96 protein-coding genes and 1 other RNA gene (2 of these 97 only partly in view) are annotated in these 115,343 nt (G+C 42.0%); 44 read left to right on the top strand and 53 right to left on the bottom strand.

The genetic code is table 11. The features are described from left to right. The 4 genes from DUL71_RS11300 to dinB all read right to left on the bottom strand — a co-directional run. Positions 1–214 carry the 5' portion of a LytR/AlgR family response regulator transcription factor gene (locus tag DUL71_RS11300; protein ID WP_114938174.1) on the bottom strand. The gene continues 485 nt to the left of window position 1, outside the view, so the window shows 214 of its 699 coding nt (coding positions 1–214); the start codon lies at positions 212–214; the stop codon falls past the left edge of the window. A 3-nt stretch (positions 215–217) separates the two neighbouring features. Beyond that, positions 218–1,261, bottom strand: coding sequence for a sensor histidine kinase (locus tag DUL71_RS11305; RefSeq protein ID WP_114938175.1), 1,044 nt, complete (start codon positions 1,259–1,261; stop codon positions 218–220). Positions 1,262–1,279: 18 nt separating this feature from the next. Continuing rightward, positions 1,280–2,494, bottom strand: coding sequence for an acyltransferase family protein (locus DUL71_RS11310; protein ID WP_114938543.1), 1,215 nt, complete (start codon positions 2,492–2,494; stop codon positions 1,280–1,282). A 462-nt stretch (positions 2,495–2,956) separates the two neighbouring features. Then, positions 2,957–4,141, bottom strand: coding sequence for a DNA polymerase IV (dinB, locus tag DUL71_RS11315; RefSeq protein ID WP_114938176.1), 1,185 nt, complete (start codon positions 4,139–4,141; stop codon positions 2,957–2,959). Between the two features lie 75 nt (positions 4,142–4,216). On the opposite strand from dinB, the gene DUL71_RS11320 reads away from it, so the two are divergent. From DUL71_RS11320 to DUL71_RS11375, 12 genes are all read left to right on the top strand, one after another. Further along, positions 4,217–4,837, top strand: coding sequence for a 2'-5' RNA ligase family protein (locus tag DUL71_RS11320; protein WP_114938177.1), 621 nt, complete (start codon positions 4,217–4,219; stop codon positions 4,835–4,837). Positions 4,838–4,849: 12 nt separating this feature from the next. Beyond that, complete coding sequence (locus DUL71_RS11325) at positions 4,850–5,479, top strand: 2'-5' RNA ligase family protein (RefSeq protein ID WP_114938178.1); 630 nt, start codon at positions 4,850–4,852, stop codon at positions 5,477–5,479. Between the two features lie 44 nt (positions 5,480–5,523). Beyond that, an RNA gene (gene ffs / locus DUL71_RS11330) (signal recognition particle sRNA small type) lies at positions 5,524–5,622 on the top strand. 85 nt (positions 5,623–5,707) lie between these two features. Further along, positions 5,708–6,664: a YpdA family putative bacillithiol disulfide reductase gene (locus DUL71_RS11335; protein ID WP_114938179.1), complete on the top strand. Its 957-nt coding sequence runs from the start codon at positions 5,708–5,710 to the stop codon at positions 6,662–6,664. 434 nt (positions 6,665–7,098) lie between these two features. Next, the gene (locus tag DUL71_RS11340) at positions 7,099–7,743 is read left to right on the top strand and encodes a GNAT family N-acetyltransferase (RefSeq protein ID WP_112571573.1); all 645 of its coding nucleotides are present in this window, start codon (positions 7,099–7,101) and stop codon (positions 7,741–7,743) included. Between the two features lie 49 nt (positions 7,744–7,792). Then, positions 7,793–8,155, top strand: coding sequence for a four helix bundle protein (locus tag DUL71_RS11345; RefSeq protein WP_114938180.1), 363 nt, complete (start codon positions 7,793–7,795; stop codon positions 8,153–8,155). A 58-nt stretch (positions 8,156–8,213) separates the two neighbouring features. After that, the gene (gene argG, locus DUL71_RS11350) at positions 8,214–9,407 is read left to right on the top strand and encodes an argininosuccinate synthase (protein WP_114938181.1); all 1,194 of its coding nucleotides are present in this window, start codon (positions 8,214–8,216) and stop codon (positions 9,405–9,407) included. Continuing rightward, on the top strand, positions 9,391–9,753 hold the full coding sequence (locus DUL71_RS11355) for a cupin domain-containing protein (RefSeq protein ID WP_114938182.1): 363 nt from the start codon (positions 9,391–9,393) through the stop codon (positions 9,751–9,753). Before argG ends, DUL71_RS11355 begins: the two co-directional genes overlap by 17 nt. Then, a complete protein-coding gene (gene argC / locus DUL71_RS11360) occupies positions 9,731–10,729 on the top strand; it encodes an N-acetyl-gamma-glutamyl-phosphate reductase (RefSeq protein WP_114938183.1) in 999 nt (332 codons plus the stop codon). The genes DUL71_RS11355 and argC overlap by 23 nt, the downstream gene beginning before the upstream one ends. A 66-nt stretch (positions 10,730–10,795) precedes the next feature. Then, entirely contained in the window at positions 10,796–11,923 is a 1,128-nt protein-coding gene (locus DUL71_RS11365; RefSeq protein WP_114938184.1) for an aspartate aminotransferase family protein, read from the top strand. 21 nt (positions 11,924–11,944) lie between these two features. Then, positions 11,945–12,892, top strand: coding sequence for an N-acetylornithine carbamoyltransferase (locus DUL71_RS11370; protein WP_114938185.1), 948 nt, complete (start codon positions 11,945–11,947; stop codon positions 12,890–12,892). Between the two features lie 81 nt (positions 12,893–12,973). After that, complete coding sequence (locus DUL71_RS11375; RefSeq protein ID WP_114938186.1) at positions 12,974–13,582, top strand: FMN-binding negative transcriptional regulator; 609 nt, start codon at positions 12,974–12,976, stop codon at positions 13,580–13,582. A 136-nt stretch (positions 13,583–13,718) separates the two neighbouring features. Here the strand turns inward: DUL71_RS11375 and DUL71_RS11380 are convergent, their stop codons facing one another. Together DUL71_RS11380 and DUL71_RS11385 are read right to left on the bottom strand one after the other, a co-directional pair. Continuing rightward, the gene (locus DUL71_RS11380; protein ID WP_114938187.1) at positions 13,719–14,966 is read right to left on the bottom strand and encodes a cation:proton antiporter; all 1,248 of its coding nucleotides are present in this window, start codon (positions 14,964–14,966) and stop codon (positions 13,719–13,721) included. A 42-nt stretch (positions 14,967–15,008) separates the two neighbouring features. Further along, a complete protein-coding gene (locus tag DUL71_RS11385) occupies positions 15,009–16,307 on the bottom strand; it encodes an NAD(P)/FAD-dependent oxidoreductase (RefSeq protein WP_114938188.1) in 1,299 nt (432 codons plus the stop codon). Positions 16,308–16,511: 204 nt separating this feature from the next. On the opposite strand from DUL71_RS11385, the gene argB reads away from it, so the two are divergent. From argB to DUL71_RS11415, 6 genes are all read left to right on the top strand, one after another. Beyond that, positions 16,512–17,357, top strand: coding sequence for an acetylglutamate kinase (gene argB / locus DUL71_RS11390; protein ID WP_114938189.1), 846 nt, complete (start codon positions 16,512–16,514; stop codon positions 17,355–17,357). Further along, positions 17,354–18,172 carry a pyrroline-5-carboxylate reductase gene (proC, locus tag DUL71_RS11395; RefSeq protein WP_112571595.1) on the top strand — a complete coding sequence of 273 codons (819 nt, stop codon included), beginning with the start codon at positions 17,354–17,356 and terminating at the stop codon, positions 18,170–18,172. Before argB ends, proC begins: the two co-directional genes overlap by 4 nt. Before the next feature lie 197 nt (positions 18,173–18,369). Continuing rightward, positions 18,370–19,746 carry an aspartate kinase gene (locus DUL71_RS11400; protein ID WP_114938190.1) on the top strand — a complete coding sequence of 459 codons (1,377 nt, stop codon included), beginning with the start codon at positions 18,370–18,372 and terminating at the stop codon, positions 19,744–19,746. A 100-nt stretch (positions 19,747–19,846) separates the two neighbouring features. Continuing rightward, the gene (locus DUL71_RS11405) at positions 19,847–21,187 is read left to right on the top strand and encodes an SWIM zinc finger family protein (protein WP_114938191.1); all 1,341 of its coding nucleotides are present in this window, start codon (positions 19,847–19,849) and stop codon (positions 21,185–21,187) included. A gap of 12 nt (positions 21,188–21,199) precedes the next feature. Beyond that, a complete protein-coding gene (locus tag DUL71_RS11410; RefSeq protein ID WP_114938192.1) occupies positions 21,200–24,121 on the top strand; it encodes a DUF6493 family protein in 2,922 nt (973 codons plus the stop codon). A gap of 117 nt (positions 24,122–24,238) precedes the next feature. Beyond that, on the top strand, positions 24,239–27,049 hold the full coding sequence (locus DUL71_RS11415; RefSeq protein WP_114938193.1) for a S9 family peptidase: 2,811 nt from the start codon (positions 24,239–24,241) through the stop codon (positions 27,047–27,049). Positions 27,050–27,139: 90 nt separating this feature from the next. Here the strand turns inward: DUL71_RS11415 and priA are convergent, their stop codons facing one another. Further along, on the bottom strand, positions 27,140–29,629 hold the full coding sequence (gene priA / locus DUL71_RS11420) for a replication restart helicase PriA (RefSeq protein ID WP_114938194.1): 2,490 nt from the start codon (positions 29,627–29,629) through the stop codon (positions 27,140–27,142). Between the two features lie 6 nt (positions 29,630–29,635). After that, positions 29,636–30,025, bottom strand: a complete 390-nt coding sequence (locus DUL71_RS11425) for a DUF423 domain-containing protein (protein ID WP_112571607.1) — start codon at positions 30,023–30,025, stop codon at positions 29,636–29,638. A gap of 86 nt (positions 30,026–30,111) precedes the next feature. Here DUL71_RS11425 and DUL71_RS11430 point away from each other — a divergent pair, with 86 nt between their 5' ends. Next, positions 30,112–31,701: a hypothetical protein gene (locus DUL71_RS11430; protein WP_114938195.1), complete on the top strand. Its 1,590-nt coding sequence runs from the start codon at positions 30,112–30,114 to the stop codon at positions 31,699–31,701. Positions 31,702–31,836: 135 nt separating this feature from the next. After that, complete coding sequence (locus tag DUL71_RS11435; RefSeq protein WP_154402362.1) at positions 31,837–33,288, top strand: DUF5723 family protein; 1,452 nt, start codon at positions 31,837–31,839, stop codon at positions 33,286–33,288. Here DUL71_RS11435 and tsaB read toward each other — a convergent pair. The 5 genes from tsaB to DUL71_RS11460 form a co-directional block, all read right to left on the bottom strand. Further along, a complete protein-coding gene (gene tsaB, locus DUL71_RS11440; RefSeq protein WP_114938197.1) occupies positions 33,285–33,977 on the bottom strand; it encodes a tRNA (adenosine(37)-N6)-threonylcarbamoyltransferase complex dimerization subunit type 1 TsaB in 693 nt (230 codons plus the stop codon). The two genes, DUL71_RS11435 and tsaB, sit on opposite strands and share 4 nt — an antisense overlap. A 9-nt stretch (positions 33,978–33,986) precedes the next feature. Further along, positions 33,987–34,229 carry a membrane protein insertion efficiency factor YidD gene (gene yidD, locus DUL71_RS11445; protein WP_114938198.1) on the bottom strand — a complete coding sequence of 81 codons (243 nt, stop codon included), beginning with the start codon at positions 34,227–34,229 and terminating at the stop codon, positions 33,987–33,989. Positions 34,230–34,241: 12 nt separating this feature from the next. Next, positions 34,242–34,646 carry a ribonuclease P protein component gene (rnpA, locus tag DUL71_RS11450; protein ID WP_114938544.1) on the bottom strand — a complete coding sequence of 135 codons (405 nt, stop codon included), beginning with the start codon at positions 34,644–34,646 and terminating at the stop codon, positions 34,242–34,244. 77 nt (positions 34,647–34,723) lie between these two features. Then, the gene (gene rpmH, locus DUL71_RS11455) at positions 34,724–34,882 is read right to left on the bottom strand and encodes a 50S ribosomal protein L34 (RefSeq protein WP_083878950.1); all 159 of its coding nucleotides are present in this window, start codon (positions 34,880–34,882) and stop codon (positions 34,724–34,726) included. A gap of 285 nt (positions 34,883–35,167) precedes the next feature. Then, positions 35,168–35,743, bottom strand: a complete 576-nt coding sequence (locus tag DUL71_RS11460) for an ankyrin repeat domain-containing protein (RefSeq protein ID WP_114938199.1) — start codon at positions 35,741–35,743, stop codon at positions 35,168–35,170. Between the two features lie 371 nt (positions 35,744–36,114). Here DUL71_RS11460 and DUL71_RS11465 point away from each other — a divergent pair, with 371 nt between their 5' ends. After that, on the top strand, positions 36,115–36,993 hold the full coding sequence (locus DUL71_RS11465) for a ChaN family lipoprotein (protein ID WP_114938200.1): 879 nt from the start codon (positions 36,115–36,117) through the stop codon (positions 36,991–36,993). A 184-nt stretch (positions 36,994–37,177) separates the two neighbouring features. On the opposite strand, the gene mscL is transcribed toward DUL71_RS11465, so the two are convergent. Further along, positions 37,178–37,582, bottom strand: coding sequence for a large-conductance mechanosensitive channel protein MscL (gene mscL, locus DUL71_RS11470; RefSeq protein ID WP_114938201.1), 405 nt, complete (start codon positions 37,580–37,582; stop codon positions 37,178–37,180). 176 nt (positions 37,583–37,758) lie between these two features. Here mscL and rpoN point away from each other — a divergent pair, with 176 nt between their 5' ends. Next, positions 37,759–39,234 (top strand): RNA polymerase factor sigma-54, encoded by a 1,476-nt coding sequence (gene rpoN, locus DUL71_RS11475; protein WP_112571623.1) that lies wholly within the window; start codon positions 37,759–37,761, stop codon positions 39,232–39,234. Positions 39,235–39,340: 106 nt separating this feature from the next. Here rpoN and DUL71_RS11480 read toward each other — a convergent pair whose 3' ends face one another. Continuing rightward, positions 39,341–40,477, bottom strand: coding sequence for a cysteine desulfurase family protein (locus DUL71_RS11480; protein ID WP_114938202.1), 1,137 nt, complete (start codon positions 40,475–40,477; stop codon positions 39,341–39,343). A gap of 121 nt (positions 40,478–40,598) precedes the next feature. Continuing rightward, positions 40,599–41,990, bottom strand: coding sequence for a phosphoglucosamine mutase (gene glmM / locus DUL71_RS11485; RefSeq protein WP_114938203.1), 1,392 nt, complete (start codon positions 41,988–41,990; stop codon positions 40,599–40,601). 253 nt (positions 41,991–42,243) lie between these two features. Here glmM and DUL71_RS11490 point away from each other — a divergent pair, with 253 nt between their 5' ends. Continuing rightward, positions 42,244–42,807, top strand: coding sequence for a phosphatase PAP2 family protein (locus DUL71_RS11490; RefSeq protein WP_114938204.1), 564 nt, complete (start codon positions 42,244–42,246; stop codon positions 42,805–42,807). Then, positions 42,807–43,523 (top strand): ZIP family metal transporter, encoded by a 717-nt coding sequence (locus DUL71_RS11495; RefSeq protein ID WP_114938205.1) that lies wholly within the window; start codon positions 42,807–42,809, stop codon positions 43,521–43,523. The genes DUL71_RS11490 and DUL71_RS11495 overlap by 1 nt, the downstream gene beginning before the upstream one ends. Before the next feature lie 390 nt (positions 43,524–43,913). Here DUL71_RS11495 and DUL71_RS11500 read toward each other — a convergent pair whose 3' ends face one another. From DUL71_RS11500 to DUL71_RS11525, 6 genes are all read right to left on the bottom strand, one after another. Further along, positions 43,914–46,175 carry a glycoside hydrolase family 3 N-terminal domain-containing protein gene (locus DUL71_RS11500; protein WP_114938206.1) on the bottom strand — a complete coding sequence of 754 codons (2,262 nt, stop codon included), beginning with the start codon at positions 46,173–46,175 and terminating at the stop codon, positions 43,914–43,916. A gap of 190 nt (positions 46,176–46,365) precedes the next feature. Next, a complete protein-coding gene (locus DUL71_RS11505; protein ID WP_114938207.1) occupies positions 46,366–47,625 on the bottom strand; it encodes a glycoside hydrolase family 99 protein in 1,260 nt (419 codons plus the stop codon). A 39-nt stretch (positions 47,626–47,664) separates the two neighbouring features. Then, entirely contained in the window at positions 47,665–49,923 is a 2,259-nt protein-coding gene (locus tag DUL71_RS11510) for a GH92 family glycosyl hydrolase (RefSeq protein ID WP_114938208.1), read from the bottom strand. 364 nt (positions 49,924–50,287) lie between these two features. Continuing rightward, positions 50,288–52,855: a Kelch repeat-containing protein gene (locus DUL71_RS11515; RefSeq protein ID WP_154402363.1), complete on the bottom strand. Its 2,568-nt coding sequence runs from the start codon at positions 52,853–52,855 to the stop codon at positions 50,288–50,290. A 218-nt stretch (positions 52,856–53,073) separates the two neighbouring features. Further along, positions 53,074–54,468: a GDSL-type esterase/lipase family protein gene (locus DUL71_RS11520; RefSeq protein ID WP_114938210.1), complete on the bottom strand. Its 1,395-nt coding sequence runs from the start codon at positions 54,466–54,468 to the stop codon at positions 53,074–53,076. A 4-nt stretch (positions 54,469–54,472) separates the two neighbouring features. Further along, positions 54,473–56,614: a DUF5703 domain-containing protein gene (locus tag DUL71_RS11525; protein WP_114938211.1), complete on the bottom strand. Its 2,142-nt coding sequence runs from the start codon at positions 56,612–56,614 to the stop codon at positions 54,473–54,475. A gap of 161 nt (positions 56,615–56,775) precedes the next feature. Between DUL71_RS11525 and DUL71_RS11530 the strand changes: the two genes are divergently transcribed. The 4 genes from DUL71_RS11530 to ctlX all read left to right on the top strand — a co-directional run bounded on the left by DUL71_RS11530 (position 56,776) and on the right by ctlX (position 60,540). Further along, on the top strand, positions 56,776–57,549 hold the full coding sequence (locus DUL71_RS11530; protein ID WP_114938212.1) for a helix-turn-helix transcriptional regulator: 774 nt from the start codon (positions 56,776–56,778) through the stop codon (positions 57,547–57,549). A 66-nt stretch (positions 57,550–57,615) separates the two neighbouring features. After that, positions 57,616–57,930 (top strand): antibiotic biosynthesis monooxygenase, encoded by a 315-nt coding sequence (locus DUL71_RS11535; RefSeq protein ID WP_114938213.1) that lies wholly within the window; start codon positions 57,616–57,618, stop codon positions 57,928–57,930. A gap of 150 nt (positions 57,931–58,080) precedes the next feature. After that, positions 58,081–59,526 carry an arginine deiminase family protein gene (locus tag DUL71_RS11540; protein ID WP_114938214.1) on the top strand — a complete coding sequence of 482 codons (1,446 nt, stop codon included), beginning with the start codon at positions 58,081–58,083 and terminating at the stop codon, positions 59,524–59,526. Positions 59,527–59,622: 96 nt separating this feature from the next. After that, complete coding sequence (ctlX, locus tag DUL71_RS11545; RefSeq protein WP_114938215.1) at positions 59,623–60,540, top strand: citrulline utilization hydrolase CtlX; 918 nt, start codon at positions 59,623–59,625, stop codon at positions 60,538–60,540. Between the two features lie 324 nt (positions 60,541–60,864). Here the strand turns inward: ctlX and DUL71_RS11550 are convergent, their stop codons facing one another. The 7 genes from DUL71_RS11550 to DUL71_RS11580 all read right to left on the bottom strand — a co-directional run bounded on the left by DUL71_RS11550 (position 60,865) and on the right by DUL71_RS11580 (position 66,555). Then, positions 60,865–61,386 (bottom strand): tetratricopeptide repeat protein, encoded by a 522-nt coding sequence (locus tag DUL71_RS11550; RefSeq protein WP_114938216.1) that lies wholly within the window; start codon positions 61,384–61,386, stop codon positions 60,865–60,867. 343 nt (positions 61,387–61,729) lie between these two features. Continuing rightward, positions 61,730–61,975: a hypothetical protein gene (locus DUL71_RS11555; RefSeq protein WP_114938217.1), complete on the bottom strand. Its 246-nt coding sequence runs from the start codon at positions 61,973–61,975 to the stop codon at positions 61,730–61,732. Between the two features lie 34 nt (positions 61,976–62,009). Next, entirely contained in the window at positions 62,010–62,759 is a 750-nt protein-coding gene (locus DUL71_RS11560) for an ABC transporter ATP-binding protein (protein WP_114938218.1), read from the bottom strand. After that, the gene (locus DUL71_RS11565; RefSeq protein WP_114938219.1) at positions 62,756–63,625 is read right to left on the bottom strand and encodes an ABC transporter permease; all 870 of its coding nucleotides are present in this window, start codon (positions 63,623–63,625) and stop codon (positions 62,756–62,758) included. Before DUL71_RS11565 ends, DUL71_RS11560 begins: the two co-directional genes overlap by 4 nt. Then, complete coding sequence (locus DUL71_RS11570) at positions 63,626–64,600, bottom strand: ABC transporter substrate-binding protein (RefSeq protein WP_114938220.1); 975 nt, start codon at positions 64,598–64,600, stop codon at positions 63,626–63,628. 154 nt (positions 64,601–64,754) lie between these two features. Beyond that, entirely contained in the window at positions 64,755–65,399 is a 645-nt protein-coding gene (locus DUL71_RS11575) for an HAD family hydrolase (RefSeq protein ID WP_114938221.1), read from the bottom strand. Between the two features lie 82 nt (positions 65,400–65,481). Next, on the bottom strand, positions 65,482–66,555 hold the full coding sequence (locus tag DUL71_RS11580) for an NHL repeat-containing protein (protein WP_114938222.1): 1,074 nt from the start codon (positions 66,553–66,555) through the stop codon (positions 65,482–65,484). A gap of 396 nt (positions 66,556–66,951) precedes the next feature. On the opposite strand from DUL71_RS11580, the gene DUL71_RS11585 reads away from it, so the two are divergent. After that, positions 66,952–67,236: a hypothetical protein gene (locus DUL71_RS11585; RefSeq protein ID WP_114938223.1), complete on the top strand. Its 285-nt coding sequence runs from the start codon at positions 66,952–66,954 to the stop codon at positions 67,234–67,236. A 101-nt stretch (positions 67,237–67,337) separates the two neighbouring features. On the opposite strand, the gene DUL71_RS31930 is transcribed toward DUL71_RS11585, so the two are convergent. From DUL71_RS31930 to DUL71_RS11605, 5 genes are all read right to left on the bottom strand, one after another. Beyond that, complete coding sequence (locus DUL71_RS31930) at positions 67,338–67,490, bottom strand: hypothetical protein (protein WP_154402364.1); 153 nt, start codon at positions 67,488–67,490, stop codon at positions 67,338–67,340. A gap of 165 nt (positions 67,491–67,655) precedes the next feature. Next, the gene (locus DUL71_RS11590) at positions 67,656–68,063 is read right to left on the bottom strand and encodes a DUF983 domain-containing protein (protein WP_114938224.1); all 408 of its coding nucleotides are present in this window, start codon (positions 68,061–68,063) and stop codon (positions 67,656–67,658) included. A gap of 4 nt (positions 68,064–68,067) precedes the next feature. Further along, the gene (locus DUL71_RS11595) at positions 68,068–68,952 is read right to left on the bottom strand and encodes an AraC family transcriptional regulator (protein ID WP_114938225.1); all 885 of its coding nucleotides are present in this window, start codon (positions 68,950–68,952) and stop codon (positions 68,068–68,070) included. A 92-nt stretch (positions 68,953–69,044) separates the two neighbouring features. Further along, positions 69,045–70,802, bottom strand: coding sequence for an ATP-binding protein (locus DUL71_RS11600; protein ID WP_114938226.1), 1,758 nt, complete (start codon positions 70,800–70,802; stop codon positions 69,045–69,047). Between the two features lie 268 nt (positions 70,803–71,070). After that, positions 71,071–72,021, bottom strand: coding sequence for an aldo/keto reductase (locus DUL71_RS11605; protein WP_114938227.1), 951 nt, complete (start codon positions 72,019–72,021; stop codon positions 71,071–71,073). Positions 72,022–72,172: 151 nt separating this feature from the next. Between DUL71_RS11605 and hscA the strand changes: the two genes are divergently transcribed. The 4 genes from hscA (at position 72,173) to DUL71_RS11625 (ending at position 76,597) form a co-directional block, all read left to right on the top strand. Beyond that, complete coding sequence (gene hscA / locus DUL71_RS11610; protein WP_114938228.1) at positions 72,173–74,029, top strand: Fe-S protein assembly chaperone HscA; 1,857 nt, start codon at positions 72,173–72,175, stop codon at positions 74,027–74,029. Between the two features lie 38 nt (positions 74,030–74,067). Further along, on the top strand, positions 74,068–75,060 hold the full coding sequence (locus DUL71_RS11615) for a hypothetical protein (protein ID WP_114938229.1): 993 nt from the start codon (positions 74,068–74,070) through the stop codon (positions 75,058–75,060). 54 nt (positions 75,061–75,114) lie between these two features. After that, a complete protein-coding gene (locus DUL71_RS11620; protein WP_114938230.1) occupies positions 75,115–75,822 on the top strand; it encodes a hypothetical protein in 708 nt (235 codons plus the stop codon). A gap of 85 nt (positions 75,823–75,907) precedes the next feature. Then, positions 75,908–76,597 (top strand): hypothetical protein, encoded by a 690-nt coding sequence (locus DUL71_RS11625; protein ID WP_114938231.1) that lies wholly within the window; start codon positions 75,908–75,910, stop codon positions 76,595–76,597. A gap of 59 nt (positions 76,598–76,656) precedes the next feature. Here DUL71_RS11625 and DUL71_RS11630 read toward each other — a convergent pair whose 3' ends face one another. Continuing rightward, positions 76,657–76,944, bottom strand: coding sequence for a hypothetical protein (locus DUL71_RS11630; protein WP_112571682.1), 288 nt, complete (start codon positions 76,942–76,944; stop codon positions 76,657–76,659). A 111-nt stretch (positions 76,945–77,055) separates the two neighbouring features. On the opposite strand from DUL71_RS11630, the gene DUL71_RS11635 reads away from it, so the two are divergent. Then, a complete protein-coding gene (locus DUL71_RS11635) occupies positions 77,056–78,198 on the top strand; it encodes a tetratricopeptide repeat protein (protein ID WP_114938232.1) in 1,143 nt (380 codons plus the stop codon). Here DUL71_RS11635 and DUL71_RS11640 read toward each other — a convergent pair. Then, the gene (locus DUL71_RS11640; protein ID WP_114938233.1) at positions 78,195–78,779 is read right to left on the bottom strand and encodes a riboflavin synthase; all 585 of its coding nucleotides are present in this window, start codon (positions 78,777–78,779) and stop codon (positions 78,195–78,197) included. The two genes, DUL71_RS11635 and DUL71_RS11640, sit on opposite strands and share 4 nt — an antisense overlap. 83 nt (positions 78,780–78,862) lie before the next feature. Next, entirely contained in the window at positions 78,863–79,360 is a 498-nt protein-coding gene (locus tag DUL71_RS11645) for an SRPBCC family protein (protein WP_112571688.1), read from the bottom strand. Between the two features lie 87 nt (positions 79,361–79,447). Here DUL71_RS11645 and DUL71_RS11650 point away from each other — a divergent pair, with 87 nt between their 5' ends. Next, positions 79,448–79,909 carry an NUDIX hydrolase gene (locus DUL71_RS11650; protein WP_114938234.1) on the top strand — a complete coding sequence of 154 codons (462 nt, stop codon included), beginning with the start codon at positions 79,448–79,450 and terminating at the stop codon, positions 79,907–79,909. Between the two features lie 573 nt (positions 79,910–80,482). On the opposite strand, the gene DUL71_RS11655 is transcribed toward DUL71_RS11650, so the two are convergent. The 5 genes from DUL71_RS11655 to DUL71_RS11675 all read right to left on the bottom strand — a co-directional run bounded on the left by DUL71_RS11655 (position 80,483) and on the right by DUL71_RS11675 (position 86,017). Next, complete coding sequence (locus tag DUL71_RS11655; RefSeq protein ID WP_112571692.1) at positions 80,483–80,995, bottom strand: c-type cytochrome; 513 nt, start codon at positions 80,993–80,995, stop codon at positions 80,483–80,485. 115 nt (positions 80,996–81,110) lie between these two features. Continuing rightward, on the bottom strand, positions 81,111–81,953 hold the full coding sequence (locus DUL71_RS11660) for an SDR family oxidoreductase (protein ID WP_114938235.1): 843 nt from the start codon (positions 81,951–81,953) through the stop codon (positions 81,111–81,113). A gap of 164 nt (positions 81,954–82,117) precedes the next feature. Further along, on the bottom strand, positions 82,118–83,110 hold the full coding sequence (locus DUL71_RS11665) for a Hint domain-containing protein (protein WP_154402365.1): 993 nt from the start codon (positions 83,108–83,110) through the stop codon (positions 82,118–82,120). A gap of 122 nt (positions 83,111–83,232) precedes the next feature. Further along, a complete protein-coding gene (locus tag DUL71_RS11670; protein WP_161964420.1) occupies positions 83,233–84,399 on the bottom strand; it encodes a pyridoxal phosphate-dependent aminotransferase in 1,167 nt (388 codons plus the stop codon). 34 nt (positions 84,400–84,433) lie between these two features. After that, positions 84,434–86,017: a flavin monoamine oxidase family protein gene (locus DUL71_RS11675; RefSeq protein ID WP_208645525.1), complete on the bottom strand. Its 1,584-nt coding sequence runs from the start codon at positions 86,015–86,017 to the stop codon at positions 84,434–84,436. Positions 86,018–86,996: 979 nt separating this feature from the next. Here DUL71_RS11675 and DUL71_RS11680 point away from each other — a divergent pair. Together DUL71_RS11680 and DUL71_RS11685 are read left to right on the top strand one after the other, a co-directional pair. Then, positions 86,997–87,353, top strand: a complete 357-nt coding sequence (locus tag DUL71_RS11680; RefSeq protein ID WP_114938238.1) for a BlaI/MecI/CopY family transcriptional regulator — start codon at positions 86,997–86,999, stop codon at positions 87,351–87,353. A gap of 11 nt (positions 87,354–87,364) precedes the next feature. Then, the gene (locus DUL71_RS11685; RefSeq protein ID WP_114938239.1) at positions 87,365–89,239 is read left to right on the top strand and encodes a M56 family metallopeptidase; all 1,875 of its coding nucleotides are present in this window, start codon (positions 87,365–87,367) and stop codon (positions 89,237–89,239) included. A gap of 96 nt (positions 89,240–89,335) precedes the next feature. Here the strand turns inward: DUL71_RS11685 and DUL71_RS11690 are convergent, their stop codons facing one another. The 6 genes from DUL71_RS11690 to DUL71_RS11715 form a co-directional block, all read right to left on the bottom strand. Beyond that, positions 89,336–90,421: a DNA topoisomerase IB gene (locus tag DUL71_RS11690; protein ID WP_114938240.1), complete on the bottom strand. Its 1,086-nt coding sequence runs from the start codon at positions 90,419–90,421 to the stop codon at positions 89,336–89,338. Between the two features lie 175 nt (positions 90,422–90,596). After that, a complete protein-coding gene (locus DUL71_RS11695; RefSeq protein ID WP_114938241.1) occupies positions 90,597–92,873 on the bottom strand; it encodes a GH92 family glycosyl hydrolase in 2,277 nt (758 codons plus the stop codon). Positions 92,874–92,942: 69 nt separating this feature from the next. Next, positions 92,943–95,060: an alpha-L-fucosidase gene (locus DUL71_RS11700; protein WP_114938242.1), complete on the bottom strand. Its 2,118-nt coding sequence runs from the start codon at positions 95,058–95,060 to the stop codon at positions 92,943–92,945. Between the two features lie 9 nt (positions 95,061–95,069). Further along, positions 95,070–97,364 (bottom strand): family 20 glycosylhydrolase, encoded by a 2,295-nt coding sequence (locus DUL71_RS11705; protein WP_244228738.1) that lies wholly within the window; start codon positions 97,362–97,364, stop codon positions 95,070–95,072. 16 nt (positions 97,365–97,380) lie between these two features. Further along, positions 97,381–100,053 (bottom strand): glycoside hydrolase family 2 protein, encoded by a 2,673-nt coding sequence (locus tag DUL71_RS11710; protein ID WP_114938244.1) that lies wholly within the window; start codon positions 100,051–100,053, stop codon positions 97,381–97,383. A 261-nt stretch (positions 100,054–100,314) separates the two neighbouring features. After that, positions 100,315–101,754, bottom strand: coding sequence for an alpha-L-fucosidase (locus DUL71_RS11715; RefSeq protein WP_114938245.1), 1,440 nt, complete (start codon positions 101,752–101,754; stop codon positions 100,315–100,317). Positions 101,755–101,935: 181 nt separating this feature from the next. On the opposite strand from DUL71_RS11715, the gene DUL71_RS11720 reads away from it, so the two are divergent. The 4 genes from DUL71_RS11720 to DUL71_RS11735 all read left to right on the top strand — a co-directional run bounded on the left by DUL71_RS11720 (position 101,936) and on the right by DUL71_RS11735 (position 109,426). Continuing rightward, a complete protein-coding gene (locus DUL71_RS11720; protein ID WP_114938246.1) occupies positions 101,936–102,580 on the top strand; it encodes an RNA polymerase sigma-70 factor in 645 nt (214 codons plus the stop codon). A gap of 51 nt (positions 102,581–102,631) precedes the next feature. Then, positions 102,632–103,729, top strand: a complete 1,098-nt coding sequence (locus tag DUL71_RS11725) for a FecR family protein (RefSeq protein ID WP_114938247.1) — start codon at positions 102,632–102,634, stop codon at positions 103,727–103,729. Positions 103,730–103,916: 187 nt separating this feature from the next. Further along, the gene (locus DUL71_RS11730; RefSeq protein WP_114938248.1) at positions 103,917–107,237 is read left to right on the top strand and encodes a SusC/RagA family TonB-linked outer membrane protein; all 3,321 of its coding nucleotides are present in this window, start codon (positions 103,917–103,919) and stop codon (positions 107,235–107,237) included. Positions 107,238–107,248: 11 nt separating this feature from the next. Then, complete coding sequence (locus DUL71_RS11735; RefSeq protein WP_114938249.1) at positions 107,249–109,426, top strand: glycoside hydrolase family 3 protein; 2,178 nt, start codon at positions 107,249–107,251, stop codon at positions 109,424–109,426. Positions 109,427–109,553: 127 nt separating this feature from the next. Here DUL71_RS11735 and DUL71_RS11740 read toward each other — a convergent pair whose 3' ends face one another. Together DUL71_RS11740 and DUL71_RS11745 are read right to left on the bottom strand one after the other, a co-directional pair. After that, positions 109,554–110,777, bottom strand: a complete 1,224-nt coding sequence (locus DUL71_RS11740; protein ID WP_114938250.1) for an RNA polymerase sigma factor — start codon at positions 110,775–110,777, stop codon at positions 109,554–109,556. 41 nt (positions 110,778–110,818) lie between these two features. After that, positions 110,819–111,169, bottom strand: a complete 351-nt coding sequence (locus DUL71_RS11745; RefSeq protein ID WP_112571727.1) for a YciI family protein — start codon at positions 111,167–111,169, stop codon at positions 110,819–110,821. Between the two features lie 214 nt (positions 111,170–111,383). Here DUL71_RS11745 and DUL71_RS11750 point away from each other — a divergent pair, with 214 nt between their 5' ends. Together DUL71_RS11750 and DUL71_RS11755 are read left to right on the top strand one after the other, a co-directional pair. After that, on the top strand, positions 111,384–112,370 hold the full coding sequence (locus tag DUL71_RS11750; RefSeq protein WP_114938251.1) for an aldo/keto reductase: 987 nt from the start codon (positions 111,384–111,386) through the stop codon (positions 112,368–112,370). A gap of 84 nt (positions 112,371–112,454) precedes the next feature. Further along, entirely contained in the window at positions 112,455–112,805 is a 351-nt protein-coding gene (locus DUL71_RS11755) for a TfoX/Sxy family protein (RefSeq protein WP_114938252.1), read from the top strand. 169 nt (positions 112,806–112,974) lie between these two features. On the opposite strand, the gene DUL71_RS11760 is transcribed toward DUL71_RS11755, so the two are convergent. From DUL71_RS11760 to fbaA, 3 genes are all read right to left on the bottom strand, one after another. Further along, positions 112,975–113,400 (bottom strand): GNAT family N-acetyltransferase, encoded by a 426-nt coding sequence (locus DUL71_RS11760; protein WP_114938253.1) that lies wholly within the window; start codon positions 113,398–113,400, stop codon positions 112,975–112,977. Continuing rightward, positions 113,351–113,875: a low affinity iron permease family protein gene (locus DUL71_RS11765; RefSeq protein WP_114938254.1), complete on the bottom strand. Its 525-nt coding sequence runs from the start codon at positions 113,873–113,875 to the stop codon at positions 113,351–113,353. Before DUL71_RS11765 ends, DUL71_RS11760 begins: the two co-directional genes overlap by 50 nt. A 100-nt stretch (positions 113,876–113,975) precedes the next feature. After that, positions 113,976–115,055, bottom strand: a complete 1,080-nt coding sequence (fbaA, locus tag DUL71_RS11770; protein WP_112571736.1) for a class II fructose-bisphosphate aldolase — start codon at positions 115,053–115,055, stop codon at positions 113,976–113,978. Between the two features lie 268 nt (positions 115,056–115,323). Here fbaA and accD point away from each other — a divergent pair, with 268 nt between their 5' ends. Then, positions 115,324–115,343 carry the beginning of an acetyl-CoA carboxylase, carboxyltransferase subunit beta gene (accD, locus tag DUL71_RS11775; RefSeq protein WP_112571738.1) on the top strand. It continues 826 nt past the right edge of the window, so 20 of the gene's 846 nt are visible here — the first part of the coding sequence; the start codon lies at positions 115,324–115,326; the stop codon falls past the right edge of the window.

The raw sequence follows: 115,343 nt of genomic DNA on the forward strand, positions 1-115,343 counted from the left end.
GCATCGAACGGATAAACTCAACACCTGTTAAATGCGGCATCTGAATATCAAGGAACAGCAGATCAACAGATTGTTGTGCCAGCAAAGCCCCCAATTCCATAGCATCTTCACATTGGGCTTTCAGATCAAAAAATCCGGCTTTTGTAACGTAGCCCTCCAGCCCTTTACGGGCAAAGGGCTCATCGTCGGTAATAATGCAGCTAATTAATGCCATAATTTATATATTCAATTCAAGTACTGCGGTATAATGATCGCTCTCAAGACCGGCAATAAGTTGATGCTTGCCCGGATAAAGTAATTGTAATCTCCGGCTCAGGTTTTCTAAACCAATGCCGCTGTAATTATCCGGCGCTTTCATATTTGCCGGTGTATCGTTGTATACTTTAAATACAAATTTACCCTCGATAATACTTCCATCAATGGTTATTTTGTATGCTCCGCCGATGTATTTAAAGGCGTTTTCAACCAGTGGCAACAAAAGCAGCGGGTAGATCAACTGATCGTTCAGGCGCTCGTCAAAATGAACATTCAGCTGCATCCTGCTGCTCGCCCGGATCTGTTGCAGCCTAATATAATTTTCGAGGTACTCCAGTTCCTGTTTTACAGTTACCTGTTGTTGTTGATCATAAAGCTGATAACGCAACAAACTTGACAGTAGTTCTGTACTTTTTTTTGCACCGGGCACATCTTCATCCATCTGAAAATAAATGGTATTTAAAGCGTTAAACAAAAAATGAGGATGATATTGCGCCTTTAAAAATTTCAGTTCGGTTTCCAGCTGATCATTTGTCAATTTTTCCAGTTGCATCTTGTTATTTACGTAGGCCTTCAGCCAGGTGCTGCTACGCGCAACGCCGTAATAAATAATAGCGTACAAAGTAGGTATCATATTAATATCGGCCACATCCGCCCAGGGCATTAGCTCATCGATACCCTGGGTTACGTGCAGGGCCATATCCATCGGAACAAATACTACGTTTACCAATATTAGGTTTGCACCTACTAAGATGATCAATTCCCGTACAACGTCCCGGTAAGATAATGGCGCGCCCCAATGACTGTCATAGTACCTAAAAAGCCATTCAAAAAGATAGATTGCCAGATAGCCCACCAATATCGAACAAGCCATTTCAATGCCATTGACATAGAAATCCCTTTTCCAAAAATGCTGGCCAAGGTCTGTATCATGTAACAGCCTGATGGTAAAATATACCAATAAGCCATACAATGCCGGAAAAATGTATTTCCTGAAAAATTTCATATCAGCAAATTACAAATTTCAAACAGAAAGGACAGGTTGAGGCTTAAGTTCAGTTACCATATTACCGGACAACGCTTCCGGTTTATCTTTTGGCTTCATGCCAAACAAAAAGCGGGTTAAATTATAAGGCCTTATCAGTAAATGATAAATAAGCACAGTTACAAAAAAGGTAATACCTACTGTATAAATGTATTTAGACAGAATGCTTTCGTTTTGAACTTGTACAATATAATAAGCCACTAAAACGATAACGGTTTGGTGCAATATATAAAAGGGATATACCGCCTGGTTTAAATAACCGAGCACTTTATGACTGCGGTTAAAATAATGCTTCCCGTAACCAACCAAAGCAAGTACCCAGCCCCAGGCAATAATTGGTCTTAAAGCGGTAAAAGCATAGGAGAATGCAATATTTTGAAAAGGCCAGTTGGCATGCAATGGTTCAACGCCGTTCCAGCGCATTACTTCCCATGTCATCAGACTTAAAAAGCCAATAGTTAAGGCAAAACGACGGTTGCGTTCAAGACTATCCATCAGTTTGGGCTGCAGGATACAGATAAAACCCGCCAGCAGAAAAAACAACCAGTAAACAAAGTAACTGCCATCATGTATCAGGTCGTTTGTTTCAGGTAAGTCCCAACTGGTAAAAGTAAACCAGAGGATTCCGGGTAGCATCAATAAATAAACCCATTTTCCGGTAGCCAAAACAGACAGCTTTTGTTTAAAGCCATCACTTTTTGGCGAGATCATCCAGGCGAACAGCGGCGCGAATATCAGATCATAAATAAAAAGATAAGCGATAAACCAAAGGTGGTGCCAACTAAAATTTCCTTTGGGATAAGGCTGAAAACTAAATGTACTTGGATAAAAATCTAGGAATGATCCCTTGTAGCCATTGGCTAAGCGTTCCATGTAGATCTGCGGCGGCACAATGATGAACATGCCCACCAAAAGCGGAATAAAAAGCCGGCGGAAGCGCAAGCCGATAAAACTGAGTGTAGAACGCCGCTGCATCATGTAGTAACTCACGGTACCTGAAATAAAAAAGAGCAGCGGCATGCGAAAAAGGTGCAAAAAATGATTTGATTCCATCATCAGGTTGCTGGTTTCGTGGTTTTTAATATGCCAGCCATCTTCAGCAACAAAAGGCATTGCCGAATGAAAAAATAACACCCCCAATATTGACAGGATCCTCAACCAATCGAGGTAAGTTTGACGTTGCGTGGTTTCCATAATTTCTTCTTTTTTATCAAAAGAAACCATCCCGCTCCACCCGGTAAAATTACTTTGACCAACGGTAAAAAACCTTTGACCATTGGTTGAAAACCCCACCCAACCCTCCCCTTGGGGAGGGCTTAAGAAAAAATTCGATTACCTAATTCCCGCTGTCATTTCGACGAACACGCGAGGGACAGTGCGATAGCGTGAGGAGAAATCTTATACGCTATACTCAGCGGCTTGCTTGGCGTATAAGATTTCTCTTTCGCCCCTACGCTAAAGCTCCACCAGCTCATTCGAAATGACAAGTTTTTTTGCCCTCTCCAAGAGACACTGAGCAGACAAAAACATTTCCCACGGCGGTCAGAGGCCGCTCGATAGTTGCCACTCGGCTGGAGCCGAGCGGCGGCTGAGGATTTTAGTTTTTATAAACACACATGTATCAGCGTAATCAACGCAATCAAAAATAATCAACGGTCAGCCCCGCATAAACGGATTAAAATTCCTTGTGCCAATTTCCATCCCTGCGGCACGGCAGACGGTTTTATCCCCAAATTTAAAATTGATCTGATCCATGGCCTGGTAAAGTTTAATGCGTTCTTCGTTATCTTCAAACAGGTTGATCTGATAGCTGCCGGTACAGAGATCGCTTAAGCGCACACCTATCAACCTGATTGGCCGATGCTGGTCCCAGGCCATTTTCAGCAAATTCTTAACGCCGGGGATCAGGATATGCTCTGCCGCAGTAAGTGCTATTTTCTGTTGCTGCGTGTGCGTTTCAAAATTACCATAACGTAACTTGATAGCCAGACATGATGAAAGCTTATTCTCCCGCCGCAATTTGGAAGACAGCTCTTCGGTCATGGATACCAGCGTAGTTTCAAGTGTACGGGGATCAGATACATTGGTATGAAAAGTATGTTCTGTGCTAATGGATTTCCTATCGGAATGAGATACGATTTCGCTATGATCTATACCATTGGCTTTTTCCCAAAGCGAATGACCGTACTTGCCGAAAATTGTTTCCAAAAAACGGATATTGGTACGCTGCAGATCGCCGATTTTCTCAATGCCGTACTGATATAACTTATTCCGGGTGCTCTCGCCCAGGCCAGGTATTTTTCCAATGTTTAGCGGAGCCAGAAACTTCATTTCATCTCCATGTTTTACAAACATTTGTCCGTTGGGCTTAGCCTGGTTTGTAGCCATTTTAGCTATGGTTTTGCCCGATGCCATGCCGAAAGAGATGGGCAAGCCAGTTTCTTTAATGATCTTCTGTCTCAGCTTCGTAGCTTCGTAGTAGCAGTCAAAAAAACGATCCATGCCGGTATAATCGATATAAAACTCATCAACCGATGTTTTTTGATATAAAGGAACGGTATCATGAATGATCTGTGTAACCTCGCGTGAAGCTTCTCCATAGCGCCCGTGCGAACCCCTAATGAGGATGGCATGCGGACACAGCTTAAGAGCCTGCTTAGTTGGCATAGCCGAATGCACTCCAAAAGCCCTCGCCTCATAACTGCATGAAGCCACTACTCCCCTTTCGGGCGAACCTCCAATAATCACTGGTTTGCCAATCAATTCCGGATGAAACTTCCGCTCCACCGAAACGAAGAACGAATCAAGGTCGATATGAACGATATAACGTTTAGCTTCCACACAACAAAAATGAAAATAAATTTGATATTTTGCTAATTTTTTTAGCAATTTTGAATTAAAGAAATTGTTAGCCAGATGACTATATATGAAGACTACCTGATGTTATTGTCGCCGCCCGAAACGGTGAAGCATGAGATTGCACGCTACAAAAAAGCATCGGCAAGGCTTATCGGCAATTATAAAAGTATGGATTCGCCGGCTCATATATCTATCCAGCATTTGGAAAGACAAAAGCCTTTTATGGCCGATAAAAACCTGGAGTTGATGGAGCAGGCACTCAATATTTTGCCACCAGTATTGTTGCACCTGGATGGGTTTTATCATTTCACCCACCTGCACAACCGCATGACTATTTATGCCAGCATCCGTGCTACACCTGCTACAGATGAATGGTTTAACACATTAAAGAAGAAGCTGCGCATCAAAAAGAATATCATCCCACACATAACTGTAGTGCGTGATATCCCCGAAAAGGATTTTGATGCACTTTGGCCTCATTTCAGGCATAAAAAGCTGCTTGAGCCATTTTGGGTAAAAGAGCTTACCATATTAAAACGCGATACGCTTGATGCCTTTGCCAAATGGGATAGGTTTAAAGTGTTCGAATTTAAAAACATGACCGGCCCGGGTTATACCCGTGATGAACTGGAACTGCTCAAAGCCAGCGATCCTGATCAAATCAATTTGTTCAATTAAAATTTAATAATCATGGACTACGCATTTTATCATTTTATCCTTCCGATACCAGATCATGTCGATTTCATGATCCGTAAATTAAAAAGCGAATCAAAGCGCCTTATTGGCAACTACCCAAGCATGCATGCCAGGGCGCATATCACCATAAATAATTATCCGCGCAAACCGTTGGATGTAGACGTTCAGGGTTTCTCTTTCCTGAGCCGGAAACTTGGCCTGCTGCCATCCGTTGTTTTTGAGATAGACGGGTTTGATTGTTTCAATGAAGGTAACAATTACAATAAAACCATTTTTGCAAAGCTCAAACTGTCGGAACAAAACCAATATTGGCTTAAATTACTCAAGGATATAGTTGGTGATAGCAGTACTATACCTCATATCACCGTGGCAAGGGCTATAACGCCAGAACAATTTGAAAGGCTTTGGCCCTATTTTCAAAAGAGAGAAATGAAGGTAAAATTTGTTGTCGACCGGCTTACTATTTTGAAAAATTTACTGTTGGATATCGATCAGCATGCCAAAACTTACCGAGAGTTTGAGTTTCGGGGTGGCGAAAATGAGCTAACAAGGCTTGATAATCTTGCTTCAACAAGGCAATTTAAAAATTATCCCTCTATAAATCAACAGATAAGCCTTTTTTAACATTTTCTTAATCATAAATGCTACCTTTTTCTATATTTGCGCCGGGGTAAGTCTTTTACGGCCAGCTCCTCTTGAACTCCCCCAGGGTGGGAACACAGCAAGGGTAGAGAGTTGAGCGGCGCGATAAAAGTAGCTTACCCTTTTTTTATTTTCTTATTTTTGCCGCACTGGCAAAATGCCAGAACCTGCACCGGTTCATGATTTCTTTAATTTCTTAACTGTACATAAATGCTCGATATACTCATTATTGGCGGTGGTCCTATTGGTTTGGCTTGCGGACTTGCGGCACAAAAATCCGGTTTAAGTTTTGTTATCATTGAAAAGGGTACTCTTGTAAACTCATTGTACAACTACCCTTCAACCATGACTTTTTTTTCCACCTCAGAGAAACTGGAAATTGGCGGGGTGCCTTTTGTTACCACCCATACCAAACCTAACCGCGCCGATGCACTGGAATATTACCGCCGGGTAGCCTTGTCCAACAATTTACCTATTCATCTTTTCGAGGAAGTTACCGGGGTAAAACCCGAAGATGGCCATTATATGATCACCACAAAAAAGGACATCTATCGTGCAAAAAAAGTGATCTTATCAACCGGATTTTATGATATAGCAGTTAACCTTGATATCCCCGGCGAAGATCTGCCCAAAGTAAAACACTACTACCAGGATCCACATTATTACACCCTGCAAAAAGTAGTGGTTGTGGGCTCAAGCAATTCGGCCATCGACGTCGCGCTCGAAACTTACCGTAAAGGAGCCGATGTTACGCTGGTGATACGCGATAGCGAAGTAAGCCACAGGGTTAAATATTGGGTAAGGCCCGATATCATTAACCGCATAAAAGAAGGCAGCATCAAAGCTTATTTTAATTCTAATTTGGAAGCCGTTCGTGAAACCGAGGTAGATATCAAAACTCCCGATGGACTCATTACTATACCCAATGATTTTGTAATGGCGATGACGGGCTACAAACCCAATTTTGAGTTTTTGAAAAAGCTTGGGATCATCCTTTCTGAGGATAAATTTATCCCTCAGTACAACCCCGAAACCATGGAAACAAATATGCCGGGATTATACCTTGCCGGAGTGGTTTGCGGCGGTCTGGATACCCACCTTTGGTTCATTGAAAACTCACGCATCCACGCGGATATGATTATCACGGATATTATGGCTGGGAGGTGAATGGTTGATTAAGTTGATTGAGTGAATAGTTATTGCTGTAAATCTGTAAGTTATCACAATAAACCAACCACTCACTCAATCAACTTAATCAACCACTCACCCAACCTGAAATAATGACATTTTTTTCTTGGATAAATAAAATTTTATAGCCTATTTTGCAGCGAAATTAAAAACACAGTAATTCAATAAAAAAATGAATATACCAAGCTTAAATAAGCCCGCTACAAGAGCAAGTTTTGCTCCGGTTGCTGCTGCCTTGGGTTCAACTGTTTTTTTAAACTGCCCTCTCCGACGAAGGACCTACATGCCGCGGGCTTGAATTAATTTCTCCTCTGCCCACACAAAAAGAGTTTTTTAAACTTCTTTTTAAGAAAACCATCTAATTATTTAAGGCTTTAAAAAGCCGATTAATTTCACGGTAATTATCTATTTAAATGACAATACAAGATTTTGATATTCAGGTTGCTACTGCACAGCACGTAGACTATGCTACCATGATATGCGATGAAATGGCCGAATCGGCCAAAGCTCGCGGAACCGGTATAGCTACACGCTCGCCCGAATATGTTGCTAATAAAATGCTGGAAGGCAAAGCTGTTATAGCTCTTCATAAAGATGGCACCTGGGCCGGTTTCTGCTATATTGAAACCTGGAGCCATGGCGACTTTGTTGCCAACTCAGGTCTTATAGTTAATCCACAATTTCGTAAAGCGGGATTGGCTAAAGCTATTAAACACCGCATTTTCCAGTTATCGCGTACCAAATATCCTGATGCCAAAATATTCGGCTTAACAACAGGTTTAGCGGTAATGAAGATCAACTCGGAACTTGGCTATGAACCGGTAACCTACTCTGAACTTACCCAGGACGAAAACTTTTGGGCGGGCTGCAAAAGCTGCGTCAACTTTGACATTTTAACAAGTAAAGGCCGCAAAAACTGCATGTGCACCGCCATGCTTTTTGATCCAGCCGAAAAACAAAAGGAATACGAAGAAAAGATGCAACGGATCACCCATAAGGCAACATTGCTTGAGCGCATTGAGAACGCGATAAAGAAACGTATAAAACACGATGTTTAGGGTTTAGGTGAAAGGTCAAAGGCGAAAGGTTAAAGGTAGCTGCATCATAATGAGAGATTATAAAAAACTTGATGTTTGGAAAAAGGCACACTTGCTCACAAAGCAAGTATATGCTGAAATATTGCCCATAATGCCCCGTGAAGAACAATTTGCCTTAACCAATCAACTACGTCGGTCCACTTATTCTATCCCTTTGAATATAGTTGAGGGATGTGGTAAAAATACTGATAAAGATTTCACCCATTACCTGGATAACGCGTTGGGGTCTGCACACGAAGTAGAATATACTGTTTATCTGATTTATGATCTGGGATTTATTCCAACTGAAATCTACGAAAAAACAAACACCTCGATTAACGAAGTAAAAGCGATGTTAATTGGGTTTATTAAATTTTTGAGAAGCGATAATTAATATAAAACGTACAAGGCGAAACCTTTTACCTTTAACCTTTCGCCTTTAACCTTAAAAAATGAAAAAAGTAGTATTAGCTTATAGCGGAGGTTTAGATACCTCATTTTGCTGTATTTATTTAACACAGGATCTTGGTTATGAGGTTCATTCGGTTATTGTAAATACCGGCGGTTTTAGCGAGGAAGAGTTAAAAGGCGTTGAAGAACGTGCCTATAAAATGGGCGTTACTTCGCACCATGTGGTTGATGAAACCGAAAACTTCTATAATACCTGTGTACGCTTTTTAATTTACGGTAACGTATTAAAAAATAACACCTACCCGCTATCAGTAAGTGCCGAACGTGTAAGCCAGGCTACGGCTATCGCTAACTATGCTAAAGAAATTGGTGCCGAATTTGTTGCCCACGGCAGTACCGGTGCCGGTAACGATCAGGTGCGTTTTGACATGATCTTCAATATCCTTGTTCCGGAAGTAAAGATCATCACCCCTATCCGTGACCTGAAACTGAGCCGCGAAGAAGAGATCGAATACCTGAAAAAACATGGTGTTGACATGAACTTCGAAAAAGCCAAATACTCTATCAATAAAGGTATCTGGGGTACATCAGTTGGTGGTAAAGAAACTTTAACATCAAACCTTGGCCTACCGGAAGAAGCATGGCCTACACAGGTAACTGCATCTGAAGTAAAAGACCTTGTGCTTACTTTTGAAAAAGGTGAGTTAGTAGCCATAGGTGATGAAAAATATGATCACCCAACCAAAGCTATCCAGGCATTGCAAGCCATCGCACAGCCTTACGGCATCGGTCGCGATATTCACGTTGGCGATACTATCATTGGTATTAAAGGTCGTGTAGGCTTTGAAGCCGCTGCTCCAATGGTCATCATTAAAGCTCACCATACATTGGAGAAACACGTATTGACCAAATGGCAGCTTACATGGAAAGATCAGTTATCATCTTTTTACGGTAACTGGCTGCATGAAGGTCAGTTCCATGACCCTATCATGCGCAACATGGAAGCTTTTTTAACTGATACACAGAAAAATGTTACCGGAAAAGTATTTGTTCAGCTACACCCATATCGCTTCCAGGTAATTGGTATCGAATCACCTTATGATTTGATGTCGAACAAATTTGGCAGCTACGGTGAAATGAACAATGCATGGAGTGGCGAAGACGTTAAAGGTTTCTCAAAAATATTTGGCAACCAGGTAATGATCTACCACAAGGTTAATGGCCAAAATGATTAATACAGCGTTTTCAAAAAGTGAATGCTTAAAGCATTATAACTGGGGCGACGATTGTCACGGATGGACCTTCATTGATACCGAAGCTTTGTCCGTTAAACAGGAGTTAATGCCACCAGATACTGCCGAGCAATTGCATTATCACGAGAAAGCTACACAGGTATTTTTCATTTTAAAAGGACGTGCTACATTTTCGATAGACGGCGAGGTTACTGTGTTGAAGCCAGAACAGGGCATCGAGATCCATCCGGGTCAAAAGCATTTTATCAGCAATAACGACCGGAGCGATCTTGAGTTTATTTTATATTCATATCCATCTACAAACAATGACAGAATTGAAATCAAATAAGGTGCGTGTGGGCATAGTTGGCGGAGCGGGATACACCGGGGGCGAAATGCTTAGGATCCTGATAAACCATCCTAACGTGGAGATAGCTTTTGTTCACAGCAACAGCAACGCGGGTAACTATGTTTACGAGGTACATACCGACCTGTTTGGCGATACCGATCTGAAATTTGCCGCCGAACTTTCTATCGATATTGATGTACTTTTTCTTTGTGTTGGCCATGGTGATGCCAAAAAGTTTCTGGAAGCAAACGCAATTCCCAATTCGGTTAAGATCATTGACTTGAGCCAGGATTTCAGGCTCGATCAAAACTCAACTTTAAATGGCAAGAACTTTGTTTATGGCTTACCTGAATTAAACCGTGAGGCCATTAAAACGGCTGCTAATATTGCTAATCCAGGTTGCTTTGCTACCTGTTTGCAATTGGGTCTGCTTCCATTGGCTTCAAAAGGTTTGTTGAATAACGAAGTGCACGTTACTGCTACCACAGGCTCTACAGGTGCAGGTCAAAGCTTATCGCCTACCTCGCACTTTACCTGGCGTAACGATAACCTTTCTGTTTACAAAGCATTCAGTCACCAGCATTTGAATGAGATTGGTCAGTCGTTAAGGCAGTTACAAGCCGGCTTTGATAAGGCCATCAATTTTATACCTTACCGTGGCGATTTTACCCGCGGCATTATCGCTTCAATTTACACTGAAAGTGATTTAAGCGAAGAAGAGGCTTTAGCACTTTACCAAAGCTATTACGATGGTCATCCGTTTACGCATGTAACTAACCGCAGTATCGATTTAAAGCAGATTGTAAATACAAACAAATGCTTTATCCAGGTAAAAAAACACGATAACAAAATATTCATTATCAGCATAATGGATAACTTACTTAAAGGCGCATCAGGCCAGGCAGTACAGAACATGAACTTATTGTTCGGGCTGGACGAGCGCGCAGGCTTACGACTTAAGGCGATCGGCTTTTAAAAGAGCTGCTCGCCTAATTTTGAAAGTGTTGTTATTAATTAAGTTTACCATTTTATCCCTACAACAATGAAATTGTTCGATGTATACCCTATAAATAATATAAATATCACTCGTGGCCAGGGCAGCCTGGTTTACGATGCTCAGGATACCGAGTATTTAGATATGTACGGCGGTCATGCTGTGATCTCGATTGGTCATACCCACCCTCATTATGTAAAAAGATTAGAAGATCAATTACATAAGCTTGGCTTTTACTCTAACTCTATCGAGATTCCGATTCAGAAAGAATTAGCCGAAAAGTTAGGTAAGGTTTCAGGCAAGGAAGATTACCAATTATTCCTGTGTAATTCTGGCGCTGAAGCAAATGAGAATGCTTTAAAACTGGCTTCCTTTTATAATGGTAAAAAGAAAGTTATCGCTTTCAGCAAATCATTTCATGGTCGTACCTCGTTAGCTGTTGCTGTAACTGATAACCCTAAGATCGTTGCCCCTATCAATGAAACTGAGAATGTGATCTTTTTGCCATGGGCGGATGAAGCCGCTTTGGAAGACGCATTCAAAAACAACGAAATTTCTTCGGTAATTATTGAAGGTATCCAGGGTGTTGGTGGTATTCAGGTAGCACCTGAAGGCTTCCTGCAAAAAATCCGCTCATTGTGCGATCAATACAATGCCGTTTTCATTGCCGATTCGGTACAGTGCGGTTACGGTCGTACAGGTAAATTCTTCTCACATGATTTTGCCGGTGTAGATGCCGATATCTACAGTATGGCTAAAGGCATGGGTAATGGTTTTCCTGTTGGAGGTATCATTATTTCGCCAAAAATACAGCCTGCTTACGGCATGTTAGGTACTACTTTTGGAGGCAATCACCTGGCTTGCGCCGCAGGTTTAGCTGTTCTTGAAACCATTGAACAAGATAACCTGTTGCAAAATGCTGCTGAAGTTGGTGGTTACTTAATAAAAGAGCTTAATAAACTGGAGCAGGTTAAAGAAGTTCGTGGTCGCGGTTTGATGATTGGTATCGAATTACCAGAGGAATTAGCCCATGCCCGTAAAGAACTGTTAAACAAGCACCACATATTTACCGGCGAAGCCAAACCAAATGTGATCAGGTTGTTACCTGCGTTAAACTTAACTAAGGCCCATGCCGATAGGTTCCTGGAAGCTTTTGTAAATGTATTGAATCAATAATCTGCTATAATATTCAAACCAATGAAATTATTTTCTTCTGTTAATGACGTAGCTGACGTTAACGCACTTGTAAAAGAGGCATTGGCGCTTAAGCAGGATCCCTTTGCCCACCAGCAACTTGGTAAAAATAAAACGCTTGCTTTAGTGTTTTTAAACCCGAGTTTGCGTACCCGTATGAGTACACAGAAAGCAGCTATGAACCTTGGCATGAATGTAATGGTGCTTAATATTGATAAAGAAGGTTGGGCATTGGAGTTGCGCGATGGAGTGATCATGGACGGTACCACCGTTGAGCATATCCGCGAGGCAGCGGGCGTAATGGGTCAATATGCTGATATTATTGGTGTACGTTCGTTCCCCGGCTTGAGGAATCGTGAGGAAGATTATAGCGAGATGATTTTCAATAAGTTTGTGGAGTTTTGCAAGGTGCCGGTTGTGAGCCTGGAATCGGCAACCCGTCACCCGCTGCAAAGCCTGGCCGATTTAATTACCATTGAAGAGCTAAAGAAAACAGCACGTCCTAAAGTGGTATTAACCTGGGCACCACATATTAAACCATTACCGCAAGCTGTTCCGAACTCGTTTTCGGAATGGATGTGCAAGGCCGATGTTGATTTTACCATTGTACAGCCTAAAGGCTACGAACTTTGTACTGATTTTACGCAAGGTGCAAACATCAGCTATAATCAGGACGAGGCTTTAGCCGGGGCAGATTTCATCTACGTAAAAAACTGGTCGGCTTATGAGCCTTATGGTAACATATTGGGCAAACATGAAGAATGGATGCTTACCAACAAAAAGCTGGAGCAAACCAACAATGCCAAAGTAATGCATTGTTTACCGGTACGCCGTAACCTGGAGCTTTCTGACGAAATATTAGACGGACCAAGCTCAATTGTGGTACACGAAGCCGGCAATCGCGTCTGGGCGGCCCAGGCTGTGCTAAAACAGATGCTGGAAAGTTTGTAAATAAAGTACTTTTATATAAGCACGAGTCAGACTGCGTCAGTCTTGACTCGTGCTTCTTCCCTTCTTTAATCTTTTCTCCAGATGTACACTCCTAAACATTTTCAGTTAACAGATGAGCAGGAAGCCATCAACTTTATGCAGCGCTATAGTTTTGCTACTATAGTTACGGCTACCGATAATGTTCCCTTTGCAACCCATATCCCCTTTTTGGTAAGCAAACGCGATAACAAAATTGTACTGTCATCTCATTTCGCTAAAGCTAATCCTCAGGCAAATGAAATTATTGGGAATGATATTTTGGTAATATTTACCGAGCCTCATGCTTACATATCGCCCAAGCATTACGAAAAGGAAACCAACGTACCCACCTGGAATTACATTGCGGTGCATGCCTATGGCAAAGCCAATATTTTGCCTGAAGGTGAACAAACGGCTGATCTGTTAGTCCAAATGATCAGTAACTATGAGGCTGATTATCTAACCCAATGGAATAACCTGCCCGACGAGTACAAGCAACGGATGATGAAAGGTATTGTAGCTTTTGAAATCATCGTTAATGACTTGCAGGGCAAACAAAAGTTGAGTCAAAACCGCACCGAGGTAGAACGCGAAAATATCACCAAAGCATTAAGTAACAGCGAAGATACGGTCGAAGCAGAGATTGGCAAATATATGTCGCGCTTAAAATAATTGACTACCGCGGGTTTAGCGCAGCGTAACCCGTGGGGTATATCATTTAAGTTTCCAACTTAAATGATGAAGTTGAAAACTTCAAAAATCGTTTACCACGGGTTATGCTTCGCTAAACCCGCGGCAGAATGTTATCTTATCCTTCCACCTTTCTTGACGCCCGGTTAATCATAGCATTGAGCGTTAATCCCTGTACTATTACCGAGAATATCACAATAAAATAACTTCCCGATAAAATCAGGTGCCGATAAGGCGTATTAGGCAGCGACAAAGCCAAAGCTATAGAAATCCCCCCGCGCAAACCCGCCCAAGTCATGATATTGACATTGCTATAATTTACCTTAAGGGTTTGCTTTAAAAATGTGAGCGGTAACGCGATACTAAGCCAACGCGCCATCAATACTGTAACAATAGAAATACTACCGGTAACCCAATAATTATTCACAAAGGGTAGGTTAACCAGCTGCAAGCCAATCATCACAAATAAAATAGTGTTCAGGATCTCATCAACCAATTTCCAGAATTTTTCGAGCGCCTCGTGCGATTTTTCTTTATTATCCTGGTTAATGGATTGCCCTCCTGCAAATAATCCGGCAACAACAACAGATAGTGGAAGTGAAAAACCAAGTAATACAGCTAATACCGACAGGCCCATCACCAGTGCCAACGAGATCAATACAATGGTCTGAAAATCTTTAACGGCGTGCATCAACCGGTGAGCTAAATAACCTAAAATAGCTCCGGCTACTACCCCGCCGATAATTTCCTTTACGATTAGTACCGTCACTTTGGCCAGCTCAATTTTCTCTTCGCCTACACGGGCTATTTCCAGGATAATTACAAACAGAATAAGCCCTATACCATCATTAAACAGGGATTCGCCCGAAATGATAGTTTCTAAATTGGCTGGTAATTTGGAGTTCCGGATAATGGCCGACACCGCAACTGGGTCTGTAGGTGAGATCAAAGCGCCGAATAAAAGGCAATAAATCAGCGGCATGTGGATATGAAAAACCGGAGCCACATAAAACAATAGGAACCCAAACACCGCCGTGGAAATAATCACCCCTAATGTACTCAACACAAATACCGGTCGCATTTCTTTCTTAAGTTTCCGGCCATCAAGGTTAAATGAACTTGAAAAAAGCAGGAAACCAAGCAGGATGTTTAGCACCGCTTTTGAAAAATTGATACTTTTTGCCAGCGTACCAAGATAATCGGCCATTGATGAATCTACCTTATCGACGATAAGTATGGTTATTGATGCGATAGTTGCCAATAGTACAATGCCTATTGTACCCGGCAACTTAATAAAACGCGCGTTTAGGTACGAGAAAACCGCACTAACAATAACCAGTAAAGCAATTACAACAAACAGATCCATAAATACTTACAAGTAAGGATTTAAAAGAACTATTGTTTGTAACTATCTTGATTCAGGATCGGTCATCCGGGTTTCATTGTCAAAAAAGCGCACAATCAGTCGGTTATCGCTGTTTTTGGTGAAATAGTTGATGGCCCAGCTAAAAAATATAATCCCTTTATTGGTAAAGCCTGCAAGTGACATGATGTGCACAAAGCCCCATACCAGCCATGCAAAAAATCCCTGGAAATGAATTTTCCCTAAATCAGCTACAGCCTTATTCCGGCCAATGGTTGCCAGCGAACCTTTATCGCGATATTTGAAAGGCTTCAGCGGCTGACGCTCAAACATGCGGTAAACATTTTCTCCAAGGTTTTGCCCCTGCTGAATAGCTACCGGTGCCACACCTGGATGTCCGTTTGGATATTCATCACTGATCATAGCGGCAACATCGCCTATGGCATAAATATTTTCGTAGCCCTTTACCTTGTTAAACTCGTCAACCAGGATCCGGTTACCCCGCGCTATATTATCAGCAGAAATCCCCTCCGGCACCTCGCCCTTTACCCCTGCAGCCCAAAGTACGTTACGGGTCAAAAGCGATGTACCATTATCTATCTTGAGTTCGTAGCCATTATAACTTTGCACATGCGCGCTATTGTAAATGGTTACGTCCATATCTTCTAAAAACTTTTTAGCTTTTGCCCTTGCACCAGCCGAAAAAGAAGCGAGCAATTCGGCTTTGCCTTCAACAAGATAAACCCTCATGCTGTGTTTGCGTAAGCCATGATAGTCCTTCATGAGTATCAACTCACGCATTTCAGCAAGTGCTCCAGATAATTCCACACCGGTTGGGCCTCCGCCAACAACCACAAAAGTCATCAAGGCAGCTTTTTCTTCGGGATCTTTAGATACCAGCGATGTTTCGAGGTTTTGCAGTATCAGGCTCCTTAAGTTTAAAGCCTCCGGGATATTCTTCATCGGCATTGCAAAATGTTCTATCTCTTTGTTGCCGAAAAAGTTGGTATTTGAGCCTGTTGCAATAGCCAGGTAATCGTAATAAATAGTACCGATATCGGTATCGAGTGTATTACTTTCGGGATTGATCTTCTTTACCTCGGCCAGCGCAAAGCGGAAATTATTTTGCCTGGTAAAAATCCGCCTTAAAGGGAAACCGATTGAGTCTGCAGCTATGGAGCCTCCTGCAACCTGGTACAATAAGGGCTGGAAGGTGTGATAATTGTGCTTGTCGATCATCAGCACATCAACAGGCGCGTTTTTTAATTTCTTAGCTAATTGTATCCCTCCAAATCCTCCCCCAATAATTGCCACCCGTGGCCTGGTATTCTTTTTTTGCTCCATAGATAGATATAAGCAAGGATGATGCCTTAAAGTTTTCCAATAATACTAAATCTTTCATAATCAAATTGTAAACTTAAACCGTAAATTCAATCATTCATTTTTAAATCACTTTTTGAAAAAACACACTATATTTTCGTAATTTTAACAACTTTCTGCTCAAAAAAGTGGAAATTTGGCACTAAAAGAGTTATATTAACAGCTGTAATGAATAAAATTGATACAGATCATATCAAAACGGATAAATTATCACCAAATAAGAGCCTTTATATAATCAAAATTGGTGGAAACGTCATCGATAACTCCGAAAACCTGTATCATTTTTTAAAGGACTTTGAAGCCCTTGATGGCCTTAAGATCCTGGTACATGGAGGTGGAAAAGTGGCCACGCAAATGGCCGAAGATTTAGGTATCGAATCTAAAATGGTTGATGGCAGACGCATCACCGATATTGAAACGTTAAGGGTGGTTACCATGGTTTATGGCGGCCTCATCAATAAAAACATAGTGGCGCAACTGCAACGCTTTGGCAACAATGCCATAGGCTTAACCGGCGCCGATGGTAACTTTATTAAAGCAGTTAAACGACCGGTAAAAACAATAGACTATGGCTTTGTGGGCGATATTGTTAAAGACTCTATCAATCCCGAAAACATTAGCCGTTTGATGGAAGCAGGCTTTACCCCTGTTTTTTGTGCCATAACCCACGATGGTGAAGGGCAATTGCTAAACACCAATGCTGATACCATTGCTTCGGCCCTGGCGGTATCGTTATCGGGATTGTATGACACCACATTAATATACTGTTTTGAGAAAAAGGGTGTGTTAAAAGATATTAATGACGAAGAATCGTTGATACGGGAAATTAACCCTCAGCATTATGAGGAATTAAAAGTGGAAAAGATAATACATAGCGGAATGCTGCCTAAACTTGATAATGCTTTTACCGCGATTGATTGCGGTGTAAAGGCGGTAATTATCGGCAAATCAGATGATCTTGGTCAATTGAAGGATAACAAACCATTTGGAACACGTTTAACTAAAAACGCATGAACTCACAACAGCACATTTCAATATTAGGCTCCGGTAATATAGGCCTGTCATTAGCCAAAGGTTTAGTTAAATCGGGGATTTGTAAACCCCAGCAAATATCGTTGACCCGCCGTAACGTAGCCGCACTGTCTCAATATGCCGACCAGGGATACCTTGTGTCAGATAACAACCTGCGTGCCGTGCGCAAAGCTGATATTATTGTATTGGCTGTATTACCGCAGCAACTCAATAAGCTGTTAGATGAAATCAAGCCATCGTTAAAACCGGATAAACAATTATTGATATCTGTTATCTCTGGCGTTAGCTGTGCCGATATTCGCCAGCATCTTGACCTTAACGTACAGATAGTCCGTGCTATGCCTAATACAGCCATTGCTATCGGCCATTCCATGACCTGTATCGCTACCGATACTGGTACAAACAAAAATATTAACCTGGCCAAATCGCTTTTTGATACAGTTGGTGTTACTATACAGATTAACGAGGAACTGATGACCTCTGCCACTGCACTTTGTGCTTGCGGCATTGCGTTTTTCTTAAGATCTATCCGTGCAGCGTCACAAGGAGGCACAGAGATTGGCTTCCATGCACATGATGCATTAAAAATGGCGGCACAAACCGCCAAAGGCGCTGCAGACTTGTTATTACAACTGGCATCACACCCTGAACAGGAAATTGACAAGGTAACTTCGCCAAGCGGCTGTACAATCGCGGGTCTGAATGAGATGGAACACCATGGCTTCAGCTCGGCTATGATCAAAGGGATCCGCCTGTCTGCCGAAAAAGCCGGCGACCTCTATAAAAAGGATAGTTAATTTAAGCGAAACGCTCAGGGCTAAAGGCCTTATAGCTTTTTAATCATTATATTTCGATCGTTTTGATAGAGCTTATCAAAATGAGTTATTTTAAAAAAAGCAGTTCAGATACAAGCTATTTACATTCAATTAATTATAAATAGCTACGACACTTTGGTATAGTTATGGTATTTGGCTGTTGATCTTTTCAATATAAAATGTTAACAGTAGAAAAAATTGGCGGTACATCTATGACCGCTTTGGGAGATGTGATCAAAAACATTATCCTGTTTGAACGCAGCGGTGACCAGCTTTACAACCGCATATTTGTAGTATCGGCATTTTCAGGAGTAACTAATCTCCTGCTCGAAAACAAAAAGACAGGCGCTCCGGGTGTATATCACAAGCTTGCCAACTACAAGGATTTCCATACACCGCTAAAACAACTTATTACCCGTTTAAAGCAGATCAATAAAACTTATGAAAGCCTTGGCCTCAATATAGCTGAAGCTGATAAGTATATTGAAACAAGAATTAAGGACGCACAAACTTACCTTGAAAACCTGGCCAACATACTGGCATCCGGCTACGTAGGGAAAGAAGGCATTTTACAGGCGGCCCGTGAAATCCTGGCTTCGATAGGTGAAAGTCATTCGGCTTTTAACTTTACCAATATCCTGCAAAACATGGGCATTAACGCAACGCTGGTTGACCTGAGCGGCTTTCATGACCATCGTGCGTTAACCATCGATCAGCGTATTAAAAAAGACCTTGCCCACATCGATTTTTCAAAAACCATCACCATTGTTACCGGCTACGCTAAAGGTACCGAAGGTATTATGCGCGAGTTTGACCGCGGATATTCTGAGGTTACTTTCAGCAAAATTGCCGTTGCTGTAGAACCACAGGAAGCTATCATTCATAAGGAGTACCACCTTTGTACTGCCGACCCTCAATTGGTTGGCGTTGAAAACTGTTTCCCGGTTGGTAACACCAACTATGACGTTGCCGATCAGCTGGCTGATGTAGGCATGGAAGCTATCCACCCTAAGGCTTCAAAACCGCTGGAAATAAACGACATCGACCTAAGGATCAAAAATACCTTCCAGCCGGAGCACCCGGGAACGTTGATTACCCGCGAATACATTTGCGATAAAAAACGTGTGGAAGTTATCACCGGCACCGAAAAAGTAGTAATGATTGATATTTACGACCCTTCGATGGTTGGCAACGTAGGTACCGATTTTCACATCATGCAGCTGTTTTACAAGTTTAGTGTCAGCTATAGCTTCAAGGCTACCAGCGCAAACAGCATTTCAATTGTGATATGGGAAAAAGACCTCAATAAAAAATTGATCAGTGAGCTGGAAGATAATTATGAAAAGGTAACCGTCGAAAAAATGGCGATGGTTTGCCTGATCGGTTCCAATATGGATCAGCCTGGTTTGCTGGCGAAAGCAGCTACAGCGCTTGCTCAAAAAGGCATCAATATCAAAAGCGGCGGCTTTGCATTAAGAATGGTAAACATCCAGTTTTTAGTAGCCCGAGAAGATTTTAACGAAGCTATCCGCGCTTTAAACAAAGCAATGTGCTAAGTTTTTAAGGCGGAAGAATAAAGGTAAAAGACGAAGGTTAGTTGCTATAGCAGCTAACCTTTATTTTTTTAATTTAGCGATTGCATCCTAAACTATCTCCATGTCCGATACCTTAACATACCAGTACAACCAGCTTTCGTCATTAAGCAAGGTAAACAACAGCGACGAGCTTTTTCTGGCGCAATACAGCGAAGTTCAGAAAAAAGATGCCTCATGCTTTTTCTGGGGTAAACTAACCGATCCTTATGTTGTTTCCCGCTGCCTCCTCACGCTATCAAACGTAGTTAAATCAAACTTTAGCTTATCTCCTTATGATTTGATGATGCTGAAAGACCCGATTGTAACAGCGGGCAATGAAAAGATCAGGTTTGAAGGTTTTTCCCATTGCGCGGGTGTTTATGCCCGGGTTGATGTATTAGGAGATGGACACGACGGAGAGTTTCTGGAAAACGGCACCACCAATGTTGATTTTAATCAACCGATGCTATCTGCGCTAAGTAGCGTCCGGAAAAATGAGGAGGTATTGCTATCCATAGGCAAGAAAGAAGTAGCATTGCACCGCGAGGAGGGCAAAGTGATTGAACGAAAGGTACCCTTGCCAACCAAGTGGATCAAGGGCTTAACCAGTGTGCAGGTGTTTTTATCAGAATCTGAACCGGCTTACAAATTCAACCGGCTGCAAGCCATACAATTATTTAAAAGTATCCCGGCAGGGAAACCCAAATCAGATTACTATTTATTGGTACGGGGCGGGAAGCCGGTATTTTCACCGGTGCAGGCGGGTAACGCTATAACTGTTGGCGGTGTTCATCGCTTAAAACTTATTGAACCGCTATTGCTTATTGCCGATCAGTTGCAGGTCTTCGTTCATAAAGATCAGCAATCAACCACATGGCAGGTTTACATTGGCCCGGTACGGTTCAGTTTATCCATATCAAGGGATAGTTGGCGCGGATTTTCGGGAGAGGGTGCCGCATTGGAATCGCTGGTAGAAGATGTGCCTCAAAACTGGATCGAATTGATGGACAGCTATAGCTATGCCAACCAGGAATTTAACCCTACCCTACTTGCCGTAAATGAAGGGCTCGACATAAAAAAGGTGGAGAACTTAACAGGCCGTCTCTCCGCCATAGGTTTATTAGGCTTCGATTTGGATGAGAACAATTTCTTTTACCGTCGTTTGCCGTTTAAAACCAGTCGCATCTTAACTTTAAACCCACGCTTAAAAGATGCCGAAAAGTTAATTACCGAAGGTAAAGTGCTCATCAAATCAAACACCGGCAACCGGGTAGAAGCCGAAGTGGAAGGAAGCGGCGTGCACCACATGGTATTATTAGAAAACGATGAGGAACGTTGTACCTGCATGTGGTTCAGTAAAAACCAGGGCGAGCGTGGTATTTGCAAACATATCCTGGCTGTAAAAAAATTATTGGCTAAATAAGTACATACGGCTATGAGCGACTTTGTAGAGCAATACGTAAAACTTTTAAAAAAAGAACGAGAGCAAGACCTTCTCCCCTTACTGCAATCATTGACCGACGCTGATAAAAAGAAATTTGTTCCCGAACTTAAGAAGCTCGATGCCGAACATTTTAAATTCGGGCCAATACGAAAAACAATAACCGGTGAAGAGTATGGATATCTTTCTACCGATCTTCAACGCCATATACTGAGCGTTACTCACTTTGTAGTTTATAATCGAAAAGATTTTGAGAAAGCAAACTCGGGTAGCGTGATCAAAAAGAAGGTACTTGATACTATATTATCCTGGTACTGCCCCACCTGGTTTAGTCACTATATCAACCGTTTTGGCGATACGGATTTTATCCCACATTTTATCGACTATACATGGTATATGGAATTGGTAGATGGTGGATATATTACAGAATCGGCACAGATGATTGCCCGGGTTTTACCGCGTGCTATTTTTAGTCCTCTTCAAACAGGAAAAAATTACGAACCGCAAGTACTTCTTGAACAGCCAGTCACTTTGCAAAAGCACATCTGGTACCTGTTTGAATATAGTAACGAGATTCATTGGTCTGATGGAAACGAGCAATTCTGGATAAAAACCATACTTGATTTTATTGGAAAGGGACTTTTACCGCGTAACGAAATATTAAACGCCACTGCCGCCGCCATTAACCGCAACTTTAATCAAAGCCTCTGTGGCTGGTTTGTAGACCTGCTTATTCAACTCGAACCTACAAAGTCAGAACTAATTGATTTACAGAACCATTTATTAAATACATTTAACTCACCACATTCCAAACTGATAAATACAGCATTAAAGTATTTTAAAGATATAGCCGGCGACGACGGATTTGATGAGATCGCATTTTTTGAGCACTGTCCATTGGTGCTCTCTTCCGAATCAAAAACAACGGTAACCAATACCTTGATGATTTTGGAAAAACTGGCCAAAAAACATGCGGACAAGCGAAACGAAATAAGCATAATTGCAAGCCAGGCACTCCTACACCAGGATGATAAATTGCAGGTACGTGCCGCGAAGCTTATTTCGAAATATGCCGATAGCTCTTCGTTAGAGGTATGGGAAGCGGTTTCCGCTTATCAGCAAGGTCTGTTGTTTGAGGCTAAAACTATCCTCGAACCTTTTCTGATGCCCGAGGAACCGGCTGATGATGAAGCCGCCAATTTCATTGAAATAGGTGAACCTGCAGACCGGAAGCCGATAGCTTTCCCGCAAAACTTTGATGAGCTTGTGTACCTGGCCAGCCAGGCTTTTGACCAAAATGAAGCTTATCATTTTGATCTTTTACCCGCGGCGCTGCTTCAATTTCAGGATCAAATGAGCGAAGAGAATATCCGGAAATTGTTGCCGGCCTTTCAACGGGCATTTAAAACCATTACTGATGATTGGGTGAGTACCAGGGGCTATCTGGATAATATGCTTGCCAAATTCCTCACAAGCTATGGTTTACTACTTATTGAATTTCATCCTGCAGCTGCACGCTCAATCAAAGAGCTTCACAACGCGCATCGTGATAAATTAAAAGAAAAGAACCGGGATACAAAGTGGTTTGACAGCGGAATTAAGGCATGGGACGTGTTTACCCATTCAAAGGGCTACAAACCACATAAGTATGTTTTGCTTAATGCTTTATGGATCCTGGAGCATAAAGTTCAAGTCCCCTTGCTCTCAACGCCAACCCATGAGCCTTGCCTCGTTTCAATTGAAGAATTAATCCGCAGGATCAGCATATATCAAAACCAAAAAACGAGGCCGGGAATAATGGATTACCAGGTAGCTGTAATGCGTTGTTTTTTTGATAAACATACTGATGCACTTTCACTTGCAAACGCGCTTTTGCAAGGAGAAGCACGGGACCTGATAGGATTTATATTAGGTGAAGAGCATCAGCCCAAACCTACATATCAGCTTAAACCAGTTTGGCTTGCCGCCGCGTTAACACACAAGCGCGATAATGTACAGCAATGGTTACAGTACAGCAAGTGGAATCAGGCATACCTTTTAGCCAACTTTTCATGGTCATCTCATATCGAGCATTACGAACAAGAACAATATAACTATCAAAAACGAGTGTATGAAAAGGTACCTGCTACCCGGAGCACCGTAACCGTGTCTATTGATAAAACAAGTGTAAGTCCAGCCATTTCTGGTATAAAAAGCTTGTGGGGTAAACTCACCGGCAATAAAACCCCGGTTGCAGATGACGAAGGTTATTTTGACTTTCTGGAATTGAAATACAAACACCTCTCTGCCGAACACAATGATATCAAACGATTGATATACCTAAATCCAAACTGGCCGGAGCATTGGTTTGCCTACATTAACAAAGAAGCATTTCGATATTTTGATTTAGCGGGAGAAAACGAAAAGAGACTGGTTATCAGCAGCCTCGAAACTTTGATGACCTTAAATTATGTATATGGTTTGATGGGCCATTTGTTTATCGCGACATGTATGCTGCTTAATGATAAAACCGTTCGGTTATATGCTGCCGAATTGTGGATAAAAGGAGTGCGTGAAAAAACCATAGATAGCCAACAGTTGGGAGAAATCATCGGTAAACACGAACAGAACGGGCTTGCTCCACTTAAGCGTTTTACAGACCTTATTCTTTCCGGCATGCTTCATATTTCATCCATCCATGATGCTGAGCTGGAAAAATTACTCACAGCGTGTATTGGTAACATGGCCGAAAAACCTTTAACCAATTCAAAAAAGCTGCTCGACATCTATGTAGAAGTATTGGCTGCAAATAAGCAATCGGTCAAAAATCCGGCGGTATTAAACACTTTAGATATATGGGCACAATCAGCCACCGGTTTAACGTCAGTTGTTGAGCGGCTTAAACAAGGTTTTTCAGGCAACAAAGAGATTATTTAGTAAACCTCCCAACGCATAATACCACATATAGCTATCCAACATCAATTGTAACTTTACCATAGTTAATTTCTTTTAACCATAAGTTTTAAGCATATTTAGGTTTGACATCTATCCTGTATGCGTAAACTTTTACTTTCAACCAGCCTGTTATTGGCTCTTGGGCTTCATGGTTTTGCCCAAAAGACAAGCAAAAAGCCCTTAGACCATAGTGTTTTTGATGGATGGCAAAGTATAGCTGGTCAGCGTATCAGTAATGATGGTAAATGGATAGGCTATGTAATAAAACCACAACAGGGAGATGCCGAGCTTATCATCAAAACAGCTAAAAATACGGGGACACTAACGATACCACGTGCTGACACAGTTAAACTAACCAGCGATTCGAAATTTGCCGTATGCCTGATCCGCCCATTTTACAAAGATACCAGGCAGGCCAAAATCAAGAAAAAAAAGCAGGCCGATTTCCCAAAAGATACCTTAGGCATAGTTGCGTTGGGATCTTCAGCTGTTACTAAAGTGCCGGCTATCCGTTCATTTAAAGTAGCGGAGGATGCACCCGTTATCGCGTATCTGGCAACAACCGACACACTCAAAAAGGCGACAACCGGCGATACATCAAAGAAAGCGATAGCAGCAACAGTAGCCCCACCTACCCATGAAGGTGCAGACCTTACGGTTAGAAAACTAAAAACAGGCACCGAACGCAGCTTTAAATATGTTACCGAATACCAGGTAAGCAAAAACGGTAAATGGATAGCTTTTGCCGTTACAGCACCGGCCAAACAAAAAGACATCATATCCGGCCTTTATCTATTCGATTCAGAAAAAAACACCGTTAAACGCCTGAGTACCGGCCGTGGCAATTACCATAACATCAGTATTGACGATGCCGATAGGCAAATAGCTTTTACTGCTGAAAAGAACCCGGAAAAGGCCTTAATAAAACCTTTCAAGCTTTATTATTATAACATAACAAAAGATAGCGCGGATGTTATTGCCGCCGCCGGGTCTGCGGGTATACCCAACAATTGGGCGGTAAGCGGCGATGGTAAGGTAAGTTTCAGTAAAAGTGGCAACAACCTTTTCTTTGGCACCGCTCCTATCCCTAAAACTGCCGATACAACCCTTGTTGATTTTGAAGTAGCCAAACTGGATATCTGGAACTATAAAGACGACTATCTGCAGCCTCAGCAGCTTAAAAACCTGCAAACTGAATTAAAACGAAGCTACCTGGCGATTATTAAACCCGAAGAAACTGGCAGCAAAACCGTTCAGTTAGGCAGTAAGGCCATTCCCGAAATACTAACCGCCGAAAACAAGGATGCCCGTTATGTTTTAGGCGTTACAGATACCGGTGCCCGTGTATCTGCGCAGTGGGAAGGCAGCACTAAACAGCAGGCTATTTTAATTGATACCAAAAGTGGTAACCATAGGCTTGTTAATACATCTATGGGCCGTTACTACATCTCGCCGCATGGCAATTATGTGCTTTGGTTTGATGTTAAAGATCAAGCCTGGTATTGCTATACCATCGCGACGGGGCAAAAAATAAACCTGAGCAAAGCGACCGGCACTAAAATGGGCGACGAGCTGAATGACGTGCCGGGCTACGCTTCGGCTTATGGTTTAGCAGGATGGTCGGCTGGTGACAAGGCTGTGTTCATTTATGACAGGTACGATATATGGCGTTTTGATCCGGCAAACGGCGATGCGTTTAACTTCACCAAAGGTATCGGTCGCAAAAACAAGCTCATCATCAGGTATGATCAAACCGATCCCGAGCAGAAATTTATCCCGCTAAAAGCACCGATGTGGCTTTTGACACAGAACGAAGAAACCAAGCAATGGGGGTATTTCTGGAAATACCCGGAGGCTAATAACCAGCCTGAAAAAGTTGGCATGGCCCCGATGAGTTATGATAACCTTCTGAAAGCAAAAAATGCCGAAGTATATATCTATACCAAGGCAAACTATAAGCAGTCGCCGGATCTTTACGTATCATCTGATCTGAAGAAGGAAATCAAACTAAGCAGCATCAACCCACAACAAAACGAGTACAACTGGGGTAGTGCCGAACTTGTTAAATGGACTACGCCAAAAGGCTATCAATCAAACGGAATATTATATAAACCTGAAGATTTTGATCCGACTAAAAAATACCCGATGGTGGTTTACTTTTACGAAAAACTTTCGGACGGGCTTTTCAATTATATAGCTCCGGCCCCTACGCCTTCCCGTTTGCCTATTTCCTTCTTTGTGAGCAATGGTTACCTGGTTTTCGCACCTGATATCAGCTATCAAACCGGGCACCCGGGTGCTTCGGCGGTTGATTTTATCAATTCGGGAGTTGAGACGTTGAAGAAGAACAGTTGGGTTGACGGAGCACATATTGGGATACAAGGCCAAAGCTGGGGCGGTTACCAGGTAGCTTATCTCATTACGCAAACCAATATGTATGCGGCTGCATGGGCAGGCGCGCCGGTAGCCAACATGACTTCGGCCTATGGAGGCATCAGGTGGGAATCTGGACTGAACAGGCAATTCCAATATGAAAGGTCACAAAGCCGCATAGGTGCAACCCTTTGGGAAAAGCCGGAATTGTATATCGAAAACTCGCCCCTGTTCCAGTTGCCTAAAGTAAAAACTCCGGTAATGATCATGAGTAACGATGCCGACGGGGCTGTGCCCTGGTACCAGGGTATCGAAATGTTTACAGCCCTGCGCCGTTTAGGTAAACCTGTTTGGCTGTTACAGTATAATGGCGAGGCCCACAACCTTGTTCTGCGCCAAAATAAAAAAGATATAACCATACGTGAGCAGCAATTTTTCGATCACTTTTTGAAAGGTGCCCCCATGCCGGTTTGGATGGATAAGGGAGTTCCCGCTGTAGACAAAGGGAAAGACTGGGGGTTGGAATTAAGTCAATAGTCTTGAGTCGTAAGTTCTGAGTCTTGAGTTCTCAGTTTCAAGTCAAAATCAAGCCTGGGACTTAACACTTCCGACTTAGAACTTGAGACTTTAATACGGATCAACATCGGGTTGTACAATGCTTCCGGTGCTGAGTTTGGTAGTATAATACTGGGTGATTATATCCCGTAAAACGGATTTCGCTTTTACGATAGAGATCCCATCTTTCTCAAACTTAAGCATAATGCTTTTAATGTAGTAATTGCGGATCCTGCTGATAAGTGGTTGCTCCGGCCCTATCACACGTTCGCCGAAATGCTCACGGAGGCGTGCACCTAAATACTCGGCCTGGTTATAAAGCACATCCGGGTTTTTATGTTTGATATCGAGGTTTATGATCCGGTAGAACGGTGGATACTTAAAGCTTTTCCGCTCTTCCATTTCCGTAAAATACAGATCGGCATAGTTGTTATCAATTACCTGCTTTAATACCCGGTGGTAAATGTCATAAGTTTGTACCACTACCTTGCCCTGCTTGCCACGCCGTCCTGCCCTGCCGCTTACTTGTGCAAGCAACTGGAATCCCCGTTCATTCGCCCTGTAATCAGGGAACTTCAGCAAGCTATCGGCATTCACAATACCAATAAGCGTCACGTCCGAAAAATCGAGCCCCTTGGCTACCATTTGGGTGCCAACCAATATATCTATCTTTTTTTCTTCCAGATCATTAAGGATGGTTTGCAGGGAGTTTCTTGAGCGGGTAGTATCCAGATCCATACGGGCAATCCTGGCCTCGGGCAATAAAACGCTAAGCTCATCTTCAATCTTTTCGGTGCCGAACCCTTTATATTCCAAATGGGTTGATCCGCAAGCCGGGCAAATAGATGGCGTATCTTCCTTATACCCGCAATAATGGCAATGCAACTTGCCACTGCTTTTATGATAAGTAAGACTTACATCGCAATTGATACATTTTGGTGTGTAGGCGCAAACTTTACACATCAGGATGGGTGCATACCCGCGCCTGTTCTGGAACAGGATAACCTGTTCTTTATTTTCAAGTGCCTGTTTTATGCCCTCCATCAACACACTGGTAAAGTGCGATTGGATAGTTTTTTGCTTGGTCTCGTGCGCAATGCTTACCACCTGAACATCAGGAAGTTCAACACCGCCAAATCGTTCGGTTAGCTCGGCGAAACCATATTTATGTGTGCGCGCATTGTAATAACTCTCAAACGATGGGGTTGCCGAACCCAAAAGCACTTTACCCTGGTGCATATTAGCTAAAAAGATAGCCGCATCACGTGCATTGTAGCGCGGCGCAGGATCAAATTGTTTATAGGAAGTTTCGTGTTCCTCATCGACAATGATCAGCCCCAGATCTGCGAAAGGCAAAAATACCGATGAACGTGCGCCGAGCACTATTTTATATTCGCCGCTTAGTACTTTCTGCCAAACTTCAACACGTTCATTATCATTAAAGCGTGAATGATAAACACCAATATCGGCACCAAAATACATCCGCAACCGCTCAATAATATGGGTTGTGAGTGCTATTTCCGGCAGCAGGTAAAGTACCTGCTTTCCGTTACGGATAATTTCCTCTATCAACCTAACATATAATTGTGTTTTGCCGGATGACGTTACACCATGCAATAGCGTAACATCTTTTTCTTTGAACTGCTCACGGATACTTTGCAGCACAGCCGTTTGTTGCTCGCTTAGTTCAAAGCTGTCAGCAGCTTCGTCCTCTTCTTCAAAATGCAGCCGACTAACACTTCTGTCTTCCGATAAAAATATTTCCTTTTCTATAAGCGATTTAATGCTCGATTCGCCCGCCCCGCTTTCTTCAATGAGTTCGTTTTTGGTTACGTTTTTCTGATGACGGGATAGCTTGATATAAGCCAGTAAAGCATCGGCCTGTTTAGGCGCGCGTTTTTCCAGTATCGGGAACAACTCCCGTAAATTATCCTGGTTGTTGTACACCGGGTTAAGCGTAATGAAAGTACGTCTCCTGGGTTTGTAACGCTCACTTACTTCTTCCGATATATTGATGATGTTCTTTTCAAACATCATTTTCAATATAGGCATTACAGTTTTTTGGCCCAGCAGCTTCGTGATATCACTAATAGTAAGCTCGGGCTGAATTTCAAGAGCCTCGACAATCAGAAACTCCTTGTCGTGTAGTGTAGCCTTATCTATCTCATACTCGCGATTAAGTACTATACGGGTTTCGCTGGCCAGTTTCAATGCTGATGGCAGTGCCGCGTTCATCACCTCCCCTATATTACACATGTAATAATCTGCCAGCCATTGCCAAAATTCAAGCTGTTTGGGGGTTACAACCGGGCGGTCGTCCAGTATCTCGATGATATATTTAGCCTCATACTTTTCCGGGGCGAGTTTGCCTATCTCCTTAACAATAGCTGTATAAAGCTTGCTTTTACCAAACTGCACCACCACCCTTTTGCCTATGGCAATAGCGTTATTTTGATCATAAGGAACCCGGTAAGTGTAGTTTTTTGAAATAGCCAACGGCAAAATCACTTCAGCAAAAAGTGTTTCACGGTCGGTATGTTCAATTTCGGCAAGCTCTAACATGTTTTATTATTTGTTGCGGATAGCTGCTAGCGCCAGCATAAGCCAGCCTAATATGAACAATAAACCACCGATAGGTGTAATTGGCCCCATGTATACCAGCCAGTTCCAGCCTAACAAATCACGGCATGAAAGCAGGTATAACGAACCCGAAAACAGGATGATACCAAAAGTAAAAAGGTAATGCGCAGCAGATATTAACCCGCCATCCCTTTTACCTGCAAACGCGGCCAGGAATAGCAAGGCAAATACGTGGTAAAAATTGTATTGAACAGCGGTGTGCCAAACCTCAAGTTGCGAAGGTGTTAAAACAGCTTTTAATCCATGTGCACCAAAAGCACCGGTTATAACGGCCAGCATACCCAAAAACGAAGCAGTAATAATTATTTGTTTGTTCATGCAGATATAAAAAGCTAAGTTAACCAATTGAAAGTATTACTTTAACGCCGTGGGGTAAAATTCTATATTTGCTGCACACCCCTGCTATGAAACGACTGATAGTAACCACTATATTTTTAATTATAGCTACCGTGCTTGTAACGGTATTATATTTTAAAAATTTGAGTCCGCCGGGAGTACGTACCGGGCAGGTTATGCACGCTATACCTGATAATGCCGTAGCCGTATTTGAGTTTAACAATGAAAAGGGTTTCTATGAAATTTTCGCCGGCAACCAGCTTCTGAACGCTTTTGTAGGCCACGAAAAATTGCAGGAACTTGATACGTTGCGCAAAATATTGATTACCAATCCTCCGTTGAGCCAGTTTTTTAACGGGCAAAACATGTTCATTTCGTTGCATCCTGCCAATAATGATGACGTTAATTTATTAGTGACTGTATCTGCTTCAAAAAACTTTTCGCCGGCGTTATTTAACAACTTGAACAGTTCCTCAAAAAATGCGCTGCAGGTATCTCCCATGCAAATAGCAGGCAGCCCTGGCTTTAATATTTTCCTGAAAACAATCGATAAACATTTTTATATCATCCAGAGGGGAGATAATATTTTTTCAGGAAGCTTTTCAAAAGACCTTATTGATCATAGCGCCATATATCAGCAAGATAAAGGTCACAACAACTTTGTGCCGCTGCCCGAACAACAAAATTCAAATTCGCTTGCTAACCTTTATATAAATTATAACCAGCTTAACCCGCTTTTTGATCAGCTGTTTTCAAATAAAACTACCGACATTTTTAAGAGCTTCAGGTTGTTGCCCGCCTATGCAGCGTTAAACTTAAATTACAAAAGCGATGCTTTGATGTTTAACGGGTTTACCACAAAGCAAAATAATGCTACCAGTTATTTGAACATCTTTTCGGCACAGCAACCCGTAGAGAATCATTTAAAAGATATATTCCCGGCCACGACGGCTTACAGCACGAGCTTCGCTGTTTCAGATTCCAAAAAGTTTGAGGCCGATCTTTCACAATGGCATGAGAAGGCTGGAGTAAGCAAAGAAAAAAACGAACTTTTGAACAAAATAAAATCAGAGGCGGGCTTATTTATAAAACCGGAGTTTGAAAAACTACTCGGCAATGAATTTGCGATAGTGACTACGCGTTATTTTGAAAAGTTTGCTATTATTTCGGTTAAAGATGGATCAAGGCTTTTCCCCTTGATGATGAATATCAGCAATATGGTTACCGATAAGGTTGGCCAGTTTAACTATGAAAAGCTACCATTTTTTTTGTTGGGCGATGCGTTCAGCGTATTCAGGAAGCCTTACTTCATGATCATCGATAACTACCTCATACTTTCTACATCAGTATCGGAACTGGAGAGTTACAGCGATACCTATTTTAACCGCAAATTCATTGGCAAAACAGATCAATACACACAATTTGATAATTTACTGGCCGAAAGAAGTAACGTGGCTTTTTTTATCAACTTTAAAAATATGCAGCCGGTATTAAAACGCGACCTGAAAAAGCCGTTTTATGATGCCTTTGAAAACAATAATCCTGGCTGGAAAAACTATTATGGAGCAGCTTTCCAACTCACGGCGTCGGATAAGAATTTTTACACCAATTTTTGTATGCGTTTAAATGCTCCGGATACAAGTGCTGTAAAAAATTAATTTTATCGGATCTTTACACAACAATACCCGGTAAATTTCGTAGAAGATTACAAATTCAAACTTGTAATAAATTTTACCGGCAATAAACTTTGGCTTATTTTCAAATAAATTCAAGGTAAAGGTATGAGCTATAATATGAATAAGATCTTTACTATTCTTTTTTTAACCCTTTGTTCTTTATCCGTATCGGCTCAACAGTTTTCGCAATATAATACGGGCACGCTATATGATTCCTTTGAAAATCCATCACAAAGGTCTTTCATTCCCGATTCGAGCCGGGCTGTAGCTTTCAATTTTTTTGTCCCCAATTTCGACGCTAACTTATTTTTAACCGGCAACATACAACGACCACTCAAGAGCCGCGCGTTTGGAGATCCTCCGTACTACAATACCTCGTCATTAAAAATCGGCCGGAACGCTTTAAACCATTTTAATGCTAACGGCAATGCATATTTAATAATGATTAAGCTTTTCACCAGCCTGAACGGTAATGTGGAAATGGGTTTTTCGTTCCAATCAAGACTGGAAAGCAAAGGACTGGCAACCGACGAATCAGTAGCATTTCTTGACGGGCCATCAAATTTTGCGTACAACAATTACGATAACATCTTTAACAATCATTACAAGATACAAATGTATGATCAGTTAAGTTACAGCTACCGCGAACAGATTAACAAACAATTGTCAATTGGCTTTAAGCTAAGTTATCTTTCTGGTGTTCAGTATGATAAAATTGATGTTAATGAGTCAAGCCTGCAAATTAACCGGGACCTGGTAGACCCGAGTAATGATAATGCAGATGTTTACATGCAGGGGCGGTTTTACAGAAGTTACGTACCCGGCCGCTTAGATAGCCGTGATTTTTTACCTACGTTTCGTAATCCTGGCGCTTCGATATCTATGGGTGCTACTTACCGTACAGAGGATGGTACGCTGATACAGGGTAATATAAAAGACTTGGGTTTTATACACTGGAATAAACGCTCAACCATTACTGATTTTAACAACACCACCAATATAGCCGATATCACATCCGAGCATCGCGAAGAAAATATTTACAATGGCATTTACGACCTGCTTACAGATAATGGAGCGGTCAAATCTTTTAACACCAAAACCAACGCAAAAGCTGAGTTAAGTGTGTCGAAAAGCTATTGGCTTGATGATGAAAAAACATTCAGATATTTTCCAACTGTTGTAGCCCAAAAAGAATTTTTTGATACCGGTTTTACCGGGGCGTTGGTTAACTCAGTACAAAAAAACAACTTGATTGCTACCTTGTCGGCCACTTATGACGATTACAAATTCTTTAATCTTGGTGCTCAGATCATGGTAAAATCAGCTAATGCCGAATTCTTTGTAGGTTCTGAGCGCTTGCTGAACACAGGTCGGTTTGCATTTGCGGCTTTAGGTAATAACCAACAGATAAACCGCATCGGCAACTATACCGGCGCGGATGTTTTCCTGGGTTTTTCCCTTAAAATCGGACGTGTGATTGAGCATCCAATGAACTCAAGCTATATCCCAATGGGTGAAAAGGGTTTCTTCGGACGTTTGTTTGGCCGAATCTTTAAAACCAATAATTAAAGGGCTTTTTTTCCGGCAATAAAATCTTTGAGGTAATAAGGCTCATAATAAGCCACATCTTCAAAAGCGCCGTCTGCAAACTTTTGAGCCGCCTTTTGGGTAAGATAGGTTGCAGAGTTTGCAAAATCATCCAAAAATTTAGCGTTAGGATTATGGCTTAAAACGCTCTTGCATTTTTCGGCGCCATCACCAAAAAAGATGATCTTTTTATCTTTCAAATAATCGGCAAAGCTATTCTCATCAATAATGTCTGCGGCGGTTTCACGTACCCTGATGCCTTCACTATCAAACAGGGCGGTGTAAACTTCCATTCGTCGCGCATCTATCATTGGGCACAGCAGAGTGTTGTTATCTTCAAAAAATCCGGGATTATTAATAACACCAAAGGCCATCGCTTCAAGCGTTTCAATGGCGATCAATGGCTTGTCAAGCGCAAAACACAGTCCTTTGGCGGTTGATACACCGATACGTAAGCCTGTATACGAGCCGGGGCCACTGCTTACTGCAATGGCATCAAGATCATTGTACTGTATCCCCGAATTATTCAGCAGCTCATCAATATATAAAGTAATAACCTCCGCGTGGATATTGCGCGCGTTTATTTCTTTAAAACCCAAAACCTCGCCATAACGGGCAAGGGCTACCGAACAAGATGTTGTTGCTGTTTCTATTTGAAGTATCAGGCTCATATTACAAATTTAAGGTACAGGATCGTGCCCATGACCGCCCCATGGGTTACAACTGGCAATACGTTTAATGGTTAACCATCCGCCTTTAAAAGCACCATGCTTTTTGATAGCTTCTACACCATATTGTGAACAAGTGGGTGTATACCGGCATGAAGCGGCTGAAAGCGGCGATATGAAATATTGGTAAAATTTAATCAGGATGATGAAGAGCCCCCCGACTATTGCTTTTAAAAATCTGACAATTGCTCCCATAGGCTTTTCATATTAATTGGCCACGACCGGTACAGCAGCAGCTAATTCATTACTAAGCTGGGCAAGCAGCTTCAGCATTTTTTTTTCGATGAAAAGGAATGGTTCAACTTCTTTCCCCACATATCCTACAGAAACAATTATCCTTTTATCCGTTTGTTGCAGAATATCATAAAGATGCTGTTGTTTATGCAACCTGTAGGCCTCCCGCATTAGTCTTTTCACTAAGTTACGGTCGACAGCGTGCTTGTAACGCTTTTTGGGTACAGAAAAAAGAATTTGTGCAGGATGAAGCTGAGGCTCAGGATTAACAAGCCAGGAAACACGGAAGGGATAACATAAAAAAGAAGAACCACTATGAAAAAGCTTATCAATAAGCCTTTTGTTACATAACCGTTCTTCTTTTTTAAAAGTATACATAGTTGCCATTTTTGAACCGAAGGATAAAGCAGATAAGCGGTTCCAAACCCTTATAAATAAGGGCAGGGCAACCTCAATTATGCTTTGTGCCTGCCTTCGTCAGAAACAGTTAATCTTTTTCTGCCTTTAGCTCTTCTGGCTGCTAATACTCTCCTACCGTTAGCAGTTGACATGCGTTCACGGAAACCGTGTTTATTTCTTCTTTTTCTTTGAGAAGGCTGAAACGTTCTTTTCATGGCTATATTTTATTCTATTCGTCTTTTTTAAACAAGAGCGCAAATGTAGTTATTTTATTCAATAGTTCAAATACTATTTTTCTTATTTATAATAAAATACATACAACTACTCAATAGCAGCAAATTAGGTGTTTTTTATTGAGAATAACTAATTGATCTGCTATGTTTTTGGCTCCCTATACTGAAATGGCTAAATAAAAATCCCGGAACAGGTATCCAATGACTTTCCTTCCGGGATTTTTGTTTTTACAGATCGTGCCGCATTAACAAATGCTTCTGTTTGTATTATTGAAAAGGGATGGCGTATGATCCTGTATTTTTAAGGCTGGCGGTAACCGGGGTAGTCTTGTTCAGCAATGATACCATCTCAGCTTTACCGGTATCCTTAGCATAATCGGCAGCGATTTTATTTTGTTTATCCTTGATTTTGGTATTTGCACCATGCTCAAGCAAACTTTTTACTATACCCGCATTACCTTCATTAACCGCTAACATTAAAGCAGTAGCGCCATTGCTATTACGGATATTGATATTAGGATAATAATGCAGCAGTTGATCAATAATTTCGGCGTTGCCGTTTTTACCCGCAAGCATTAAAGCGGTGTTACCCTCTTTGTCTTTGTAATCTACTTTAACATCGGCCTGCAGTATCAGGTTAACAATTCTGATTTGGTTGTTTTTAACTGCAACGATCAGGGGGCTATCGCCATTTTCGTCTTTCGCATTTACATTAGCACTCTTGTTCAGCAAAAATTTAACCCCGGGGATATCATTGGTCTGGATGGCTGTGAAAAAGTTTTGAGCGAAGATCGGCAACGAACACACAAGCATCAGGCACAACAGGGTAAGTTTCTTTTTCATTAATAATCAATAGTTTAGTGGCCGAAGCCGGTTAATAAATTACCGCAATTAACGAAAAAAACATTACCCTGATTTTAACCAAGATGGCCCGATTGGGAGGAAAACACAATTAAGAAAAATAGAGATTTTCTTAGCATTTAAATTTGTAATAACATAATTTCCAGAAAAAATGAACGGAATGAACTAAAACAAACAGCCGATAATTAGCACGGATAAACAAACAGTTAAACCATTGATTAATTATTAGTTTATCGTCGTAAATCTTTAAAGAATATTAGCTGACATTTCCATGACACTCCCTATCAAAAAACTTTAAACAAAACAGCTCTAAAGCATTAGGAAAGTGTAAATTCAGCGCTTTATCATAACAAATGAAATTCATCCTATCTATATTATTAACCTTCATATCAGCAATAGCCTTAGCGCAGGAATTACCGGCAAGCCATTACAAAATATATAGTACATCAGCTCAAAAACTTATCTCACCTGATGATATTATTAATGACATGGCCAATGCCGATGTCATTTTCTTTGGAGAAGAGCACAACGATTCAACCGCCCATTATCTTGAATTTAGTTTATTGAACAAACTCGCTGAAAAATATCCGCAGAAAACAGCGCTATCCATGGAGATGTTTCAAACAGATTGCCAGCTGGTATTAAACGAATATCTTGCAGGGTTCATACGCGAAAAAAACCTGATCACCGACGCGCGTACCTGGCCAAACTATAAGGATTACAAACCATTGATTGAACTGGCGAAAACCAAACACCTGCCTGTAATAGCTGCCAATGCCCCTACCCGCTATACCAATATGGTTACACGGGGCGGACTTGATATTTTAAAACAACTCGATGCACAAGCAAAAAGCTACCTCGCTCCACTGCCAATTGATACGGCTACCGGGGCTTACTACGATAAATTTGCGAAAATAATGGGAGGCCATGCTTCGATGCCGGGCATGCAGATCTATCAATCACAAAATTTATGGGACGCCACAATGGGCTGGTCGATAGCGAAATTTTTGAAAAGTCATCCGGGATTTAAAATATTACAGCTAAACGGAGGATTTCACAGCGAGGAAAAACTGGGCGCAGTAGCCCAATTAAAAAGATATGCGCCCAAGGCACGTATACTTAATATAGCCACCTATGCGGATGATAATTTCGACAACCCCGACTGGAGCAAATTTGCCGGCATGGCCGACTATATTATCCTAACAGACCCGAAACTACCGAAAACTTTCTGATAGTTGATAGTTCATGGATCATAGCCATTAACAAATGGTTGATAGTTCATAGCTTATAGCCATATAAGGCAAAAAACTATGATCCATGAACTATGATCCATGAACTATGATCCATGAACTATGATCCATGAACTATGATCCATGAACTATGATCCATGAACTATGATCCATGAACTAAATCGCTTTAAGCTTTTTTAGCCAGCAAATCGCGGATCTCTGTAAGTAAAACTTCCTCCTTAGTTGGTTCGGGAGGTGCTGCAGGGGCGGCTTCTTCTTTCTTCTTTAGTGAATTGATACCTTTTACAATTAAAAAGATACAGAATGCCACAATGATAAAATCAATTATGTTATTGATAAATAAACCATAATTGATAGCCGTTTCCGGAGTTTTATCAACCGCGGGCTTAAGCACATACTTAAGATCTTTAAAATCGATACCACCGGTTAACATCCCTATCGGTGGCATAATGATATCATTCACTAAGGATGTAACAATTTTACCGAAGGCAGCGCCAATGATAACACCCACTGCGAGATCAACCACGTTGCCCCGCATTGCAAATTCTTTAAACTCTTTTACAATTGCCATAAATTAAAGTTTGGTTACTTAAAGTTAATAATATTACACAAACAATCTATTTATAGTGTTTTTTTGTTGATGACAAAACAATTGGTGTATTTAAAACATTTAACAACTTTACGGCAGATACACCAAGTAATTTTTAGTTAATATTAATTTGATGTATTTTTGGCTACATCTTAAATATGCTTAAACAGAACCTTCAACAAAAACTTTTACAAAAACTTTCACCGCAGCAAATACAATTTATAAAATTGCTGCAGGTGCCTACCGTTTCGCTTGATACCCGGATAAAAGAAGAGCTTGAGGAAAATCCGGCGCTTGAAGATCTGAGCCTTACCAACCTAAACGAACCCGAAGAACAATATCCTGACCGCGATCCCGACGATGATAATTTCAACAGCGACGAGGAAAAAGGCGAGATGGATGAATTTAATATTGACGACTACCTGCAGGAAGATAACCTAAACGATTATGGCTCACGCTATGATCAAAACGGCGACGACGAGGATGAGCGAAAAGAGATTCCGATTGCTGTACAAAGTTCATTTTTTGAAAGCCTGCAAGCCCAGTTAGACCTGTTGCCTTTAAGTGATAAAGACTTCATGATTGGCAAGCAGATAATAGGTAGCCTGGATGACGATGGCTACCTCCGCCGTCCTATCATGTCGCTTACTGATGACCTTGCATTTTCACAAAACGTACTGGCCGAAGACGAGGAAGTTGAGGACATGTTAAAGGTGATACAGGGTTTTGACCCTGCCGGTGTAGGTGCCCGCAGTTTGCAGGAATGCCTGCTGATCCAGCTCCGCAAAAAGGATGTTAACGACCCAATCATTAAAAAAGCGATACAGGTTGTTGAGCACTACCTGGATGAGTTTACCCGTAAACATTACGATAAGCTTGAAAAATCATTAAACATGAACTCTATTGAGTTGCGTGGCGTTGTTAATGAAATTTTAAAACTTAACCCCAAACCCGGCGACTCGAACGAGATCAACACCAAACAAATGCAGGTGATTCCTGATTTTCATATCACCAACAATGATGGTACGCTCATACTTACCCTAAATTCAAAAAACGCACCCGAACTCAGGGTAAGCCGCTCGTACCAGGAAATGTTCCAGCATTATGACAAGGCTTCGCAAAAAGATAAAAAACTGAAAGAGGCGGTTCAGTTTGTAAAGCAAAAACTTGATTCGGCCAAGTGGTTCATTGATGCTATTAAACAGCGCCAGCAAACGCTGCTTAAAACCATGAATGCCATAATGCAATACCAGTACGAGTTTTTCCTGACCGGTGATGATAAAAACCTAAAGCCAATGATCCTGAAAGATATCGCCGACCGTATCGGTATGGATATCTCAACAGTATCGCGCGTAGCTAACTCCAAATATGTGCAAACAGAATTTGGCACCTTCCTGCTAAAATCATTCTTCTCAGAAGCTATCCAAACCGAAAGCGGTGAGGAAGTATCCAATAAAGAGGTTAAAAAGATACTGGAAGAGCATATTGGCAAAGAAGATAAACGGCATCCGCTGGCCGATGAAAAACTGACCGAAATTCTTAAAGATGCAGGCTACAACATAGCCCGCCGTACCGTAGCTAAATACCGCGAGCAAATGAATATCCCGGTAGCAAGGTTGAGGAAGGAATTGTAGGATAGAGATTAGAGGTTAGAGATTAGTTAACCTTTGTCACCTTCATAAAAAGAAAAAGCCTTAAGAAATCAATTCTTAAGGCTTTTTTAATAACTTGCTTTTAAGCTTATACGTTAACAGCACAAAGTTCACGAACTTTGGCTACTACAAAATCAACTTCTTCTTTAGTGTTATACTTTGAGAATGAGAAACGTACTGATGGCCTTGATGAGCTTGCACCGATAGCCGTTAACACATGCGAACCAATATCACTACCCGAGCTGCATGCGCTTCCGCCCGAAGCAGAAATACCGGCGATATCAAGGTTAAATAACAGCATATCGCTCATCTCCATTTCAGGGAATGAAACGTTCAGTACTGTATATAAACTTTTATCAGCATCAGTTTCACCATTAAAGCTTACACCCGGAACATGGGCAATCAATTGTTCCATCATATACGATTTTAAACCCTGGATATGATTTTGGTGCTGCTCCATTTCATTATAAGCCAGTTCAAGCGATTTGGCTAAACCAACTATACCGTAGATATTTTCGGTACCGCCGCGCATGTTACGTTCCTGGGCACCGCCATAAATAAAAGGTTTTATCTTTATTTTATGATTAATGTGCAGGAAACCAACTCCCTTAGGACCATGCAATTTATGAGCGGCGCAAACCAGGAAATGAGCTTTGAGCTTGCTAAGGTCATGCTGATAATGTCCCATGGTTTGCACGGTATCGCAATGGTAGATGGCATTATATGTTTCGCACAAATCGCCGATGCGTTCCATATCCGATAATGTACCAATTTCATTGTTGGCATGCATTAATGAAACAAAACTGCGTTCATTTTCTTTCAATAATGTTTCCAGGTGATCGTAATCAATAGTACCCTTGCTGTCGATGTTTACCAGGCTTAATTTAATAACACCCGACTTTTCCATTGCTTCCAGCGTATGGAGCACTGCGTGATGCTCGGTTGGGCTGGTGATAGCATGGGTAATTTTGTGATCAATGATACCGCACCTGATGGCTGTATTATCAGCCTCGGTACCGCTTGATGTAAAAAAGATTTCGGCTGGCGAGGTATGCAATAAACCGGCAATCGTTTTACGCGAACGCTCAATCAAAGTACGGGCTTCCCTGCCGTGGGCATGTATTGATGAAGGATTACCAAACTGGCTCTCCATCACCTTGTACATCTCCTTCATTACGTCAGGGTCAAGCGGTGTAGTGGCGGCATTATCAAAATAAACGCGCATTCTTTTAAAATTTATAAATTAATGGATCAGTAACTTTAAAACACATGCCCGATATTATTATATAGCCAAGCAACCAACGGAATATACCGCCGGTTGCCTGTTATTTTTTGATACCGGTAAATTAACCTTTCAGTTGTAAGATCTCCTTAATATCAGTGATGATCTTATTGGCCAAACCGTTTGCCACGGTTTCAGAATTGCCTTCGGAATAGATCCTGATGATGGGCTCGGTGTTTGACCTCCGCAAATGTACCCATTCTTTATCAAATTCTATTTTCAAGCCGTCTATTGTTGAATGAGGCTGTTTGATATATTTTTCTTCAACCTTGCTCAAAAGGGCATCTATGTCCATTTCGGGCGTTAAAGTGATCTTGTTTTTTGAAATAAAATAACCCGGATATGACGCGCGAAGGCTTGAAACCGACTTGCCATATTTAGCCAGGTGAGTTAAAAATAACGCTATGCCCACTAAAGCGTCACGACCGTAATGCGATTCGGGATAAATAACCCCGCCATTACCTTCGCCACCAATAACCGCGTTAACCGCTTTCATCTGGTTTACAACATTCACCTCTCCTACCGCCGCGGCATGGTATTCGCCACCGGCCTTTTCAGTAACATCGCGCAGTGCCCGGGTTGATGAAAGATTAGAAACGGTGTTACCAACGTTGTTTTTCAGTACGTAATCGGCTACAGCAACCAATGTATATTCTTCGCCAAACATATTACCATCTTCGCAAACAAAACAAAGGCGGTCAACATCCGGATCGACAGCTATACCTAAATCCGCCCTTTTGCTTACCACTTCTTTTGATAAAGCTATCAGGTTTTCAGGAAGCGGCTCGGGGTTGTGCGGGAAATTGCCATCAGGCTCACAGTATAATTCATGAACAGTTTCAACGCCTAAAGCTTTCAGTAAGGCCGGCACAAAGATGCCACCTGTAGAGTTCACACAATCTATTACCACTTTAAAGTCGGCTTTTTTGATAGCCTCAACATCAACCAATGACAAGGCCAATATCTGGTCGATGTGCTTTTGCAGCCAGGTATCATCATGGGTAACTTTACCCAGATCATTTACATCTGCATATATAAAATCGCTATACTCTGCAATGGTCAATACTTCTTTACCATCGGCATCACTAATAAACTCGCCATCAGCGTTAAGCAGCTTAAGCGCGTTCCATTGTTTAGGATTATGGCTTGCGGTAAGAATAATACCACCGGCAGCTTTTTCGCCGGTAACGGCCACCTCAACAGTAGGTGTAGTTGATAAACCAAGATCAATAACGTCAATGCCTAAGCCCTGTAGCGTACCAACAACCAGGTTATTCACCATTTCACCCGACAAACGGGCGTCACGGCCAACTACAATCTTTTTAATTCCTGATTTTTTTACAGCCCATGAACCATAGGCCGAAGTAAATTTTACAATATCAAGCGGTGTTAAACCGTCGCCAACAGCGCCACCTATGGTGCCGCGTATACCTGAAATAGATTTAATTAAAGTCAAAATGCGATGTTTTTGGTGTGGTAAAAGTATAAAATATAAGATACAAATGATATTGTTTTAAGTAATTGCGCAAACGCTTGCACACTAATTTACTGTTTATTAATACCGCATAGCGTTGGCTCAATTGTCATTACTGCGCATTATTTTATGCTTAACGAGATAATACATGACCTAAGTATTAAAAGTCTGAAGGTTTTTTTAACCGAATTGATAACTTTGAAAATTAAGTAAACAAGCATCTATAGTAAAAACAATGCCCGACTATCTTTTAAATCTCGACCGGCATTTATTTTATTTCATTAACCATGACCTGTCCAATTCGTTTTTTGATTGGATCATGCCGTTGTTGCGCAACCCCAGGTTCTGGATCCCTCTGTATATCTTCATTATCGCTTTTTGTTTATGGCGATATAAAAAAACCGGTGCTATCATTATTGTGCTATTGGCAGCATCTGCAGGCGTAGCTGATTTTACCAGCGGTGTTCTTATAAAACACAGCATACAACGCCTCCGCCCCTGCCGCGACCCTATAGTATCTCTTACTGATATTAGTCGGGTACCTTGTGGTACAGGATATAGCTTTCCATCAAGTCATGCTACCGACCATTTTGCTATGGCCATATTTTTATGTTTTGTATTTGGCCATAAATGGAAATGGATCTGGCTTTGGGCCATTTTATGGGCAGGGAGCATTTGCTTTGCCCAAGTATATGTTGGTGTACACTTCCCGATAGATGTGCTGTGCGGCGCTCTGTACGGCTCCCTTGTAGGGTGGCTGCTTTCATTATTGTTTAAAAAATCACAACCCGCCTTTTAATGGGATACTGGAAAATTCTGCTGCTATTTTTTGCTGCCTTTTTTGGCGGTACTTCTGTATTTTTATTTAAAGGCGATAACCACAAAACGCTGAAACTGGTATTATCATTCAGTGGGGCCTATTTATTTGGCATTACCGTATTACACCTTATTCCTGATGCTTATCACGGCAATGATAACTATGTAGGCGTTTTTATATTGATAGGCTTTCTGTTCCAGATTGTGCTTGAGCAGTTTTCGGACGGGATAGAGCACGGGCACATGCACAAACACCCGCATGACCTGGCTGTTTTTCCGATAGGTATTATGGCCAGTCTTTGTCTGCATGCTTTTTTAGAAGGAATGCCACTGGCGCAGGGCAACCAGGACCAATTAGTTTATGGTATCGCCCTGCATCATATCCCTGCCGCGTTTGCGTTAGCTACCGTACTGCTTACCAACAAACAGGGTAAAAACAAAACCATTTTTTTTGTGGCCATATTCGCTATAATGGCCCCTGCCGGCTACTTTTTCAGTGACGCCCTAAGCAGCGGAAATATCGGCAACCTGCAACATTATTTTAACCGGATCATGGGCGTTGTTATCGGGATTTTCCTACATATTTCAACTACCATCCTTTTTGAATCAAGTGCCGATCATCGTTTTAATATGCGTAAGATGATAGCGGTACTGGCCGGTGTGGCTATAGCTTTGCTTGGGTTTTTGAAGGAGTTGTAATAGGCCCCCGGATGCACCTCAAAGCGGAGTTTACTATCAAACTAAGTGCTTAAATATTAATATTTTTCCAATCCCCTCTTGAGAGGGGGCGCGGTGGGACACGAGTGATTGCAGGGGTGTGTTTCATCAGCATTCATTACAAGTGGTTAAACACACCCCTCCACCCCTCTCAAGAGGGGAATCGCACTTTCCCTCACTTTTGTTTTTCTTTAACAACTTAAAAAATGAAAAAGGTGCGCCCGTATCTCACCTCAGACGCACCGGTTACCAAAATATCATGGTAATCATCAACTAAACCCGGATTCATGTTTGGAATGCTCCGGGATGCCTTAATACATTATTGTTAAAAACATCTGCACATATAAAATTTGCACATCTGCATATCCATTTTTATTTCACATAAAAACTCCCTCTCAGCCTGATATCCTCAGATGAGCTGCCAACCATCACTTTAAATTCGCCTGGTTCAACAACCTGTTTCATCTGGCGGTTCCAAAGCATCAGTTCCTTGTTGTCTATTTTAAATTGAACAGTGCCGCTTTCGCCGGGTTTAAGGTTGATCCTTTTAAAACCTTTGAGTGATTTTACCGGGGTAGTTACACTGGCTATAACATCGCGTAGATAAAGCTGCACTACTTCTTCACCTTCAACCTTGCCGGTGTTTTTAATAGTAACGCTAACGTTTGCGGAACCATTAAGCGGGATTTGCGGCTGTGCTATTTTCAGGTTTGAATATTCAAATGAGGTATAGCTTAAGCCATGCCCGAATGGAAACAACGCCGATGTATCCTGATCAACATACACGTGCCTTGAGGTTGGCTTATGATCGTAATAAAAAGGCACTTGTCCTACCGACCGAGGAAAGGTCATTGGTAATTTGCCTGACGGATTTACTTTTCCTAATAACACATCGGCTATGGCCAACCCACCGGTTTCACCCAGAAACCAGGATTCAACTATTGCCGGGATCTTTTTGGCAACCCAATTAATGCAGAGCGGTCTGCCGTTAAACAGCACAACTATAGTTGGTTTTCCCGTTTTATAAATAGCTTCAATCAGGCGGCTTTGTTGTTTGTTGAGATCAAGATTAGCGCGGTCTTTTCCCTCACCTACTTCGTTGATATCCTCACCCAAAACAACTACAGCTACATCCGATTGCTTAACCATATTAATCGCTTTGTCAAGATATTCATTTTGCCTTGCAGCAGATGTATCTGCTGTATAGCCCGTTTCAAATTTAATATCCAGACTATTACCCGCCTTCTGCTTCAAAGCATCTAATATGGCTACGCCTTTACCCATTTTATTGGCGTAACCACCCAGGTATGTGCTTTCGGCCAGCGGCCCGACAACCGCCACCGAACGCACGTTTGGCCCAAGCGGTAATATGTTATTATCATTTTTTAACAGACTGATCCCCTCCTGCGCGAGCTTCATGGCAACGGCACGGCTTTCATCCGTATGGTTTACTTTTTTTAACAGATCGATGTCGATATAAGGATGATCAAACAAACCCAGCATAAACTTTACACGCAGCACGTTTGATACAGCGCGGTTGAGATCTGCCATGGATAGTTTTTTGCTTGCCAGTGCCTTATTCATGGCCTCATGAAAAGCCACATGCGGAAAATCATAAAACTGCATATCCATACCGGCGGTAAAAGTTTGTCCCAGGGCATCGGCCGCGTCGGTTGCTATTTGGTGATTGTTTAGCGACATCTTAATGGCACCAAGATCTGACAGCACAAAACCCTTAAAACCCCATTCGCCACGCAGCACATCTTTCAACAACCATTTATTATCTACGCAAGGGATTCCATCAATTTCGCTGTAAGCAGCCATCATACCCATCGCGCCGCCTTCTCTTACAGCCTTTTCAAATACATATAAAAAAGATGAACGTGCTTCCCGTTCGCCCATATTAACAGGAGCCGTGTTACTACCTGCCTCCGGAATGCCGTGTACTGCAAAATGTTTAGGCTCAGATAGCACCGAATTATGATTGCTCAGCTTATTGCCTTGCAAACCTTTTACCATAGCCACGCCATTGGCTGCCGATAAAAATGGATCTTCACCATAGGTTTCTTCAACACGGCCCCAGCGAGGATCTCGGGGAAGACAAAGCACCGGGCCTAACACCATCGCTACACCGTGCGCACGCATTTCTGTTGCTATGATACGGCCAGCCTTGTGCACATTAGTGGTATCCCAGGCCCCGGCCAACGCCAATGGGCTCGGGAAGGTTGTGCTGCCCAAACCTTCATAACCATGCAGCCCTTCTTCAATAAAAAGAACGGGAATGCCGAGACGCGTTTTCTCGACAGCATAACGCTGAATCTGGTTGCTTACGTCAGCCGTTAAAGGATACAGGTCATGCACCGAGCCAATACCTTCTGTGCCGATATTGATGCGGGCACTATCAGACATGGAAACCGCATCATGTCCCTGCATGTTGGCAACTTCGTGGCCCCAGTACATATCCAGCTGACGAATCTTTTCGCCGGTTGTCATCCGGCCAAGTAAATCGGCTACACGCTTTTCAACCGGCAACGACGCGTCTTTATACGGAAGCTTAGCAGTAGGTTTAGGGGTATTAAATGAACAAAAAATCGTTACTAAAAGAACCGATATATAGGCGTTCTTTTGCTTCATAAATAAGTTATAATTGGTTGGGTTATTATTTAGGGTACAATCGATTGTCTATTTGAATAAATCAATCCACAGCCCGCTTTATCAAAGGCTAAAACTATAAGCAGGAAACTAATAAGTGATTAATAAAACATTAACAGCAGGACTTATCCGCTATTAATGTCAATTAAATTTGATGAAAGAGCTCATAATGCTATTTTTTTACCGGCGGTGGCACATCGGCTGTTAAAGGCACTTGCTTCCGGAGCATTTTAGCGGCATAACCTGTTAAGTACAAGTAATAATCATTAGGGATATCGTCCTCAAACGTTACGAAAGTACTTAAGCCTACCGGCGGATTTTTTGATACTTTGAGGATAGCCGTTCCTTCGTCAACTTCGTCGAACATGGCTACGTACAGCATTTCGGCGCCGCTGTTGATGGCACCATTTATCTGTTTCCAATAAAAATGGCCACGGTTGCGCGGGATCTGATTTTGTTTGGCACGCGGGTTCATATTATGCCAGCTGAAACCCGGAAATACGGTAGGCACGTAATCAACTTTATTTTCCTTACACCAGGCAATATCCTCGGCAATGCGGTGCTGAAAAACGGGATAAGCTTCTTCATTAAAACGGCCTACAAACCATGGGTGTACAATATCAACCTTGCGCAGCAGATCATGCAGATGCGGATCATTTTCGGTGTCGTTGCCAAAATCCCTCCAATAGGTAGGTACACCAAGCAATATGGCACAACCTCCATAAACGGGGTCATTCTTTAAAAAATCGATGATCTTTTCACCTTCAGTTAAACCATAACGGCGGTGGTCATTGAAACCTATCCCCCATACGGCTACCAGTGGCTTACCGTTATGATACAACCAGGTTTGGTTGTTGCCCCGGTTGGTTACTTTCATACTGTCGATAAGATGTTTCCAATCCTTGATCACCAGCGAATCGCCGCCCGCGTTCATACCCGACAGATCATACATCACCGTAATAGCCCTATGGTATTTCTGTGCATATTTAATCGCGTTGCCTAAAACCACATCGTTGTGATGCTTACCGGCTCCACGCTGTACATCACCAATAAAGCGCTGCACAAAAACGCCATCGACGCCATATTGCTGCATCCACTTAAAATGAGTTTCGGTTGATGAGGCATCGTACGAACTGTACAGGTAAGCGTCACTACCATCGGCCAATTTAAAAGGCGATTTATAAGTCTTGGGGTATTCGCTTACATCGGGCCACAGGTCGATATTGGTATAACCAGGCTCAAACTTTCCATGCGAAACGTAATGGTTCCACCAACGATTGCCGCCATCGCCGGGCGCGTTGAACCATCCCTGGTAACCGGCCATCACCAAACCTTTATAACTTTTAAATGCCGATGTTTTGCTGTGCTTTAGCTGAGCGTTGGCAACAGCGCATAGCAGTAGCAGCAAGATGCTAAAAACGTGTTTTTTCATCAGGATAGAATTTTAATATGTGTTGATTTTTTTCTTAGATCAGATACCCCAGTTTTTATTTGGTTTAGGTCCCATTTCCAGTTCAAGCGTGCCGCCTGCCGTCAGTTGCTCATGGGTAAAGAGTGGCTTGTTAAGCACCTCGCCGTTAAACTTGGCGCTTTGGATGTATTTATTTACTACCGAGCAATTGTTAGCTACCAGTTTAAACTGCTTACCATTTTGCAGGTTGATGGTAACCTTGCTGAAAACCGGGCTGCCGATGGTATAAACTGGCTTTCCTGGTGTAATCGGATAAAAGCCCATTGACGAAAATACCACAAAGGCCGACATACCGCCACCATCTTCATCACCAGGAATACCGAAAATGTTATCCTTATACCAAACATCAAGCAGGAACCGTACACGCTTTTGCGCTTTCCATGGCGCACCTGCAAAGTTGTACAGGTATGGGATATGGAAACTTGGCTCATTACCCATCGAATACTGGCCAACTAAACCCGTAGCATCAGGGAATTTTGCCCAGAACTGGTATTTGCTTCTATCGAGACTTTCGCGAAACAGCTGATCCAAACGGGCCTGGAATTTGTCTTGTCCGCCCATCAGGTTTGCCAAGCCGGGGATATCGTGCTGCACCTGCCACAGGTAAGTCCAGCCGTTGTTTTCGTCATAAAACTCGCGACCGCCCAAACCGCCGTCAAACTTAGGATCGATATCAATCCAGTTGCCGTCCTTGTCTTTAGGGATAAACATTTGCTTATCGTTGTTCCAAAGGTTTTTATAGTTAAGCGCGCGTTTGGCAAAGGTTTGCTCGTCGGCTGTTTTTTTCAATTCACCCGCTAACTGGCCAACCGCCCAATCGTCATAGCTACCGCCAAGAGTAACCGCTACTGCCTGACGTTTTTCGAAACCATGTACCAGACTTACAGTTTCCTTCTCGCCTTTTTTCAAAGCCGGGAAATATCCGTTGGTATGATAAAAATCGTCCAGTTCGCATTTAGGGCCGTTTTCCCATGGCAGCATGGTGGCTTCGTTTGCATTTTTAAGGATACCTTCATAAGCCTTATCAACATCAAAACCTCGAATGCCTTTGCGATAGTCATCCAGAAACATTACCGTAGAGTGGAAACCGTTCATACAAGGGTTATCACCAAACAATACCGGGAAGGTCGGCATCCAGCCGCTTTGCTCATATTGGTTAACATAAGAGTTCAACATATCCGATTCCAGCTTTGGGTTCAGGATAGTACGAAGCGGGTGCAAGGCCAGATAAGTATCCCAAACCCAGTCATCCACATAAAACGGACGGTTGCTATCATGAACTTTCTTATCGTATCCGCTGTAGTAATGGCCACCTTCGTTAATATCAACCATACGCTCATTACAACGATACAAAGCAGTATAAAATGAGCGACGCTGTGCCACAGTCCCCCCTTCAGTCTCAATCTGGCCAACTACTTTTGCCCATGTAGCTTTAGCTGCCTGCTTGAGCGTTTCAAAGTCGGCACTGCCAAATTCATCGTTAAAGTTTTGTTTAGCTTGCTGAGGGCTCACGTATGATATGGCGTACTTAAATTCGATTATATCCGGAGTACCGGCTGCAAATGTAATGTACGATTTAAGGTCCTTCCCATCGGTAGTACTTTGCTTAACTAAGGCGTTATCTTTTACTATGCCTGCGGTTCCTTTGGCATTAAACTTACCGTATACGTAAACCTTGATATCGTCATGATAGGTTTCAAAACCGGTCACCTCGTTACCTCCCGTAAATGATAAATTCGCTACACCTTCGTTATATAACCCAAACAAAATGCTTTTAGCAGCGCTTTTAGCAGGAAAAGTAAATTTATAATCGCCGACCTTTTTGCCCGGTGTAAACTCTACAGTGATATCCTTATCAATCAGGAAAGTTGAATAATACCATGGTCGGGTAACCTCCAGATCATGGTCATAGGTCATTCTTTCGTTCCACGAAGCAGGGGTAATTACATTGTTATCTGGCTTAACCGAAAACACCTCCCCTAACCTATGCGATACCACGTTAAGTGGAAAGCTGGAGATCTGATCGTCGATGTAGTCATGACGTACAGGCAGCATCCTAATCATCTGGTTAGGCAGGTGTGCAGTTGGCCGGGTAGGCTCAAGCAAGGCTCCCACATTACCAATATGCGGATCGATATATTGAAGATTGCCTTCATCTTTTGTTTGGGCAGATACCATTACACTGCCGCACAAGCTACTGATGCCAAGTACCGTGGATAAAAACAGTGGTTTAAACAACCGGGGGAAAGGGCTTAACATGGATATTGATTTATATTGATATACTGATTAACGTTTTATGCTGACTCTGTAAAAATACAAGCGCCAGATTTATTAATTGGCTATACTCCCAGAAAAATCACCTTTGATATCGCCGACACGAGGCACCTACGGAGCCTTAATGTTCTCTGTGTATTATCTATAAACACGAAACTCCTACGGAGTTGGATTTTTTTAACTCCATAGGAGTTTCGTGTTTATAGCAAAAGTAGTCCGACGTAAGGCTCCATAGGTGCCTCGTGTTTATCAAATTGATTAACTGGTAATAGCCTCAAAATTGCTTGCACAACTTAATTAATCATTAAAAATTGATTAATTAATCCAATAAATATCAATTGTAACAGATTTATTCAAGAATTGAATGAAAATCGCGTTCAAAAGCTTCGCCGTAAATTGCTTTGTACTCCTTGTTAAAATTCTCGAACGTGTTTTTAGCTAATGAGTGCTTACCAATATGCGAGAGTGCTTTACACTTCAAGATCATGGCTTCCTCATTCACCGGGTCGAAATAGAAGATATCATTAGCCAGTTTGATCAAAAACTCAGGATCATCGGTGACTTTTATCGAATTGGCGAACTGAATATATGAGTCGGTGATTTCATTTGATACTTCCGACTTAAAAGCGTCGAGCCATTCGTACTCAATATTCGACAGGAAATTACCCCTTTGGGTAATGTGTGTAAGCTGGATTATCTTCTGCTTGTTGAGCTTGCTTTTGTTAGATACAATATTGAGGTAATTATGATAATCAACCTGGATCTCGTTATAATCTATCTCAATTTTCCAATAGCCTGTATCTTTAGATAGATGACAATGACCCATCTTATCCAGCAGGGATTTCAGCTTGGCAATGTTCACCGAACGGTTATTACGCGCGCTTTTTTCCGATTTATCAAACCAAAGGATTTCGTTTAGTTTTTCAGAGCTTACCCCCCTGTCAAACTTTACCGAATACATCAGGATCACTAAAAACAACTCTTTCAATAAAGGCGTAAAGTACTTGGTGATCTCGTTGCCATCAGGCGTAAACAGTTGCAGGTCGCCAAATAAAAATATGGCATTCTTGTTGGCATGCAGGCGGCTTTCGTTTTCCTCTTTAGTTTCGGATACAACCAGTTCCTGCGTTTCATTAACGGGCAGCGTTACTTCCGCTACAGCTTTTTGAGGCTCTCGCAGTACTTGTGGGACTGCCTTTTTACGGCGGTTAATAACAACAACGGCTCCTATTCCTAAACATATAACACAACCACCAACTATCCACAGTAAGTAACCCATATGGCTCTCGGATAAAATATTAGTAACAACCGGTTCTGGTGGACTAAGCAGCGAGTAAACCTTAACCCGGGTGTGGTCGTTTTCTTTAAACAACGTTACCGATAAAAATTTTGCGCTATGTGGCAAATAATAAAGATCAGCATAGGCACTTACATCGTGGAATTGAAAGGGAATGGTATCGCCAACCATTTCGTAGGCAGGTTTATCCAACGAGCCTTTTATAAGCTGCAGGTTTGAATTGAATTTATGCTGCGGAAAGATCAAACCATAATAGGTTTTATCTTTCGAGTTGATGACAAGCGAGTTGGCGAAAACAAAATCCTCGTTTTTAACGTCGATATTGAAAAGCTTTTTAAACGTCTTGTCCTTAACCGTGTAGCGCACCATATCATACAAGTTACGCGGATTCACAATCTGCTGACCCGATGCACTGCCATAACCACCAATTACATAAACCGTATCGCCGGTGGCATTAGCACCTAACCCGGCCAAATAACGCGGGGTAAAAGTATCTCCCTTAAATTTAACCTTCTCCCACTGTTTAGTATTAAGACTAAACCTGCGGACACTGTCTTTATAAATCAGCTGCCCATACCCACCTATAGTATAAATAGCCGTATCTGTTTTGCTGAAAAACTTATTGAGATGACCGTTATTGGTTGCAAAATTACTATAGCCCTTATCCCACTTGCCGGTAACAAAATCAAACGTTCCAACGGCTGTCTGATCCATAAACAGGTAAAAAAGCTTGTTGTTGGCATACAAAGCCTGGTCGCCCGGCACCATCATTTGCCGACCAGAACTATATGCCCTGCTTTTTAACTGCGGCGTTTTGTTGATGGAATATGTAACCAATGAATCGGCAGTGATGACAAATACATCCTCGTTTGCAGCATCAAAAGCCAAACTGGCATCTCCGGGAACGGTAAATTCCTTTTCCAGTTGCCAATTACGGTGCCTTGCCTTGATCCACAATGGGTTATTAACCGAGCCACTGTTTTTATTTTCGGTTTCGTTGGCTACGCTACCCTCCCACTCATTAAGCGGCCAGTTTGCTATTTGCTCCGTATTTTGTTGTACACGAACATCGCGCAATTTAAACGGCGGCAAATCAGTGGTTTGAAACTGCTTATAAGCGTTAGCGCCAAAGAGTAGCTTATAGTTTGAACTCGCTTTTAGATGGATACCTGTTTCGCTTAATGACTGATTGCCGGAAATAACGGTGATCTTATCGTTTTTATAATCTATTTGGATCTTTAAATTATTCCAGCGTTCAAAAAGCAGTTTATCATCAATATTGAAAGATATTTTTGAAAGACGTTCGCCAATAATGATTTTGAAGTGCTTGGTATTGGCTTGATTATCGTATACTAAGTCGACATTTTGATTATCGTCACCTATCAGCCGTAAAATATAACCGAAGTAAATAACCCTGTTAGGCAGGAAAGACAGATCAAACGAAACCTCAAATTTATCTTTAGGAGATAGATTTTTCAAGCCAAGGTCTAACCCGGTGCGCTTATCCTGTACAACTTCATGACTATAGAAGCCCAGCCCATAAGATTGCGCACGGGCAGGTGACATGAACAGAAAATTCAATAAAACAGTAACAATTATCCCCGGTAAAAAAAATCTCATGTTGATAAGTACACCTTAGGCATTACAACTCATGTACCCTGCTCGGTATTTATAATTTAGGCCCAAATTCAGTGCTTTTTAATTGGCTCGATTGGCTAAAATTACAATAAATACAGTTTAGTTTCAAGGATTATAGCATTATAATCCCCCGATACAACAAGCTGTTTAAGCTTCAATAAGTTAGTGAACTTATACTTAGTGTACAATATAATTTAACATTAATTTGGAAAGGGAATTTCGTAACCTGTCGCCTTTAAAATAAACTCAACTATTGGCGCCGGGTTAGGTAAACTATGCGGATGATGTTTAAAGCCCGGTTTATGAATTACCGTAATTGAACCTCCAAGCGCTTTAACCTTTTGCTCAAATAACAGGGTATTTTTTGAAGGATCGACGGCCTCGTCATCATCGGCAGAAAGATGCAGCATCGGGAACTTACCTTTTACAATTTGTTGCACCTTATCAATAGGGCTTACTTTCAATGAGCCTATCTGGTTTGCAGAAGTTAAATTGAAATCCTTTTTCAGAACAGCCGAATCAGGCCAGTATTTTAAATCGAGTAAGGCATTATCGGCATAAGTACAAGCTACCTTATCAGGATTGGCGGCCGCCCAATTGTATATGTAAACGCCTCCCCTGCTCATGCCTTCAAGTACGGCTTTTTTACCCAGGCCCGCGTTAGTCAGCATTTTATAAAAATCATTCCAGTAGCCAATTGCTTCGTTATTACCCAATAGCTCGGCAACATCACAATAAACAATATGGAAGCCCCGCTCTAAAAGCGCTATATCAGTCTGCGGCTCGTGGCCCCAAAAGCGTGCACGCCATACCCATGGATGGCCTTTAGCCGCCCATTTTGGCTTTACAACTTTGCAATCGCGGTTATCAAAGGTAAATTCGGCGCAAGGATAGCCGTAAAAATTGCTTTCCTTAACCTGCTGGTTCATGCTGCTAAAAACATCATAGTTGTTATCTCGGGGCTGCACAACCACATCATATAGCCTTTTGGCAGTCATGGCAGTGCCATCCAAATTAGGGTGGATTTTATCAGGCATCCAGCTTTCGTGGTTAACAAACATGGAGTGCATATCAATTACCTCTAAATGTTCATCATAGGCCGCATTCCTGAGTTTGGGGATGATGCTGTTAATAATTACTTTATCGTAGATCTGGTTAGTATCGGTTTGAAAAGATGGAATAGGCAGCAATAATACGATGCGTGGACGCGAAGGCAATTGCTCGAATGATTGGATCAGATCATGATAATCTTTTTCGTACTCATCCAAATGAACCCGGTTAACGAGCTTGGCATCGTTACCGCCAAGGTCAATAAATACCACATCGGGTTTGCTTTGCAGTGCCTCCTGATAGGCTTTTGTACTCCAATACGACAGATCGCCTTTGCGCAAAAGTGTAGCGCTGCTTACCCCAAAGTTGCTAACCGAATAGTTTTTACCCAAAAGCTTTTGCAGCTGTGCCGGGTATGATTGCGCAGCCGGATCGGGCAAGGTAGCTCCGTACGTGATACTTGCGCCTATGCAGGTTATTCTTGTTGTTGCGCTCGCGATGTTGATCAGGCAAAAAGCAATCAACATAATCAATATTCTCTTCATGATTTTAGCGTTTTTTAGTCATATCGATAACATCTGCAAGGCGACTGGCCGGCGTAACTTTTAGATTAGTGAGCTTCCCGTCGACTACCTTACCCTCAACAGTAGTTTTGCAAGGCGCATTCAATTTAAAATCGGCATTCCAACCTGCTGGCCAGGCGGGCAGCAGCATGATCTTTTTGTCGTTAACCTGCATCAGCATTAATTGCAGGCCATTCTCGCCATTACCGCCGTTGTCTTCGTCGGGCATGTAATCGTTACCCTTATCCCAAAACGCAGGGAACTTCAAGCCCGCATCTTTTCGGGTTAGGGCGAAGCTGGTATAATCCTTAGCTACTTCGGCATCGCCAATCATTGCCGCTTGTATCGGATCCTGCACCCAGCAACCTTTAGCGCGTTGTTTACGGGCGTTGAAGGTGTTAACCGCCACATCCAAACCGGGCTTGCCTAATCCATACAGCCTGAACGGATAAATAGCATATAACTCTGGGTTTTCGCTATTGAAGGATTTGGCAGTTTGGGGACCAGTGTATGGCAACAGTACGGTTTTGCCATCGTGATCGGCAGTTGGTAAAGGCGGCAATTCGTCGTAGAATTTACGCCAGTGTTGTTTTGTCTGCTCATCCACAATGGTCGACGGCAGCGCTATCATCCTGCTTAGTACGGCATGTAACCCGGCAATATCTGGCGCGGGGTTATGAACCTTCCAAAACATTTCAATCGAGTTATCAGGATCAAGCAACAGCTTACCTGTACTGTCCCGTTTAAAATGTTCATCAAAAAACTGTAACCCGGCCTTAGCAACCGGTAACAGCGTTTCTTTTGCAAAACCGGTATCGCCGGTATATTCGTAGTAATCAAGCATCATCATGCTTAATTCAAGTATAGGGGTAAAATAATGATTGGTGTAATTGGCCTTCACTTCGGGCCCCATATAACTTAAACCACCCCAAAAAGGCGCGGTTTCGGCAAAGTAAGCACCGCCATGTTTGTAAAATTCGTTAACCTGTTTGGCATTAGCAGGCAAAATATTGGCATACATCCTGAACAGCGGCAGCATCATATCAAAATCGCCGGCCATGAGGCGCGGCCAGTACATGGGTCGGGTATTTTGAAACCAGTACTGTCCGCCCCAGGCCCGGTAATCGGCGTTGGCATTTTTCGCCTGATTATCTATTACGAAAATGGAACCATTGAACTTGATTGGATAGGCGCCCCTTCCTGCACAAGCGGTCACAAAACGTTGCAGGATATAACCTTGTGTAACTTTTTCTGCCAGATCATCGCCGGTTACAAATACATAGCTGCGGCTCCAAAACTGCTGCCACCATTTTTGATGGGCTAAACGGGTTTGCTCAAGGTTTAACTGATCAACAGCGTTTACTTTTGGTTCCAGTTTCCTAAGCCATTGGCTTCCGCTTCCGGCAATTGCTGTTAATGGATAAATAGAAATTACCTGCGATGTTACTTTACCTGACTTTAAGGTAACATCATCCTGGTTTAATAAACCTGCTCCCATAATTATTGCGCCAAAAGTAAGATTAGCTAAATGCGGATCGGTAGTTGGCGAATTATGGTGGTACCAGGCTATCCTGTTCTTTTGCCCGTTAAGCACAGTATCTGTTTTACCGGCACGCCAGTTCTCCAGCTTTACGTTAACAGCAGCGACGGTTGCACTTTTAGTTTCCACCCGGATAACCGGATGGTTTGCATCAACCCAGATCCTGTATTGAACTGAAAATTTCCCTTCACCAGCCTGCGCCCAGATCTCGCCGTTACGAAGTTTTAAAATCTGTTTAAACGACGCGTTGTTTTTTAAAGGATTAGGGTTTACCGATACCCTTACAGCGCCGAGTTTCATTAATACCCCACCCTGCTTCATCCAATCGTCTTTTTCGGCATCAAGTTCACCGCCCCAGGCATCGGTTTTACTGATATAAAAAACCAGGTCGCCATTTTTTTCAAACCATACGTTGAGGCCTATATCTCCATTACCTAATGGCATCGACTGTGCCGATGTTGGGCCGGGCGTATCCCATTCAACATTGTAATGATCCAATTGCGGGTTAACTGTTGATTGTGCATAGCAAAATGTAGTAAAAGCAATGAAGAGCGTTGTAAGTATCAGCCCAACTTTTTTTGTATTCATAGGTTTATATTAACGGGATATATGTGCCCGTACTTATCGGTTAATTGATGATGCAAATAAATTACTGCAACTTAATAAAAGATTAAAAAAGCATTAACTGCAAAAATTATTACAATCGATTGTGAAAGTATCATACAAACAAATTCCTGTATCTTAGTTAAATGCATATTGAACGCTTTGCACCCGACGAAATTTTAAAGCCATTTATAAGGCAATACGTGTTTGTTGAAACAACCGGCAACGTTATCAACCGCATTTTGCCGGATACCTCTTTAGTTATGGCGATCAGGCATGGGGGAGCTATCAGCGATGTTACTGGATCAAACAATAATCAACTTCCCTCCTCGCTGATCACGGGATTAAAGAAATCGCCCCGGTTAATTAACTACGGTGCCGGCACGGGTAACATGCTTATCATATTTAAAGCAGCCGGAGCAGCAGCTTTTTTTAAACAACCTCTTCACGAATTATTTGAGGCGAGTGTGCCCCTTGATAATTTCATCGCTCCGGATAAATTGACTTTACTTCAGGAACAGCTTGTGCAAGCAGATGGGAACCAGCAACGGGCTACCATCGCCGACCAGTTTCTGATTCAACAGATCCAAAATTACAAGCAAGATCAGCTGATAATATCGGCCCTGCAAAAAATCCGCTTATCAAAGGGACAAATCAGGATCAGGGAACTCGCTGATGCACATTATATCAGCCAGGACGCGTTTGAAAAAAGGTTCAGGCGGGTAGTGGGAACCTCGCCAAAACAGTTTGCCAGTATTATTAAAATCAAATCAATAGTTGACAGCAAAGTGCCGGACGCTTCACTTACACAAATAGCGTTGGATGCAGGATACTTTGACCAGCCGCATTTTAATAAAGAATTTAAACTGTTTACCGGCTTAAGCCCTGCCGATTTCTTTAAAGTGCCGAGGGCCTGGTAAATCAATGATTTTTTACAAGCATTAGGCCCCGATTGTCCGGATTTTTGAAGAAAAACAAGCATAATCATGAAACAGATATTTATAGACCAATTTACAGTTCCTTCAGGAGCCGAACTTGAATTTAAAGAGCGCATGAAAGTTAACAGGGATTTTATCAAGAAACTCGATGGGTTTATTGAGGACAGGGCCTATGAACGTCATGACGATCAAGGCAACCTGATCTGCATAACAACAGCCATCTGGCAAAACGAAGATGTTTTACAAAAAGCCAAAGAAGCGGTTCAGCAGCTATACCGGCAACAAGGTTTTGATATGAAAGCGATGCTTCAAAGGTTAAACATCAGCATGGAAAGGAACACTTATCAGGCAGTTACTGATTAGTTTATTTTCATAAGCCTGTTTCAACATACCTTCTATCATCGTTATTAGTTTTACAACTTTTATGCTCATTTAAGCGTTAGCTAAATTTAGCGGCGGTTCCCCGTTTTGTAATTTAATTTCTGATAGATTTGTGTACGATTATAGTGCTTTATGACAATAACCAACTCCGATTTTAAAATAGATGTAACCTCCGAAATTGGCACGCTTCGCACACTGCTTATTCATAGCCCCGACAGCGGCTTGGGCAAAGTGGTGCCCTCAAAAGCACAGGACTGGCTTTTTGAAGATATAATTCACCTGGACACGGTACGCAGGAACGAGTACGATTACTATGTAAAACTACTGCTCTATTTTCTTGATCCCGAAAAGATAAAAGGTAAACTGCAGCAAATTGATGAAGAAAGCGCTCACCGTTCGTTTTTTAAACCGGATAACGCAGGCTTCCACTCTTCAGATAAGGTTATCGAAATTCAAACCCTATTGGCCGATATTTTACAACAGCCGGATATCCGCAAAAAGCTGGTGGCTTCTGTATGCGCGGTTGAAAGCTGCAACTACCGGTTACAGCAACAGCTTACGGATACCGATCCGGTTGAACTGGCCAAGATCTTTATCTCAGGCTCGTTAACAACCGAGGAAATGATCTTTGCCCCTATTCCTAACCTCATTTTCTCGCGGGATTTGGGGATAGCCGTAAACAACCACATGCTGCTTAACAAACCGGCAAAAAAAGCCCGCTTCCGCGAAACCTTGCTAATGCGGTATATATTTTTCAATCACCCGCTTTTTGAAGCTTACCGTGATAATATTTTAGAGATCCCGGAAACAGCCCAGCATTTTTTACGCCCTGGCGAAGACGCTGAAGGTCGCACCACTTTAGAGGGTGGCGACGTAATGATGGTAAGCCCGGACCACTTGGTGATTGGATGCAGCGAACGCACTTCTGTAAGCGGGGCCAATGAAGCTATCAGGCTGCTTTTTGAACACGATGTGGTAAAAAAGGTAACCATCGTAAAAATCCCGAACAAGCGCGATTACATGCATATCGACACCGTTTTTACGCAAGTTAAACGCGATACTTGGGTACTGCTTCGTTCGCTTGCCATAGCCGAAGCCCCTATTGAAGAAAGAGAACCGATATCATGGTTCGCCGATAAAAAACAGAAAGAGCGGCCGGAAATTGTTCAGTTTGCAAAAGATGAAAAACCAAAACTGTTTAGCTGTATTGAAGACCTGCTTGCCGATATCAGCGAAAACGACCTTAAAAGCGGCGTAAAAACTAAATTCATTTACTCTGGCAATAATACTTTCCCCTTTGACGCCCGCGAGCAGTGGACAGACTCCTGTAATCTGCTGGCACTAAAAGAAGGCGTAGTTGTAGGGTACGATCGTAACGATAAAACAGTAGAAGCATTTAAAGAAGGCGGCTTTGACGTAATCAGGGTAGCCGAATTGATTCAGAAATTTGAGAACAACGAACTGGATCCGCAAAGCCTGACCAATACGTTAATTTTAATGCCTTCGGCCGAACTTTCCCGTGCCCGCGGTGGTTTCCATTGCATGAGCATGCCGATATTAAGGGATAAGGTGCTTTAGCAAGTCATTGAGTCATTTGTCATTAAGTCATTGCCTGGCATGATTTATCGCAATAAAAAATGACTCAATGACCAAATGACATAATGACAAATACATATGAGTCAATCAACATCACATATACTAATGATTCGCCCGGTTAATTTCGGGTTTAATGAAGAAACCGCGTCAAGCAATGCTTTCCAGAACCCAAACGCTGAAAAAAACGGTGTACAGGAAAAAGCATTGACTGAATTTAACGGCATGGTTAATATTTTGCGCCATAACGGAGTGGATGTTACCGTAATAGATGATACGTCACAACCCTATACGCCCGATTCGATCTTTCCAAACAACTGGGTATCTTTCCATGATGATGGCGGCGTTTTTCTATACCCTATGCAGGCCGAAAACCGGAGGCTTGAGCGCAGAGAAGATATCATAACCGATCTGGAAGACAAGTTTAAAATTGCCCATGTAATTGACCTAAGCCGCTTTGAACATGAGCACCGTTTTTTGGAAGGCACCGGCAGTATGGTGCTTGACAGGGATGGTAAAATAGCTTATGCCTGCCTGTCTCCTCGTACTGATAAAGAAGTGCTTAATTATTTTTGTGAGCAGTCAGGATATCAACCCGTGAGCTTTGAAGCGGTGGATGAAAAAAGCAAAGCTATCTACCACACTAATGTGCTCATGTGTATCGGCAGCCAATTTGCCCTGATCTGCTTAAATAGTATCCCTAACCCGCACGAAAGGATAACAGTTACCGAATCATTAAGATCATCGCATAAAGAAATTATCGAAATCAGCTTTGAGCAAATGAACCAATTTGCAGGTAATATGCTTGAGGTAAAAAACAAAGCGGGCGAAACGCTGATCGTGATGTCGCAAAATGCATATAACGCATTAAACGATACTCAGCGTTCGGCCTTACAGCAATATGGCAAATTGGTTTATGCGGATATTAACACCATAGAAACTAACGGAGGTGGCAGCGCACGCTGTATGATGGCTGAAGTGCATTTACCGGGTATTTAAATTCATCTGTTAACAGCATACAGCGCTATCATATACTTGAAGAGGAAAACAATTACAGCTATAATTACAAGTAATAACAATTGTTTCACTAAATATTTAGGCATGGCTAATCATGATCAATATACAAAGACGACAATTTAGTTATTAAAATACAATTTACAGTCCTTACACATTTTTCACAAAAATTGTATCGATACTGTATAACAACAACTTACGATAATAGCGTATCTTTAATCATACGTTATTAATTAGGATTTTTTATTAAAGAATAAGCCCCTTCGTCAGGGGCCTATTCTTTGATTATCCGGTTAACAACTAACCAGTTTACTCGGTGATGAAATAGGTATAAGCCTGTTTCTGTTTCATTTTTGAGCGTACCCTTTTAAAGCTATCCTCAATATCTTTACGCTCATCTTTTTCAGTCACTTCCATAAAAGCCTCCTGATAATAACCTAAGGCTTTATTCCAGTCTTTTTGCTTTTCGTAAAATAGACCAAGCAAATCAAAAACGCGGGCCTTATTTACACCTGGGGTAGTTAATGCTTGGGCCGAAATAATTGAAACCGATTTTTCCATACCCAGAAACACCACCAAGTCAAGATAATGCGCGTAATTATCCGGGAACGATGGCTCCAGCTCCATACAGGTTTTAAAATGGTAACCTGCAGTTTGATAATCCTGGATCTTGTAGTAATAGATCATGCCTAATTGGTAATGCGCCCTTGCAAAAAATGGCTCATCGGCAATAATCTGGTTTAATATATTAAGGCCCTTTGGCGTTTCGCCGAACGAAAGTTCGTCGACAGCCTGCAGGTACTTTTCTTCAATTGAATAATAATTGTCCATATAAAATTTCAAATTCAGTTAAGCTTACAATTAAGTAATGCTTAATGTTAAACTAATTTGGTAAATGTAGGATCGGTTTGGGTACTTCGAAACCGCTATACCGGAGTTGAGAAGAGAATTATCGACGTAAAACCCTTCTGCTGCGACACCAAGGGGCACATTACAATTGAGCAGAATGATTTATTAAATAACATCGGTTTGTACTTTATATGTGCAAACCTACAATTATTGAATGAGAAAAGCAAGAAATGAGGCTCATGCACAAAGTCAATTGCATTGTGTATGAGGTTTATGGCCTTTTTATGACCGGAAAAAGCACGGGCAAAAAAATAGCAGCTTGTTATTAAGCTGCTATTGAATTTTGTTTAACTGCCTCAATCAGGAAGTTAGTCTTTAATTCTCTCTCAGATATCATTACGCTGAAATCATCGAACTTAATGCCCTGTTCAAGCGGATAAAGTACATAGCCGCGTTTAAGTGCATCATATGTACCAAGTTCAAATACTTCGTCGTGCTTTTTTCCTTTGATTTTCGCGCCGCTCACTAACTGGTAAGCGTCGGATATGGTTTCAAAATTATTGTTTTTCATGGTACAGATGCCTGTACAATTACTCTGCCAATTTTTAAGCAAACCAGTTAAACAAGTCGTTTTGCTTTAAAGATGCCTTATCTTTTCCGGATAAATCATTAATAATCAAACCTTCACCCATTTGTATTATTCGTGTACCATAATTAAAAGCGTCCTTTAAATTGTGCGTAATGAATACAGCAGTCAACTTAAAATCCTTAATCAGTGTATCCGCTGTTCGCATTACCACGTCGGCCGAACGGGGGTCGAGCGCCGCGGTAGGTTCGTCAAGCAGTAAAACTTTACAACTATCCATAACGCTCATCAACAAGGTAAGCGCCTGCCGTTGTCCGCCTGACAACGTGCCCATAGGTTGCTCTATCTTATCCTGCAGGCCCATGCCAAGGTTGGCTACTTTTTCCTGAACCTGCTTCTTAAAAGCATCATTTACCCCAACGGATAAACCTTTTGTTTTGGTGCGAAGTGATGCAAGGCGGAAATTATCTAAAATACTAAGATCGGGCGCGGTACCACTTAACGGGTTCTGGAACACCCTTGCAATCCATTGGCTGCGTTTATAATCGGGCAGTTTGGTTACATCGGTACCATCAATACTGATGTTTCCTTTATCAGGCAATATGCTACCTGCAATTAGGTTAAGAATGGTAGTTTTACCTGAGCCATTTGAGCCTACCACTACCAAAAACTCGCCGTCTTTTATTTCTAAAGTAAGGCCATTAACCGCGTTTACCTGGTTGGCTTTACCCTTGTTAAATATTTTATGTACGTCGGCTATCGTTATCATGATGATTTTAATAAGGATAAACGTGGCAGACTTACAATTACCAGCACAAAACCAGCTGTAACTATTTTAAGCAATTTAGGATCCACACCTACCGATAGCGTAAATGCCAGTACCAGTTGAAATATCACCGCTCCTGCCAACACCAATACCAGGCTTAACCATACCGAGGTTAGTTTAAACCAGTTGATCAATGTTTCGGCAATGATCACCGAGCCCAATCCTACTATAACAATCCCTATCCCCATGCTGATATCCGCAAAGCCCTGAAACTGGGCCACCAGGTAACCACTCAAAGCGGTAAGCGCGTTAGCCAAAGCCAGGCCCGTGATCTTCATCCTATCGGTATTTACCCCTAACGAACGGATCATAGATTCACTGTTGCCTGTGGCACGCATGGCAATACCAAAATCAGTTTTAAGCAGGTACCCTATCAGGAACGTGATCAAAACAACAAAAATGGCCAGAATTAAAAATGTATTTTGATTAGGATCACTTACCACGTTGACTATCGTGAATAACGATGGCAAGTTGATGAGTGGCAAATTAGAGCGGCCCAAAATAGTAAGATTAACCGAGTACAATGCCGTCATGACCAATATCCCCGCCAGCAGCGCGTTTATCTTTAATTTGGTATGGATAATTCCCGTAAGAGCCCCCGCCATAGCCCCCGCCAAAATCACAGCTGGTAAAATAATATATGTAGGCTGATGATTGGTTAATAATACTGCGGTAACCACCCCACCCAACGTATAACTGCCATCGGTTGTGATATCGGGAATATTAAAAATCTTCATGGATATATAAATCCCCAGCGCTATGGCCGAAAAGCACAGGCCCTGCAGTAAAGCGGTAAGGTAAAAATCCATTTATTTTACTGGCTCAAAATTAGGCGGAATGGTAATGTTGTATTTTTTTGCCGCTGCAGGGTTATATACCCTCTTCCTGATCTTCACCATTTCGGGTTGTAAACCATCAGTTTTATGGGTTTTAAGATATTGCACGGCTTGTTCACCTGCCTGGTAACCCCACTGATAAATATCGGCGCCAAAAGCAGCTACAGCACCCCGTTGTACTAAGCCGGCTTCGCTGGTAAAAATGGGAATGTTTTTTTGATTGCAGTTTTTCAGGATAGTTTCAAAAGACGCGAAAACGGTATTATCCGGGTTAGCGAAAAAGGCATCGATGTTTTTGCTTAACAACGATTGTGTTACCAGCTGCGCATCGGCAGAGGTATTTAACGGAAGCGCCACAATATCAACCTTTAAACCAGCCGCCAATGATTTAATACGGTTTAAAGCATCGGCAGATTGCGGTTCCGATTGATTATAGATCATCCCTATAACAAGCTTTGAACCTTTTGGCTTAAGCAGTTTTGGAATAATGCTAAAAGAGGTGTCGATATAATTAAGATCTTCAACAGTACCGAAAAGGTTTTCCGGAGCTTTCCCGTTTGCGTCAACTACCTTCATACGTTCGGCGGTTGGCGATACCATGGCGAAAACGGGAATGTGCTTAGTTTTTTGAAGTGCTGTTACGGTTGATAGTGTTGTACAAGTCGCCAATAGGTTAACACTATCGGTAACAAAGTGATTAACAATTTGAGTAAGCGTAGGGATGTCGCCCTGGGCATTGCTGTATTCAATCTGCACTGTCTTTTTTTCTTCGCTGAAACCATTCTTAGCCAGCGCGTCGGTAAAACCTTTACGGGCTTGCGAAATAGTAGCGTCTTCAAAGGCATCAACAAAACCAACTACAGGCACCTGCATTGATTTGGTTTTAGGCTTACATGATACCAGCGAAATGAAAACTAAGGCTATCGGTAGATATTTAATGAACTTCATGTTACTAAATTAAATTTTTAGCTGTAAAGCTGAAAGTACAATGGCAAAAGCCGTTAATTGTTTTACAATACAATTATAACAATACAGGAAGCAGTGCCGCATTTAGGACAGCAGACTTATCTCCTATCCCAGCAACCTCAAAAAAATAATAAGCTTATAAAAGCTCTTTAAGCTCTGCGAAATTACTGATGGTAGCTACCATGCCATCGGGCACAACGCCAAAACCATAATTGGCAAATATGAATGGTACCCCGGCTTGTTTGGCGGCGCTATAATCGCCCATGGTATCACCCACATAAACAGGGGCTTTTAACTGATGATCGTTCACTACATCCTTAATATTATCGGCCTTAGGGTTTCCTTTTGTACCAAAACACTGATGGCCCAGGAAATGGGCATGCAATTGGTTCAGATCCAGAAACAGTTCGATATATCCGTTTTGGCAGTTGCTTACAATGTAAAGCTTGTAGTTTGCTACAAGGTATTTAAGCGTTTCTTCCAATTGAGGGTAAAGTTCTCCTCCTTTGGTGTGTAAAATTTCAAGTTCACTGATGCCGCAAAGGGTTTGAACTTCCTTACGTTGCTCAGCGTTAAGCTCCGGGAATAACTTATCAAAAATGGCATCATAAGTCATGCCGGTGATAGAACGCACACGTTCCTGCGTCATTTCTTCTTTAATATAATCAACTTTGCTTATAGCTGCCTGCCATGCCAGGGCTACATTAGTAGTGCTATCCCAAAGTGTACCGTCAAGGTCAAAAATTATGCTGTCGTATTTGTTTTTAAGCGAGTCATTCATATCGCCGGCAAAAGTAAGATTTTTTACTCCTGCCGACGATCAGATCAATGTTAATTTCTGAAAGAATCAGAACCGGTAATATTTATTGAGCAGTAATCACCCTTATCATATTATTGAATGTATCGGCAACATAAACTTTCCCAACACCTACAGACATGCCGTAAGGAGTTGAGAAACTTGCCTTTGAACCTTCGCCATTGGCCAGTCCCGAAAAACCGGTACCTGCAATTGTAGTAACTTTTCCAAAAACATCAACAGCCCTGATAAGGTGGGCCGAATCGCCGACATAAATATTGCCCTGGTTATCGGCAGTTAAGCTTATCGGCGTTGTAAAAGTGGCTGTATTACCAGTTCCATCAGTCGACCCTGACGTTCCGTTACCCGCCAATGTAGAAACAACCCCATCAGATGTAATCTTTCTGATCATGTTATTGCCCGAATCCGTTACATACAAATTACCCGAATAGCCAACTATTATGCTGGTAAGCTGTGAAAAGCTTGCCGCAGTTCCTGTTCCGTTTGCAGAGCCGCTTACACCCGAACCTGCAAAAGTAGTTACCACACCTGCCGAAGTTACTTTACGGATCTTATAAACGTCTGCAACATATAAAACTCCGTTGGCATCTACTGCTATTCCTGTAGGAGATGTAAAACCTGCAGCAGTGCCTGTGCCGTCGGCCCCGCTTGTGCCTCCTCCTGCCAAAGTGGTAACCGCACCGGCAGAAGTTATCTTTCTGATCACTTTTCCTGTGCTTTCGGCCACATATAAATTACCGCTTCCATCAAGTGTTATACTCACAGGATTGTTAAAAGTGGCCGCGGTACCAATCCCATCAACATCACCCTTGTCACCGCTGCCTGCAAAAGTGGTTACTTTACCATCTGAAGTTACTTTACGGATCAGGTTATTGCCGGCATCTGCTACATATATATTACCCGCAGCATCATTGATCATGCCACTTGGACGGTTAAATGACGCAGCGGTCCCGGTACCATCGGCTTTGCCCGGGTTTATATCACCTGCCAATGTAGTTACAATAACACTTAATGGTTGAGAAACATCATTGGTGTTCTTTTTTGAACATGAACCTGCAACAAGTAATACTAAAACGCATGGCACAACAGCCTTAAAAACAGATATTTTTTTTTGTTTCATAATATAGTTTCAGATCGAGGATCTTTTAATTGGTTTTATAGATGTGTGCAGGTGTACTAATTTAATTAAAATTGAGAAAAGCCCAATTAATTAAATGCGGATAGTTTGAAAGTAAAGTGTCACAATTCATTCAATACTACGTTTTAAATATGATTACGATGCTAAATGACCGTTTGTAACAGATTAAAAAAGTTTTATTTTTTTGTTGATCTTATAACGTTTTATCAAATTTTATTTCTACATTTAATTATTCACCCATGTCTATTAAAAATTGCGTAAAACTACGTACGCAAAACGGTGAAATCCCTGATTACTTTTTATACAGCGTTGGCTATTTTTGGAGTATAATTTGTATCTGACCACTCGGATATACTTTTAAAAACTTATCCCTTGCTTATGAAATTATTTTACCATTTTCTTGTTTTAGTTGCGGCATCCCTCATTTTAATAGCATGTGCCAATATGTTTGCCTCAACTCCTGAAAAAAGACTTAACAGACCTGCAGAACGCAGTGGGATCAATTTAGATAAGGATTCACTATTTAATTCAGGAACAAATACCAGGGTGGTATTTCCCGATTTTCATTACTATAATATTTTAAGTAAGTATACTGATGGCAACAATGAGGCCGGTTATAAAATGCAACCGGTAAACAATTTGTTTGCAGCGGCAAATTATTAGAACCTAAGCCCAATTCAAAGATAATTTAGTTTAATAGTTAGTTAATTAGTTAGGAACAGTTGTAAACAGTCGCTACAGAGATGTACCGACTGTTTTTTTGTTTAGAATTTTGGGAATGACCCCAGGCCAAAAAATATCGCAAACAAAGGAATAGCTAATAAAAAATATGCTTTTGCCAATTGCCTCTCATCGGCATTACCAACTACAAATACATTATATAGATCGGCTTTCAGTGATTGAAGTTTTGCTTTCATGATAATAGATTTTAAGTAATTATAAACAGCTTAATTTCAAATACTTATTTTAATTATATAAATCAAGCTTGTTATTATTATGACTATGGCCGAAGGGTTTGGTTTAAATGGAAATGCCCTTAATTTTTCAATCAAGGGCATCGTTATGTATTTCAGTCAATTATATTATTGAGGCTTATCTTCGCTCATTTCCGGATGGTAGTGCAAACCGGGTGTAAGCCAGTGTAAAAGCATCACCCTTGAATACCTGTAATTAAATGGAGCCAATACTACTGCCACCCCTAAAATAATAGTTACGTACAACCATGGGTTAGTACTGCCTGTTAAAACGCTGATAGCAACTGCCAGCGTAACCATTTCGGCAACGTTGAGTGCATAGCTGGCAAACATGGCCACGTAAAAATAGCCCGGTTCACGTTCATATACCAAGCCACAGTGTGAGCATGTTTTATGCATCTCCTGCCCTTTAAATTCGTACATGCCGGTAATAAACAAGTCGCCGCGCCTGCAACGCGGACATTTGGCGTTTGCAAAGGCAGACCATGCTGATAATTTATATTTAGGGGTTTCCATATTACTATGATTTTTTGTTTAAGGTTTTCTTTCTGAACTCTTCGGGGGTAATACCCTCTATTTTTTTAAAGAACTTGGTAAAATATGAGTTATCACTAAAATTGAGGTTAAAAGCTATCTCGCTGATGTTAAGCCTTGGATTGGTCAATAACCTTTTGGCTTCAAGCAACGTACGGTTACGGATCACCTCTCCTGCCGACAGGCCAAGTACATCTTTGCAAACCGCGTTTAAATGATTGGGCGTAATGTAAAGTAATTCGGCATAGTCTTTTGGAAGCTTCACATCAACATAGTGCTGCTCAATCAATTTTTGAAAATTGCGAATGAGGGTTTGGTTATAGCCTTGCTTTCCAAAATTATCCCCCTTGCCCTGGCAGCGGTTAATCAGGATAAACATCTGCAGCATCAGCAGTTTCACCATATCACTGCCTAATACAGCGGGCTTTTCAACCTCGGCTACAATCTTTTCAAAAAGGGAAATTATCTCTGGCAACTGCCCGGCAGTTAAATCAACAACCTCATCTTTAGGGTTACCATTCAAAAAATTAAAATTATCAAAATAACCCGACCGTAATAAAAAGGACTGGATAAACGAGCTTGAAAAGTTGATGATATAACCGTCCACAAAACCCTCAAACTCCCACGAATGTACCTGGCCGGGAACCATAAAGTAGATTTGCCCGGGTTTTACGTCGAAGCTCTCAAAATCAATGGTATGTGAGCCTCCGCCATCGGTAAAGAATACCAGGTGATAAAAAGAGTGGCGATGCGGGAAGAAAAGATTTTTGTGGGCATCCAGATAAGGCGCAAACCTGCTGATCAGGATTTCGTCCTGCTTTATATCATCGGCAAGTGTGCAAATATCAATTGTTGGAATGCTTTGTAACATGACACAAAACTACACACAATAGCTCTGCCCTTAATGGTACTATTTTTATTTTGTATGGTACTATTCAACGATTAGTAGTTTTTGCTGACAAATCAGGTCCATTTCTGGATGATATCTTCCAAACGCTCAAAAGTAAAAGGCTTGCTCACAAAATCCTTCATTCCCGCCTGGGCGCATTCGCGTTCGTTTTCGCTTAGTACGTTAGCCGTCATGGCGATAATAGGAGGCGCATCCTCTCCGTGTTTTCTCAAAATATGACGGGTTGCCTGTAAACCATCCATTTCGGGCATCTGTATGTCCATAAATATCAGGTCGTAATTGCATTGCTCAACCATATTAACGGCAGCCAGCCCGTTCTCGGCAATATCAATATTGTATCCCACCTTTTTAAATATCTTACTGGCTATCAATTGGTTCATCTTATTATCCTCGGCAAGTAAAATACGCAGTGGCCTGTATTGAAAAGCTTCCTTTTCATCTGGTTGTATATCAAATTCAGTAGTGCTGTAGGTAACCGGTAAAGGCAGTGTAAAACTAAACAATGAACCCTCCGCTTCCTTGCTTTCTACCCAGATGCGGCCATGCATCATTTCAACAAGCTTTTTGCAAATAGATAAACCAAGGCCTGTACCGCCGTATTTACGCAGCGCGGTGGTATTTACTTGTGTAAATGGTTTAAACAACTGTGCCAGCGCCTCCTCGCTTATCCCAATGCCATCATCTTTTACGCTGAAAGTAATTTCCTGTATATTATTGCTTGCCTCAGATGCTGTAACCTTTAGCTTTACCGACCCCTCATCAGTAAACTTAATGGCATTCCCTATTAAATTAACCAGGATCTGCTGAAGCCTGCCCTGATCTGCTATTACGTAATTGGCTACATTATCATCAACCTGGTAAGTTAACCTTAGAGGCTTATGCAAGGAGGTGATAGCTGGTTCGGTAATTTCTATAACGGTTTTAATACAGTTACGAAGATTTGTTAATACCGGGTGAAGTGTTAACTTATCGGCTTCTATTTTTGAGATATCAAGAATATCGCTAATGATATTGATGAGCAGATTGCTGCTTGATTGCAAAGTTTGAAGCAATTCCTGCTGCTCGGGCTGCAAATTGGTACGGGACAGCAGTTGGGCGGTACCAATAATACCATTAAGCGGCGTACGGATCTCGTGGCTCATATTGGCCAGAAAGTTTGATTTAGCAAAGGTAGCAGCATCGGCCTGGTCACGCGAGGCCGAAAGTTCAATTTGTGAAGCCTGTAATTCTTCGCTTTTATGTATCAGGTCGCGCTTATCGGTTTCATGACTTTTTTTGATAAAGCCTACCAGTAGCCCAACAATTAAAACGTTGGTTACCGCCGATGTTATCAGGTCAGATTCTCTTGATATCGAACTATCATAAGGCTGTACCAAACCGGGGATGCGTTTTTCAACGTAGTAGCAGCCTAAGAATATAATCACCAATGCGCCGATAAAAATATAGTGGTAACGTTTTTTAACCAGCAGGGTTATCAATACGATAAAGAATACCCCAGAAAGTGTTGTAGAGCCACTTATGCCACCGTTATAAAACCAGCCGGGAATAATCGCCGCGAGGCCAAAACAAATATAAATTACAGCAACATCCTCTTTATATTTTACAAATCGGCTCCTGTAAAAAGCCCAGCCCGACATCAGGATAACAAAAAGCTGAACAAGTTCAAGTTTGTAACTTAATCCCAAAAACAAATTGCAGATCAGCGAAAAAACACTGCTTACGCAAATGAATAATGAGAGTGCATTAAACAGCTTATTCTCCAGCGACAAATCAGGCTTACCGTAGCCAATAATCTGCTTCAGCTTTTCCATTTAAAATAAAAAATTAATTAGAGGGGAACCCTTTATACTCGAAAACAGAGAGTTCTGTTTAGTAAATAAAGTATTTTTTGGGAAATCTTTAAAACTTTAACGAGTAAAAAAGCAAAAAACAAGGCATTATTGTCTAATAATTAATTAAAAAAAACCTTGTAATTATTAAGCAATGCCAAACCATTATTTTAACGAAAAACCGTGCGGCAAAAAACAAAAAACACACCTATCAAATGAAAGGTGTGTTGCTGATTTTAATGAAAAATCTTTAATAAGCGCTTGCGACAGTCAGTGCTTCGATAGTTTCATTGCTCAGCTTTAAATTGGCGGCTTTGGCAAACTCATTAAGCTGATCAAGATTGGTTGCGCTAACGATAGGCGCCGTTACACTTGGCCTCGCTATTAACCAGGCTAAAGCAATGGCTGATTGGCTGGTATTATACTGCGCGGCAGCCTCGTCAAGCGCTTTCAAGATCCTGAAGCCGCGCTCGTTTAAGTATTTTTTCACCATACCGGCCCGGCTACTCCCCTGTAAATCTTTCTCCGAGCGGTATTTACCGCTTAAAAAACCGCTTGCCAACGAAAAGTAGCTAATAACGCCAATATTCTGATCCTTAAGAAAAGGCTCGTAAGTGGTTTCGTACTTTTCCCTGTCAAACAGGTTATATTCTGGCTGTAGCGTTTGGTATGAAATTAATCCTTTCTCAACGCTCACCTTTAATGATTCATGCAAACGCTCTACCGACATATTAGAGGTACCTATAGCTCGAACCTTACCGTCCTGCACCAACTGGTCATAAGCGCGCAGCGTTTCCTCTACAGGAGTTGATGGGTCATCATAATGAGTTTGGTACAGGTCAATATAATCTGTTTGCAGCCTCTTCAATGAATCCTCGGCGGCTTTGATGATATAGTCCTTTTTCAAACCCTTTCTTTCCGAATCCATTTCCGAACCTACCTTTGTAGCAATGATCACCTGATCGCGCTTACCGCTTTTCTTTAACCAATTGCCAATTTCAATTTCTGATTCCCCACCTTTATTGCCTTCTACCCAACGGGAGTAAACATCGGCAGTATCAATGGTATTAAAACCGGCATCTAAAAACGCATCTAATAAAATGGCTGTATCATTACCTTTTACAGTCCAGCCAAAAACGTTACCGCCAAAAACCAATGGCGCGGTATATAGTTCGGATTTGCCTAATTCACGCTTTTCCATATTATGTTATTTTTTATAAAAAGATGAATTAAGTAGCATTTGTTTGTCAGCAAAATGAAATAAGAGTATGCTTATTTGTAATAAAACTGAATTAAAAACGACAATGCATCGCCTAAAACTAAGTACATTTGCCCCTTGTTAATTTAATATAATGGCTAAAGTTTCTATCAACCTGGCAACAGGCTCATTGCAAAAAGAAGAGATCATTGTAGGAATCGATCTGGGTACCACCAACTCGCTGGTAGCATTCATCAACCCGGAAAAAAATCCGCAGGTAATTAATGATGCCGGTAAAGGTGTTCTGGTACCTTCTGTATTGCATTTTGGCAATACCGGCGATGTACTGGTAGGAAACGAAGCAAAAGAGTTTTTAATAACAGATCCGCAGAATACCATATTTTCGGTTAAACGCTTATTGGGTCGCAGCTACCACGATATTGAAAACTACAAAGACTTTTTTAGCTATAAAGTAATTGATGACGATACCGAAAGCCTGGTGAAGATCAAGGTTGGCGATAAGTTTTATACGCCTATCGAACTATCGGCCCAGATATTAAAAGAGCTTAAGGCCCGTGCCGAGCATGCGCTTAAAACTCCTGTAAACCGTGCAGTAATTACCGTGCCCGCTTACTTTAATGACTCTCAGCGCCAGGCCACCCGCGATGCCGGTAAGCTTGCCGGGCTCGATGTATTGCGTATAGTAAATGAACCTACAGCCGCAAGTTTGGCTTATGGCATAGGCTTAAACCCTGAAGAAACAAAAACCATTGCCGTTTATGATCTTGGTGGCGGTACGTTTGACGTATCAATATTGCAAATACAGAACGGCATTTTTGAAGTGCTTTCAACCAATGGCGATACCTTTTTAGGTGGCGACGATTTTGACCGCATTATTGTTGACTACTGGATTGAAAAAAATCAGCTTAACAAAGCCGAAGTACTTGCCAATACCGAATTGGCACAGCAACTCCGTTTAAAAGCAGAAGAGGCGAAAAAAGCTTTTGCTCACCAAAGCATGGTCAACGATAAAATAGGGGATATCTGGTGTACGCTTGACCGTACTACTTTTGAGCAACTGATATTACCCAAAGTTCAACAAACTATAACCAGTTGCCAAAACGCGCTTAGTGATGCTAAACTAACTATCGATCAGATTGATGAGGTAGTTATGGTTGGTGGTTCAACCCGTACGGCATTGGTTAAACGCATGGTTGCCGAGTTTTTCGGTCGCCCGGTGCATGACGATGTAAACCCCGACGAGGTAGTTGCTTTAGGAGCTGCTATCCAGGCCGATATTTTAGCCGGAAACCGCAAGGATATTTTACTGCTTGACGTTACCCCTCTTTCTTTAGGTATTGAAACGATGGGTGGTTTGATGGATGTCATCATCCCCCGAAACTCTAAAGTACCAACCAAAGGCGGCAGACAATACACCACTTCTATTGATGGGCAGGTGAACATGAAAATTGCTGTTTACCAGGGTGAGCGCGACCTGATCAAAGAAAACCGGAAACTGGCCGAGTTTGATTTAAAAGGCATTCCTTCGATGCCTGCAGGTTTCCCTAAAGTTGATATTAACTTTTTATTGAATGCCGATGGTATCCTTACCATTCAGGCTATTGAGCTTCGTTCGGGCGTAAAACAGGAAGTTGAAGTAAAACCAACTTATGGCATTACTGACGATCAGGTTGAACAAATGCTTATGGACAGCATTACTCATGCTAAAGATGATGTAAGCCAGCGTATGCTTATTGAGGCACGTACCGAAGGCGAACAAATGGTTTATACCGTTGAACGCTTCCTGCAAAAAAATGCAGACTATGTTTCAATTACTGAAATCGCGGACACAACAAAGCTTGTTCAAAAACTAAAAGAAGCCCTGACCAGCGGCGATAAAGACCTTATTTTAAAGACCATCGACGAGGTTAATGAATTCACCCGTCCGTTTGCCGAACGGTTAATGGATCAGGCTATAAGCACGGCGATGAAAGGCAAAAGTATTGAATAGGCACAGATATTGCTGAACAACCCAAAAAATCTTAAAATTTGAAAAGGACAATATCTGCTTTAGCCCTGTTTATTTTTGTTGCCGTAACCAATACGGCCTGTGCTACAACCCGCAAACACTTCCGGGATACTTCTGCAAAAGCGTCAATGCTGGATACTACAAAGTATGATTCATTGATGAAAAAACTGGCCAATGGCGATAAAAGCGGACGCTGGCCGGTAAAAGCCAAAGAGTATCCCCTGCCCGGAGCTATTTTACCATTTAACCGTGTTGTGGCTTTTTATGGTAACCTTTATTCAAAAAACATGGGCGTACTGGGCCAATACCCACGTAAAACCATGCTCAATAAATTAAAAGAAGAGGTAAAAAATTGGGAGAAGGCTGATACAGCTACCAATGTAGTACCGGCTTTACATTATATATGTGTAACCGCACAGGCAGATGCCGGCAGAAACGGTTTGCATAACCTGCGAATGCCATTCAGCCAGATAGATACCGTGATCAGCTGGGCAAAAAGTGTTAATGCTCTTGTATTTTTAGATATACAGGTTGGCTTCAGCACAGTACAAACTGAATTGCCTTTATTGGAGAAATATATGAAGATGCCCAATGTTCATTTAGGTATCGACCCAGAATTTTCTATGAAAGAAGGCAGCGTGCCCGGCAAGCGCATAGGAACATTTGATGCAGATGATATTAACTATGTAACCGGCTATTTAGCTAAAGTGGTAAAAAAGAATGACCTGCCGCCCAAAATGTTTGTGATCCACCGCTTTACTAAACGCATGGTGACAAATTATAAAGATATTAAACTGAGGCCCGAAGTGCAGGTTGTTATGGATATGGATGGCTGGGGCGGCCCGGAACTCAAAAAAGGAACTTATAAATATTTCATTTCTGAAGAGCCGGTTCAGTTTACAGGATTTAAGCTTTTTTATAAAAACGACTTAAAGAACGAGCCTCATAGAATGCTAACCCCTAAAGAAATATTGAGCCTAAAGCCCGCTCCTATTTATATCCAGTACCAGTAACAATGAGTATTTGATTAAACAGGTTTCATATATTTAGCCCATCTAAACTTTTATATGAAACCTGTTCTTAAGTATTTCTATTTCATCCTATTTATCTTTATTACAGCATCGGCATCGGCTCAAAACATGGCTGCTGTGAACAAGGTGTTAAGCAATCAAAATTTACAATTCCAAACGCGGATGCAACTGTTCCGTCCTATTTGGGGAATATCTAATAATCCGGAGATATACAATCCTAAATATACTTATCAGGTTACAATGGCCGATGGTACTCAAAAAGAGGTTAGCTCGAAAATTTACGCGGATACAGCCGCACACAAAAATTACCTGCTATTTATAGATAAGTCTTTAGCCAAAAGCGATTCAAACAGGAAACAAAAAATTTACCCTTTCCAAACCAAAAACATCGCGCGCGACCTGTCCTCGTCATTAAGTCTCACAAAAAATGGTAAACCTGTATCACCGAAAAATTATTATACCGGTATAGCTAAAGATAGTTGCTGGATGTTTAAAGTTATAACCGGGCCAATCAATGTGTATTCAATTTTAAGTGTAGAGGTGGGGCAAGCTGTTGATCCCTCAACCATTGTAGGAATTCAGTTAAATGACGGGCCTATACTTAATTATAATGAAGAGAACCTAAAAGGGATGATTGTGCAAGATGCCGAAGCTATGGAATACATTGGGCAAAAAAACTATCTAAAGGCTATAAAGAAATATAACAAGAATATTGAAAAGGCTCCAAAAGACGGCAAAGATTAAGTGTATAAGCGAGCTCTGAGGCTTTATATGACTTAATATTAAGGTTAAACTGGTTTCATATATTTAGTTCATCTAAACTTTGTATATGAAACAAGTACTTAAGTACGTTATTATTTTCGCCCTTACTATCTTTACAAATTTCGCTTTTGCTCAAAGCGGATCGCACGGCGTTAACAGTACACTTAACAGGCAAAATATGGATTTGCAGGTAGGCCAGCAAACAGCCTTTTCTATGTGGACGTATTGGAACAAGGATGATAAAGGCACTAACAATCCAGAGTATACTTTTCTGATAACCCTGCTTAACGGAACAAAGAAAGAAGTTAAATCCAGAATTTATGCAGATGACTATGCCCACAAAAGTTATCTTGTATTTATTGATCAGTCATTATCAAAAGCGGACACCAACAGAGAGCAGGTGATATACCCCGAACAAACTATCGAGATAGCTCGTAACATTGTAGCTCCGTCAAGTAAAAAATCATCCCAGGTTGCTGCCTTACCCAATTATTATAAGGGCATTGCTAAAGATAGCTGTTGGATGTTCAGGTTCATAAGTGGCCCTATCAGTGCGTATTCGCTTTTGAGTGAGCCGGATGGCAAAATGTTCAATCCAAAATCAATAGTTGCTATCCAGCTTAACAACGGCTCAATTGTTCAATATAACGAAGAAAATTTAAGAGAAATGGTTGGCGACGATCCTGATGCTATTGAAAGCATTCAATGGAAAAATTACCTCCAGGCAATAAGAAGGTATAACCGGAATCATAGGTAGAAAAAAAAAGCAAGCTACAAGCATAAAAAGAAATCCCCGGTTGCCCGGGGATTTTCTTTTTATTTTCCTAAAGCTTCCTGTTCTTTCAGGGCTGCAATATTATTGCTATCGCTGTAGTTGGCTGTTTGGTTAGCAAAATCCTCAAGGATGGCCGCTATAGTATCCAGATTATCAGATACCCGCTGGTGCATATCAGGAAGGTCCTTTTCAAGGCGTTTATCTCCCAAATCAATATTATCAACTTCTATCTTAGCTAACTTAGTGATGATAGCTTGTTGGCTATTTTTCAGGTCTTCCAGTTCATGGACAATTTTTTCCATCAGTCCAAACTTCTTTAACTTATCCATAATGTGTGGTTTTAATTATTACTTTATAAATCAACCACCCTAATAAAAAATTGTTTCAGATTTGGAATTGCAATCCATAACTAATAATTTAGTTAAACTAAATATTTAGTTATGAGAAACCTATTTATAACCCTATTCCTTACCTTATCAGTATTACAAATACGTGCCCAGCAAACGGCTAATGATTCGCTCCTACTCGATTATTATCAAAACCAACGCTTTGCAGATGCAGCCGACTATCTCAAAAAAACATATCCGGAGCCTGTAACCGACATTAAAGTGTTAGCTAAACTGGCCTATACCTCAAAAATGGCTTCCCGCCTACCCGATGCAGAAAATTACTATCAACGCATTTATGATGCTGATACCACCAGTCTGACCAACCTTTATAATATGAGCGAGATCATTAAAAGGCGCGGCAATAATAAAAAGGCCATAATATATGTAAAGAAGATCCTGCTGAAAGATACAACCAACTTTGATGTATATAAACAACTGGCCGATCTGTCGCAAAATTTAGGCGATATAGAAGGGAGCCTCATTTATCTGCAAAAAGCGAACAAGATCAACCCGCTTAATCCTGATGTTGCTTATGACCTGTCATCCTTTTATATCAACCTTAAGCTATATGTCAATGCCGAAACCATAATTGATAAAGCCTTAGTAGCCGACACAGCCAATCTGTTACTATTGAAAGGCAAAGCACAGGCTTCATACGCGTTAAAAAAATACCCGGTAACTATTGGTATCACTAAGAAATTAATAGAAGCCGGAGAATTGGCCGGCAGCATTGTATCCATGTTGGGCACCTCTTATTACATGACCGCCAACTATCCCGATTGCATTAAAACCTTCAAAATACTGGAAGATAACCAAACCGGAACCGAGGCTTCCTTTTACTACACGGCCATGAGCTATAAGGCTTTGCATAGCAACACAAAAGCGATCATATATTTAGATAAGGCCATTGAAGAAGCCACATCTACGGGCGTAAGCTCCTATTACAGCGAAAAAGGCGATTCATACGACCGCCTGCACCAATTGAAGAATGCCGTTGAGGCATACCAGAAAAGTTTGCTTTATAAACCAGACCCGATTACTTATTACGCTCTCGCTACCCTGTATGATACCGAACTAAAAAACAGAGCAACGGCTATTAAATATTACAAAAAGTACCTGGCAAGCAAACCGAAAGATTCTCAGAAAACCTATATAGCTTATTCCAGAGAGCGCATTAAATCATTAGGGATTTAGCGTTGCATTAAGCGGGCAACGTATTTGCCTATGATATCAAACTCAAGGTTAACCTGGCTGCCAACCTTCACATTGTGCAGGTTGGTATGCTCAAAGGTATACGGGATAATAGCTACAGAAAAACTATTAGCATGTGAATTAACCACAGTTAAGCTGATACCATTCACACAAATAGAGCCTTTCTCTACCGTAACGTTACCACTCGCGGCATCGTATTCAAAAGTGTATTCCCAGCTGCCGTCGAGTTCTTTAAAGGCAGTACAAATGGCCACCTGGTCAACATGGCCCTGAACGATATGGCCATCAAGGCGGGCATTCATTTGCATGCAGCGCTCCAGGTTTACAGGGTCACCAACTTTAAGCTGGGAAAGATTGGTCTTGTTTAAAGTTTCTTCAATAGCAGTCACTACGTGTAAACCATCTGCTAATGCTACCACAGTAAGGCAAACACCATTGTGGGCAACAGATTGATCAATCTTAAGCTCATGTGATATCGCCGACTCGACAGTAATATTGAGATTGCCTTTTTCCTGCTGCAGATCAGTGATCTTACCTAAAGTTTCTATAATTCCTGTAAACATATGCTTCCCGGCCCAAAAGGGCTATTTTGATTGGCATCAAAACTAAACTATTTTGCAGTATGGTTTGTCAGCAGCAAATGAAATTATTTGAAACTCGAGAACAGGTCCTTCCGCTTATTTCGGAGGTCTTTACCGCCTTCCAATACCGATTTCAAGTTGGCGAGATAAAATGTCCAGCCAAGCTGGCATTGCACATAAAGGTTTTTCTCGGGGTCGGTTTCTTCAGGAATATTTTCCTGTACCAGCTCAACAATAACAACACCTAATTTGCAGGTTATGGAAACACTCACAACTGTTCCCCCGGTAAAGGTAAACTTGACAAAATCGGCTCCGTTAGCTTCCAATATCTGGCCATTTTCAACAGTGGTATCATCATAACCATGCCAATACCAGGTATAAGTATCCTCTTTTTTAATAAACTCCTGCGGTTCGCGCTGACGACCAGCTATCGCAAAAAAATCGGCCTTACGTAAAAACCAGGTTTCAAGGCCTTCAGGAGTGGCCCAGGCTTCATACATACTGCGTACATCTGTGTCCACATCAGCAGTTACTTTAAATTTGCTCCATCTGTCGTCTGCCATGATAAATTGTATATAGGTTCGGGGTGTTTATATCAAAAATAACAATTTAAATTAAGGCTTTCATTAACTTGCCTTTAAATCTTAAACATGCCCAAACAAAGCGCCGGAATTTTATTGTACCGCAAAACCTCACAAGGGTTACAGGTATTTCTTGTACATCCGGGTGGGCCATTCTTTAAAAATAAAGATGACGGTTCATGGTCGGTACCTAAGGGAGAATACCTGCCCGATGAGGATCCACTTGCGGCGGCAAAACGTGAGTTTCGGGAAGAGACCGGGCACGAGGTATCAGGCAATTTTATTGCGTTAAGCCCCATTAAGCAAAAAGGCGGCAAAACAGTACAGGCCTGGGCCGTGGAAGGCGATATTGATCCGGAGAAAATTAAAAGTAATACTTTTGAAATAGAATGGCCTCCCCGCTCGGGCAGAAAACAAACTTTTGATGAAATTGATCATGGAGAATGGTTTGATATCTCTACAGCCAAAATAAAGATCAACCCAGCCCAAGCGGCATTTATAGATGAATTAGCTGCGATGACTGCCATTTAATTAATAGCCTTGCATCATCAAACCTTAACCAACAATAACTCCTAATATTTATTTAACCCACCTGTAGGTTTTCCTGGAGCATTTATAACAGATATATTTTTTAAAGGGCAAACCAAACAGAAAAAATTTAGCCAGGGAACTCCTCTTAATGCGGCTTATTGGGGACTTGCATTTACGGCAAGTTAACTCCGTTGAACTTGTTGAAGTATTGGCCGTAGCCTGTGGCCTTATATGAAACTCAGCAGTCATGTGTTAATTATGATAATTATTAAAGGTTGTAACAATTAACCCATCAACTTAAAAAATAACGCTGCCAAGCCGATGTAATTCGACGGACATTTTTATACCAAGTCAACTAATTATTGTTGTGTATAAAAATAGTTACAAAGCATGAATTTTTTATGAACACAGCTTAAAATTATTCCAAAAAAGAATATCCAATAAATAACCAAATGCATCACTTATAACATAATCTTAACAAACAACACTTAATATGAACATAATATTTGCTATAAAACAAAAATGCCTCTGGTTTTACCAAAGGCATTTTATTTATAAATATACAATTATCAATTACGGCTTGGTTGGCGCTGGTGCACCTGGAGCAGGACCTCCCGGCGGTGGACCTGGTTGACCGCCGGGACCAGGACCCATTCCTGGGCCACCCGGACCTTTTCCGTCTGGTACCATCACTTCAGGATGAGCTGTACCACGGTGGCAGGTATTGCAATTAACACCACTTTGCATAATCATGCCCAATGAATCTTTTTTAGCATGAAAATACTTCTGGTTAATTTTGTTCATCATTTTAAACATGTCGCGGGCCATTTCCTTTTCAGGTTTAGCGTCGCTTGTCCAATCCATCTTTTTAGTTTCTTCATTACGGGCATGGCAAAAGTTGCAATGTACCCCTAACGAATGCGACCAATCTTCCATAACCTTGTGCAGGTTTTCGCCCGAAATATTTTTCGGCAATACTTTAAGGTTCTTAAAACCTTCGTCCTGTGGTTTAGTAGTGGTCATAGCACCAAATACTATTATGGATAACAGGCCGAGCGTAACTAATAGTTTTTTGTTCACAGGCATAATTGTCATGTTTAAGTCATCTAAATTAACTTATTGATTTTAATGTTGCAACATTTTCAGGCAAATGATTGAATTATTCACGGTAAATTCATAATTCCTGAATCATAGCGAAATCCTAAAGCATTGATTTACTGATAAGTTTTTCACTTATTTTCCATAGTTTTTCCTGTGCAGCTAAATCCCGCGTTGCGGATGATGTTTTAGCAATGTTCTTCTTCTTAAAATAACGGCCATTAAATTTATCCAACCCGGGTTCTGTTGCAAGGTATATTGATGTTTCGGCTCCTTGTTGGGATGTGATCATAAACGGCCGGGCCATCTTCATTAATATTTTATCAAAACCTTTAAGTCCTTCAGTAAAACTGCTGTTCACAACACCCGGATGAAGGGAAAATGCCAGGATACCCTTATCAGCAAATTTTTGTGCAAGGGACTGGGTAAAGTAGATATTGAACAACTTAGCCATACCGTAGGCTTTAAAAGAGGAATAATTCTGAGCCGATTGAAGATCATCAAAATTGGGCCTGCCTATTTTGTGCCCTTCAGAACTTACATTGATAATACGCGCATGCCCGCGCTTAAGCAAAGGCATCAGGCTGGTAGTCAACAAAAAATGGCCGAGATGATTGGTTGTAAAAGTCAGTTCGAATCCATCTTTGCTAACCCGTCTTTCGCTAAAACCGGCCCCGGCATTATTAATAAGGATATTGATAGCCACTAGCTTCTGAGAAAGCTCAGCCGCAGCTTCACGAACACTTTGCAGATCAGCCAGATCACATTTAATAACGGAAACGTGCTTATTACCCGTTTGCGCAATAATTTCCTGTTTAACTGCTTCGCCTTTAATAATATTACGAACCAGCAGGTAAACCTCATGATCCTGCGCGGCAAGCGCCATGGCGGTTGCCTTTCCGATGCCGGAAGTAGCCCCGGTAATTACTGTTGTTTTTATTGGCATAAGCCTTTCAAGAGCGGTTGATGCTGATTGACAAGATAGCTTTTTCTGTTATTGAAGCATCCAGGTAATGGAGTTTTTACCCGGTTGTCCTCTATCCTTCCAAAACTTACGAAGTTTTTGAAACTTCGTAAGTTTTATCATAGCTGGTGAGTAACGCGGGCGGCCTACTTTTGCATCACCATTACGCCGTTCATAAGTAATGTACTTCCGCCATCGGCAACAATGTTATAAACCTTTTGGACGCCACCGGCATGCTCAGTTTTTTGTAATACAGTAAAAGCCTCGTATTTGCCGGTCTGCTCGTTCAAACAAAGTACTTCCTGCCCGGTTGCCACCTCACCTATTTTCACATTGCCTTGTTTTGTTAACATAGGATGATTAGGAGTGGCTTGTAATACTTTGCTGTTTAGTTTCACTTGTGTACCTGCCGTTGTATTTTTTGTTTGTGCCGATACTAAAACCAGTTGGGTGATGGCGTAGTTTTTAGCATCATGAGTGGTTAACTCTTTCACCTTAACTACCATATTTTGTTTCGTAGCCGGATTAACCGAAATCACCTCATCGCCGCTCTTTACCGCCTTTAACATTTTTTTATCACCATTGGCCATTGTAACCAGTTCTTCACCCGGAAAACAGATATCATTGCCATAAGTAGCAGCTTCCTCTTTCATGTCCTTGCCACCGTTAAGCACCTTGTACTGCTGGAAGCTTACTTCCTTTGACAGCACGTAAGATAGTTTCAGGATAAAATTTTGCTCCACTTTATTAATGTTATCAATATCCTGAAAATACTGCTCCCAAACTTTAGCGTCGGCAGTAAAATCCGGCACTAAGGCTTTATATAGTTTACCCTTTTCGTTGGTGTAAAATACCATCAGGCCAATTTCCTGCATACCTTCTTTGGCAATTAGCTTATAGAGGTCGATACGTTTTTTCAGCCCGTCTGATCCTGTAATGAAATACGGCTTGCGGCTTTCATACCGGTCAAGCACGTACGTGTTTTCGAACTTAACGTAGGTATCATTGTCGAGGTTAGCTATAGTGAAAGTTTGCGCTTTTTTATACTCGTCCATAGTAAGCGGACGGGGGTTTACAGTTTGCGCCTGGGCAAAATAAAGAGATGAGCTTAGTAATAGTGTTAATGTTAGTTTACGCACTTTGTTTTAGAGATTAGAGGTTGGAGATTAGTGATTAGGAGTATGGTTAGAGATTAAAAGTTAGGAGCATTTGTATAAAATAATTGAAACCTAACCTCTGATCTCTAACCTCCAATCACCACTTAAGACAATTGTTTAAAGGCATCGGCAAAGGCTTCCATTTCGTCCATACGGCCGATGCTTACGCGGCACCAGTCTTTGCCGTTAAATTGCCAGTTACGCACGCCCACGCCACGCTTCATCATTTCGCCAACAAACTTTTTGCCATCCATTTTTAATGGGAACATGACAAAGTTTGCCGATGAAGGGATGTATTCATAACCTTCCTTTTTAAGTACCGAATACAGGTATTCTTTAGAAGCATTTGTTTTCTGGAGCGCGTCTTTTAAAAACTCCTCTTCGCGATACGCGGCAATTGCGCCGGCGATAGTAGTGGCCGCCAGCGAAAAACCTGTTGTATACATCGATAAGGTTTTAATAGTATCGGGCTGGGCAATTACATAACCGCAACGCAAACCGGCAAAGCCATACAATTTTGAAAAAGTACGGGCAACAATAACATTATTCCCGGCTTTCACGGTGCTGATCATGGTACTGGCTTGTGGGTCGGTCAGGTAATCGATATAGGCTTCGTCAACAAAAACTGTTGTTTTCTTAGATACACGCTCACAAAAGGCTTTCAATTTGGCTGTATCCAATATGGTAGCCGTTGGATTGTTGGGGTTACAGATGTAAACCAGGCCGGTGTTACTGTCAACCTTGGCTTCCATCGCGTCAAGGTCAAGCTTATAGTCGGCGGTAAGGGGTACTTTGATCCATTTACCTTCCAGTTGCTGCGCGTGCGATGGCAGATCATCATAAGACGGGTCGCCGGTAATGATGCTTTTACCGCCCTTACTATAATGTATGGCTGCAGCCAGCAACAGTGGCGACGAACCCGATTCCATCAGGATATTGTTATAGTTAACCCCCTCATACTGGGCTATTTTATTATAAAGGGTACCCTGGGTCATGAAAGGATATTGATAGCTTTTATCAATTGCATCCTGAATAGCCTTTTTAGCAGCCGCTGAGGGGCCAAATGGGTTTTCATTGGCCAGTAATCTTGCTTTCAATTCAAAGCCGGCATTGGTTACGGCTTCCTGATCAGTTAAACTGCGGCTCAATGGTTTAAATACTCTGGCCGGCATGGCTGCCAGCTTACCAATTGTTCCTGAAAAAAGGGCCAGCCCTCCGGCCATAAATGCGCTGGATTTGATCCAGTTTCTGCGGTTAATTGTGCTTGACATGGTGTGGTGGTATTTAATGTTTTGTAACGTCGTTCTATTTTTGAACCGGGTATTGGGTACGCTGGTCGGTAACCCTGGCGTGTATAGCGGCAACCGTACTCCTGGCCGATTCAAAAGCCCCGGCCATCCAGGCATTCAGATATGTTAAATGCTCGCCTGCAAAATAAACCTGCTTATCGGGTTTTAACAGTACCGGGTATTGTGTTTTACGGGTTTCGGTAGTATAAACCGCCCATCCGCCTAAATTGTATTTGGTTTTATGCCAGCTAACCGAAAACGAGTTTTCAAACTCCTGATCATATTGCGGGTGGATCAGCCTGCCTTTTTCAAGCGCGAACTTCTCCCTTTCGGCGTAGCCTAAAGCGCCAATCTTCTGCGCTTTTTCATTAAAGTTGTAATATCCAATCAAGATACCTTTTTTTCCTAAATAATCATAGGATGGATAAAATATCTGCGTTAAATCATTGTTAGTGTGCGTTATACCACCGTAGATATGCTCATCCTCCTCCCAAAACCGGCGCTTAAACTGCAACCCTATTTTCCCGGTTTGGTTATAGCTGATATAATCAATAGGGCGGCTTACATTGCCACTAAAGTTGTTACTGATATTACTCAAAACCGGCAACGGAATGGTACAGATACACAGGTCGCCATTTAAAATATGCTCACCTGCTGCATCTTTATAAGTGATCTTAACACCATCGGCTATATTATTAATAGCCGTAACCTCCGCTCCCATTTTTATGGATGGCGCTACCTTTTTTTCCAACGCTTTAGCAATCTGATCCATACCGCCAACGGCCTGAAACATGGTCATTTGCAACTCGTAGGTATACTCGGCTACGTTATAAAAATCCGGATCCATCAAACCGGAATGCAGCAGATCGGCCAGTTTATGCGGATCGGCAATTTTACCCGGCTTGTCTCCCGCTCCCGGCGATTCGGTGTAACCGCGGCGGGCGGATGCTTTGTACAGCTTATCAATATCCAATCCGCCTTCGGCTTGCAGATATTCGATGATCTTTTCTCCGTCTTCTTTGGTAAAGCTACTATCGAGGCTTCCGTGATCGATGCTTTTAGCCAGCATTTCGGTCATGTAACCACGAATATCATTATGCACCTCCCTTACCTTGATTTTTTTGTTGGATAAAGGCCCTTTACCCTCAGCAAAGTAATAAGCGCCTTCGTTCACGTTATTATAAACCTGGATAGGCACGCCCAATTCTTTACAATAATGCAGGGTGAGTTCATGATTATGCGGTATGCGCGACGGGCCTGCGTTAAAGTATTGCCCGGCATCAAAACGGGCAGTGGCGGTTGGCTTATCAATTTCGGTATTGGTACTGCCATTACGCACGCTGAAACAGCGCCCACCGGTGCGCTGCCGCGCTTCCAGGATGGTGCATTGATAACCCAGCTTGCCTAATTCATAAGCACAGGTCATGCCGGCTAATCCGGCCCCTAAAATAATAATGTGTTTTCCTTTGCCGCTGCCCTCGAGGTCAAAAGCATGGACGGGCGCGGATTTTAATAAACCAAGTGCAAGCATGGCCGGATAAGCTCCGCCAGCCAGCATGGCACCTTTTCCTAAAAAGTCCCGGCGGGTAATAGTTTTCAATAAGCGCGTATTTATGTTTTACAATCAACTCTGCTTTAAATATAGTTTTTTGTTTGCTTTTATGTTAAGCGCAGATCAACTTTTGTTAAGGTTTTGATGAAATTAACCGGGTTATTTAAGTGGTTGCCGAATTAATGTTAAGATATGATTGCCGGTAGTGTTTAGTTAAAATTATCAATTTAATTAAGGGTGTTTGCGTTAGGGATAGTAGCGGATACCGGCCTGTGGTTAATGCCTGTGTAGTATGAGCGGATAGCCCGGCCGGGGGCAACGCCCTCATAAAAATTAGAGGTTGGAAATTAGACCTTAGTTGATCTGTCCTGTGGATTAGTTTTAATATAGATTACGAATGTCTCTGCCTTTCGATTTGAGAATAAATAATTTTAAATAAAAAATCCTGAAATCATAAAAATCCGTTTAATCCCCGGTTCAGAATTATGGGCGTTGCCTCCGGCCGGGCTATCCGCTCATACGCCTGCAGGCCTTACGCTCATTGGCCGGTATCCGCTACTATCCCTAACGCNTTAATGCCTGTGTAGTATGAGCGGATAGCCCGGCCGGGGGCAACGCCCTCATAAAAATTAGAGGTTGGAAATTAGACCTTAGTTGATCTGTCCTGTGGATTAGTTTTAATATAGATTACGAATGTCTCTGCCTTTCGATTTGAGAATAAATAATTTTAAATAAAAAATCCTGAAATCATAAAAATCCGTTTAATCCCCGGTTCAGAATTATGGGCGTTGCCTCCGGCCGGGCTATCCGCTCATACGCCTGCAGGCCTTACGCTCATTGGCCGGTATCCGCTACTATCCCTAACGCGGGTTTGAAGATGAGGAGTGAATAATTGAAAGAGAATGGATACCTCACCTCTCCTCAATCCCCTAACCTCTCCCATCAAACGTTAATTTCTGTTAAAAAGTAAAAATAAGTTTGCATTTCTACGAACAGTTCGTAGATTTACGAAACAATCGTAAACACAATGGAGAAATTATCGCAACAAGAGGAAGAAGCAATGCAGGCGGTGTGGCAATCGGGCCCGGGATTTATCAAGGATTTTTTAGATCAGCTGGCCGAACCTAAGCCCCCTTACACTACCCTTGCCTCAACCGTAAAAAACCTGGAGCGCAAAGGATTTTTGAAAAGCGAAAAGCTGGGTAACTCATTTCGTTACCTGCCCCTGATACAGGAAGAAGAATATAAAAAACGCTTTATGAGCGGCTTTGTAAGCAACTACTTCCAAAACTCCTATAAAGATCTGGTTACGTTTTTCGCCAACGAAAAAAAGATCAGCGCTACCGACCTGAAAGAGATTATCAAACTCATTGAAAAACAATAAACCTTACAACCATGCCGGCAATATTTGTTTTTTTGTTAAAAGTGAACATAGCCCTGCTATTGTTTTGCGCGGGCTATTACCTGGTGCTAAGGCCCCTCACCTTTTATACGCTTAACCGTATTTATTTACTTGCGGCCATTCTGTTTGCAAGTATTTATCCGCAGATCAACTTTTCGGCATTTGTGCAGCGGCACGAGGAATTGGCCAAACCGATAGAGCAGATAGCCATCAACTGGCAGTCGCGGGCCCAACTGGTGAGCCTGCCGGCGCAAACATTTGACTACTGGTATTGGCTGAGTGTTATTTTCTGGACGGGGGCAGCCTTGCTCTTCATTCGCCTGGCATTGCAGCTGCTCTCCTTATTACGATTGTATAAAAACTCTAAACCTCAATACATAGGCGAACATTTGGTGAGGGTAATGGATAAGGACGCGGCGCCGTTTTCTTTTTGGCGAAGCATTTATGTAAACCCTGCTAAGCATGAACCCGCCGACCTGAAATCGATCCTACTGCATGAACAGGTACACGTAAACCAGTGGCATACTGCTGATATTTTGCTGGCAGAGCTTAGCAGTATCTTTTATTGGTTTAACCCGGGCATCTGGCTTATAAAAAGGGCTGTACGCGAAAACATTGAGTTTATTACCGACCGCAAGATCCTGAAAAACGGCATCGACAGTAAAGCGTACCAGTATAGTTTGGTGAATGTGAGTTTTAGCAACACCCAACCCGGCATTGTAAACCATTTTAATATTTCAACCATAAAAAAACGGATAATCATGATGAACGCGAAGAGATCGTCGAAACTTAACCTCACCCGCTACGCTTTTGTAGTGCCGGCTGTTATGGCCCTGTTACTGGTGTTCAGCATTTCAAAAGCTGATTTTGCCAAGCCTGTGAGGATCACCCTTGCCAACGCGGTACAACCTCTGGCCAGGATCATTAACATCAACCCCGACGAGGTTGATAAACCTGAAGTTAAACCCGCCAAAGCAACAAAATCAACAGCTAAAGTAAAAGCTCCCAAGGCTGCAACCGTACTAACGCCCGCAACGCTTCCCAATGTAGTTTTAAGTCCTATCGCAGCAACAGCTCCATTGGCTATTCAGCCCGACACCAATAAAAAGTTCAAAATAATAGGGGATCTTAGAAAAGACTCGCTGGTATTTGTGGTAAATGGCGCAGTATCGACAGGTAAAAACCTCGACCCTACGAAGATCGAAAACATGTATATACTTACGGGTGAAAGAGCCCGAAAACTTGCAAAAGTTGAAGGCAAACCTGTTAAAGTAGCTTATATCATCACAAAAGATGCCCCCAATAAAGAGGAGCTTGAGCAAAATGTGCCTAAAGACATTGTGCTAAGAAAAGTGACCGCAACCAACATGAGTGGCGACGCTGTGATAGAAGATGACAACAACAGTTCAAATGTTACTGCCCTGACCATTGTTCCCGACGATAAAAAAGTAGATGTAAAAAATCTTAAAAACGTAGTAATAGTAAAAGGCATCAGCAGTACAGCAAGTACAAGCAGCGTTAGTACGGTGACCGTAAATGGCGTGAAAGCCAAACCGGCTACGTTGTCATACAGCGTAAGATCTGGCGATGCTGCCATAGTTGCGGACGGCGGCGATGTGGCTGTTACCGGTTATGGTAAAAAAGCTAACATCAAAGCATTAAACGTAAACGGAATGCGTATTGTAACCAGTGGCGATAAAGACCCATTAGTTATTATAGATGGTAAAAATAGCACGATAGATGCCTTTAAAAAACTGGACCCTAATAAGATAGAAAGCATTTCAATAATGAAAAGCGATGATATTACCAAGAAATATGGCGATAAAGCCAAAGACGGCGTCGTACTCATCACTACCCGTAAAAAGTAAATGGTTGATTTGAGCCTGGGTTTTTCGGAGATCAGTTTATAGTTAATCGTTCTTTATACCGCTCTATAATCAACCCGGTAAACATATTCAACCAGCTTAACTGGCCTCGGCCAGTTTTTCCGTTTCCAGCAGGTTGAGTAATGCTTTCTCGGCAATATTAAGTTCGGCAGCTTTTACATCTTCGCGTTCATCAAGCTGGCTGATATATTTAAAAATGGTTCCCTCCTCATAACTTTTAATAACCGATGGGTGCACGTAGTACTTTTTACAAACAGTACGCGTGTTCCCAAGGTTTATAGCAACCTCGTCCAGTACACTTACTATCTTCTTTTTACACTCGGTTACGCTATCAAACTCACCGGCTTCCTTAAAAGCGTACAACGCGCTCACACTGCCCGCCCAGGTACGGAAGTCTTTTGCCGTAAAATCCTCACCGGTTATTTCGTGCAGATAACTATTGATATCACCTGAACCAACACTACACCGGGTACCATCTTCATTATAGTATTGAAAAAGCTCTTTCCCGGGGATGTCACGGCATTGTTTTACCAAATGGGCCAGCTTGCGGCTTTGCAATGATACTTTGTGAAACACTCCTTTTTTACCTTTAAACTCAAATCTCAGGTTAGAGCCCTCAACCTTCACATGCCTATTTTGCAGCGTTGTTAAACCAAATGAGCCGTACAACTTTTTATACGATTCATTCCCTACCCTGATGCTGGTTAGTTCCATTAACCTAACCACCAGCGCCACCACCTTTTCATGACCGAGATTACGCCTTGCCAGATCTTTATCCACCTGCTCCCGGATTGCGGGCAAATGAGCCGCGAAAGTTTGCATTCGGTGATATTTGGATTGATTACGGATCTGGTTCCAGTGCGCATGATAACGGTATTGTTTACGCCCTGCCACATCGGTACCCGTAAATTGCAGGTGGCCGTTTTCATACGGTGAAATCCATACATGGGTATAAGCCGGAGGGATCACCAGTTTATTGAACCTTGTTATCAGTTCTTTGTCCTTCACCAAATTGCCGTCAGCATCATAATAGCTCCAGCCTTTGCCTGATTTTTTGCGAGTATATCCTGCAGATGAGTCAGACACATAACGAAGGCCAACGGCCTTTGCAGTAACCTTAGGATCACGGCCAATTTTTTCGAGCTTTTTGAGGAGACGGTTCATGTAGGGATAACATGAGGAAGACTGATTAAGTTTTAATTAGAGATTTTCCATATGGAGATATTTCAAAACATCTTTCCAAAACCTACAAACAGAAAAGGGATGCGCTTTGCGCATCCCTTTTCTGTTTAATAAAATCATGCTATTGCGAAGCAATGACATGATTGAGAAACTATTCTTACTTCAACACTGAAACAGCTTTATTGGCCTCACCAACACCCCAAACGGTGCCGGGCTTATCGCCCATGGTAATTACCAGTTCGCCACCCTGCATTACATCAGTATGTTTGATGTAAGTTTTAGTGTAATCAGCGCCATTTAGCGTCATGGCCTGAATGTATTTATTTTTAGGGCCATTGTTTTTTACCATTACGTGGAATTTCTTATTCCCCTGCAATTTCAACGTAGCTTCATTTACTACCGGACTGCCAAACACATACAAACCATTGGCCGGGTTAACCGGGTAAAAACCAACTGCCGATAATACATACCAGGCCGACATCTGACCTACGTCTTCATTACCAATAATCCCGTCTGGTTTATCTGTATAAAAGTCATCAAGGATAAATCTTACCTTCTCAGCTGTTTTCCATGGTTTGCCTGAGTAAGCGTAATAATAGCTCATTGGGTGACTTGGCTCGTTGCCGTGGGCATACTGACCAATTAAACCTGAAACATCCGGCGATTTAAATTTGCCCATATCGCCCTGAGCGATAAACAATGAATCCAACTTAGTATTAAACTTATCAACGCCGCCCAGCATATCTATCAAACCTTCAACATCCTGCGGAACAAGGAAAGTATACTGCCAGCCGTTGCCTTCTGTAAAGTCGCCGGTTTCGTGGATAGAAATGAACGGACTGTACGGTGTACGCCATGCATCCTGTGATAAACGGCCACGCATGAAACCAGCTTTGGCATCATAGTAGTTTTTGTAATATGCGCCACGTTTGCTGAAATAAGCATAGTCTTCAGTTTTACCCAATTTTTTGGCTACCTGCGCCAGGCTCCAGTCGTCAATAGCATATTCAAGGCCCATCGAAACCGATTCTCGGCTGCTATCTGCAGGGATATAACCATATTTTTTCACGTATTTGATACCACGATCATCACCCATTGCGGTAGTTTTCATGGCTTCGTAAGCTAAGTTAGCATCAAAACCTTTGTAACCCTTCAATAATGCATCCGCAACTACGGGTACAGCGCTGTATCCCACCATACAGTTGGTTTCGTTGGCCATCAAATGCCAAACAGGTAGGCTGCCCTGCTGCTGGTAGATTGCCAGCATAGAGTTGATCATATCGTTCACATGCTCAGGGTGGATAATGGTTGACAGCGGATTGTTTGAACGGTAAGTATCCCATAACGAAAACGTGGTTACATTATTGAAACCTTCGTTTTTGTGTACTTTTTTATCTGTTCCCCAGTATTCGCCGTTTACGTCGTTAAAAATAGACGGTGCTATCATGGTGTGATAAAAAGCAGTATAAAACTTCTTCATTTGCGACAATGAATCAGCCTTGATGGTAATCTTTTCTAACTGCTTATTCCAGGCAGCATCCGCGTCGGTAACAACTTTATTAAAATCCCAGCCCGGTATTTCTGCTTTGATGTTCAGCATCGCGTTCTCGGCACTTACCGGCGAGATACCCACTTTAGCATAAACAACCTCGCCTTTGGTTGTAGCAAAGCTGATAACACCTTTTACTTTTACGCCTTTAAGTTCGGTACCTTTTACGTTAGCAGTGCTGTCATAAACCGCGAATGTTTTGATAGGCTTAGAAAATACAGCGGTAAAGTAAATACGCTGATCATTTGCCCAGCCTTTTGAAAAACGATACCCGCAAATGGTGTTTTTATCAACCTGTTTGATGTAGGTTTCCATTGGCCTGTCCCAGCCAATACCTTCCTGTAGATCAATCAGTATATGCGCATCTTTTGATGCCGGGAAGGTGTACTTATGCATCCCCACGCGGGTGCTGGCGGTAAGCTCGACACCGATATCATATTTTTTAAGCTTTACTTTGTAGTAACCAGGTTTTACAACCTCATCCTTATGGCTAAACAACGATACATAACCGCTTTTTAAATTTTTATTGCTGCCTTTGTAAACGTTGATAGCGCCTGTTGTAGGCATGAAAGAAATATCGCCCAGGTCGCCAATACCCGTACCGCTTAAGTGCGTATGCTGGAAGCCAATGATGGTAGAATCGGAAATATGGTAGCCAGAGCACCAGTCCCAGCCCTCAGAAATATTAGTTGGACCTAATTGCACGGCACCGAAAGGAACGCTTGCGCCCACAAAAACGTGCCCATGGAAACCGGTACCAATGTACGGATCGACATATTGCGTTAAACCGCCGACCTTTTTCATAGGCTGCGATTGATGCCTTTGTGCATGGGAACTTAAATTAACCATGGCCAGCAAACCGGCCAAAACGAGTTGTTTTTTCATTCTTTATTTTAGATGATGGTATTGAGGTTTATATTGCCTGCAAAGTAAACCCCAATACTTAATAGATTATTAATATACGCTTAATTCGGCCGCGGTTATGCCATTTCCTGCAATTACATGCGCGGCTTCAAATTTAAAGTATCTCGCCGTTACTTCCTGCTTCAATACTACAGGCTGCTCAATCGGGTTCGATTTGATATTTGAAAATTCGCCCGAAGCCACCTTTTCCCAGGTTTTGCCATCATTACTGATGTAGAAAACGTAACTGTCAACAATACCGTCGGCTTGTTTATCCTGCCTTGGCAAATAACCAAATGCTTTTATCGTTTGCTCCTTACCCATATCAACGCTTATCTGCTGCGGGAATTGCGCATCTTCTTTTTTCAGGGTAGCGTAAAGACTACGGGTATTTTCATCAAAAGCATTTTCTGCTTTATTCCACTCGTCGCCGGCAGCATTGGCATCCAAGACCTTCCAATCGGCTTTAGCATAGCCGAATGATACATAAGTACTTTCGCTTTGTTGATCTTTACCTTCAAAGCTGCGGGCCTTTACAGTACCACCTTCGTTAAGTGTAAATGGTTTGCTGTAAACAGGCGAACTCGATGTTGGCTCATGCCCATCAAGCGTATAGCGAATATTACTTACCGGTGCTTCGGTGGTGATACTGATTTCGCCTTTTTTGTCGCGCGATATTTTTGGCGTGGTTAAATGCACAGGCTCTTTATAAATCCCGAAATCGCTTAAAGCAATGGCTACCGGCGATGCAGTAACCCTCATCCTTAATTTACTTGCCGTTATGTTTTGCGTTAAACGGATCAGCCTGTTGCCACCAATGCTGGTTGCCTCTCCTATCTGCTCCCATTTGCCATTCAGATATGCATCTACTGCGACAGCCTCAATACGCTGCCCAAGTTTGATATTCTCGCGCAAACGGATCACATTAAATGTTTTTGGCGAATGTAGATCGATGGATAAAGTTGGTGTAGTTACTTTATCATCTGTAGCCCAATAACTGTAACGGCTATCATCCAACAAAAACTGCGGACCAAACTTAGCCTTATTTCCACCACGCACGTTACTTGCCGTAAGTGTCGCACCCTTTGCCAGGTTAACCGCAAATGTTTGTTTAAGCAGGTTGCCGAACTCTGTTAATGATTTCACATCAATCTCGTTAATAACACCACGCGGATCTGGCGATAAACCCAAATCAAGCGCCGCACCACGGCCTACGCTTTTGTAATACAGATCAAGCAAGGTATAAGGCGATTTTACACCCTCATCCTGCGTTTTATGATAAAACCATCCGGGACGCAATGACACGTCACATTCGGCAGGCATCCAGTATTTACCATTGCGGGTACCTTCTGTACCTTCATAATCTTTCACATAACCGTTAGCCGGAACCTTACCTTCATCCGGAGCATGAGGCGTATAAGTAGCCCAGCAGGTTTCCCCTGCATGGCCTTCCTCATTACCTACCCAGCGCACATCCGGGCCAACATCACCAAACAGCACCGCGTTAGGTTGCAATTTGCGTGTAATGCCCCAGGTTGTATCCCAGCCATAATAAGTTGAGCGGTCAATTTTTCTTACTTCACGTTTGCCGCCATAATAGCCATCGCCACCGTTGGCGCCATCATGCCATGAAATAAATAACGGGCCGTAATTAGTATATAGTTCTTTCAACTGCTCACGGTAGATCTTTACATATTCTGGCGTACTGTAATATGGATTATTCCTGTCCCATGGCGAGCAGTAAACACCAAGCTTCATACCCAATTTATCGCACGCTTCGCGATATTCTTTCAGCATATCGCCTTTACCATTTTTATATGGGCTTTTGGTGATATTATGCTCAGTAGTTTTAGTTGGCCAGATACAGAAACCATCGTGATGTTTAGCCACAACCACCACCCCTTTAAAACCGCCGGCTTTCGCGGCTGCTACAATCTGCAGGGCGCTAAACTGCGATGGATTAAAGATCTTTGGATCCTCATCTCCAAAACCCCATTCTTTGTCGGTATAGGTATCCACCCCATAGTGGATAATGCAATACATCCCGGTTTCCTGCCAGTTGAGCTGTCCCTGCGTGGGTAATACGCCATAAGGCCTGGGAGCCGTTTGGCCGAAACTATTTAAACCGGTAGTAAGTAACAATAAGGCAATGCCTGTAAACTTCTTCATAATTGGTTATTAGTTTTTGAACCATGATGACGGTACATCCTGTGGAGCCGAGCCATTGACACTATACTTCAGCAACAGCTTAAAGCCACCGCCACCTTCAATAAAATCAAGCTTAAACGGATGAACTCCCATTTTAAGGGCAACCTGTCCGCTGCGTTCCTGCGCCGAGTGGTTACCGTCGTTATCTACAACGGTTTTATCGCCAATGTAAAGCACGCCGCCGTCATCGCAGGTTAAATAGAAACTGTAAATGCCGTCGGTTGGAACATCGATATAGCCTTTATAAGTAATACCAAACGACGGGGCTTTAACCGTAGCAGGTACTTCTATCTTATCGGTACTGAAGGTGCTATCAACTTTCGCGTTTTGCATCAAAGCTGTTTTTTTGAAGGACGCTTTATAGTAAGTAGCGGTAAGTCCTGCCTTTGGCGGAGCAATTTTTACCGGACCAAGCATTTGTTGTTGTGTGTAATTGAGGTTATATACATCGCCACGGGTTCCGGTTGGTGTAAATGCGGCAACCCTTACTAATTGTGATTTAGAGATGGTTAAAGGCGATGGCAATACAGGCGATTTTGTATCAGGCAAAGTACCATTAGTAGTATAACGGAGAGTAAGGCTTGGCAATGGAGATGTAATGCTCAGCTTACCTTCATTAGTGAAAACATACTGATTAAGCAGATTTGGCAGATCAGGCAAACGATAGTTGATCTTCAAGGCATCCATCCTTTTGTATTGCTCTGTCAAACGCTGCAAATACGAATCATAGTCGGATTCCTTATGCGTCCACAACATTTCAGCAAGCGCGGTTAAGCGCGGCATGTACATATAATCGGCACGTTTTTCTGAAGGGATCATCTCCGACCAGAGATTAGCCTGTGCACCAATAATTGATTTGGCTTCTTCAGCATTCAGCACTTTAGGTATAGGGTTAAAATGATAAACCCTGCTGACAGAATACTGATCAGGCTGATTATCAAAATAAAGTGGTTCACCCGGTGTCATGATCACCGTGTTGCCATTTTTTACCGCCTTAACCGGTGCATCGGGTACCCAGGTACGCCAGTACATGATAATAGCCGTTGGACTAATACCACCTTCAATCACCTCGTCCCAACCTATCAATTTACGGCCTTTAGAGTTAAAAAACTTCTCCATGCGGTTAATGAAATAGCTGTGCAATCCGGCCAGGTCTTTAATACCCTCTTTAGCCATCAAAGCTTTACAGGCATCCGATTTACCCCAGTTGGTACGGTCAACCTCATCACCGCCGATGTGGATATATTTAGACGGGAAAATCTGCATGATCTCGGTAAATACATTCTCGGCAAACTCAAAGGTAGTTTCGTTACAAGGGCAAATTGGCTTGGTGAACAGTTCGCCCCATTTATTTTCACCGTCGCAGGTTAAAAACGGGTATGAGTTAATAGCCGCCATCATATGCCCCGGCATATCAATTTCCGGAACAATATCAATATGGCGGGCAGCAGCATAAGCTACTACGCCTTTCATTTCGTCCTGCGTATAAAAACCACCATAGAGGGTTTTACCATTTTTCTGGATGATATGCTCTTTGTCGATCACAAAATCAGGATTATCCTTAGCCTTCTTCATACAAGCCGAATCCTGGTTGTTGAACGTGCGCCATGCACCGGCCTGGGTAAGCAGCGGATATTTTTTTATTTCAATACGCCAGCCCTGATCATCAGTTAAATGCAGGTGCAGCTTATTCATCTTGTATAAAGCCATCCTGTCGATAAATTTTTTCAGGTAGCTTATCGAGAAAAAGTGCCTTGATACATCCAGATGCATTCCGCGCCATTCGTAAACAGGCGCATCTTCAATGGCAACGACCGGCAACGACAATTGCTTTTGTACAACACCCGCTTCAACACCAACAGGCAATAACTGGCGGATGGTTTCTACCGCGTGAAATACACCCGCCGGGTCTTTCGCCCTGATCACTACCTGCTCTTTAGTTACACTCATGCGGTAAGCTTCGGGCGTAGTTATGCTTGCGTCGTAAACCAGGTTAATAGCATGGGCTTTCTTTACCTTACTTACCTCAATTGGCTTACCCAAACCCTTACGCAACAGATCTTTCAAAGCATAAGCTTCAGTATTAAAAGCATTAGAAGTAACAATACCGGTTTTAGATGTGATGGTAAAAGAACCTTCGCCGGCAGTTAATTGTGTGGGATAAGGGATCAAAGGAAATTTTGCAACTGTTTCCTGGGCACTAACACCACGTGTGCAGGCAAGCATTAAAGCTGCTACTGACAAATATTTTGAGATAACTTTCATTTTCTTCTGTCTGTTATTATTTGTCGATAGATATAGTTCTTTCAGCGACATTCCAGCCACCAACGGTTACAGCCAGATTTTTGTCTGCTCCCGGATTGTGATCGATAACAACTTTTTTGGTTTGGCCGGGTAATACGGTTACATAGTTATCGCTGTAAAACGCCGGAAGAATCCGTTGTTTAGTATCAGCATTAACTAATGATAAACGGTTAAAGAATGCAAGCGCGCCGTTACCTTCATTTGTCAGGGTAACTTCTACCTTACCATTTTTCAGGTATTTGGCTGCAGCACCTAAATTACCTTTAGGCATTTTTTGCAGGCCCGAAAAATCGCCGTTTGCATCAGGTATCCAGTAAATATTTTCGCTGATCACTTCTTTATCGGATTTAAGCAGCTGCAGGCAAAGGAACACGCCTTTATCCTTCGCTTCTTTCTCGATCTCGTGCTTAAGCGACAAGTACCTTTTAGTTGTGGTTGGCGTTACATCGGCAAAAACCTGGGTTAATACCTTCTCCTTACCGTCCATATCATAGGTTTTGGCAACCAGCAGCATGTTACTGTGTGTTTTAAACGTATTATTGGCTACCATCACCATACCATCTGTTTGGTTGTACATGATGTGTAAAGGCTCGCTTCCGTTATGTAAACCATACAAACAAGCATTGGGGTCAAGGTAATAATCATACATCTGGCCGCGCATGGCTGTCCATGGGTTTTGAGTTTTCCAGATGATGGTACCGGTATACCAATCCCACATATGCGAGCTAAAGCCTTCCATAAGCGCACGGTACTGATCATAGTTTACCAATTGGGCTTTGGTGGCAAAATCTTCAACATCCTTGGCTTTGCCATATTTGTCAATAAAACCATCGTAGCCAATATATTTGTGATACTCCCAAACCGGATCTGTTTTTGTTTTGCCGGTTGACGCGTCAAATTCAGGAACAACCATATTTTCGGCAGGAATAAAGCGTTTTAACGATTCATAATCGCTTACACCAACCGAACCTACTTCCGAATTGAAAGGATAGGTTTGATGATCCCAGAAAGTTGTAAGGCTTTGAACACCATAAGGGCCGTCACCATTACCGCCCTGTACATTGCGCGACATTTCTTCGGAGTTTGAGTAAGGGATAAACCAGCGGGTATTATCCAGCTTAGGCATAATAGTATCACGCAGTGCCGCGAAGATATCCTCGGGCGGAGTGATCTCGTTACCACCACACCAAATAGCCAGCGACGGGAAGTTACGTACCAGTTTAACCTGGTCGGCTACCGATCTTAAATACAAGTCATGGTCATCAGGATATTTGCGGCGAGTCCATTGGTCATCGGCTTTCATTGGATCTGTCCAGCGGCCGTTACAGTCGCCTGATCCCCACATATCCTGGAAAACCAGCATACCGTATTTGTCACAAGCTTCATAAAATTCGGGGCGTTCAATCAGCGCGCCACCCCAAACACGGATCAGGTTTAGGTTCATATCACGATGAAAACGAACCTCGGCATCATAGCGGGCATCGCTAAAGCGCAGCATCTGATCGGAGATGATCCAGTTTCCGCCTTTAATAAATATTTTTTGACCGTTTATGTTAACCTGGCGGCTTTGAGTTTTGTTATTCCATTCGGTAGTGATCTGGCGTACACCAACTTCAATATTTTTTTGGTCGGATACCTTGCCAGCGGCCACAAACTGGAGATTAAGCTTATACAAATTTTGCGGGCCGTATCCATTTGGCCACCAAAGCTTAGGATTTTTCAGGCTGTAATCGGCCAATTTAACATCCTGTTTTGAGTTGGCTTTCAATGTAACCGGTTGCGATACCAGTTTACCATCTAAATTATATTGTAAAGTACCGCTGACAGGCGCGCCGGTTGCGTTCTCAACCTCGGCCGATACTTGTAAAATGGCAGGCTGCTGTGCACCTTCTGGCTGACGTACACCCGGAACAAGGGTAACTACATGAGGATCTTTGATAACTACCGCGCCGGTGTGCTCAATAGTTACTTTATCCCAAATACCTGTATTACGGTCACGGATGGGTTGGATCCAATCCCAACCGGCTGTATATTGGATACCCACACCACGGGCAATTGTACCATCGCCGCCCTGACCGCCGTTGGGGTTACCTACTACATCCGGAGGGTATACAATAACCGCTAAACGGTTGTTTCCGTTTTTGCTCAGCCATTTGGTTATGTTATAACTCTGGCGCAAAAACATCCCTTTGTGCAGTGTGGAGTTTAGTTTATGTCCGTTCAGGAAAACATCGCAGCTGTAGTTAACGCCACGGAAGTTTAGGTAAGTTTGGTTGCTGCCGGCAGGTGCTGTTTCTTTAAAGTCCTTTGCAAACCAATAGGTATAATAATCACGGCCTACTTTATAAATGTCAGGGATCTTTTCGTTGTTCATCCCATAAAAAGGATCCGGTACCTGCTTATTGGCAAGCTGGGTGGTTAACACGGTACCAGGAACAACTGCCGGGTTCCACGCAGCCAGATCATAATTAGTTTGGGATATAACCGTGCCATTATCCTTAACACTATTCATAGAGGTTGATTTCCAGCCGCGGTTTAGCTCATAGCCGGTTTGCGCCTCCGCGGCTTGATAAACGCCTGAAGCAAGGATAGATAACACTAACGAAAATTTAAACAATGCAGATCTGCCTGCAGAACGGGTTGTTGTCATTTATTTAGATTGGATGAATAATCAAAATTAAGAACTGCCAAATCATTTTAGCTGTAAAAACTTGGCTATATTATGTGGTATTTTGTCGGGTTGAATATTCAAACCCGATGTCATTTCGACGAGCATATAAAGGAATGTGCGGCAGCGGCGAGGAGAAATCTTATACGCTCGGCATTTTTACTCATCGCTTGTATAAGATTTCTCCTCACCCCAATGCTTTGCCCTACCCTGTTCGTCGAAATGACATTTTTATATTTATACTTAATAAACTATTTTAAAACCGGCCGCTTCATTAAGCCCGCTGGCTTGTTGTAATTTTGTTGGGATGCTGATATCGATACCATCGGATACCTGTTTCCATTTAAGGCTTTGCGTACTGCCAAGCAAGGTCACTTTCTTTACTTTCTTGATATCCTTTAGTTTTACTAATACAGTTGCAGGTAAAACTACCTTTTCCTCATCGCTTAGGGCAAAGGCATAAATAGTATTGCTGTTTTTGGCTTTCGTATAATATATATTACCTGTTGAATACGGCGCTACCGACTGGCTGGCGTAAATACCTTCGCCATTGATCTTCATCCAACGGCTTATACCTTGCAGGCGCTCGTAAGCTACAGGATCCCAGTCACCATCAGGGCCTGGGCCGATATTCATAAGCAAGTTACCACCGCGTGATACGATCTTCACCAGTAACTGCACAATTTTTTGCACCGATTTATAATGATCACCCGGAACATAGCTCCATGAATTACCCATGGTTATGCAACTTTCCCAGGGATGATCAAGCGGCACTTCCGGCACTTCCTGCTCGGGCGTAGTATAGTTTTCGTATTTACCGGCAACGGTACGGTCAACTACAATTAAACCGGGTTGTTTTTGCCTGCCCATTGCGGCTATCTTTGGCATATCAATATCCTGATCAAATTTGATCCCGCGCTGCCAGTCAATACTTGTATCAACACTGGTTTTAGGACGTACCCATCCCCCGTCAAGCCATAGAATATCAACCTTGCCATAATCGCTCATTAGTTCGCTGATCTGGTTATAGGTAAAATCTTTAAACTTTTGCCAGCGCTCAGGGTATTTTTTAGGATCGTAATTTACATTACGGTCTTTAGGTGGAAAGTATGGCCACCAATAATTTTCTGTATGCCAGTCGGGCTTTGAAAAATACGCCCCTATCATAAAGTTGTCTTTACGGAAAGCGTTAAAAATTTCCTTAGTTACGTTGCTTCGTGGATTGCTTGAAAAAGGCGTTTTGCTGCTCGTAATTTTATAATCGGTTTCTTTGGTATCAAACATGCAAAAACCGTCATGATGCTTGGTTGTGAAGATCACATATTTCATCCCGGCATCTTTAGCTGCCTTTACCCATTTTTCGGGGTTGAATTTGGTTGGGTTAAATGTGGTTTGCAAATTTTCATAGGCTGCCTTATAGCCGTTATAGGTAGCACCGTAAGGACCACGGCGTTGGGTCCATCCTTCATCTTCCGGACAAATGCTCCAACTTTCAACTACGCCCCACTGGCTGTAAGTACCCCAGTGCATGAACAAACCAAACTTAAGATCCTGCCAATTGGCAATTTTTTGCTCAACCACGGGGTCGCCGGCAGGTACGTACTGCTTTGACATATTGTGCTGTTGCCCAAATGCTTTAATGCACCCAAAAACCAAAAGAAATGCTGTAAATAATCGTTTCATCAAGCTTTTATTTTATAAATTACTGACAATTTTATATGGTGTATTGCCTACACACTTTTTAAAATATTTTAAAAAACATCGCAACTTACGTCAATAAATTTCATTTTTTAGATTTAATGTGTTATTATTGTTACACCATCATTAAGTTTAAATTTAGTTGATTAATTAAAAATCTTCGGTTTTGAGAGACAGAAAAGTTGATACGCTAAAATTATGGAAACTCATTTGTAACAATGACGATGAGAATGCCTTTGAGCTGTTTTTCCATGTACTTAACAACTCGCTTATTAAATTTTGCGTGTTGTATGTACATCAGCGGGAAATTGCCGAAGAAATAGTTTCGGACGTGTTTGTAAAATGCTGGCTCAACCGTAAAAATCTTACCGAAATTCAAAACCCCGAAACCTATTTGTTTGTAGCGGTGAAAAACCAATCGCTAAACCACATCAAAAAATATTCAAGCATTCATCTTGTACAAATTGAAGAAACCAATTCGGTTGAATTTGTAAATACGTACAACCCTCAAAAAGAAATAGAAAATAAAGAACTCATCTTCCGGATGGACCAGGCCATTGCCGGGCTTCCGCAACAATGCCGCATTGTTTTCAGGCTAATAAAAGAGGACGGTATGAAGTACAAAGAGGTAGCCGAAATTCTAAATATCTCACCCCGTACAGTACAGACACAATTGTTTCGCGCAATCAAGAAACTTAGTGTCGTTTTGACACAATACAACAGACATAACGAAAACACACCTAAAACCAATGTAATCAACATTTTAGGATCGATAGTTGTAATTTTTCAATTATTTTTTTTACACTTGTAGGTAATTAACCTAAATAAGTTGTCCTATCACAAATAAGGATGCAATTTTAAGATGGGCAATGATAAATTTATAGAGCTGGTAGGCAAAAAACTGTCGAATGAGATCAGCCCTGATGAACATAACGAACTTCTGCTTTGCTTAGCTAATGATGCTTCCCTTCGTGAGCAATACGATGCCCTTTCTGCCTATTGGAAACACAACGATGCCGAATACGCCGACAATGCCCTTGCCTTTCAAAAAATAAAATCAAAAATTAAAGCACAGGAAGTTACCGAGCCTATCGTTGCGGTAGCACCTGTAAAAAACGGTTTAGTGCGTTATTTGTGGCGTGCTGCGGCTGCGGTTATTTTAATAGCCGGCGGTACTTACCTGTTTTATTCAAAAGTAACTACTTCCGGTCGCGAAATTACGGGCACTGCGCCCAGTGCCTGGCAAAACAAAAATACCTTTGTGCGTGAAAAATCAACCATTGTTTTAACGGATGGTACACGCATTACCCTTAATTCAAAAAGCTCATTGCGCTATCCAACAAACTTTACAGGTAAAACCCGCGAAGTTTACCTAAGTGGCGAAGCCTTTTTTGATGTTCATAAAGATCATGAGCATCCGTTCATTATCCATACAGAAAAAATGAATATCAAAGTTTTGGGTACTGCTTTCAATGTAAAATCGTACCCGAACGACCCATCAAGTGAAACAACCCTGATCAGAGGTGCCATTGAAGTTACGCTTGACGACCGTCCTTCTGACAGGATCATCCTGAAACCAAGCGAAAAGCTAATTGTTAAAAAAGGCTCATTTACTACTGTTCACAAAAAAGAGAATAAACTTGCTCCCGCAATTGATAGCGGCGCAGGAACTCAATATGTTTTAACCAGTTTTACACGCCTTCACCAGGATGATAGTGACGTTCTTGAAACCTCCTGGACACAAAACAAGCTTATTTTCAGAAACGAAAGCTTTGTTGATCTTGCCGCCCGCATGGAGCGCTGGTACGGTGTTGAAATCAAATTTAAAAATGATGCCCTTAAGACATACCGCTTCAACGGTACCTATCAAAAGGAAAACATTACCGAGGCCCTTGACGCGTTACGTTGTACAGAAGATTTTCATTATAAGATAAAAAAATCAACTGTTTATATTTACTGATGGCGCATATCAGTCTATTACTCAAAACAGCGTCTTACTTCAATTTCCGGCAATATTATTTACAATATTTGCAATTGTTACACAGTAAATCCGTTCATTTACACTATTACCTGCGCTTATTATAAAATTTATGTAAATTTAGACATCCCTAATGGATGTTGACGACAGGTATAGGTTATCAGAATAAATGAAAATACGGTTTACGTTAATATTGTTCTTCAATTTACTAGCTATATTAACTGTATATTCACAAACCCGTGTCACTATTAATTTAAAATCAGCCGATTTTAAAAAGGTAATATCAATTATCGAACACCAGAGTGTTTATCATTTTGTTTACAGCGAAAGGAAGATCCCGAACCTGAACAAGGTTGATATAAATATTGAAAATGAAGATGTTAAAGCTGTTTTGGATAAGCTTTTAGCTAATTCAGGCTTTTCTTATACCGAGCTTGCCAATCACCTGATAGTAATTGCGCCCGTTGATGAAATAGTTAATATAGTTAAAATAACAGGTATTGTTGTTGACGAAAACGGGAAACCGCTTGCCGGGGCTACGGTCAGGGTAAGGGGCTCAACCATGGGTGCACCTACGGATCAGCAAGGTGCATTCTCTTTTGAGGCGCCGGATCAATCAATATTAATTGTAAGCTTTGTAGGCTACGTTACCCGGGAAGTGAAAGTATCCGGCACAGATCCTCTTAAAATCACACTATCGATAAATAATATCTTAAGCGAGGTTGTGGTGACCGCTCTTGGTATAAAAAAGGATGAGAAAAAAGTTGGTTATTCGGTAACGACAGTAGGCGGTGATGTACTTGATAAAGCCAAAGAATCAAACATAGCTTACTCTTTAGAAGGTCGCATAGCAGGTTTAAGCATAAATGGCGTTAATGGAGGTCCGGCGTCGTCAGCACGCATTTTACTCAGGGGAGTTACCAGTTTTGGTGCAAGCGCTCCGCTTTTTATCATTAACGGCGTGCCCATTGACAATACCCAGCGCGGCGCAGCCAATGAATGGGGCGGCGCAGATTTTGGCGACGGCATAAGCAATATCAACCCAGACGATGTTGAGAGCATGACGGTATTGAAAGGCCAGGCTGCCTCTGCACTTTATGGGGCGAGGGCCGCCAACGGCGTAATTTTGATCACTACCAAAACGGGTAAAAAAAATTCGGGCTTCGGAGTTGAGTTCAATACAAATTACCAGACAGATAAAGCGATTAACACTTTTGATTATCAAACAGAATACGGCCAGGGACTTTATGGCATCAGGCCGTCAACCGTAACCAGCGCCATCACATCGGGTAATTTTGGCTGGGGCGAAAAACTTGACGGCAAACCAACCATCCAATTTGACGGGAAGTACTACCCCTACTCTGCCGTTACCGATAATATAGAAAAATTTTACCGGCGCGGGTATACTTATACTAATACTGTAGCCTTTAATGGCGGTAATGAAACAGGTAGTTTTCGCTTATCTGCCTCTAATCTTTCTAATGGTTCAATTATTCGCAACAGCGGGCTTAATCGCAAGACTTTTAATATCACAGCCAATCAATCCGTAACACAAAAGCTTGAAGTTAACGTTGTAGCAAACTATATCAACGAATCATCAAATCTGAAACCAAACCTGAGCGATGGCCCTTTTAACGCTAACAATATTCAATATCTTGCAGCTAATGAAAGTCAGGCAATGTTACAACCTGGTTATACCAGTGATGGTGCCGAATTGCGATGGAATGGCGACACCTATACAACCAATCCATATTTCACTGTAAATAAATTCATTAACAATATCTCCCGCAGCCGTTTAATATCTGCATTAAGCGCCAGGTATAATCTAACTAACTGGATTTACGCCCAGCTCAGAATAGGTAATGATATTTTATATGATAAGAGGCTAACTGTTACACCCACAGGTACGGCATACTATCCAAGCAGCTTGGGCGGGCTCGATGAACAATCAAGCACACAACGATCTGAGCTTAACAGCGATGTTTTGATAGGTGTAAAGCATGACCTGATAAAAAACCTGTTAAGTTTTGACCTCTCCGCCGGGGCCAATATCAGAAAAAACACCTATGAATACACCCGGCTATATGGCGGCCCTTTTATTATTCCTAACTTTTACAGTTTTAATAACTTAAGTATAAAAAACAGCAGTTACAGCTATAAAAGCACCGAAACTCACTCAAGCTATTATTCGGTAGATTTTTCGTTAAAAGATTACCTGACAGTTTCAACCACTGGTCGTTACGATGCGTACTCAACACTTCCAAGTGACAATAGGGGCATTTTTACGCCTTCAGTATCTGCAAGCTTGCTGTTTACCGACCTTATTCACATGCCATTTATCAGCTTAGGCAAGCTACGTTTATCATATGCGCAAACCAGTGGCGAGCCTACCGATGCCTACGTAACAACACAGTATTACACTACCAACAGTTCGATAAACGGTGTTTCGATTGGCAGCTTCAGCGATAGCCTGCCAAACCTGTTTCTTAAGCCATACACTCTTACGGAAAGTGAAATAGGGATGAATCTGAAATTTTTAAATGGGCGGATAGCTTTGGATGTAGCATACTTTCATCGCAGAACAAGAAACGAGATTATTAAGGGTGACCTTGATCTGGCCACCGGTTTTGCAAGGCGCTTTATACCGACAGGCTCAACCCAAAACAACGGTATAGAAGTTGAATTAAGCGGAACACCCTTTAAAACTGCAAATTTTAGCTGGTCGCCCTCTTTTAATTTTACCTATGTACAAAACAAGATCCTTCAAACAGACGGAACGCCCGAATCTGCAAACATAAGTTTTGGTACTTATCGCCCGCTAAATGCTGCTACGGCATTGGTTAAAGGCTTACCCGGGCCACAAATCATGGCCAACGACTACCTTAGAAACGATAAAGGGCAGATTATTTTTGATGGAAATGGTTTACCACAGGCGGGGCCGCGTGTACCAATGGGCAGTGCTGTACCTAACATTTATGGCGGCTTAAACAATAACTTCGTATTCAAAAATTTCAACCTGAGTTTTCTGATCGATTACAGGTTTGGAAATAAAATACTATCGGCAACCAACTACAATAGTATTTACAGGGGCTTTAATAAGCTAACTTTAGTGGGCCGCGAAACCGGAGTACTTGGCGACGGTGTAAATGAAAGCGGCCAAAAGAATACAGTAGTGGCACAATCTCAGGCTTACTATCAGGCATTGGCCCAAAATGTATCGGCGTTGAATGTTTTAGATGGCAGGTTTATTAAATTGCGCCAGGTTACCTTTGGCTATAATTTCGCAAAAGATTTCCTAAAGAATACGCCATTTGAAAGTGTAACCTTTTCATTGGTAGGCCGCAACCTGTGGACGATCATGAAACGATCAGACAATATCGACCCGGAATCAGGCTTCTCTCCCGACATAAAATATGCCGGAATTGAGGGTGCAAGCCTTCCCCCAACGCATACTTACGGAATAAATATTAACTTTAAACTCAAAAAATAAATCACTCTAAAATGGCATCCACCATAAAACAAACTACCCTGCGCTGTTTGGCTTTACTAACGGTACTGTTAAATTTTTCTACCGTAAAAGCCCAGACACCTTTTTACAAAGACGCTTCGCAATCGATTGACTTAAGAGTAAAAGACCTTTTATCAAAACTAACCCTCGAAGAAAAGATCTCGTTATTAGGTTACCGCAGCCAGGCTGTACCCCGTTTAGGCATCCCGGCATACAACTGGTGGAACGAGGCATTGCATGGTGTAGCCCGTGCCGGTGAGGCTACTATATTCCCACAGGCCATTGGCATGTCGGCTACTTTTAATGATGACTTGTTAAAACAGGTATCAACAGTCATATCTACCGAAGCGCGTGCCAAATATAACCTGGCTATTGCGCAAGACAGGCACCTGCAATACATGGGACTTACCTTCTGGACGCCCAACATCAACATTTTTCGTGACCCGCGCTGGGGACGCGGCCAGGAAACTTATGGGGAAGACCCATTCCTGACCGGCCGTATGGGCTCGGCTTTTGTTAAAGGTTTACAGGGCGATGATCCTAAATACCTGAAAGCTTCGGCCACGGCGAAACACTTTGCAGTTCACAGCGGTCCGGAAGCTACCCGCGATAAATTTGACGCTAAAGTTGATGAAAAAGACCTTCGTGAAACTTACCTGTATGCTTTTCACGAGTTGGTTAAAAACCACGTTGAATCAGTTATGAGCGCGTACAACCGCGTTAACGGTGTACCAAATTCTATCAACAAAGTACTGCTTACCGATATTTTGCGTAAAGAATGGGGCTTTAATGGGCACGTAGTTACCGACTGCGGTGCATTGGATGATGTTTACCTTACTCACAAAACCCTGCCAACCGCTGTTGAAGTAGCTGCTGCTGCCATCAAAGCCGGTGTCGATCTGGATTGTTCATCTATTTTGCAAAACGACGGTATCAAAGCCATTAAACAAGGTCTGCTTACCGAAAAAGATGTTGACCAGGCCTTGAGCGCTATTTTACGTACCGAATTTAAGCTTGGATTTTATGATGATCCTGCCGCTAATCCATACCATGCTTATGGGGCAGACAGCGTTCACAACGAACAACATTTAGCATTAGCCCGTAAAGTAGCCCAGCAAAGTATGGTATTGTTAAAGAACAACAACAATGTTTTGCCATTCAAAAAAAGTAACTACTCAAGTATTATGGTGGTTGGGCCAAATGCGGCCTCACTTGATGCTATGATAGCTAACTACCATGGTACCAGCAGCAAGGTGATCAATTTTGTTGAAGGTATTACGGGCGCTGTTGATAAAGCTACCCGCGTTGAGTACGACCTTGGCTGCGATTATAAAGATACCACTCACTTTGGTGGTACCTGGGCGGCAGGTAATGCAGATGCAACTATTGCGGTAATAGGCCTCTCACCTGTTTTAGAAGGCGAAGCCGGTGACGCTTTCCTGTCGGAAAGTGGCGGCGATAAAAAGACTTTAAGTTTGCCTGCCAGCGAAATCGCTTTTATGAAAGAGTTACGCAAAAGCGTAAAAAACAAACCGCTTGTAGCCGTAATTACCGCAGGCAGCGATATTGATGTTTCGGCCATTGAGCCTTATGCGGATGCCATCATATTTGCTTGGTATCCCGGCGAGCAGGGCGGTAACGCGTTAGCCGATATTATTTTCGGCGAGGTTTCACCTTCCGGTCACCTGCCGCTTACATTTTATAAAGACATGAGCAACCTACCGGATTATAGCGACTACAATATGAAAGGCCGTACCTATCGTTACTATACCGGTCCGGTGCAGTACCCTTTTGGCTTTGGTTTAAGCTATACCACATTTAACTACACCCTGGGCAGCAAATTAAAAGCCACCTACAAAAAAGCAGACACCGTTGCCGTTACTGTAAACGTTAAAAATACCGGTAAATTCAATGGCGATGAGGTAGTACAAGCCTATATCAAATATCCCAACATTGACAGGATGCCGGTTAAGGAACTAAAAAGCTTTAAACGGATCAGCCTTGAACAAGATAAAGAAGGTACAGTTACCTTAAAAATTCCGGTTCAGGACCTGCAGAAATGGGACCTTGCTACACATAAATGGAAACTTTACCCCGGCAGCTACAAACTGGTACTGGGCAGCAGCTCGGCCGATGAAAAACTGGTAGCCGATTTTAAAGTGACTAATTAGTATTTTACTATAACAACCAAAGTGCCATTGCGAGGAATGAAGCAATCCCCGATTAGCAGGTTAGACCTGTATAGTTTGGGATTGCTTCGTTCCTCAAAGCAATGACGCTTTTTAGTGACAATTCATTCTACAACAAAGCCTTTAAATCCTTCATAATTCTGCTTTTATCTGCCGGGGTCTTAGCCTGTTTAAGTGCGGTTTGTAAATGTGACGCGGCCTTTTGATTATCTACCGAGGTATACAAATACCCCAGTAGCACGTGATACAGATGATTGCTATCAAGCTTTAACTTCTCAGCCTCAATAATAGCCTTCTCCTTCCCTTTTACCTTGGCTAAAGCATAAGTCCGGTTCAAAGCCGCTGCGGGCGAATAAGCGGCAATAAGCAACCTGTTGTATAACATTAATATATTTTCCCATTTTTCGGGCGTATCTGTTTTAACTGTATGCCAATATGCAATGGCGGCTTCAATATGGAATTTACCCGCTTCATTTCCTTTTGAGGCCAGGTTAAGGTAGTGTCTTCCCTTGGCTATAAGCTCATCATTCCAAAGCGTCCTGTCCTGATCATCGTAGCGAATCATTTCACCTGCCTCATCCATCCGGGCATCAAACCTCGATGCATGAAAACACATTAGCGATAATAAGGCATTTACTTCGGGCAAATTGGTCTGTTCATTTTCTATGAGGAGGTAGTTAAGACGCATGGCCTCCAAACACAGGTCTTTACGTAGTGTAGTGCTCTGGCAGCTGGAGTAATAACCTTCGTTAAAAAGCAGGTATAAGGTTTTCAATACTATGCCCAAACGACTAACAATATCAGCCGCCTCCGGAAAAACGATCTTCACTTTCCGTTCGCGCAGTTTTTCCTTAGCTCTGAACAGGCGTTTATTGATCGTTTCTTTGTTTGTTAAAAAAGCTTCGGCAATTTCGTCAATCCCGAAACCGCAAAGTATGCGTAGAGCAAGACCAATCTGCGCCTCGGCCGAGAGTACCGGGTGGCAAATGGCAAACATCATCTGCAATTGGCTATCGCTGATGTTCTGATCAGAAAGGTCGATCTCTACTTCATAATTTTCTTCCGCATCAAACCCCTCAACTATTTTTTGATTAAACCTTGTCCCGCGTCTAACATAATCAGTCGCTTTATTGCGGGCTACAGTATACAACCAGGCCTTAGGGTTATCAGGCAAACCTTTAATACCCCATGTTTCGGCGGCGGTGAGGAATGTATCACTGGCAATATCTTCGGCTGCCTCAATATGCTCAAAGCCAAAATAATGGCACAGTACCGCAATTATCTTTTGATATTCGGAGCGAAAAAGATGCGGTAAAAGCTGATCTTGCTGCATAAAAGAAGCCGCCTCCCGTATATGAGAGGCGGCAAAATTGATTACACTTCCATTGGGATGATAGGGCGAACTTCAACACTACCCCCTACCGATAATATCGGACAGCCTTTTGATAATTCGGTTGCCTCTTCCAGCGACGATGCTTTGATGATGCTATAGCCGCCAATAGCTTCTTTAACTTCAACATAAGGCCCGTCGGTTACCACATTATCGGGCTTTATTACACTGCCGTTTGTATCCAGCCTGTTACCAACAGCAACAAGCTTGTTTTGCGCGGCAATGCCGCCAATCCATTCGCGCCAGTAATTCATCATGGTTTGCATTTGCTCTGGCGACCGTTGTACCGCGGTGGCTTCTGCATCTCTTCTAAAGATCAATAAGAACTCGTTCATGTTTTCTTGAATTTAATGGTTAAAAACCAAAAGACGATCAGGCTTTGCTGAATTGGACAGGCGTTTGATTTTTTTTCAAATTAGTCAGAAAAACTTAATCTGCATAACTAATTTACCGGCCTATCGACCATAACCTTACATAGCGCTTATAAATTGAGGTTGATATGCTTTTGTTATTTCACGTACTTTGATCATATAACAATACTACCAAACCATGAAATACAGAAAATTAGGAAACACCGGGGTCGAGCTTTCGGCCATTGGTCTGGGCTGCATGGGTATGAACCATGCCTACGGTCAACCGGACGATGACGAATCGATAGCTACCCTCGAAAAATCGGTAGAAATAGGCATTAACTTTTGGGATACTGCCGATGTTTACGCCAACGGCCGCAACGAAGAGCTGGTATCAAAGGTATTGGTACCTCATCGTGATAAGGTTTTCATTGCCACCAAATTTGGTTTCAGGGCTGGTGCCGATGGTAAGCTCACTGAGTTTGATGGCTCGCCTGCATATATCAAAACAGCTGTTGAAAAAAGCCTTAAACGCTTAAAAACGGATGTGATTGACTTGTACTACGCCCACCGCATAGACCCAAATGTACCGGTTGAAGATATGGTTGGCGCCATGGCCGATCTTGTAAAAGAAGGTAAAGTAAAATACCTGGGCTTATCTGAGGCTTCGGCAAATTCTATTCGTCGCGCTCACGCGGTGCACCCCATCAGCGCCCTTCAAAGCGAATATTCATTGTTAACCCGCGATGTTGAGACTGAGATTTTGCCAGTTTGCAAAGAGTTAGGTATTTCATTTGTTCCATTTAGTCCGCTGGTGCGTGGTTTAGTCACTAATGCTTTAGATGTAACCAAACTGGCCGATAACGATTTCAGAAAAAGCCTGCCACGTTATCAAGGCGAAAATGCCGAAAATAATATGGGACTGGCTCACGAGTTTGCGCAGCTTGCTGCTCAAAAGCAATGTACACCCGCTCAATTGGCGTTGGCCTGGGTATTGGCACAGGGTGATAATATTATCCCTATTCCCGGAACCAAGAGAAGGAAATACCTGTTGGATAATGCGGGTTCAGTTGATGTGGAATTAACTCATGCCGACTTACAGGATATCGAAGCTGTTTTAGCCAAATATCCTGATACTGGCGACAGGTACAATGAGGCAAACTATAAATTCGTCGATAAAAATTAACAACTTTATTTCAGGCAAAGGCATTGGCATTGGCGTATAAAATTGCTATTCAACGACTTTGCCTGAAAATATAACCAATTAAGCATGGCTTACAACCAACAAATGGCCGATCGCATCCGTGAAGCGTTAATGGATCTGCCCGTAGTGGAGGAGAAGAAAATGTTTCAGGGAGTTTGTTTTATGGTTGACGATAAGCTATGCGTTTGCGTAGGCAATAATTACATCCTGTGCCGTATAGGTGAACAACAGGCATCAATTGAACTTGAGAAAGGTAATTGCAATCAAATGATTAATGGCGACAGGGTGATGAAAGGATATGTATACGTTGACGATTTCAACCTGCAAACCAATAAAGATTTAAACTACTGGGTCAATTTGTGCCTTGAGTTTAATCCGCTTGCTGAAGCATCAAAAAAGAGGAAAAGCAAGAAGTAAACGAGTTTGGGATCTAAACAAAAAGAATGTCATTTCGAAACGAGGAACGAGTGAGAAATCTTATACTCCCAGTCAGGCGTCCCTGCTTATTGAGCATGCATGCCGTATAAGATTTCTCCTCACCTTCCAACGCACGCCGTCCGGCCGGGCTCGTCGAAATGACATTTTGTTATTTTTTCACCATTTTATAATGCTTGATCCCGGCTTCTTCAAATTCCGGCCCTGATGCTTCAAAACCCAGTTTAGCATAAAAAGGTACAGCCTGAGTTTGCGAGTTAAGGTAAATATAATCAGCACCGGCGGGTAAATCGGCCAATACGGCTTTCACCATCTCCGCTCCTAAGCCAAAGCCTCTAAATGCTTTAAGCACGGCGAAACGTTCCAATTTATAACCGTTTTCGGTTTTACGCCAGCGGCATGCTCCCGCGGGTTCGCCATCAACAGTTGCTAAAAAATGATGTGATACGTCTTCGTTCTCGTACTCCAACTCGGGCGGGCAATTTTGTTCAACAACAAATACATCGCGCCTGATAGCATGAACTATATCAAGTTCGGCTTGTTCCGTTACTTTTTTTACTATGATTTTTGCGGGCATTGATGTAATGAGGTTTTGTTTTAAAGTTATTAAGCTTGGTAGTATGATTTTCCCTTGCCGCATCAATAGAATGCGTGCAGGTGATATCGTCCTCCTCCTCGGCCAAATCAGCCAGTTCTACATAAAACTTATGCAGCTGATCAAGCTCTTTTTCGGTAATATCCTCAATATCAACCATCCGGTTACTTGCACCCTGGTGCGATGCAAGCAGCTCGTTTAGCTTCAAATGTATAGCTTTTGAATCTTTGTTTTGCGATTTCTGGATCAAAAAAACCATCAGAAAGGTAACAATAGTAGTCCCGGTATTGATAACCAGCTGCCAGGTATCTGAATAATGAAATAAAGGTCCGGTTATCCCCCAAACAATGATAACTCCAAATGCTATGATAAATGCTCCCGAACTTCCGGTTGCTATAGTTGCCCAGTTGGCAAAACGCTCAAATAAATTCTTTTTCTTTTTTGTGTTTGTAACCATGGTAGCGGATTTTATTGTTTTGGGGAATGCCTGCTGCCATTAAACAACAAAGCGCCTGTACAACAAATGTACAGGCGCTTTTGTTAGTTTTTGATGAATATTATAATTTGCTGTATACGTCGATACAGTTAAGATCTTCGAAAGCAACAGAAAGCCTTTTAACAAAGTTTTCTTCGCCTTTGCGTAACCAAACGCGCGGATCATAGTATTTTTTGTTTGGAGAATCCTCGCCATCGGGGCTACCGATCTGGCTTTGCAGGTATCCTTCTTTTGATTTGTAGTAATCTTTAATACCTTCCCAGTAAGCCCATTGCATATCGGTATCAATGTTCATTTTGATAGCACCGTATGAAATAGCTTCGCGGATCTCTTCCTGGCTTGAACCAGAACCACCGTGGAACACAAAGTTGATAGGTTTTTCGGCAGTTAAACCAAATTTTTGTTTAACATACTCTTGTGAGTTATGCAAAATAACCGGTTGTAACTTAACGTTACCTGGTTTGTAAACACCATGTACGTTACCAAAAGCAGCAGCCACGGTAAAACGAGGGCTTACTTTTGAAAGGTGCTCGTATGAATAAGAAACCTCTTCTGGCTGAGTATACAAACGTGAGCTGTCTACGTCAGAGTTGTCAACACCGTCTTCCTCGCCACCGGTAACACCTAATTCAATTTCAAGGGTCATACCCATTTTAGCCATACGCTCAAGGTATTTAGCCGAAATTTCGATGTTCTCTTCAATAGGCTCTTCCGAAAGGTCAAGCATGTGTGATGAGAACAAAGGTTTGCCTGTTTCAGCAAAAAATTTCTCGCCATGATCTAACAAGCCGTCAATCCAGGGTAATAATTTTTTAGCGGCATGGTCTGTATGCAGGATCACTGCTACGCCATAATGCTCTGCCAAAAGGTGAACGTGCTTTGCAGCAGATACACCACCTAAAATACAGGCCTGAAGTTTTGAATTATCCAATGATTTGCCGGCGTAAAACTGTGCACCGCCATTTGACAGCTGGATAATAACCGGAGAGTTAACAGCTTTAGCTGTTTCCATAACTGCATTGATAGTGTTAGTACCAATAACGTTTACCGCCGGTAAAGCAAACTGATGCTTTTTTGCTGCTTCAAATAGTTCCTGCACCTGATCGCCGTGCAGAACACCTCTATAATTTTTTAAATCCATTAGCGTTTATTTGGGGCTCGAAGTTATAAAATTTCTTTAAAACAGTTAGCAATCTTAAAAGTATATTAAAACGATAGTAAAAATCGGGTTAATTTGAAAATATTACATAATTCGCTAATAATCCAATCCTTTTATTACAAAAATAACATTAAATAAGTATTTTAGATTCGAGCAAACAATTTGCCCCGGTATAACTTTTTATATACCGGCACCACATGTTTAATATTTTTTGTTTCTTTGTACCCAATTGAAAGAGTTAGACACAGATATGGCATGGTTTAAACGAGA

This window comes from Mucilaginibacter endophyticus (genome assembly GCF_003351025.1).
Classification (GTDB): domain Bacteria; phylum Bacteroidota; class Bacteroidia; order Sphingobacteriales; family Sphingobacteriaceae; genus Mucilaginibacter; species Mucilaginibacter endophyticus.

What these genes read in the sequence shown, in the direction of transcription:
- DUL71_RS11700 (WP_114938242.1), bottom strand. Translation starts at nt 95,060, where the DNA reads ATGAAGAAGTTTACAGGCATTGCCTTATTGTTACTTACTACCGGTTTA.
- DUL71_RS11575 (WP_114938221.1), bottom strand. Translation starts at nt 65,399, where the DNA reads ATGAATGACTCGCTTAAAAACAAATACGACAGCATAATTTTTGACCTT.
- DUL71_RS31930 (WP_154402364.1), bottom strand. Translation starts at nt 67,490, where the DNA reads ATGAAAGCAAAACTTCAATCACTGAAAGCCGATCTATATAATGTATTT.
- DUL71_RS11500 (WP_114938206.1), bottom strand. Translation starts at nt 46,175, where the DNA reads ATGAAGCAAAAGAACGCCTATATATCGGTTCTTTTAGTAACGATTTTT.
- DUL71_RS11595 (WP_114938225.1), bottom strand. Translation starts at nt 68,952, where the DNA reads ATGTTACAAAGCATTCCAACAATTGATATTTGCACACTTGCCGATGAT.
- DUL71_RS11465 (WP_114938200.1), top strand. Translation starts at nt 36,115, where the DNA reads ATGAAATTCATCCTATCTATATTATTAACCTTCATATCAGCAATAGCC.
- DUL71_RS11365 (WP_114938184.1), top strand. Translation starts at nt 10,796, where the DNA reads ATGAAATTGTTCGATGTATACCCTATAAATAATATAAATATCACTCGT.
- DUL71_RS11730 (WP_114938248.1), top strand. Translation starts at nt 103,917, where the DNA reads ATGAAAATACGGTTTACGTTAATATTGTTCTTCAATTTACTAGCTATA.
- DUL71_RS11540 (WP_114938214.1), top strand. Translation starts at nt 58,081, where the DNA reads ATGACAATAACCAACTCCGATTTTAAAATAGATGTAACCTCCGAAATT.
- DUL71_RS11310 (WP_114938543.1), bottom strand. Translation starts at nt 2,494, where the DNA reads ATGGAAACCACGCAACGTCAAACTTACCTCGATTGGTTGAGGATCCTG.
- DUL71_RS11340 (WP_112571573.1), top strand. Translation starts at nt 7,099, where the DNA reads ATGACAATACAAGATTTTGATATTCAGGTTGCTACTGCACAGCACGTA.
- rpmH (WP_083878950.1), bottom strand. Translation starts at nt 34,882, where the DNA reads ATGAAAAGAACGTTTCAGCCTTCTCAAAGAAAAAGAAGAAATAAACAC.
- DUL71_RS11765 (WP_114938254.1), bottom strand. Translation starts at nt 113,875, where the DNA reads ATGGTTACAAACACAAAAAAGAAAAAGAATTTATTTGAGCGTTTTGCC.
- DUL71_RS11555 (WP_114938217.1), bottom strand. Translation starts at nt 61,975, where the DNA reads ATGAAAAACAATAATTTTGAAACCATATCCGACGCTTACCAGTTAGTG.
- DUL71_RS11550 (WP_114938216.1), bottom strand. Translation starts at nt 61,386, where the DNA reads ATGGACAATTATTATTCAATTGAAGAAAAGTACCTGCAGGCTGTCGAC.
- DUL71_RS11710 (WP_114938244.1), bottom strand. Translation starts at nt 100,053, where the DNA reads ATGACAACAACCCGTTCTGCAGGCAGATCTGCATTGTTTAAATTTTCG.
- DUL71_RS11605 (WP_114938227.1), bottom strand. Translation starts at nt 72,021, where the DNA reads ATGGAAAAGCGTGAATTAGGCAAATCCGAACTATATACCGCGCCATTG.
- DUL71_RS11520 (WP_114938210.1), bottom strand. Translation starts at nt 54,468, where the DNA reads ATGAAGAGAATATTGATTATGTTGATTGCTTTTTGCCTGATCAACATC.
- DUL71_RS11305 (WP_114938175.1), bottom strand. Translation starts at nt 1,261, where the DNA reads ATGAAATTTTTCAGGAAATACATTTTTCCGGCATTGTATGGCTTATTG.
- DUL71_RS11565 (WP_114938219.1), bottom strand. Translation starts at nt 63,625, where the DNA reads ATGGATTTTTACCTTACCGCTTTACTGCAGGGCCTGTGCTTTTCGGCC.
- fbaA (WP_112571736.1), bottom strand. Translation starts at nt 115,055, where the DNA reads ATGGATTTAAAAAATTATAGAGGTGTTCTGCACGGCGATCAGGTGCAG.
- DUL71_RS11430 (WP_114938195.1), top strand. Translation starts at nt 30,112, where the DNA reads ATGAAACGACTGATAGTAACCACTATATTTTTAATTATAGCTACCGTG.
- DUL71_RS11580 (WP_114938222.1), bottom strand. Translation starts at nt 66,555, where the DNA reads ATGAAACAAAAAAAAATATCTGTTTTTAAGGCTGTTGTGCCATGCGTT.
- DUL71_RS11725 (WP_114938247.1), top strand. Translation starts at nt 102,632, where the DNA reads ATGGGCAATGATAAATTTATAGAGCTGGTAGGCAAAAAACTGTCGAAT.
- DUL71_RS11670 (WP_161964420.1), bottom strand. Translation starts at nt 84,399, where the DNA reads ATGTCAAGCACAATTAACCGCAGAAACTGGATCAAATCCAGCGCATTT.
- DUL71_RS11630 (WP_112571682.1), bottom strand. Translation starts at nt 76,944, where the DNA reads ATGGATAAGTTAAAGAAGTTTGGACTGATGGAAAAAATTGTCCATGAA.
- DUL71_RS11645 (WP_112571688.1), bottom strand. Translation starts at nt 79,360, where the DNA reads ATGGCAGACGACAGATGGAGCAAATTTAAAGTAACTGCTGATGTGGAC.
- DUL71_RS11345 (WP_114938180.1), top strand. Translation starts at nt 7,793, where the DNA reads ATGAGAGATTATAAAAAACTTGATGTTTGGAAAAAGGCACACTTGCTC.
- argC (WP_114938183.1), top strand. Translation starts at nt 9,731, where the DNA reads ATGACAGAATTGAAATCAAATAAGGTGCGTGTGGGCATAGTTGGCGGA.
- DUL71_RS11425 (WP_112571607.1), bottom strand. Translation starts at nt 30,025, where the DNA reads ATGAACAAACAAATAATTATTACTGCTTCGTTTTTGGGTATGCTGGCC.
- DUL71_RS11585 (WP_114938223.1), top strand. Translation starts at nt 66,952, where the DNA reads ATGAAATTATTTTACCATTTTCTTGTTTTAGTTGCGGCATCCCTCATT.
- DUL71_RS11705 (WP_244228738.1), bottom strand. Translation starts at nt 97,364, where the DNA reads ATGAAAGTTATCTCAAAATATTTGTCAGTAGCAGCTTTAATGCTTGCC.
- DUL71_RS11635 (WP_114938232.1), top strand. Translation starts at nt 77,056, where the DNA reads ATGAGAAACCTATTTATAACCCTATTCCTTACCTTATCAGTATTACAA.
- DUL71_RS11525 (WP_114938211.1), bottom strand. Translation starts at nt 56,614, where the DNA reads ATGAATACAAAAAAAGTTGGGCTGATACTTACAACGCTCTTCATTGCT.
- DUL71_RS11490 (WP_114938204.1), top strand. Translation starts at nt 42,244, where the DNA reads ATGCCCGACTATCTTTTAAATCTCGACCGGCATTTATTTTATTTCATT.
- proC (WP_112571595.1), top strand. Translation starts at nt 17,354, where the DNA reads ATGAACTCACAACAGCACATTTCAATATTAGGCTCCGGTAATATAGGC.
- DUL71_RS11510 (WP_114938208.1), bottom strand. Translation starts at nt 49,923, where the DNA reads ATGTTAAGCCCTTTCCCCCGGTTGTTTAAACCACTGTTTTTATCCACG.
- rpoN (WP_112571623.1), top strand. Translation starts at nt 37,759, where the DNA reads ATGCTTAAACAGAACCTTCAACAAAAACTTTTACAAAAACTTTCACCG.
- DUL71_RS11435 (WP_154402362.1), top strand. Translation starts at nt 31,837, where the DNA reads ATGAATAAGATCTTTACTATTCTTTTTTTAACCCTTTGTTCTTTATCC.
- DUL71_RS11740 (WP_114938250.1), bottom strand. Translation starts at nt 110,777, where the DNA reads ATGCAGCAAGATCAGCTTTTACCGCATCTTTTTCGCTCCGAATATCAA.
- DUL71_RS11415 (WP_114938193.1), top strand. Translation starts at nt 24,239, where the DNA reads ATGCGTAAACTTTTACTTTCAACCAGCCTGTTATTGGCTCTTGGGCTT.
- DUL71_RS11655 (WP_112571692.1), bottom strand. Translation starts at nt 80,995, where the DNA reads ATGCCTGTGAACAAAAAACTATTAGTTACGCTCGGCCTGTTATCCATA.
- DUL71_RS11750 (WP_114938251.1), top strand. Translation starts at nt 111,384, where the DNA reads ATGAAATACAGAAAATTAGGAAACACCGGGGTCGAGCTTTCGGCCATT.
- DUL71_RS11515 (WP_154402363.1), bottom strand. Translation starts at nt 52,855, where the DNA reads ATGAGATTTTTTTTACCGGGGATAATTGTTACTGTTTTATTGAATTTT.
- yidD (WP_114938198.1), bottom strand. Translation starts at nt 34,229, where the DNA reads ATGGGAGCAATTGTCAGATTTTTAAAAGCAATAGTCGGGGGGCTCTTC.
- DUL71_RS11650 (WP_114938234.1), top strand. Translation starts at nt 79,448, where the DNA reads ATGCCCAAACAAAGCGCCGGAATTTTATTGTACCGCAAAACCTCACAA.
- DUL71_RS11535 (WP_114938213.1), top strand. Translation starts at nt 57,616, where the DNA reads ATGAAACAGATATTTATAGACCAATTTACAGTTCCTTCAGGAGCCGAA.
- DUL71_RS11690 (WP_114938240.1), bottom strand. Translation starts at nt 90,421, where the DNA reads ATGAACCGTCTCCTCAAAAAGCTCGAAAAAATTGGCCGTGATCCTAAG.
- rnpA (WP_114938544.1), bottom strand. Translation starts at nt 34,646, where the DNA reads ATGTATACTTTTAAAAAAGAAGAACGGTTATGTAACAAAAGGCTTATT.
- DUL71_RS11385 (WP_114938188.1), bottom strand. Translation starts at nt 16,307, where the DNA reads ATGGAGCAAAAAAAGAATACCAGGCCACGGGTGGCAATTATTGGGGGA.
- mscL (WP_114938201.1), bottom strand. Translation starts at nt 37,582, where the DNA reads ATGGCAATTGTAAAAGAGTTTAAAGAATTTGCAATGCGGGGCAACGTG.
- DUL71_RS11355 (WP_114938182.1), top strand. Translation starts at nt 9,391, where the DNA reads ATGGCCAAAATGATTAATACAGCGTTTTCAAAAAGTGAATGCTTAAAG.
- DUL71_RS11405 (WP_114938191.1), top strand. Translation starts at nt 19,847, where the DNA reads ATGTCCGATACCTTAACATACCAGTACAACCAGCTTTCGTCATTAAGC.
- DUL71_RS11625 (WP_114938231.1), top strand. Translation starts at nt 75,908, where the DNA reads ATGAAACAAGTACTTAAGTACGTTATTATTTTCGCCCTTACTATCTTT.
- DUL71_RS11715 (WP_114938245.1), bottom strand. Translation starts at nt 101,754, where the DNA reads ATGAAACGATTATTTACAGCATTTCTTTTGGTTTTTGGGTGCATTAAA.
- argG (WP_114938181.1), top strand. Translation starts at nt 8,214, where the DNA reads ATGAAAAAAGTAGTATTAGCTTATAGCGGAGGTTTAGATACCTCATTT.
- priA (WP_114938194.1), bottom strand. Translation starts at nt 29,629, where the DNA reads ATGTTAGAGCTTGCCGAAATTGAACATACCGACCGTGAAACACTTTTT.
- DUL71_RS11325 (WP_114938178.1), top strand. Translation starts at nt 4,850, where the DNA reads ATGGACTACGCATTTTATCATTTTATCCTTCCGATACCAGATCATGTC.
- DUL71_RS11380 (WP_114938187.1), bottom strand. Translation starts at nt 14,966, where the DNA reads ATGGATCTGTTTGTTGTAATTGCTTTACTGGTTATTGTTAGTGCGGTT.
- tsaB (WP_114938197.1), bottom strand. Translation starts at nt 33,977, where the DNA reads ATGAGCCTGATACTTCAAATAGAAACAGCAACAACATCTTGTTCGGTA.
- DUL71_RS11460 (WP_114938199.1), bottom strand. Translation starts at nt 35,743, where the DNA reads ATGAAAAAGAAACTTACCCTGTTGTGCCTGATGCTTGTGTGTTCGTTG.
- DUL71_RS11370 (WP_114938185.1), top strand. Translation starts at nt 11,945, where the DNA reads ATGAAATTATTTTCTTCTGTTAATGACGTAGCTGACGTTAACGCACTT.
- DUL71_RS11335 (WP_114938179.1), top strand. Translation starts at nt 5,708, where the DNA reads ATGCTCGATATACTCATTATTGGCGGTGGTCCTATTGGTTTGGCTTGC.
- DUL71_RS11480 (WP_114938202.1), bottom strand. Translation starts at nt 40,477, where the DNA reads ATGCGCGTTTATTTTGATAATGCCGCCACTACACCGCTTGACCCTGAC.
- DUL71_RS11760 (WP_114938253.1), bottom strand. Translation starts at nt 113,400, where the DNA reads ATGCCCGCAAAAATCATAGTAAAAAAAGTAACGGAACAAGCCGAACTT.
- DUL71_RS11505 (WP_114938207.1), bottom strand. Translation starts at nt 47,625, where the DNA reads ATGAAAAAACACGTTTTTAGCATCTTGCTGCTACTGCTATGCGCTGTT.
- DUL71_RS11410 (WP_114938192.1), top strand. Translation starts at nt 21,200, where the DNA reads ATGAGCGACTTTGTAGAGCAATACGTAAAACTTTTAAAAAAAGAACGA.
- DUL71_RS11735 (WP_114938249.1), top strand. Translation starts at nt 107,249, where the DNA reads ATGGCATCCACCATAAAACAAACTACCCTGCGCTGTTTGGCTTTACTA.
- ctlX (WP_114938215.1), top strand. Translation starts at nt 59,623, where the DNA reads ATGAGTCAATCAACATCACATATACTAATGATTCGCCCGGTTAATTTC.
- DUL71_RS11495 (WP_114938205.1), top strand. Translation starts at nt 42,807, where the DNA reads ATGGGATACTGGAAAATTCTGCTGCTATTTTTTGCTGCCTTTTTTGGC.
- DUL71_RS11620 (WP_114938230.1), top strand. Translation starts at nt 75,115, where the DNA reads ATGAAACCTGTTCTTAAGTATTTCTATTTCATCCTATTTATCTTTATT.
- DUL71_RS11530 (WP_114938212.1), top strand. Translation starts at nt 56,776, where the DNA reads ATGCATATTGAACGCTTTGCACCCGACGAAATTTTAAAGCCATTTATA.
- DUL71_RS11660 (WP_114938235.1), bottom strand. Translation starts at nt 81,953, where the DNA reads ATGCCAATAAAAACAACAGTAATTACCGGGGCTACTTCCGGCATCGGA.
- DUL71_RS11600 (WP_114938226.1), bottom strand. Translation starts at nt 70,802, where the DNA reads ATGGAAAAGCTGAAGCAGATTATTGGCTACGGTAAGCCTGATTTGTCG.
- DUL71_RS11640 (WP_114938233.1), bottom strand. Translation starts at nt 78,779, where the DNA reads ATGTTTACAGGAATTATAGAAACTTTAGGTAAGATCACTGATCTGCAG.
- DUL71_RS11375 (WP_114938186.1), top strand. Translation starts at nt 12,974, where the DNA reads ATGTACACTCCTAAACATTTTCAGTTAACAGATGAGCAGGAAGCCATC.
- DUL71_RS11685 (WP_114938239.1), top strand. Translation starts at nt 87,365, where the DNA reads ATGCCGGCAATATTTGTTTTTTTGTTAAAAGTGAACATAGCCCTGCTA.
- DUL71_RS11745 (WP_112571727.1), bottom strand. Translation starts at nt 111,169, where the DNA reads ATGAACGAGTTCTTATTGATCTTTAGAAGAGATGCAGAAGCCACCGCG.
- DUL71_RS11755 (WP_114938252.1), top strand. Translation starts at nt 112,455, where the DNA reads ATGGCTTACAACCAACAAATGGCCGATCGCATCCGTGAAGCGTTAATG.
- DUL71_RS11680 (WP_114938238.1), top strand. Translation starts at nt 86,997, where the DNA reads ATGGAGAAATTATCGCAACAAGAGGAAGAAGCAATGCAGGCGGTGTGG.
- DUL71_RS11400 (WP_114938190.1), top strand. Translation starts at nt 18,370, where the DNA reads ATGTTAACAGTAGAAAAAATTGGCGGTACATCTATGACCGCTTTGGGA.
- argB (WP_114938189.1), top strand. Translation starts at nt 16,512, where the DNA reads ATGAATAAAATTGATACAGATCATATCAAAACGGATAAATTATCACCA.
- DUL71_RS11590 (WP_114938224.1), bottom strand. Translation starts at nt 68,063, where the DNA reads ATGGAAACCCCTAAATATAAATTATCAGCATGGTCTGCCTTTGCAAAC.
- hscA (WP_114938228.1), top strand. Translation starts at nt 72,173, where the DNA reads ATGGCTAAAGTTTCTATCAACCTGGCAACAGGCTCATTGCAAAAAGAA.
- DUL71_RS11560 (WP_114938218.1), bottom strand. Translation starts at nt 62,759, where the DNA reads ATGATAACGATAGCCGACGTACATAAAATATTTAACAAGGGTAAAGCC.
- DUL71_RS11320 (WP_114938177.1), top strand. Translation starts at nt 4,217, where the DNA reads ATGACTATATATGAAGACTACCTGATGTTATTGTCGCCGCCCGAAACG.
- DUL71_RS11570 (WP_114938220.1), bottom strand. Translation starts at nt 64,600, where the DNA reads ATGAAGTTCATTAAATATCTACCGATAGCCTTAGTTTTCATTTCGCTG.
- DUL71_RS11695 (WP_114938241.1), bottom strand. Translation starts at nt 92,873, where the DNA reads ATGAAAAAACAACTCGTTTTGGCCGGTTTGCTGGCCATGGTTAATTTA.